Below are 115343 nucleotides of genomic sequence, written 5' to 3'. Positions count from 1 at the left end.
ATCCCTCCTAAAGTACTCAACTCTACTATAAATTTATATTAACATAGTTTACCAATGGAAGGGTTATAGTCTCTTTTGCTTTAGTATGAAAAATGCTAGAATTAAGTTAATCAATTCATACAAGTTTAGTAAAATCCGCGGAGGCGGTAGAGGTTCTAGCTACCCTCTTAAAAAAACTAATGAACAGTACGTTAATTAGTACTGTTTTTTTCTCTAAAAGGGTAAACAAAACATCGCTGTATCTAAAGAGGCAACTAAACCAGTATATTATTGCGAAATCAATTTTATAAAGGGAGTAGTTAAATTGAAAAAGGAGAAAGCAATTGTTGTGTTTAGTGGTGGCCAAGATAGTACAACATGTCTATTTTGGGCGTTGAAACGTTTTGAAGAAGTAATTGCAGTGACTTTCGATTATAATCAACGACATAAAGCGGAAATAGATTGTGCAATAAATATCACCCAGGAGTTAGGAATTGTACACCATATTTTAGATATGCAACTATTAAATCAACTAGCTCCGAATGCTTTAACAAGAGTTGACATTGATGTAACAGATGGGGAAGAGGGGGAGCTTCCATCTACATTTGTACCGGGTCGAAATTTATTATTTTTATCCTTCGCTGGTGTTGTAGCCAGTCAGGTAGGTGCAAAACACATTATAACAGGTGTCTGTGAAACAGATTTCAGTGGTTATCCTGATTGTAAGGATATATTTATCAAATCTTTAAATGTGACCTTAAATCTAGCCATGGATAAACAGTTTATTATCCATACACCTCTAATGTGGATAAACAAAGCAGAAACATGGAAGTTAGCGGATGAACTTGGTGCATTAGATTTTGTCCGTACAAAAACATTAACTTGCTATAATGGAATAATTGCAGAAGGGTGTGGAGAATGTCCCGCTTGTAAACTACGAAAAAGGGGATATGATGATTATATAAAAACAAAAGTAAGATAATTAAAGAAAGCACAAGAAACTTCTAACAAGATTGTTTCTTGTGCTCTTGAATACTTTTGAACATAAATTCTATTGTATTGCTTTCAAGAAGTGAATTAGTTGGTCCTCTTGTTCTGTATTAATAGCCACTTTGTTTTTACCAACCTTGCCACATTTTATACACTTATGGATAATTTGATATCCTTTTTTATTAGAATAATCTAGACCTACTGGAGCCATTAAACCTCGACAACTACTTTCCCGATCACCTGGCTGCTGATCTAGATGCAAAGAATATAAACAATATGGGCAATGATTACGATAACTTCCATTTGTTAATGGTTTAATTACCATCCTGCATTTCTTACATTGAAATCCTGTATTTTCAGTTTTTCTACTCAAGGACAATACCTCCTAGATGATTTTTTCATCTATGGAGGCAGGGTTCCGTTTTGTTTTTCCCCTATATGGAGCTTCAGGCTTTTGAGGAGAAGGGACCTGTTCACCGCTCGGCTTTACCATGCGATTAATTCTAGTTCCTACTTCATTTGAGCGTTTTTCATCTCAAAATCCGGACCTCGATTGATTTTATGAATTTGTATCAACCACTGTAAGACAGACATCTCCACCTTCCACTAGTAGGTGTTCTACCTCAATCACTGACAATGGCATGCGTCCCCCATACTGCCCAATTATGTGTAAAATAAATTAACAAGAAACCACTCCAAATCTTATTATGTTTAAAGTATTCGATTAAATTATATCAAATAATTTAAAATAGTTGATTTTTTTCATAATAATAGTAGAACTATCACTGTTTTATTATGATTTTCAAATTAAATAGAAGGGTGAATGTACAGACACCACAAAATATTAAACCTATTGTAATATATCTAAATATTCATTATAATACTATTAATTAGAAATGCATCTAATAGAACACGACTTGATGTTAGAATAATTTCACTATTCTAATGGTTTAACAACTAGGGGGAAACGTATATGAAAAGTATATGGAAAAAATGGAGTCAAATCAGTTTAGTCAAACAAATATTAATCGGTTTGATTATCGGGGTTATTCTAGCAGTTGCCATTCCAACTGTCGCCAAACCATTTGTTATATTAGGTTCATTATTTGTAGGCGCATTAAAAGCAATAGCACCTATTTTAGTATTATTCTTGGTTATGTCTGCCATCGCCCAACATAAAAGTGGTCATAAAACAAATATGAAATCTATTCTTGTACTCTATCTATTAGGAACATTTTTAGCTGGATTAGTGGCTGTAATTGTAAGTTTCATCTTCCCAGTAAGCCTAACTTTAGCTGATAGCGGAGAGGATTTAGCTGCTCCCGGTGGAGTCATAGAGGTCCTAAAAACATTATTACTTAATATAGTAGATAATCCGGTTAAAGCTATTTATAATGCAAACTACATCGGAATCTTAGCTTGGGCAATCCTTCTTGGTGTAGCACTTAAAAATGCACCTGATACGACTAAAACAATGATAGCAAACGTATCTGATGCAGTAGCAAAAATGGTTACATGGGTCATTAAATTTGCTCCATTAGGTATTATGGGACTAGTCATTGAATCAATTACGACAAATGGGCTTGAGTCATTATTAAGCTATGGAAAGCTACTTGCTGTATTACTTGGCTGTATGTTATTTGTTGCTGTAGTTATTAATCCGATTATCGTGTACATTGGTATTCGTCAAAATCCATATCCATTAGTTTTTAAGTGCTTAAAAGAAAGTGGTATTACTGCGTTTTTTACACGCAGTTCAGCAGCCAATATTCCTGTTAATATGAGATTATGTGAAAAGTTAGGTTTGGATAAGGATACGTATTCGGTTTCTATTCCATTAGGTGCAACAATTAATATGGCTGGTGCAGCTGTGACTATTTCTGTGTTAACACTTGCCGCTGTTCATACATTGGGTATTCACGTTGATATTCCTACAGCGATCATTCTTAGTGTTTTAGCTGCTGTATGTGCCTGTGGAGCTTCAGGAGTTGCTGGAGGTTCCTTATTATTGATTCCATTAGCATGTAGTTTATTTGGAATTCCAAATGATGTAGCTATGACAGTAGTTGGGGTAGGATTTATCGTAGGGGTTTTACAAGACTCTTGTGAAACTGCCTTAAATTCTTCCACCGACGTACTCTTTACAGCTACTGCTGAATATAGACAACGACGCAAGGAAGGAAAAAGTATTAATATGAAACAAGCGTCTTAAAGTAGTAAACCCTCTATACTTAGGTTGGAGGGTTTTTCTTATGCTACATGTACAGTAGCTTTCTTTAGATAACATGAATCTCGGAGACTGAGAGTATCTTATATGAGAGAAGGGGGGGAATAATATAGAGGGATTTTTTAAGCATAAATATGAGACTTTTCCATTTGAAATATTCTCATTTTCACATACTTTGATGATAATTGTAATGTTTATTGGTGTTTTATTCATAATTTTAGGACGCTCTTTTTTGAAGAAACATAATCAAATCGTTCGAATATCCTTTTTTACAATACTTTTCCTTTTAGAATTTCTTTATCATATATGGCTTTATAGTGGGGGAGTATGGGATATATCTTTTGCATTGCCACTTCAGCTTTGTTCTATAAGCCTAATTTTATGTTTAATAATGTTATTAACAAAATCTCAGGTTGTTTTTCAAATCGTTTATTTTATGGGGATCTCGGGAGCATTAATGGCAATCCTTACCCCTGAATTATTCTTAGGATATCCGCATTTTCGCTTCTTTCAATTTTTTATTACCCATATTCTGATCATTTGGACTTGTATTTATTATGTTATAGTACATCAGTATATTCCTACCACTAAAGGTTTGGTGAGCTCGTTTTTCTTTTTGAATGGATGTGCAGGAATTGCCTATTTTTTAAATAAAATCACTCGTGGAAATTATATGTTTCTATCATATAAACCAATAAATGGTTCCTTATTAGATTATTTTGGCCCCTATCCATATTATATTCTATCTTTAGAAGCGGCCGCCTTGATTTTGTTTATATTATTATTGCTTCCATTTAAGTTAAAAAAGAAGAGATAAATTTATAAATTAAAATATCGTTTTATAAACACTTTTTACCCCAATAGATCTGGGAAAAGTAGCTACGAAGAGTGTAGCTAATTCTAATTGATGAGTTTATTTATATATAAATTGATAGTCTGTTGTATATGCACGACAATCTTATAGAATATGAGGTTCAAGAAAAACAGCACCACTAAACCATACTGGTGCTGTTTGTATTTACGCTTGTCGTTCATCTTCAAGATAAAAACCTATATTTTGTTCAGCAAGTGCTTCAAAAAAACCTTCTTTATCCTTCAAGTTATTAATGGAAACATTTATGGCAGGGTAACCCATGCTTTTATTTGCTTCTAAAAGCTTTTTGTTCATACCCGTGAATTTATTCACGTATTTATCTTCATCAAATAATATAAAACCTAACATTGCCTGTTTATTGATTTGATATGGAATACATCCATCGATATCTTCCCATGGGATAAATCCAATTTTAGGAATGTATCCATTAATCATAATGCCTTCTGTACTAATGACAACGGAAGGTTCGTTTGTTGTCGCCTTTTTTAGTAGTACGATGGACACAGGTATAAGAACTATAGTTAATATGAGAGAGAGAATGAACATTGGAAATTCCAAAGTAATTGACCCGAAAAGCATAGCAAGGGTGATACTACCAAATACAAGTGTCAATGTTATAGTTAAAATTGAAAAGCCAATCATTCTTGCCCTAGAGTCAAAAAATTCTTTTTTCTGCATCGTTTCACCTTTCCATATTTTATCATGACATCCTTTTCATCCTAATTATTCCAACTGAATTGTATAATAAATGGAAAGTACATGTATATAGGCCAATAGAATTAGTAGATGAGTACGGATATTGATATATAGTGAAATAAACAAAGGAAGTGTAATAAAACGAAATTTTGAATTGGAATTGAAAATGGAAAATTTTAAGCATGAGTAATCCCTAATATGAAAACTACACCCTGTTTTTGTGTCGTTTGTTGTTTTTGTATTATCTCTGGCTTTTACACCAAATAAAGAGTTCAGTGTTCTTATGAGGTTTGCCAAACTTCAACTTACTTTTTCAGTTAAGATATGAGTTGAATAGTAAGAAGGTTTGAAAATATGGCCTAAATAAAAAAGCCCCTTTTAAAATTAAAGAGGCTATTAATTATTTATTTAAAATTAATCCATCGAATAGAGTCTATTCCACTATGTGGATGATTTTTAGATGTAATTTTATAATACTCATATTCCAAATCTAATAAAGATAATTCAAAAAGATGCTTTCCATCTTTTTTGTATTGTCCATTTTCAATTAACTTATTAATTAAATCGTTTCGACGACTTTCTATTGTTTCATTTAACAATCTTTCCATTTTCATTTCCTCTCTTATGTTAGTTTCTTTTAATTGGATAAGAAGAGGAATGATCAACTGTATAAACCTCAACTTATCTTTCAAGCAATTTGCTTGCAGGATTTAGCACAGAATTCAAAAAAGAATCTGCTGCTGAGGTTTCATAGGGCCAGTCCCTCCACCTCTCTTGATAAGTATTTATGTAATTACAGATTAAAGCATATTAATCCGATTTGTCAACAATGTTTATTCGAGGTTTTTTACTCAATTGTGATTAATTTAAGCTATAAGATGTATGGAAAGCCAAGTAAAAAATCAAACAAACCGGTTAAAAAAATCGGTTTGTTTGATTTTAATTTATTCTGTTTTCGTGCTCTGATCCTTATTTCTTTTATTTCCTTTGCTATTATCTCCACTAGTTGGAGTTTGTCCATGTAAATGGGGGGAATTTTGATTGTGACTACCTTGATTATATTTTTTAGTCATAGTAAATTGCTCCTTTCTTAGGAATAATAAAATAGTATCTCCTTTTTGTTTCAACTTATGATTTCTGATTAAAATCTAGCCTTTTAAATTCCATAAAATGAATAAAAAGGTGAAAACTAATATAACTTTCATGTATAATGAATCGAAAAACTATTTTTGGAAATTTGAGGTCTACAATGCTATTAACAATTGGAATTATTACCCTTTTATTGTTTGTTACATTTATAAGTTCTTATTTATCAGATCCAAGAAGAGTGATAAATGGTTTTTGGTTTAACCTGTTTTTTTGTTCATTACTTATTTTTTGTTGTATTTTAGGATACAGTACTGGTAATAAACTCCTTATGATCTTTGCATTATTCCCATTTGCTATTTTACTATTTATAGCAACATTTGGTTTTTTTGCTCTAAGTGTTGCATTATTTTTAAATGCAAGGGTATTAATGAAAAAAGAGGGGAGACGATTTTCAAATGCGTTAACATTATTTTTAGGTATCTTTCTATTAATATTATTTATAAACCAAATCATAAATCCTGAGCGTTTATTATCGACTAGTTTGCAACCTCTATATGCAGGAGCTTCATTAATTGTCATTTATTTCTTTTTACATTTAACTAATTTTTTGACCGCTTATATGTTAAACCAGTTTAATAGGCCAAAATACAATCAAGATTTTATTATTGTTTTAGGCAGTGGTTTAATTAATGATAGGGTTCCACCACTATTAGCAAGTAGAATAAATAAAGCGATTGAATTTTATTGGAAACAAAAGGCGGTAACTCTACCACCAAAATTAGTTTTTTCAGGTGGACAAGGACCTGATGAAAACCTCCCCGAAGCAGAAGCGATGCAAATTTATGCCGTAAACAATGGAATTCCTATAGAAGATACTCTGACAGAAGTTCATTCTGTGAATACTTTTCAGAATATGCTTTTTTCAAAACACCTCATGGATTCTTTAAAAGGAAATGAATATAATAGTATCTTTACGACGAACAATTTTCATCTGTTCCGAGCTAGCTTATATGCAAAAAAAGCTGGTCTAAATAGTCAAGGTATCGGTTCTAAAACGGCATTTTATTACTGGCCAAATGCAATGATTCGTGAGTATATTGCCATTATAGTAATGAGACGTAAATTTCATACATTTGTTGTAGGTACCATATTAGGATTCTCTATCTTAATAACATTGATTTCTTTTTTATTTGAATAAGTTTTAAATAAAAGTCATTCTTCTTAATTGGAAAATGACTCTTTTTATCTTCAATGAAATATATCCTAATCTAAATTTTAAAATCTTAGTTTGGACGTACAAAATTGAATTGAACGCTTAAAATATTTCGAGTAAATGAAAAAGAGGCAGGTATACTTAAAACGACAAGTAAATCAATTCCGTTCCATATACTCATTTTGATTTGTTCAAATCAAAGGTTCTTAAAATGGCACCTAGAATTGATAATATTGCACTTAAAAGTAAACCTGCATATAAGATAGAACAGATGTTATTAATGAATTCGTATAAATTTCATGTTTATTTCCTTCCTCTGTCGGTGGTCGTCTAATTAATGAAATGCGTTAAACTCACACTTCAAATAGAGGGTTGAATGCCCTCATTGTGTATCTGAATATATTGTAAGGTTTGGAAAATAGAATGGTCGCCAACGCTATCGTTGTAAGTGTTGTAGTAAGACCTTTACTGATACAACTAATACGGTTCTATACCGTACACGAAAAGGTGACGAATGGATTACGTTTGCTGATTGTATGTTCAAAGGCTATTCCCTCCGAAAATCTGCTGAAATCGTAGGGATTACTTAGGTTACACTTTTTTATTGGAGACACAAACTGTTAAGTGCATTAAAACAAATGGATTTTGAAAAATATGATGGTATCGTTGAAGTTGACGAGAACTATTTCCTATACTATCAAAAAGGTCAACGTGGCATTTCAGAACGAAAACCTCGTAAGCGTGCCTGTAAATCTAAGCGTAGAGGAATAAGTCACGAACAAGTTCTTGTTGCAAGAGACCGCATATCTAAAGTTGCTTGTATGGGGCGTGTTGTGAAACAACAGGTTGATAATATAATTGGTTCTAAACTTTCAAAAGAAAACGTACTTGTAACAGATACTTGGAGAGCCTATAAAACCTATGCAAAAGAAAAAGGAATGGAACATTACAGAATTAAATCAAACGATGGCAAACACGTTATTAAGGGTTTGTATCACATCCAGAATGTTAATGGTCCCCATTCTCGAATGAAACAATGGATAGATTGTATTAAAGGTGTGGTTACCAAATATCTCGTCACTACCTTGCGTGGTTCTTGTTTGTAGATAACCGTAGCAATGAAAGCACAAAACACAACATTAAAGAGTTCTTACTCACATCATTTGTATTTGAAATGACGGACACATATAACTGTTTCGTCTTTCAAAGTTCAATGTTTAATTCTGGATGGTTATGTAGAAGAGGATAGGTATAATGCATCCACAAGAAATAATAGAGTTATTGATTGTTGGGGCAGTAATTGTATCAATCTTAATTATTGCAATTTTTTTAAAAGGTAGATGGCGAAAAAATGGTTGGTTAGTAGCATTAGTTATATTTGTAGCTTATTGTATATTTTTTGTTGCTCGTCCTTTTTGGATAGATGCACAAATTGACAAAAAAGTGAAATTACTAAGACCATACTTAGAAGAGCATTATCCAGATGAAGAATGGACTATTTCCACAGTTCCTCACCGTAAGGATGGCATTAAACATTTAAACCCTTACTATATTGGTGTTGTTTTTGAAAATGAACCAGAAGCTACTTATTATTATTGGGTAGAAGGTAAGGATAATATCTATCAAAAGGGGCGAGCAAACAATGGGTTAGAGGAATTTAAGCATATAGAAAAAAGGAAGGAATAATTTTTAGGTATTTCTATTTGATAAAGATTGGGAAACCTCTATAAATCTAGGTTTCCCTTAAATTTACCTAAAAATCAACATTCAAATTTAACATAGCCTATGTTTTAAAGATGAATGGGAAAGAGAAGTTTCAACATTAGCCAATAAAAAAGGGATTTCAACTATATGAAATCCCTAAAAAATCTTGCTCATTAGTTTATTTACATTTGTTAATACTTCAACAATATCTGCAAGTTTTTCTTGTGAAAACTTCAAAAAGAGATCATGTACTTTTTTTTCTCCATTTTCCGTTAAGTTCATTTTTACTACTCTGCTATCTTCACTCTCTCTTACTCGTTGTATTAAATCGAGTTTCTCCAGTTTATCACACATAGAGGTAACTGCACCTGGTGTTACAGAGAAAAAACCAGCAATTTCCGTAGCTTTCATTCCACCATTAATTTTTAACTGAAGAAGTAAGATAAGTTGGTTTTGAGAAAGTGGCTCATCTTTAGAAAAGAGGTTTACAAAGTTTTGGACTTTTGTTGTATTTCAAGCATTTCTTTAATGATCATTTCTACTTTTTGCATTTTCCTATCATTTTACATTTAATTACAGCCTATTACTATGTTTACAAATTGAAATATATTGTAAGTATATAATTTATCTTAGGCTTTGCCAATAAGTGAAATTAGATGAGTTTTTCTCCATAAAATCGACCTTATCATTTATGTTTATAATGATTGAATTTTTCGATATAATACTGTAGTAGCTAGTAAGGCATTTAAATTTGGAAATACAAATTGTCTGGAGCTACTACTTCATTTTAGATGAAGATAACTTAAATTTAATATTCATAACTAAAAATAATATTATCCAAATACATTTTTCACATATATTGATCATTAATGAAAATGAGAGAGGAGCATTGATAAATGACTATTTCTAAAAAGACCCTACGTACCTGCAAAAATGGACATCAATATTATAAAAGTAGCGATTGTCCAACCTGTCCTATTTGTGAGAAAGAACGCGGAACGATCAATGGATTTCTTACAAGTTTATCTGCACCGGCAAGAAGGGCTTTGGAAACTAATGGGATAACTACTTTACAAAAGCTTTCAACATATAGTGAAAAAGATATTTTACAATTTCATGGTATGGGACCCGCATCTATACCTAAACTTAGAGCTGCCTTAAAAGAAAAAGGGCTTTCTTTTAGAAATTGATTAAAACGACCTAGGAATTAAGTAGATCTAACAAGAACGCTTCTGTGACGTTTAACAAATGATTCATTTTTATTGCACTGTTTTAAACAACAAAGTGCTTTTTTTATACAAAAGTGTAGTATCCTTCTGAGTGCATCTTTAGCACCTTTCATAGCTTTTCGATGATGTTCCATATATAGATGTCTTCGAATGATAATGGTAATTTTGGAAACACTATGATCTAACAGACAGATATAAGAATGTTAAATAGGAAAAAAATAGATGGAGGACATCAAATATGGACAGTAATAATTGTGATTTTTCCCCAATGAAACGCCAAATAGAAACAGACATGAAACACCTGATCCATCAACTCCAATCTAATTTAGATTTACTTGGAAACGAAAAATATTGTCTTTTGGGTAACCTGGAGAGCATAAAAGATCAACTTATCGCAATTGAATCAATGGCAGCTTCATTTTATTTAAATTGTTATTTATCTTCGTTTACTGACACTTATGAGGATTTAACCACAACTGTTCAGCATCTTTCCAAGGATAAGCATGGAGCATTGATTATAGTAGAACGTCTTGACCCACTTGACAATATTATTCAAAAAGGTATTCCAATACGGGCAATGGTATCACCAAAGCTATTAGAGTCAATCTTTTATCCAGGGAACCCCCTCCATGATGGTGCAGTATTGATCAGAGGAAATGTAGTTGATTCTGCTGCAAATGTACTTCCATTAACTTCAAAATTAATACATGAAGGAAAATATGGAACACGTCACCGAGCAGCAATAGGACTCTCTGAGCAAAGTGATGCACTTGTACTCGTTGTTTCCGAAGAAACCGGTAAAATTTCATTTTCCTTAGATGGAAAACTATATCCGATTAATACAACACAACCTATAATTTTATAATGTTTTTCGGTAAATTTCTAAGCTTTATCATTGGAATATTACATTTCTATGTCAGTTAAGCATCGATGCCGTGAAAAGTTTACGAATGTATTTATACATTTTTGTATGATACATTTATGAATTTTGTAAAGTTTGGACATATCCCTGAAGGTCATCGATTGGAATATTTTAGGTTATGTCCAACGGCTCCTAATTACTTGAAGAGTTATATTAAGTTACTATAAAATAATTATGTAAACTCAAATTCAGTTATTTATTCTTAAAGGAAGATAGAAGGGACTGGAAATAAAAGAGTTGTCGGTCCCTATTTTGAAGTGTTGAAAAGGAGAAGTCATTTCTATATGAGTTAGCATCTCTTAAATCAAATAAAAGTATATCGACTTTTATGCTAAAAACCTCCATATGTGATTAACTATGATACATATTATTAAAAACAATCAATTTTCATCAATTAATGCTTGATTCATCCTTGTTAGTAATTCTTTAAATGTCTCACATTCAAGAATGCTCCACGTATCAAGCATGTTTATATACTTGTCTAAACGCTTTTCAATGTCTTCTCGTAAAGCTTGTCTTCCTTCATCAGTAATCTGGAATAAACTGACACGTTTATCATTTGGGTCTGAAAACCTTTGAATAAACCCTAATGATTCCAAAGTAGTTGTTTGACGACTTACAGTTGAAATATCTAAATGAAACGTTTTAGCAATACTTTTACTATTAGCTGGACCATCCTCATCAAGTTTTCTCAATAGTAAGTAAAGAGCACGATCGATATTTCCTATTTTTTTATTTTGTTCCAAATAAACGGCTCTGCGAATGAGTGTAGTTAATTCATATTCGATCTGTTTAATTTCATTTATTTTTAAATGATTGGACATTTATGATTTTCTTCCTTTGTTATTTAGTCTGTTTTCGTATCGTTTGTTGCTTTTGTAAGGACCCAACTGTCGGCTTTTACACAAAATAAAAGATTAAACGATTCTTATGGATTGTGTAGCGGTCTTCAGACAGTAGTTATTCACTATAACATTCCTTAAATTGCAATAATATTTGCGAAAAGAGCCATTATTTATAATTTGTTTATATCAGTAAATTTAAAGTATTTCAATTCATATTGACAAAACATAGTATAGTTGTATAATACAACTATATTTTTGCTTAGAAAATAGATATTATTAACTTCAAAAGAAGGAGGCTGAAGTTGCTTAATAATATGTTTAGCAACAAAATGATGAAATTAATAAAAATTGTGATGCAAATTGTACTATTATTTGCATTTTCCTATATTGGAAGTGTAGTACAAGATCTTTTTCATTTAAGTATACCAGGAAGTATTATTGGTCTAATTTTATTATTAATTTGTTTATTCTTTAGAATTATTCCTGTTTCCTTTATAAGTCGTGGTGCAGGAACACTTTTAGCCATTTTACCTTTACTATTTATTCCAGCTATGATTGGAATTATGAACTATCCATCTTTATTGTCATTGGATGGATTATTTTTATTAGTCGTCATTGTCTTAAGTTCAATCATAACGCTAATTATGTCTGGAGTAATTGGTCAGTATTTTGAAAAACATAGCAGAAAAAGAAAGGAAAAGAATAAATGCAACACGCACTATACACAATCATTATAATTCTTTTTACCGTGTTGGTCTATTTTGTGATGAACAAGCTTTATCGACGGTTTTCATACCCAATTTTTATTCCGGTTCTAACATCAACAATTATAATTATAGTGATTCTAGAATTGGCTCATATTCCTTATACGAAATACATGACTGGTGGAAAATGGATAAATTCCCTGTTGGGTCCAGCAATAGTCGCCTTAGCATTTCCGTTATATAACCAAAGACATATATTAAAAAAATATTGGTTTCCTATTATTACAGGGGTCATCGTAGGATTATTATCAGGTATGTTCACAGGACCATTATTAGGAGAATTAATAGGTATTGACCAAACCTTGATACTTTCGATTATTCCTAAATCACTTACAACTCCTGTAGCGGTACAAGTTGCCTCTGGTATTGGTGGATCGTCAGCAATGGCAGTAGTGAGCGTAATGATTGCAGGTTTTACAGGTGTTCTATTGGGACCAGTCATATTTAAATGGACGAAAATTCATAGTTCAATTGGCAAAGGCATAGGTTTAGGATGTACTTCTCACGCTCTTGGAACTGCAAAGTCAAATGAATACGGTGAAGTATCATTCTCGATGAGTTCTGTTTCTATGACTTTATGTGCAGTATTAGGATCGATTATCGGTCCCATTGTTGCGTTAGTATTTAGTTAATACCAATGTACGTTAAAATTAAAAGTATAATAATGAAGTTCATTTCGAGGTCACAGATATATTCTTGTGGCCTTTTAACTATTAAATTAGTATTTTTATTTTATCCAGATTTTAAAATTTTTAATACATTAATATATTAATTAAAGGCTCAATTCGTTAAGTTTGTAGGATTTCATATAAAGCGTGAAGCCTGAATAAATAGGGATTCATGTTCTATTTCTATCTGATTGTATTATCAACAGAAAAATAGTGGAATTTGGGTTCAGAAATGAACCGATGAAGAGTCATATGAATGATTGAAATAAAAATAAAAAATAAATATCTTTAATTTATTTGGAAATTGGGGAGCGAAAATTTATGAATCAAGCTGGACAAAACTATTGGAATGATTTCTGGAAATTAAAAGGAGAAGAAATACCGAAACATGTAAGTGCATGGCAATTTGGAGATAATCCAAACTATTTAGCACAATTAGTAATTGAAGGAATTAAAACAGCTACTTGTTCTGGTTTGATTTTTTATGAATTAGAAAATGAGCGCATACCATGCGTGGATGATTATAGTATCATTTTAAATAGTCATGATGAACCTTTAGCTATTATTAAAACAGTTGATGTTCAAATTATGCCAATGAATGAAGTTCCAGAGAAGTTTGCTATAGCAGAAGGAGAAGGAGATCGAACCTATCAATATTGGAAGGATACACATGAAAAATTCTTTACTGAAGCATTAAAGGAAATTGGCCAGGAATTTTCTGAGGATTTAAAATTGGTATGTGAACGTTTTACATTAATTGATGTAAAAAAATGAGGGTAATTTTTGAAATCGAATTATAGTAATATATCTAATGATGGATACATTATTACATAACCCAATTAAAAAGTTTAACATTTGAAAAGTAAATACTTCTATTTCGTATTAGCTATAGGGTTGTAATGTAATAAAAAAATATTTCGTTAAAAACGTTAAAAAATTCATTGCAAACTCATTTTTCACATGGTAGGATTAGTACAAATATATTTCCTTTAATCTGGTCCAGAGAGGCTAAAAAGGGTGGAAATGTAAATATTATGATTGTATAGTATTTTAAATGCCCTTTTGTCCTATTGGACGGAAGGGCATTTATTTTGGATAAAAAATTACAACTCTTTTAACTAGAGTCCTGTGAGGCTTGAAAGGAGAAAAGAAAAATGAATTATCGTAATAAAACAGTAGTAGCGTCCGTCGCTGGATTAACACTTGAAGGTATGGATATTATGTTTATATCCTTTGCCATGTCTTTAATCGTTGCAGATTTTCATATCAGTTTAGCAACAGGTGGTTTTATCTCAACTATAACAAATATCGGCATGTTAGTTGGAGGTATGCTCTTCGGAATTTTAGCAGATAAGTTTGGAAGAGTGCGGATATTTACGTATACAATTTTTCTATTTGCTATTGGGACGGCATTAACCGGATTTGCGACAAATATTGAGCAAGTGTATGTATTTAGATTTATTGCCGGTATCGGCGCTGGTGGCGAGTACGGGATCGGTATGGCATTAGTTGCAGAAGCGTGGCCAAAGAATAAACAAGGACGAGCTTCTTCATATGTTAGTATCGGGGCACAATTTGGTGTTATTCTTGCAGCCATATTAAGTGCAGTTCTTCTTCCGATGTTTGGCTGGAGAGGTTTGTTTTTTGTTGGTGTAGTACCAGTTATTTTCGCATTTATGGTTAGAAGAAATTTAAAGGAATCACCGGAATGGTTAGCAGCACAAAAGAAAAATGAAATGAAAAAGGAAAAAGGGAAGTTAATGCAATTATTTCATAACCCACGTACTGCTTTTACAACCATTGCATTAGCAATAATGGCCACTGTACAAATTGCGGGCTATAATGGATTAATGATATGGTTGCCTTCTATGCTACAAAAGTCACAAGGCTTATCAGTTTCTAGTTCTGCCCTTTGGACAATTAGCACAGCTGTCGGAATGATAGCAGGAATGTTAACCTTCGGACAAATTATTGACCGTTTTGGCCTGAAACTTTCGTATGGTGTTTTTCTTCTTGTTTCAGCCGCTGCCGTTTTCTTTTATTCTTTTGCAACAGGAAGCGTCGCTATTTTGGTAGGTGGTGCAGTTGTAGGCTTTTTCTCAAATGGAATGTTTGCCGGCTACGGAGCATTGATCAGTCGTTATTACGATGTAACAATTAGAAGTACAGCAACAAACACGATCTTTAATTTTGGAAGAGCGGTAGGTGGGGTATCACCAATAGTCGTTGGCTACATCTTACAACATGCAAGTATGTCTGTTGCTATGACTTATCTTGCGGCACTATATTGTCTATCATTTATAGTTATGCTTTGCTTAAAAAGTAAGAAAACGACTAGCAATGAGAACGAATACGTAAAATTAGCTACTGAATCTGTTTGATACAAAAGGTTAATGGAATAAGAAATTGACAAAAAAAATAAATAAGTATGATAGAGAGGGTTGCTTTAAACGCGATCCTCTCTATCATTTTCTAATGGAAAAAGTTTTTCTTCATTATATGAAAATATGCTAATATAAAAAGAAAATAAAGTGGGTACATAAATTGGGAATATTATCAGAAAGATTAATTTTAATATCATTATTTATTTTTATCATCCATTCGATTGAAACTTTAGCATATGCCGTTCGACTTTCTGGAGCAAGGGTTCGATTATTAGCCTCTGCTTTATCATTATTTAATGTAATGGTTATTGTTTCGAGAATGGCAAATATGATGCAACAACCTTTTACAGGACGTCTTGTGGATAATGCACCTAAAGAAAATGCGTTCCAATTTGTTGAATCTCAATTTAGAGTGATTATTGGGGCGTCAACTTTAGGGACAATTATGGGCATACTATTACTTCCTACCTTTATTGCATTGTTTTCAAGGGCTATTGTTCACTTATCTGAAGAAAGAGGGTCTATTCCAGCATTATTAAAGAAAGGATTTTCAAAGGAGTATTTTATGCGTGGGATTAAACATATTCATTTGCCAAGACTCTCATACATAAAAGATATTAAGAAAAAAGATATTCCTATTAAATTATTCTTCATTAATATGCTTATTACTGCCATATACACGATAGGAGTATTGTCAGCATTATATGCATCGATTATAGCTCCTGAAAGATCCGCAACAGCTACGATGGCATCAGGACTAATAAATGGGATCGCAACGATTTTACTTACCATTTTTATAGACCCCAAAATATCTATACTTGCTGATGATGTGGTTAACCAGAGAGGTAGTTATAATAGTTTGAAGGGGGTTTCACTAATGATGATGACATCGCGTTTGTTAGGAACCATACTTGCACAATTATTATTCATTCCAGGTGCAGAATACATTGCGTGGTTAACCAAGTTTATGTGATGACACCTTATTAATTATCATGAAATAACTATTTGAATAAGCACTAAAACAAAGCCAAAAAAATAAATAAATGGGTTGATCCTTGACTTAGGACTCTAACTGAAGTAGAGAAAATTACTACAATTTTAGATGATATTTTGTTGAGATCAATCCCTTTTTTATGTGTAGCTAAATCTTTTCTATACGTAGTAATCGTCTAATTAATATTTGAAAATAAAGTGAGGTTATTATATTAAGTCAAAACATTTAAATAGTTTAAGTAATTGTATTATAATTAAGAGTAATTCTTTGTTGTTTTTTAAATTAGCAAGGAATTACCTAGTTACTTTTTACCCACTTTAAAACTACGTAGCAAACATGCTTGTATTTAATGAGATTGGATAGTGCATGTCAATCAATTATTATTTACTGTATTTTGCTCACTTTCTGGAGAGAAAAAGATCATGTTTTATCCAATCTCTTAAAATATTATTTAGGAGATGAAAGATTATGGGGTTATTAAATAACGGAATAACCATCATGAACTTTGACGAAACGTATATTTCTCAGAAGGAACTTCAACAATTTCCCCATGAAAATATTAATATTCAACATTTACTTCATGTGAATCTCTTTTGCCAAGAAGATTCTTTGAAATTATTAAAAAGCTATCTAGAAAAAAGAAAGCAAAAAGGAATAACACTTATTGGAAATGGGAATTATCATTATGTTACCTATTTATTGTTAAGTGAAATCTGTCAACCGTTTACACTTGTTTTATTTGATAATCATCCTGATCTGGAAATAAAACAAAAAGGTGAAACTATACTTTCATGTGGATCATGGGTTTCTTTTGCTTTAGCAAATAACCCCCTTTTAAAAAATGTAGTGATAATAGGACCGACAAATATAAAATTACACCACCTGAATGTCCCACGAACAATTATCTATCCTTTTAATAAAAACCAACAATATTCATTAAAATCAATAATTTCTTCAATTCATACCGAGATTGTATATGTAAGCATCGATAAAGATGTTCTAAATACAAATGAGGTTACAACAAATTGGGACCAAGGAATGATGAGTATTCATTCATTAACTCATTATTTATCATCCATTTTACAAGCTAAACAAGTCATTGGTGTGGATATATGTGGTGAAGTGAAAATGTCACCAGAGCAAGTTCTTCTACCAAACTATCAAACTATTATTAAAAAAAATGCTATGGTTAATCGACAATTATTAACAACCTGTCTTAAATATAGTAACTGTAAAACAATGGGGGCATAATTAGTTTTTTGAAACGCCATGCTAATCAATGGAGGTGAAAGAAATGGAAAACGAGAAGCCAATTGAATTTACAAAAAATGTTTTAAATCAAAGGAATGACCTAACTGGTCCTGACTTAGCAAAAGGTGACTTTCCTATACAACCTAAACATGTGAAAATTCAGAAGACAAAAACGGGAAAGACTCAATGAATGTTACCTAAAATTTCAAGAAGAAGGGATATTTTTTTGCAATCTCCCTTTTTCTAATCATTTAGTTTTGGAAGATTAATTTTACAATAAGGATCTTATGATAAATAAAAAATTATTAATAAATCTTCTATGATCAAAGTTCTGTCTCTTTTACCAACAGCTACTTTTTCCTCTTCAATATTTTAAAAATAGGAGTATACTTAAGAAAAAATACAGCTGGGAGACGGAGAAATTGGTGAAAAAGCAAAACAGTTACCGTTGGATTGTATTAAGTGTAGTTTTGTTTTCCTATTTTCTAATCGTAAGTCAAAGAACTGCGCCAGGTTTAATATCAGAGCAGTTAATGACGGAGTTTCATGTATCTGCAGTAGTCATTGGTTTACTAGCAAGCCTACAATTTTTGTCTTATGCTGGATTACAAATTCCAATTGGATTATTATCTGATCGATTTGGACCAAATTATTTTCTTATTATGGGTACGTTGCTTAATGGGATAGGTACCCTCATCTATAGTCTTGCTCCTAATGAGGCTTTTTTGTTTTTGGCGAGATTATTAGTAGGAATAGGGGATGCAGCGATTTGGGTCAATCTTGTCCTCATATTAAGTCAATGGTTTAAGGCGAATGAATTTGTACAATTACTTGGTTTTGCAGGAATGACTGGTAGTCTTGGCTTTCTCATGGCAACAGTTCCATTTTCAGCGTTGATCGATTTATTAGGTTGGAGAGTTCCTTTTCTTATAACAGGGTGCTTACTCTGTATTTGCGCGTTGATTCTTTATTATGTTTTGGTTAAAAAACCTAAACAAATGAAGAATCAGATAAATACTAGACGTTCTTCAGTAGATCAATCGATTCATAAAAATGAAAAAACACTAGTCATTTTACGTCGGTTGTTTTCAGATCGTCAAGCATGGGCAACGTTCTTCTGCCATTTCGGTGTAGTTGGCACATATGTTGGGTTTATTGGATCTTGGGCTGTACCTTATGGTATGAATGTATATGATATGACACGTTCGGAAGCGAGTCAATTAATTATGATTGGTTTGATCGGTGCGATTATTGGTGCCCCTTTAACTGGATGGATCTCTAATCGCCTTCATTCCATTAGACGTCCATATCTTGTCGTTCACGTGGTCACTCTTTGTAGTTGGATCTCCTTTTTTCTTTGTAATGGAAGACCGCCTTATTATTTATTAGTTCTCATATTTTTTATTATTGGATATGGCAATGGTGCGAGTGCATTAACTTTTGCAGTTGTTCGGAAATCATTTTCAATGAAAGAAGTGGGTGTAGTATCTGGTTTTGCGAATACCGGTGGTTTTCTAAGTGCAGTTTTATTGCCGAGTTTATTCGGTAAGGTTCTAGATTATTTTCACGCTCATTCCATGGATATGGGGTATCATTTTGGGTTTATTATTCCAATTGTTTTTTCTATTATTGGATTAATTGGAGGATTGCTCATAAAAGAAAGAAATTTTCATATGGAACAATCGCAGGAAATGTCAATATGAAAAATGCTTTTTATATTCTTGTATTTTAAACAGTGGATATACTATGGAAAAGAGTAAATATCATCATTCTCCATATACTAATCACATATGTTAATTTACCTGCTAAATGGAGGAGTATAGATGAATTCAGAAAATCAACGTGAAATGAGAAAAAATGAACATGTTCATTTAGTAAGCAAACAAAATTCTATAGAAGTTTTCTCTCATTTCGATGATCTTCATTTTGTTCATCATTCCTTACCTGAAGTAAATTATGAAGAAATTGATATTACGACGAGTTTTGCAAATATACAATTGGGTAGGCCAATTTATATTAATGCAATGACTGGAGGAAGTAAAAAAACTGGAGAAATCAATGCGTTGCTTGCAGAAATCGCAAAAACAACAGGTTTAGCGATGGCTGTAGGATCTCAGCATGCTGGATTGAGGAATGAGCAGTTGGCAGATACTTATAAAATTGTTCGACAAAAACATCCCAATGGTATAATTTTTGCTAATATTGGTGCAGATGTTCCTATTGATTTTGCTCGAAAAGCAATTGACATGGTTGAAGCAAATGCATTACAAGTCCATTTGAATGTTCCACAAGAACTTGTGATGTATGAAGGGGAACGCAATTTTTTAGATTGGAGCAAAAAAATTGAACAGCTTATAAAAATAATAGAGATTCCAATCATAATAAAAGAGGTTGGCTTTGGAATGAGCATGGAAACCATCTCGTTCTTACATAAACTAGGAATTCAATACATTGATATTAGTGGTCGTGGTGGAACGAATTTTATATGGGTGGAAAATCAACGAAACTCACAAATTAATTATGAATATTTAAATGGGTGGGGTCAATCCACTGTAATTTCCTTACTTGAAGCGCAGAACTGGTTAAATAAGCTGACTGTGTTTGCATCTGGCGGTGTGCGAAATCCTTTAGATATTGTAAAAAGTTGCTCATTAGGGGCAAGAGCAGTAGGCATAGCTGGTCCTATTCTCCGTAAATTATTAGCAGAGGGAGTCGAAGCAACAATAAAGCAAATAATGGATTGGTTGGAAGGGATACAAGTAATTATGACTATGCTTGGCGCGAGAAAAATCAGTGATTTACAAGAATGTCCGATTATTGTTAAAAATGAAGTGTTTGAATGGTGTCAATTAAGAGAAATAGATGTAAAAAAACTGGCTAATAGATCAAAAAAGTAAAAAGATATTATAAAGTGATGAAGGTGGATTCGTGAATTTCCTTCATCACTTAGCATGAAAGGATTGTTTGCATGAGAAAAATGATAGAAGATCATCTTAGTAGAATCGTTGAATATCAGTTTCCACCAAAAAGGATCATTTCAATATGTCCTGGAATAACTGATACCCTTTATTCTTTACAGCTTGAAAACGAGGTGGTGGGAAGAACAAAATACTGCATCTTTCCAAAAGATAAGGTTTCAAATGCCTCAGTCGTAGGTGGTACGAAACAAATTAATTTGCAAGTCATTCGCGAATTAAAACCCGATCTAATTATTGCGGAAAAGGAAGAAAATACGAAGGAAATTGTTGAAGAATTGGAACGTGAATTTCCTGTTTTTGTTGCAGAGATTCAATCGATAAAAGATGCTTATCGAATGATTAGAGATATAGGTGAAGTAACCAACCGGGAAGAATTGGCGAGAACATTAATTGAAAGGATAAAATATCAATTTCAAGAAATCCCAAGTGTGTGTGGAAAAAGGGTAGCTTATGTTATTTGGAGAAAACCATATATGGTCGTTGGTAATGATACATATATTCATTCGGTATTAGAAAAATTAGGGTTTATAAATCCATTTGCAACAAAAAGTGATAGATATCCAATTGTTACTATAAAGGATTTTCAAGACGCAGATTTAGATTTTGTCTTTTTGGCAACAGAACCCTTTCCCTACAGTGATAAATATAAACAAGAATTTATGAAGTTTATTCCTAATGTAGTTCCGATTATTGTTGAGGGAGAAATGTTTTGGTACGGACCAAGAATGCTTGAAGCATCAAAATATTTTAGTACTTTTCTTAATAAAATGGTGAACGGAGTATATAATTAAAGTTCTCATAGTGAACAACTATACGTAGCTTTAGTAAAGACGTTATCACCAATAAAGTCTTTGACGGTTCTCAAAAAGTTTAACTATACTTATTTATTAATACTTTAGCTAGCTTTTTGAAAAAATAGGAATTAAATTTTAAGAATGGTTAGAATAATTAATATTAAATAGTAAATGAAAGGTGATAAAGCTATGAGTTATAAAAATACCTTCATTGCAGTATCTGAAGATTCTAAAGTGACAACGGCTATCAAGCCACTTCCAAAGAAAGGTCGCCCTACAATAGCTTCTATAGAATATGATTTAATCAGTACGAACCCATATAAATTTACTGAACAGGACATACTATTTAAAACATATTTAATAAAAAATAATATTGAATCCAATTCTCTAGATACATTAAGAGAAGAATTTTTTAGTAAGCCCAAGGCATGTTTTAGAGCTTCTCCTTTAGTTAAAAAATATGGTTGGGGTATACATTATGATGAACAGGGGAAAGTTGCCGTTTACGCTGTTGATAGTAAATCATACAAAGACATGATGAAATCGAATAAAGTTACTATATTAAAAGGAATGCGTTCAAAAAAGCTATAAACCTATCCAATAAAATTTTAACTAACAAAAAATTAAAATTATCGATGAGCATATGAGTTTGTTTTCTAAAAGTGAATTGATAGTATATTAGTATTCAATTAATGAAAGGAAACAAGATGATATGACAAATATTCATATACCTGTATCAGTTTTAAACCTGGTACCAATACGTAAAGGGCAAACCACAAAAGACGCAATCAATTCTATGGTAGAACTTGCCCAAGCGGTAGAAAAACTGGATTATCAACGTTATTGGATTGCAGAACACCATAATTCTTCATCGCTCGTTAGCTCAGCAACTTCGATACTCATTAAGCATACATTGGAAAATACCGAAACTATTCGTGTAGGTTCAGGAGGAGTAATGCTGCCAAACCATTCACCATTAGTAGTAGCTGAACAATTCGGCACGATGGAAACAATCTATCCCAATCGTTTAGACCTTGGTCTTGGTCGAGCACCTGGTACTGATATGCTGACTGCGAGTGCCTTAAGAAGATCTAAAAGTGATTCAGTTTATACATTTCCTGACGATGTGAAAGCACTACTTACTTATTTTGGTCCTGAAGAGCAACAAAGCTATGTAAGGGCATTTCCAGGTGTAGATACAAATATTCCAATATATATATTAGGTTCTTCTACGGATTCAGCTCATTTAGCAGCGAGCATGGGGTTACCATATGTATTTGCATCCCATTTTGCTCCAAAACATATGAAAGAAGCGATTGAAATATATCGAAGGAAATTTCAGCCTTCCAAGTATTTAGAACGACCATATATGATGGTTTGTCTAAATGTGATTGCTGCTGAAACAGATGAGGAAGCAGCATCTTTATCCACCTCAATGCAGCAATTTTTCTTAAATGTCGTTAGGGGCACAAGAGATCATTTGCAGCCTCCTGTTCAAAATATGGATGAACTTTGGAATCCAATGGAGAAGGAAATGATTGAGTCCATGTCAAGTATGACATTCATGGGAGGTAAAGAAACGGTTAAAGAACAACTTACTTCTTTCCAAACTAATTACCATGTTGATGAAATAATGGCAGTATCATATATTTTTGATCCGGTAAAACAAATAAGATCATATGAAATTCTAAAAGAAATTGTTAGCGGGAATTAAAAAAAACCATCATCCTTAAATTGAACTGCACCCCAATTGTTAGACACAAACTAACAGTTGGAGGTGCAGTTTTTATATGTCTAAATTTAATATAGAGGAAAAAATAGAAGCAGTTATTCGTTATCTACAGGGAACGGAGGGGGTAAAATTTATTGCGAAATCCATAGGGGTACATCATACAGTCTTATTAAATTGGATAAAACAATATGAATATCATGGTGCCGATGCTTTAATAAAACCCTATACATCTTATACAACACAGTTTAAACTAGACGTACTGAATTATATGAGAGAGACAGGGACGTCTATAAGGGAAACTGCTGCAATATTTAACATTGCAACACATAGTACCATTCTAAAATGGCAAAAAGGTTTTGAATTACATGGAATTGACGCCCTGAAACCAACACAAAAGGGGCGCCCACCAATGAAAAAGGAAACGAATAAACCTCAACCAGTAGAAGGGTCTGAAGAAGCATTACGAGCTGAAAATGAACGTTTACGGATGGAGAATGCTTACTTAAAAAAGTTACATGCCTTAATTCAAGAAAAGGAAAAACTACAGAACAGGACAAAGCGCAAATAATTTATGAATTAAGGCAAGAATTTAAAGTGATTGATCTAGTAAAGGTCGCTGGTATTGCGCGTAGTACGTATTACTATTGGGTAAAACAAATGGATCGCCCAGATAAATATAAGGAAGTTAAAGAGTTAATTCAGGAGATTTTTGATGAACATCAGGGACGATATGGATATCGTCGGATCACATTAGAATTACATAACCGAGGCATCAAAATAAATCATAAAACAGTCCGCCGTCTTATGAATGAGATGGGATTAAAGTGTCTTGTGCGTATGAAAAAATATCGTTCCTACCGTGGGCAAGTAGGGAAAATAGCCCCAAATATTTTGGAACGTGATTTTAAAGCATCGAATCCAAACGAAAAGTGGGTAACGGATGTAACAGAATTCCATCTACACGGGGAGAAGCTATATTTGTCCCCCGTTCTAGATTTATTCAACGGAGAAATCATCGCTTATAACATAGAAAAGCGTCCTGTTTATCTACTTGTTTCGAAAATGCTGGACAAAGCTTTTGAGCATTTGAAAGAGGGTGACACCCCTATCCTCCATTCGGATCAAGGTTGGCATTATCAAATGAAGAAGTACCAACATGCTTTAAAGAAACATGAGATTACTCAAAGTATGTCACGTAAGGGGAATTGTTTAGATAACGCAGTCATGGAGAATTTCTTTGGCTTATTAAAGTCTGAATTACTCTATTTAAAAGAATTTGAGAGTATGGAGCATTTTAAAGAAGAATTAGAGAATTACATTCACTACTATAACCACAAACGGATTAAGACAAAATTAAAAGGCATGAGTCCGGTGCAATATCGAACTCATGCCCTAGTAGCTGCCTAAATCCCGTGTCTAACTTTTTGGGTTCAGATCAGAATAAAGTGGACCCCTTCGTCAAGACACTAATTTAAATTTTTTAAGGTGGGTCAGAATCCATTATGGATATCTGCTTTATAGGAGCTAGAGGTGCTCACTGGGGCTAGGGGGGTGGTAGGTGCACATTTTTTTGCGAGTGATTCATCCTACTCTATTTTTCCTTCTCAGGGGAGGTTCTGTCAAGGGCGAGCGGAGCGAGGGCTAGCCATACCCTTGACAGGTTCTTCCCTGAGAAGTATCATCCCTTATGGATGAATCACTCCGAGGCCATAAACGGAGGCGGGGGGTTTATAGCCAATCGATTGGTGAGGGCGTTCATAGTTATAGAAGTGGATAAAATTGTTAATCTCTTTCCTTGCTTCTCTTGGACTCTCGTAATCTTTTAAGTAAACCTCCTCATATTTAATCGTTCTCCATAACCTCTCTGTAACAATATTATCAAGGGCTCTTCCTTTGCCGTCCATGCTAATTCGGATGTCCTTATCCAGCAGTAATCCGGTATATTGGGGACTGGTAAAATGGCTACCCTGATCACTATTTAAGATCTCTGGCTGTCCTACCGACAGAGCCCGTTTCACTGCCTCCAAGACAAAGTCAATCTCTAGTGTTTGGTCTAGCTCCCAGCTAACGACAAAGCGAGAATACCAGTCTATCAGAGCTACAAGATACATCCAGCCTCGTTGGAGGCGAATGTAGGTAATATCGATTCCCCAGACGTGGTTAGGGTGGCTAATGGCCAAATTTCTAAGAAGATACGGATAGATCCGGTGCTCAAGATTGCGTTTACTAAGGTTAGGGCCGGGAGAAATCCCTGCAATGCCCATTTCCCGCATATGACGTTGTACAGCCTTGCGATTAATATTTATTCCATTGTTGTTTAGAACAACAGTAATTCGCCTAGACCCAAAATAGGGATGCTTGGTATAAATTTCATCAATCTTGTGCTTGATAAATATTTCCTCAGGAGAAGGCTCGACTGGCTTATAATACAAGCTAGTACGATTGAGCCCAAGCAGCTGAGCCTGGGTAGTGATTGGCAGCTCTTTATCATCCCAATCAATCATTTGAATACGCTCGGCCCTACTCCTTGATTCCAGATTTTTTTTTAAGCCACGACAATTGCGTGGTTAAACGGCCAACCTCAGCGTAGAGGTTTTCAATTTGATTTTCATATTCCGCCTTCATTTGATCCGCTTTTTTATTTTCTTTAGCGAAGATCGAAGGCATTTGATCAAGAAATGCATTCCTCCATTGTCTAATTTGATTGACGTGAATTCCATGAGATGAAGCGATTTCATTCATGGTCTTTTCTTCCTTTAGGACCTCTAGCACGATTTGAGCTTTAAACTCTGGTGTGTATCGATTTCTTTTCATAAACCTACTTTAACATCTCCTCATTTCGTGTCTAGTTTCTTGGGTCCATTATAGAAAGTGGGAATAGAATGACCAAAAATATTGTTTTGAAAATTATTGGACTAGAGGTTTTATTGATGGTATTTTACACAGGAAATGGTGCATATTCAACGATTACTGAGCCCGCCAATCCAGTGTTACAATTTATTGGTCTAGTACCTCTTGCTCTAGGTATATTTTTCTATCTTACTTGGAAGAGGAAATGGGATACTTACTTTTTTAGCAAAAAATTAACGAAGAAAAGTTTATTTTTCTTTTTTCCTTTATTGATTGTCTTAATCCTTATTGTAATTGGAAATAAAGGATTAAATCTTTCGTCATTATCGAATGTATTTCTAATGTTCATTATGCAAGTATTGATCGTTGCCTTCATTGAGGAAATTTTTTTTCGTGGATTTATGCTAAAAATGTTTTTATATAAAGGGATGAAGAATGCTGTCATCCTCTCTAGTTTTCTATTTGGGATTACGCATTTTTAGTAGGGTTGGTTCTTTCACTTTTAATAATAAATAATCAATCCATTCTACTAACCATATTTTTTCATGGCTTTAATAATTTTTTGAATTTTATGGGAAATGTAGAAGCATCACCTCTTTATCCAATTCTTATTATCGTTATCTTGTTCGTGTATACTATTTTCTTATGGAAAAGAATGAATAAAAGCAAAAATACTCATAAAGATTTAACGTTTTTAGTCTAATAATAATTATATGCTTGTGTATATTTCACCATCATTTAGACAATCTATAATAGAGGTGAAATGAATGAAAAGACAAAATTTAAATAATAATGAAGAGAATATAATCGAATCTCAAGTTAATAATAACAGTGGAGTAGAAGCGAATGTAGAGGAACAAGCTATGAACGGTTTATATGGAATGTTGGAAAGTGAAGAAGAAAATCTTCAAGATTTCACAGAATAAATACGAGAGGCTATTTTTAAGTTAAGTAAAAGTACTTAGCTTCAAAATAGCCTCGGATTTTTTTGAAAATAAACTTTAATTAAATATATTGATCAACAAATTTCCATAGAGTACTCCAATATAATTCAGGATTCACTTTTTCTGCCTCTCCATGTCCAGCACCACGAATGATTAGTTTATCTTTTTCAACCTTTGCCGCATGATAAACTTTATTTAACATTTTATAAGGGACAAAGCTATCATTGTCACCGTGAATGAATAAGATCGGGGTTTTGCTTTTAGCTACCTGCTTTACAGCATCTGCATCATTTAAATCATAACCTGCACGAATTTTTGTAATGGTATTAGCTGCATTAATGAATGGGAATTTAGGTAGATGAAATAAATCATCAAGTTGATAGGTAAACTCTTCAATGACTGAAGAATATCCACAATCTTCAACAATTACTTTGACGTTTTTTGGTAATTTTTCACCTGATGTCATCATAACTGTTGCTCCTCCCATTGAAACACCAAATAAAGCAATTTCTGCATTTGGGTCCTTTTCAATAATTTGATTGATCCAAAGGAGCATATCTTTCCGATCATCCCAACCCATTCCAATATATTTACCTTCACTTTCGCCATGACCCCGTAGATCAGGCGCTAAAACATTGTACCCATTTTCGTAAAAATGGCGAATATATCGAATCATCTGGGTATTATTGCCGCTGTAGCCATGGACCACAATTGCCCAATGATGAGAAGTTTGTTTATTCTCATACAATCGAGCAGATAATTTTAATTGATCAGCAGAGGATATTTTTATAGTATTAGCAGTATGGTTATGAGTGAAAGTTGCATCTTCAATTTTATTTTTTTCGATCAATTCGTTGTCTACTGTTTTTGATGCTGCCAAATGTGGATTACCATCTAAAAAATCTTTTTTCTGATTTGCATTTAAAGCAAAATTATAAAAATAATTTCCAATAAAGAAGTATACACCAACCAGAAAGATAATCACAATTGGGAGGATGATTTTAAGTTTTTTCATTTTATTATCCTTTCTATTAAACTTATCAATATAGTAATTATATCATGATGTAAAAAGAAAATTGTTTACAAAATCGGATAAGGGAGAATATTGGAAAAATCCAACGTCTTTCGATTATAATGAAAATATAATTTATAAAGTGAGTACATAATAAGGAGTCGACTAACTATGGAAATTTTAGATTTAATTAAAAATCGACGTTCGATAGGTGCAGTTGAGCAAACAGATGTACCCGATAGCGTCATTCTTGAATTATTAGAAGCAGCAACATGGGCACCAAACCACAAGAAAACAGAACCATGGAAATTTCGTGTCGTCAAAGGGGAAGGTCGCGTAAAGTTAGGAAATGAAATGGCACGAATTATGGAAGGAAAAACAAAGGGATTAGATGAAGAAGAGGCACGAAAAAAGATTGAAAAAGCTAAAAAAGGGCCTTTAAGAGCACCAGCGATTATAATCTTAGCAGCAAGTCCTTCTGGAAAAGTACCTGAAATAGAAGAAGTGGTAGCTGCGGGGTGTGCAATGCAAAATTTACTTCTTCTTGCAGAAGAGAAGGGAATATCCACAATCGTTCGAACTGGAGATATTGCATATGAGCCTGAATTAAATACTTATTTAAATTTAGAAGAAAGCGACAAAATCATCGGACTTATTTATATTGGTTATTCTAAAAAGGATTTTAATATTCAAGCAAAGAGAATTTCTGCTGAAGAAAAAACAGTTTGGTTCAAGTAATTCATAAGTCAAAGCCCCATATCCAAGAAATACTTGGTTATGGGGCTTTGACTTTATCTACAATCAATTATTCTTCATTTCTTACAAGTAATGCAACACATTCAACATGTACTGTATGGGGGAATAAATCCACTGGTTGTACTTGTTTAAGTGTGTATCCAAAAGGTTCCAGCTCTTTGATGTCTGTTGCAAAGGTATCTGGGTTACAGGATACGTAGACAATTCTTTCTGGCTTGGAACGACCAATTCTTCTCATAACCTTGCCACCAGCACCTGAACGAGGGGGATCTAACATAAGTAACTCAGGATGGCCAAAACTTTCTAAGACTTGGTCAATACCCTTTCTCGCATCTTTAGCCAAAAAGTATGTGTTGGATATCCCATTATCTTGTGCATTTCTTTTTGCTGATTCAATTGAGGTTTCAACGATTTCAATACCTGCAAGTTTATTTACTCTACTTGCAAAAGGCAGTGAAAATGTACCAACGCCACAGAAAAGATCAATCATTTTTTCGGATTCCTTCGGTTTCCCCATTTCTATAGCAAGCTCAACTAATTTCTGCGCTTGTGTTGGATTGGTTTGAAAAAATGTATCGAACCAAAGTCTGTACCGATATCCTGCCATTTCATCATAAATGAAATCACGGCCTGCAAGTACATGGGTTTGTTCTGATTGAGTTCGGTCTGCCCAATCTGTATTTTCAAGCCATAACAAGCTTTTGACCTGAGGGAATTTCTTTTCAATTCGTTCTACTAAATTTTTTGCTGCTTTGTCAAGATGCTCATTTGGACCCTCAGTTGCAAATAATGCAAGCATCATTTCGCCAGTGGCAAATGATTGACGAACCATTAAGTGGCGAAGTAGGCCTTCATGAGTATCTTTATTGTATCCAGTTAATTGATACTCTTTGGACCATTTTGCTACTTCCATTGCCGCTTCTACCATTTCTTCGCCAGCGATTAAACATGTTTCTAATGAGATAATTTTACGGAAATTTCCTTGCTCGTGAAGTCCAAGCGACCCGTCTGGAGCAAAGGTGAATTCCATCTTATTGCGATAATGCCAAGGATTCTTCATTCCAATTGTATCTTGAACAAGATCTGGATTAAAACCTTGAGCTTCGAGTACCTGTTTTACATGATTTGTTTTCTGCTGTAGCTGTCCTGAATATTGCCAATGCTGCCATACGCAGCCTCCACAACGCTCAAAATGGATACATGGTGGTGCCACTCTTTCCGGATGAGCCTCTAAAATTTCTTCAGGGATCGCCTTTCTTCTTCTTCTTTCTGGTTGATCAACTGTTACTCTTACTTTTTCTCCCGGTAGTGTTTGAGGGATTGTAAGCTTTAATTTTTTGGGATTCCCTAGTTCATTTTCACGCCAAACGACAGCTTGTCCAGATCCTTTGGCATCTAATTGACGGATTTCTGTAACCAGTGATTCTCCTGTAGTAATAGTCAATAAATGTTCCTCCTCACAAAAATAAAGTGATTAACTGTATTTGATATGCCGAAGCATTGATTAATCAATTATTATTTATTTCAATATGAACGACTTCTAACATACTTTTCTATTATAACGAAACAAACCCAGATTGTGAACGATACATCTATAGTAGATTTTAGGGGCTGAGTAACTTTATGTTTTTCAAAAATATAAATATTTAAAATAATTAAATTAATTAAAGGGAAATATTTCTTATGACGCGAATAAATTATAAAAGAATTTATAGAATGTTCAAGGTGATTTGATTTATTTGAAGCATTATTTAAATAAATGAGGGAGTAAAGGAGATGCTTGAATGACGATTACTATTTTTACTAATGGTCAGATTTATACGATGGATCAAATGTTTCCGTTGGTTCAATCTGTAGTAGTAACAAATGGAAGAATTATTGATATGGGTACAACATCTGATATGTTGCTGCAATGGGGAAGACACGATGTGAAGGTGATCGATTTACAAGAAAGAACTGTCATACCTGGATTGATTGAAAGTCATGTCCATATAGCAGGTGTAGCGATGAGCTTTTTGAATTTAGATGTTACTGGGGTTCAATCCAAAAAGGAGTTGCTAGAAAAAATAAAGGAACGAGCGAATTCACTTCAACCAGGGGAATGGCTATTGGGGAGGGGCTGGGATGAAAATTTATTTATCGATTCTTCTATTCCCTCAATTGAAGAATTAGATTTGGTAGCCCCACATTGTCCGATATACATACCTAGAATTTGTGGACATGCATTTTTAGTTAATAGTAAAGCATTAGAGATATGCCATGTTCATCCTAATACGACTGTTCCAGAAGGGGGAACCATAGTATTAGATGAGAGGACTGGAAAGCCAACGGGATTATTACTGGAATCTGCGTCTGAACTAATAAATAAATATATCCCTGAAAAATCTTATTCGGAATTAAAAAAAGCTGTTCATCAGGCAATCAAGTTTGCCATGGAAAAAGGACTTACTAGTGTCCATACAAATGATCCTGCTTTCCTTAATGGATTCTTTCAAACTTATCAAATTTATGATGAATTAATTAATGAAGAACAATTAGGATTGAGATGTAATTTATTGATTGATTATATGTATATGAAGGAGCTTCGTGAAACAGGAATGTACGCGGGCTTTGGAAATGATCATTTACAAATTGGAGCAATAAAAATATTCGCTGATGGCGCCTTAGGAAGAAGAACGGCATTATTATCGAGTCCATATCATGATGATCCTTCTACAGTTGGAGATGCAATGTTTGATCAAGAAACCTTGTATTCAATTATCCAGGAAGCAAGGATGCTTGCAATGCCTATTGCTGTTCATACGATAGGTGATCAAGCACTTGAAAATGTACTAGATATACTAGACCAATTCCCAGCAGTTGCCTATCGCGATCGTATCATTCATGCTCAAGTTCTACGTAAAGAATTAATTCCACGTTTGAAAAAACCTAGTAGAATTGTTGATATTCAACCGAGATTTGTTGTGGGAGATTTCCCATGGGTTCAGGATAGATTGGGTGAATCCAGAATGCAACTTTCTTATGCATGGAAAACATTATTATCATCAGGTGTCATCTGTGCAGGTGGATCAGACGCACCAGTAGAACCAATTGATCCTCTATTAGGTATTCATGCAGCTGTCACACGGAGGGCACCTGGTGAAACACATAGTGGTTGGAATCCAACAGAAAAACTATCTATTGATGAAGCTATTAAATTATTTACTATTGGTGGTTCATACGCAACGAATGAAGAAAATAGTAAAGGTACGATTACTCGTGGGAAGTTTGCAGATATGACAGTTTTATCAAAGAACATATTTGAATTTAAGAATCCAGATGAAATTTTATCAACAGAGGTTGTGCAAACGGTAATTGGTGGAAAGGTAACATATGAAAAGGCTGGGGCTACTTATTAGTAGCCTCTTTATATAAATTATTTAAACAGTAATTTCAACTTAAAAATGGAGGAGTGGAAATGGAAACAATACTAGAAAGCGTGTCGACCTTTTTATGGGGACTGCCACTTATTTTTACGATATTATTTGCAGGATTTTATTTTACTTTAAGGAGTAAATTATTTCAATTTCGTTATTTTCCTCATATTATGAAACAAACTTTTGGACTTATTCTTAGGAAAAAAGATAAAAACAATGCAAAAGGCATCCTCTCTCCTTTTGAAGCAGTCAGTACAGCAATTGGGGGATCAGTAGGTGTAGGAAATATTGGAGGTGTAGCGACCGCAATCGCGGTCGGTGGACCAGGTGCGGTGTTTTGGATGTGGTGCAGTGCATTAATTGGGATGCTAATTAAAACAGTTGAAGTAACCCTATCCGTTTATTATCGAAATACAGATGAAAATGGTGACCCATATGGAGGACCGACCTACTATATGGAAAAAGGGCTAGGAGAAGAAAGAAATTTTAAATATTGGATGATTCCCGCGTTTCTATTTGGATTAGGCATTTTTTCAACCTTCTTTATTACTCTACAAAACTATACAATCTCCGAAGCCGTTAGTTCCACTTTTAAAATCGGCATGATTCCGGTATCGATTATTTATCTCCTTCTTGTTTATTACATGGTATATGGCGGAATCAGACATATTGGTAAAATTGCAACGAAATTAGTTCCATTTATGTGTCTTTTTTATCTTTTAGCTGGTTTATATATTATTTTTAGTAGGTTTACAGAAATAGGTAGTGCTTTGGGATTAATCTTTTCAAGTGCTTTTAATGGTACAGCAGCAGTTGGTGGATTTGCTGGTGCAGCTGTTGTTCAAGTTATCCGATTAGGAATCGCTCGCTCTGTATATAGTAATGAAGCGGGGTGGGGTACATCCCCAATGGTGCATGCAACCGCTAAAACTGATCATCCAATTAAACAAGGACTTTGGGGATCATTTGAAGTTTTTGTTGATACGTTAATTGTTTGTACGATAACTGCTTTGGTTATTATAATTACCGGTAAATGGTCTTCTGGCTTATCTGGTGCCGAATTGACCTTATCAGCCTTCGAGGATGGGGTAGGTGGATTCGGTAGAATTATTGTTACTATTTCTATTTTTCTCTTTGGTCTAACCACTACTTCTGGGTGGTATGTATATTATGAAGTGTTGTTACGTCATCTATTTAAAAATCCGAAACATTTAAAATGGAAGAATCGTTTCTTAAAATTATATAATATCATCTATCCGATTCCAGGTACTGCTATGGTTATTTATGCAGTTAGCTATGGAATTCCTGGTCAATCAGTGTGGTATTTTGCAGATATTACTTCAGCGATACCAACTTTTATCAATGTGATTATTATTCTACTTTTAAGCAAAAAATTCTTTGAACTACTAAAAGACTATAAGGCAAGATATTTAGGGGTTGGCTCAGTTAACCCAAACTTTGCCCTTTTTTATGAAGACCAAGAGAAACAGCCACCCGTAATCGAGAAGAAAGTTGTTTCGAAATAAATATATCATTAATTTTTATTGTATCTCCATAAAATGAATTTTGGGTGATTCTTTAAGGATAGGCTTTATTTTTTGATTGAAAAATGATAGTGGGATGACACATGTCATTGATCAAACAGTTAATAAAGTTCCGAATATATTATTTGTGGACAATAAGCTAAGTGTTCTTGGGGGTTTTGGATATCCATGGGATATTGATGAATTTACAAAGCTTAATACAATTTCATATAAGAAGAAAATCGAAAAGGGTCGCTTTATTGGGGCAAGGTTCTTGTCCCTTTTTTAAGGTCAAAATTAAAGAAGGGTTTCAATGAACTGTAGCGAATAACTGTATTAGTATTATTCTGCTATGGAGGGATAGTTTATGTCGAAAAATTATATGATATTACCAGATGCAAGTCCTTTATTTTTTGAAGGAAATCGTATCGGAATTCTTGTTTCTCATGGATTTACAGGGACTACGCAAAGCATGAAACCGCTTGGTGAGGCATATGCAGAAAAAGGATATACTGTTTGCGTCCCTAGATTGTTAGGTCATGGTACTCATTATTTAGATATGGAAGCTTCTACCTATAGGGATTGGGTCAAATCTATTGAGGAGGGCTACCATTGGTTAAAGGAACGTTGTGATATTATTTTTGTAACAGGACTATCCATGGGTGGAACTTTAACCCTTTATATGGCTGAGACATACCCTGATATTAAAGGGATTATTCCTATTAATGCAGCTATTGATATACCAATGATGGCTGATGTTGCTGCACAATCTGAGGTCCGTTTTTTGGATGCGATTGGCTCAGATATTAAAAAGCCAAATGTGAAAGAATTAGCCTATGAAAAAACGCCGACTAAATCAATTCAACAAATTGTACAATTAATGAAAGTGGTCAAGGAAGATTTAAGTAAGGTTACTTGTCCCACTTTAATTTTTGTATCAAAGGAGGATCATGTTGTACCTCCTGATAACTCCCAATTGATATTTGAGCATATTTCTTCTAAGGAAAAGGAATTAATAGAGTTAAAGAATAGTTATCATGTTGCTACACTAGATAATGACCAGCAGATCATTATTGAAAACACACTACAATTTATAAATAGAATTATCGAGAAATAATATATAATGAACATTGATAATAAAATATATCAATGTTCTTTTAATGATAAGTTACAAGAAGGTGGTTTATTGAAAACAACAAGAGAAATATTTATTGCAACTCTAGTTGGTGGGGCGATCGGTGATGCATTGGGCTATGAAGTCGAATTTAAAAAACTTGAAGAAATCAAATCGATTTTCGGTGAAAGTGGAATAACAGAATTGGAAAAGAACAGTCAAAAAGGTAAAGCACTTATTTCCGATGATACACAAATGACACTTTTTACTGCAGATGGTCTCATTTGGGCATATAATCGAATGAGAATGAGAGGAATAGGTTCCTATGCTGGGAGTGGAACCTATCAATCCTATTTACGTTGGTATTACACACAAACAGGAACATTACCTACTGAGACAGATCAAGTTTGGCTAAAAAAGCAATTACATGAAGAGAATAGTAGTCTTCTTGATTATAGGGAGTTGTTTTCCAATCGGGCACCAGGAAATACTTGTCTATCTGCACTCGGTAGTGGAAGAATGGGATCCATCGAACAACCGATTAATCAAAGTAAAGGTTGTGGTGGTGTTATGAGAGTGGCTCCTGTAGGCTTATTTTTACATAAAGAACCTGAATATGCGTTTAAAATAGGTTCTGATATTGCTGCAATTACTCATGGGCATCCGACTGGCTACCTGTCAGCTGGTGCATTTGCAACAATAATCGCAGAACTTGTTAATGGTAAGACGATTTTAGATAGTACCATGACAGCTTTATCCATTTTAAAAAAGCATACTAATCATGAAGAATGTTTAGCTGCTCTGGATCTTGCACTGGAGCTGTCAGCAAAAGAACTTGAACCTGAAAAAGCAATATCTATTATTGGTGAAGGATGGATAGCAGAGGAAGCATTAGCCATTTCACTATACTGTAGTCTTATAGAAGCAGATTTCAAAAAATCATTAGCTTTCTCTGTTAACCATGATGGTGATAGTGATTCCACAGGTTCAATTTGTGGAAATATTTTGGGAGCTCATTATGGCTTTAATGTCATTCCTAAAGAATGGATGGACGTATTAGAATTGAAGGAGCTCATTGTAGAAGTAAGCAATAATTTATATCATATGACATTTAATTAAATAATATAAATTAGTTTAAATTTTTGGAAGGAGTAACCATAATGCAGTCGATTATATGTGAAATTAGAGAAAAACTGAAACACGTTTTTCCATCATTTTTGAATCCACCTGCGACTGAGTTAGAAATTCAAAGTGTGGAAAAGCAAATGAATCTTATTTTCCCAGAACAATTACGTGCACTTTATCTTTTACATAACGGGGAAAATGAAAACGGACCCGGTTTGTTTTTCGGTTTACCATTTCTTACTTTAGAAGATATGTTACAAGAGTGGAAAATCTGGGCAGATCTAGAGGAGGAATATGCATTAGAAGGAGATTCTTATTCAATTCCCACTAATTATATTAAAGAAAGATATATTAATAGAAATTGGATACCCATTAGTAAAGATTACGGGGGCAACCATATCGGAATAGATATTGATCCAGATGTAAAAGGAACCTGTGGACAAGTTATTAATTTTGGTCGTGATGAGGAAATAAAATATGTGATTGCTGAACAACTTAGTGATTTACTAGAATTTATAAACCACACTTTAAAGAATAGGAAATATACCATTCATCATGAAGAAGATTACACATATTGGAGTTATGGAGCCAATCAAAATATCCATTTTTTAGATGTTATCCGATCATTGGAACTTCCTGTATTAAAACCTATAAAATCAGGTAACTCAGATATAGTTATAAAAAATTGGCTTGAACAATTAGATAATCAATGGTTAGAAATAATTAAAGCAAGAGTGAATAATCCAATCGATTTCGTAAAGATAAAAAAACTTTATTTGATGAGCGAAAATCTTACAAATATTGATCCTTTAACAAAGTGTACGGAGGTGAGGGAGTTAATTTTAAGCGGAAATCATATAACTACTCTAGAACCTTTAAAAAATATGTTGTCGCTGAAAAAGCTATATCTTGCCCACACACCTATCTCTGATTTACACGTTCTATCAAATTTAGAACATCTGCAATTTTTGAATATTAATCGATCAAAAGTAAAAGATTGTACACAATTAGCTAAGCTTCCATCACTTAAGGAATTGGATATGCATGAAACAGAAATTGAAGACTATACTGCTTTATCCCAATGTAAATCACTAGAAACTCTTTCCATCTCTATCTATAATGTAAAACAACTTGAGGCAGTTTCAACAATACATACTCTAAAACACTTGAAAATCTTTGAAATGAACGATTTTTCCGAAGACGATTTGAATTTATTAAGTAAATTAACTCAATTACAATCTTTAGAACTTATCAATAGTCATTTAACCGGTTTAGATGGTTTGAAATCCTCTCAAACATTAAGAGAAATTAAGCTAAAAGATACTACAATAGAAGATGGAACATTCCTAGGAAAAATAACTAGTTTGAAAGCATTAGAATTAAATCATTCATCCATTCAAAATTTATCAGTGGTTGCAATGTCTGAATCACTAGAAAGAATTACAGGATCCTTTAGTCAATTTAATATATTAAAAGATCTTTTTCATAGAAAAATTGATTTTTCGACGATTATTGGTGAAATGACAGATGAGGAAAGTGACATATGGCATCAATTCTTAGGTTGATAAGGAAGGGATTATAATGAAGCAAATACCTGAACCAGCTGAATTAAAACATCTATTGAAAATACAGGCTGCCCTAGACATTATTTTTTGTGAAGAAGATTGGCTACGTTATCACATGTTTGATAATCAACGGGATAAGAATATTTCTCTTGCCACAATTGATAATGGTGCAGGGGATGTTTTATTTATTATTTTTACTGAAGCGGGAATAATAATGAAAGGATTCGATCATGAATCTTTTCTAAGCCCGCATGCTAGGGAAGAATTTGAAGTATACCCTGGAATATATGATCAAACACCACATTCTCTATTGAAATATCTTGAAGATGAGCCACTAGAAAAAGAAGAAGTTACATTTTGTATTTGGCGAGAAACAGGGGCATCATCTTGGGAAATGGGAGATGTACATATTCCTAACGGAGAGGATGACGGATCAGAATTTTTATTAGGTGCCATTTATACGACGGCAGATGAATATATTGAATGGGCTGAATGTTATTATGAACAAACGATTCAAAAAGAAATAGTAAAGCAAATTTATTCAGGATTGCCTATTAATGAAGAAATGATTAATTGTTTAAATCCTGAAAGAGATGCTCAAAATGCCTTGAAGGAAATTTCTCAATTATTCGATTAGGAAGCAATTCTAAAAGTATTATTTATCTTTATTAAAGGCTCTTTTCTCAAACATTGTTGCTATTTAAGTATAGTTATAACTAATAAATATCAACTGAGGACCGCTACACGTTTCATTTTACTGAGAAAACTTTCATGATCTTTCGCTCTCAACCCAGAATGAAAATGGGTTCTCTGTCCCATAATGTAGATACCACAAACAGTGAGTATATGACGTAGCTCTTATTGGTGGTCTTACCCTGTTGAGAAAACTGTTGGAATGAATTTGGTGCACAACCCATTGTTAGCTCTCTCAATTTCGAGAGATGACTACGAACAGAAAAATGTTTAATTTCAAATTCATTCCACTGTTTGTGGAATATTTTCAGAAGGTGGAGTGAAATGGAAACATTGCACAAACGATGTGCAGGCCTAGATGTTCATTCGGAAACAATAGTTGCCTGTGTCATTCTTGGAGAATCAGAAACTGACTTGATTAAGGAGACCGAAACATTTCCTACTTTGACGAAGGATCTGTTTCATCTTCTTAAATGGCTTGAGGAGAAGGAAGTAACCCACATCGCAATGGAAAGTACAGGCGTCTACTGGAAACCTGTATACAATATCTTGGAGGATTTCTTTGATATTACTTTGGCAAATGCTCAAAGGATTAAAAATGTCCCTGGAAGGAAAACAGATGTTTCGGATGCTGAATGGATTGCTAAATTATTAAGACATGGCTTAATAGAGAAAAGTTTTGTCCCTCCCGAAGACTTTCGAAATTTGAGAGATTTGACTCGCCTCAGAAAAAAATGGATTGGACACATGACATCCGAAAAAAACCGAATCCAAAAGGTACTAGAGTCCTCAAACATCAAATTAAGCACAGTTATTTCAGATATATTTGGAGTATCAGGACGAAAACTATTGGAACAACTGATGAATGAAGGTTATATCGATCAAGAAGATGTCGAACAAAAGATACATGGAAGAATGGCCCATAAAAAGCAATTGATTACCGACTCACTATTTGGAACATTAAATGATCACCAGCTATTTCTTATTAAGCAATCTTGGATGCACATTGTTAATTTAGAAGAATTAATATTAGATATCGAGAAAAGAATCGACGTCATTTTATCCAACTATCAGGAGGAAGTACAGCTTCTGGTTACAATGCCGGGAATTAAGAAAGACACGGCAGCTGTTATCATTGCGGAAATAGGAGTAGATATGGGACAATTTCCAACCTCCAAACATCTTGCATCATGGGCAGGATTGTCGCCCGGAAATCACGAAAGTGCTGGAAGGAAAAAAAACACTAAAACGGTTAAAGGAAATCCTCATATTAAATCTGCATTGTGTGAGGCTGCGTGGGCTGTTTCAAGAAGTCGGAATCAAAGATTAGGAATCAAATATTGGTCACTAGCTGCAAGAAGGGGAAAGAAAAAAGCACTCGTTGCCATCGGACATCGAATGCTAACTATTGTCTATCATATGCTTCAGAATAAGGAACCCTACCATGAGTCAACTTAAATTAGCATTATAGACAAACAACAGAAAAGTTAAACGAGAAACCGAAAAATTCGGTAGCTCTGCTTTCCTATTGCCCAAATTAAATTATTTATAGCTTGCACCATTTTAATCAAGTTTAAACTTAATAAATTATTCTTAAAGGCGGAGTTTTATTTTCACAGAAAAGAGCTGCATTTCCCATAATAACCGCTAGAATCCTTTATTGGGAGTAAAAGCCGGTAGTTGGGCTTTTACAAAAGCAACAAACTATACGAAAACAGCCTTATGAAAAGCGGGTACCATAATTAATTATGGTACCCTTTTTTTTGAAATCACAGGCTACTCACCTTGTTGATTTCTTAATGATTGTTCAGCGTAAGCAATTAAACGTTTTGTCATTTCGCCTCCAACTGAACCATTAGCACGTGCGGTCGTATCAGCACCAAGTTGAACTCCAAACTCATTGGCAATTTCTTCTTTCATTTGATCCAGAACTTTGTCCGCACCAGGAACCAAAAGTTTGTTTCTTGCCATGATACATCACTCCCGACGAGATATTGAGCAAGTATAATTGCTCGTATATAATTTATCCTATTCTATAATCCTAATTCTTATTTTGCATAAAAATTCTGTGTATAGTAAGGTTGTGATTCATTATTGAAAGCAACGCCGACGCCCATATATTCATAATCCTTCTGAAGAATGTTTTTACGATGGCCCATTGAATTCATTAATCCTTCATGTGCGAAAATACTACTCATTTGCCCATATGCAATATTTTCCCCAGCTAAAATGAAGGAAATATGATCTTGAGACATCCGGTCAAATGGTGATTGGCCTTTAAGATTTGTGTGATCAAAATAATTATTTTTAGCCATGTCTCTACTATGGTCAAGAGCAGTGCCTTTGACATGCTGATCCCAAGTCAGAATTGGTAATTGGTGGTTGACTCTCGCAGAGTTGGTTAAATCAAATAATTGATATTCAAAGCCTTTTTCTAATGATTGGTTCGCTATTGTATAATAGTCTTTCTTTTTATCTTCCAAGTCTTTACTAATCAATTGTAAAGCTGTAACTGTATTATTTTCATATTTATCGTAAAAAATAGTTATATACACATCATTAATTAAAAAAACGTCATAATCACTCTGCTTTTGAAATTTATAAATGATCCATCCTTTTTGAATGCTGGTTAGTGGTTTTCCAAGCCTGTTTCGAACGATTTCTTTTGATGTTCCTATTTTAATCCCATTGGTTGAGGAAATTAAATTTTGATTTGTATATAATCCATTAACCCTATTCTGTTGATCATACTTTACCATAAAAAATTGATGATAATCTTTATGATAAGCATACCAATCTTCACCATATTCATTTTGCGAAGCCCGCTTTGCTGAACCAAGCTTTCCTTCAATATCTTTTTTTGCATCACCTAATTCAATATTATTAATTGAAAACATTTGGTTAGATGGTGTTGTTAGTTTTACCTTATCCAACTCTTTTTGCTCTATTTTTTGCTTTTCCTTAATATCAAAACCGATATCACTGATTATTTGCTTGACCTTATCGGATACAGGTTTAATTCTTTCTTCTAAATTAATATTTTCTTTCATATTTTTTAAATTGGTTTCTATAGACTCCACCGTTTTATGAAAATCAGAGGTTGCCAACTCTTTTTTTAATGATGGCCAGGAAAATATCAACAAAAAGATGATTCCTAAATACAAAAGTATATAATGGACCCAAGAAACTAGACACGAAATGAGGAGATGTTAAAGTAGGTTTATGAAAAGAAATCGATACACACCAGAGTTTAAAGCTCAAATCGTGCTAGAGGTCCTAAAGGAAGAAAAGACCATGAATGAAATCGCTTCATCTCATGGAATTCACGTCAATCAAATTAGACAATGGAGGAATGCATTTCTTGATCAAATGCCTTCGATCTTCGCTAAAGAAAATAAAAAAGCGGATCAAATGAAGGCGGAATATGAAAATCAAATTGAAAACCTCTACGCTGAGGTTGGCCGTTTAACCACGCAATTGTCGTGGCTTAAAAAAAAATCTGGAATCAAGGAGTAGGGCCGAGCGTATTCAAATGATTGATTGGGATGATAAAGAGCTGCCAATCACTACCCAGGCTCAGCTGCTTGGGCTCAATCGTACTAGCTTGTATTATAAGCCAGTCGAGCCTTCTCCTGAGGAAATATTTATCAAGCACAAGATTGATGAAATTTATACCAAGCATCCCTATTTTGGGTCTAGGCGAATTACTGTTGTTCTAAACAACAATGGAATAAATATTAATCGCAAGGCTGTACAACGTCATATGCGGGAAATGGGCATTGCAGGGATTTCTCCCGGCCCTAACCTTAGTAAACGCAATCTTGAGCACCGGATCTATCCGTATCTTCTTAGAAATTTGGCCATTAGCCACCCTAACCACGTCTGGGGAATCGATATTACCTACATTCGCCTCCAACGAGGCTGGATGTATCTTGTAGCTCTGATAGACTGGTATTCTCGCTTTGTCGTTAGCTGGGAGCTAGACCAAACACTAGAGATTGACTTTGTCTTGGAGGCAGTGAAACGGGCTCTGTCGGTAGGACAGCCAGAGATCTTAAATAGTGATCAGGGTAGCCATTTTACCAGTCCCCAATATACCGGATTACTGCTGGATAAGGACATCCGAATTAGCATGGACGGCAAAGGAAGAGCCCTTGATAATATTGTTACAGAGAGGTTATGGAGAACGATTAAATATGAGGAGGTTTACTTAAAAGATTACGAGAGTCCAAGAGAAGCAAGGAAAGAGATTAACAATTTTATCCACTTCTATAACTATGAACGCCCTCACCAATCGATTGGCTATAAACCCCCCGCCTCCGTTTATGGCCTCGGAGTGATTCATCCATAAGGGATGATACTTCTCAGGGAAGAACCTGTCAAGGGTATGGCTAGCCCTCGCTCCGCTCGCCCTTGACAGAACCTCCCCTGAGAAGGAAAAATAGAGTAGGATGAATCACTCGCAAAAAAATGTGCACCTACCACCCCCCTAGCCCCAGTGAGCACCTCTAGCTCCTATAAAGCAGATATCCATAATGGATTCTGACCCACCTTAAAAAATTTAAATTAGTGTCTTGACGAAGGGGTCCACTTTAGTAATCGGAACAAATTTATTCACTCCATTTCTACTAGAATTATAACCAAATTAATTCAAATGTATAAGCAATAAGGTACGCATTACTGAGCGCTAAGTTTTTCCAGATTATTTATAATATAAATGATTTAATTTTTCGTCCATAAACATTAACTGAATATAAAACTATATAATAAAAAAAGTGGTAAATATTAATCAAACGTAACAAGTAAAGTGATTAACCCTATCAATTAAAAGTATTTTAAGAAGAACTCTTCTGAATGAATACTTTGTAGTTAAATAAAAGGGAAAAAATACTAAACTACTAATAAGGTGCCTTACATAGGCGCTTTTATTTTTTTGCTTGTAAAAGCCTGACTACTGCTTTTACACCCAACAAAGGATTGATGGTTTTTTTTTAGTTGAAATAAAGAAAATAGCATTCCTCAGCGGATATTTACTCATCAAAAATTTGTTTAAATAGCAGTAATGTTTGAGAAATTGTTTTATAAAGAATAGGTAGTCCAAGTAAAATGAACCTGGGCGACTAGACATAAAGTGTAACAGTAAATAAATTTATTTAGTCATTATGTAACATTTAATATACAACCCCTTTTCATATACTCATAGTGATAGTCAAAATGGAGGAAAAGGAGGAGAGGTGAAAAGTATCACGTTTTTTTATGAGTACCATAGTCATAAAACTCCTTGCTATCAATAAAAATTTACGAAAAAGGAGATGGACGATGAGTAAACGAAGATTTCATACGATTTTTGGGATCACTACATTGATTCCTTTTTTTCTTTTACTTTTTCCTCTATTTGAGATTGGGAATCGTGCAACACCAATAATTTTTGGTCTACCTTTTTCTTTCTTTTGGGTCATTTTATGGATAGTTATTACATTTCTTGCCTTAATTGTTCTATTTATTCTAGATCCAGAAAAGCATGAAGAGGGGGATGAATAATGCCCGGATGGCAGATCGCACTTATTATGATGGTTGGTTATTTAGTAATTGCACTTATTGTAGGAGTTATGGCTGGTAGAGGTAGAGACGGTAGCTCTCTCGATGAATTTGCTGTTGCAGGCGGTAAACTTAGTTTGTTTGTTATGTGGTTCTTAATGGGCGGTGCAGTATTTAGTGCATTTTCTTTTTTAGGAGCGCCGGGATGGGCATATTCAAAAGGAGCTCCATCTTTATATATTATTGCTTATACCGCATTTGCCATTTTGCCTTGGTATATTATTGGCCCAAAAGTCGGGAAAATCGGAAAAAAGAATCGATATTATACCATTTCAGCTTTTTTAAAAGGAAGGTACAACAGTCCATTACTTGCTATTCTTATAGGCGTGATTGCCTTATTTGCTTCTGTTCAATATTTAGCAACTCAAATGTCGGGGATGGCTTTGATATTTGATGTAATGACTGAGGGACGAATTCCATTCTGGCTAGGTGCGCTAATATCTTATGGAATTGTTGTCATTTATGTCGCAACAGGAGGATTAAGAGCAGCTGCATGGTCTGATGTATTTCAAGGTTTATTAATGATTATTGTTTCATGGGTTGTTGGTCTTTCAATTGTCCATCAATTACATGGCGGAACTACTGAAATGTTCGCTAAAATTGCTAAAGAATCGCCAGCTTTTTTACAAATAGGAAAAGACGGTTCAAATATGGGGACTGTCGCTTATTCAACGACCATCTTAGTTTCTGTCATCGGCTTTCTTATGTGGCCCCATTTATTTACGAAATCATATGCTTCCAATTCTCGAACTATTAAGAAGACGGTACTTGCCTATCCTATTTTTGCCCTCTTTCTCGTTCCATTATTATTAGTCGGATTTGCCGCTGTAGGTGTTGTTGATTCAGAGAAAATAGCGAACCCAGATCAAATTTTACCATATTTAATTACAACCATTATGAATTTACCTGGCTGGGTTTACGGACTCGTTGGTGCTGGTGCACTTGCTGCTGCAATGTCAACTGCTGATGCTATCACTCATAGTGCATCCTTAGAGGTTACTGATGGTGTGATAAAAAATATATGGAAACATATTTCCGATAAAAATACCTTGCTTATTATGAGATTAGGCGTTTTTGTCATCGGTGCTTTATCCTATTATATTACTGTATTTGGCGGGCAAGGTTTAGTTGCATTACTACTTGGTGCATATGGTTCGATTGTTCAATTTGCACCAGCTGTATATAGTGCTTTGTATTGGAGGAGAGCGACTGCTTCAGGAGTTATTTCAGGTCTAATTGTTGGAACAATAGTAAATTACTATTTTCAACTAGTAGCAACAACCACTCCATTTGAGATACATGCAGGAATATTAGGGTTGATTGCAAATATTGTGGTTATGGTGATTGTATGTTATGCAACAAAACCACAACTAGAAGCAGCTAAAAATTATGTGGATGCTGCATAAAAATAAACCAATAAATATTTATTACGAATTTATTCAATACAAATTGGAAATGGAGGGAGAAGTATATGAAGGCGGATATTATTTTTTTCAATGGAGAGGTTATTACAGTTGATGCCGAAAATAGAATTGTGGAATGTGTAGCAGTGAAAAAGAATCGAATCATCGCTGTTGGAACTAAAGCTGATATTCGCCCTTATGTCACAAAGGATACAAAATGTATTGATTTAAATGGAAAATCACTTCTTCCTGGATTTATAGATGCTCATTTGCATTTGACCATATATGGGACAAATCTTTTAGGTGTTAGCTGCATTGAACCTCATATTCACTCATTGAAAGATATATTTCAGGATTTGAGAATAAAAGCGGAAGAAACACCGAAAGGAAATTGGGTACGTGCATGGGGGTTTAGTGAATCTTTAGTAAAAGAAAATAGATGTCCAACAAAGGAAGAGCTTGATGAAATCTCAACTGATCATCCGATTGTTGTGATTCGAACGTGTAACCACACCTCCATTGTGAATAGTTTGGCTTTAGAAAAAGCTGGAATAACGCAAGGTACGAAAGATCCTGAAGGTGGTATCATTGAAAGAAACATGGATGGTTCCCTCACTGGAAAATTGATAGAAAATGCACATATGAATTTATTTGAATATGCGAGTTATTCTAAGGAAGAATTGAGAAAAGGGATGAAGCTTGCGTCTGACGAATTTATAAAAAAAGGAATTACTAGTATTCATGATGCTGGAGCATATGGAGAAGGTTCGGAAACGATTCGTATTATGCAGCAAGCAATCAATGCGAATGAAATAAAAGTTCGTGTATATGCGATCATCGGTTCCTTAACAAACCCACATCATTTTGTAAAAAAAATGGTTGAAGCGGGTCCAATAACGGGACTTGGTAATGAACGATTCAAAATTGGACCAGCAAAGGTTTTTACAGATGGGAGTAGTACTGGACCAACAATTGCTACTCGTGAACCATATAACCATAAGGCAGATGACTACGGGGTGATATATTACAGTCAAGAAGAGTTGAATCGAATTTTAGGTGAAGCACATCAGAATGGTTACCAAATTACTGCCCATGCTCAAGGGGATAGGGCAATAGAAATGCTTTTAAATTGTTTCGAGAAGGCTTTATCTGAACATCCACGTAAGAACCATCGTCATCGGATAGAACATGCGGGAATAGCACCACTTGATTTACAGGAAAGGATGCAGGAGTTGGACGTTGTTATTATTCCTAATCCTGTTTTTATGTATGTAAATGGGGAGAAGTATCTGGAATATTACGGAGATCGAGTAGAAGTGATGTACCCTGCTCGTGATTATATTGAAAAAGGAATCATTGCCGCTTTTGGATCTGACGCGCCCGTTACAATGGTCGATCCATTATTAGGTATTCATGCTGCGGTTAATAGAGAGTCTCATCTTGGAACAGCAGTAGGAAAAAAACAATCTATAAGTGTTTTACAAGCTATAAGAGCATACACATGGAATGGTGCCTATGCAAGCTTTGAAGAAAATATCAAGGGTAGCATAGAAGTAGGAAAACTCGCTGATTTTGTTGTTTTAAGTGAGTCCCTAATGAATGTTCAAGCTTCGAAAATAAAGGATATTAACGTAGAACTTACTATGATTGATGGCAAAGTTTTATATGATCCTTATCAAATGAGCAATAATATAAGGAACAACAAGTCAGTTAGCATAAATGAATAAATTCTCTCAATTGCTGAAAAAATAGCCGATCTATGATGAGTTTAATAACTTTCTTAGCTTTCAATGAAAAAAATTAATAAATTTAATGAATAATATATTGGTAGAATAATCAAGATATCCCTTTCAATTTTAGTTTTAATGAAAGGGATTTTTTCACATGATTCTTCAGTTATAAAATGAGTTTTCTGTTGTTGTTTTGTAAATTCCTTGAGAAAAGGGCCTTATAAAAAGATCCCTAATTTTCCAATACGTTTTACTGCTTCTACGAGACGATCTGTATCCTCCAACAAACCCACTCGAACAAATCCTTCTCCATTTTTTCCAAAGCCAATACCTGGGGCAACAGCGACATTTGCTTTATCTAAGAGATAGTCTGCGAACTCTTCACTCGTATATCCCTCTGGAACTGGAAGCCAAGCGAAAAAGGAGCCCGCTGGTGAATCAACCTTCCACCCAATTTCTAAACAAGCATGAATGAAAGAATTTCTCCTTTGTTCATATAGGTTGACAAGTTTTTCAACACATTTTTGATCATTCGTTAGTGCTGTAATGGCAGATTGTTGTATAGCTGGAAAAAGGCTTACATACATATGGTCATGAAGTAGGTTTAGCGCTTCAATTACTATTGGGTTACCGACAGCAAAACCAACTCTCCAACCAGCCATATTATATGTTTTCGAAAGTGTATACATTTCTATTCCAACCTTCTTAGCACCTTTTATTTCAAGAAAGCTAATGGGTCTTTTTCCATCAAAACCGATCGCACCATAGGCGAAGTCGTGTACAATAGTAATTTGATTTTTAAATGCAAAATCTACTGTTTCTTCAAAAAAATCATGATTTGCCGTAGCACCAGTTGGATTATTAGGGTAGTTTAAATACATCAACTTAGCAGCTTGTTTTTGCTCGACTGGAATAGCGTTGTAATCTGGTAAAAATTTATTCTCTTTTTTTAGAGGAAAGGTTTGGTAATTGACATTCGCTAATACAGCACCAGATAAGTAATCAGGATATCCTGGATCGGGTAAGAGCATAAGATCACCATCATTTAGTAAACAGAACGGTAATTCAACAAGACCTGCTTTTGCACCAAAAAGTATTGATACTTCTGTTTCAGGATCTATATCAACATTAAATTGTTTTTTGTAAAAGTTAGATGCTGCTTTTTTTAATTCGAATAGTCCTCGAAAGGGTGAATATTTATGTGTTTGTGGATCTTCAACTGCCCTTTGCAATGCTTTAACAATATGATTAGGTGTAGGTTGATCAGGATTCCCTTGTCCTAAATTAATGATGTCTCGACCTTCGGCTATTGCATGATTAACTTTACTGACAAGTGAAGCGAAAAACTGATTAGGTAATTTTTTTAATCGATTTGAATAATCCATAGACTCTCCACCTTTGTTTTGGAACATCTTAAATTTTATTGAAAAAGTACTATTTTTAATTGCAGTTTTAATTGAAATTTTATAATCTTTAAACAAATATGTCTAGGGGGATGAGGAAATGAAAATTGCATGTATACAAATGGATATTGCTTTTGGTGAACCAGAGAAAAATCGAGATAAAGTCATAAAGTTTACCGAAGAAGCAGCACATTCCAAAGCAGATGTGATTGTTTTTCCCGAAATGTGGAATATAGGATATGCACTTGACCAAATGGATCAATTAGCAGATAGAAATGGAGAAAAAACAAAACAACTATTAATTAAACTGGCCAAAAATTACCAAGTGAATATTATTGGAGGTTCAGTGGCGACAAAAAAAGGGAACCAATTCTATAATACAATGTATGGAGTGAATCGAAAGGGAGAGATTGTCTCTGATTATGATAAAGTACATTTATTTCAATTGATGGATGAGCATTTATATTTGGAAAAAGGGCAGTCTCTAAATATATTTGAGATGGATAATATTTGTTGTGGAGGGGTTATCTGTTATGATATACGTTTTCCTGAATGGATAAGAACACATTGTATTAAAGGAACAAAGATTATCTTCGTCGTAGCGCAATGGCCTAAGAAACGCATTGACCATTGGCAATTGCTTCTGAGAGCAAGAGCAATAGAAAATCAGTGTTTTGTTGTAGCTGTCAATCGTGTAGGTATTGATCCAAATAATGAATTCAATGGCCATTCAATGGTTATTTCACCTTGGGGTAAACTTCTGATGGGCAATGAAACGAAGGAAGGAGTCTTTTATACGAATTTAGAAATTGAGGAAGTAGATCTCATTCGTCAAAGTATCCCAGTTTTTCAGGATAGAAGGAAGGATTTATATTAATCTTAATATCTAAAGTTGAATTAGGAACTGGTTATAACTTCTGGGGATGTCTAAAATGGCTTTTGCCACATTTAAAATTAGACATCTCCTTTTTTATTTATATTTGACTAAAATCATTCAGTTAACAGGAACTACTAGCTAAAATGTCCTTTTTGTACTGAAGATTCATTTTTTGTATTTTTAATAGGAAAGTTCGCATGATTTTGTTCATTTGTTTCATAGTTTCTCTCCGTATAGAAATCAATTTGACTTTTGGTCCCACTAAAAATGTGTTTGATAAATAGTGAGTAACTTTTTTTATTAATAGATTCATTAGAAACTGTGAAATTATTATTTTCACTAATTTACTATTTCAAAACGCGAAACCAAATTATATCAAAAAATAAATCGGATAGTCTATAAAATAATTATGTAAACCAAATTATTTCAACATGCGAAATAGTTTAAATATTTGTTCCATTCACATATAATTATTCTTAGTATCGAAAATATTAAGGGGGATTATAAAGTGAATGATAGAAGCAATGACTTTCATGTTTCAGCAAATATAAAAGACCACTTTGAAGAATTAATGAGATATGGGTCCGTTAAATCAGCTTTAAACTTTATCAAATTGAATAATGAACAGACAACAATGGAGCAAATTGAATTAACACAAATTCCAGCACCTACTTTTAAGGAAGAAGAACGCGCTAATTATTTTAAAAATAGATTTATAGAATTAGGCTTATCGAATGTTCAAGTAGATCATGTGGGGAATGTAATTGGTGAACGTATTGGGAAGGAGGATGGACCAAATCTTGTCGTTTCCGCTCATCTCGACACAGTTTTCCCAGAAGGAACAGATGTAAAGGCAAAAATTATAGATGGTAAGGTTTATGCCCCTGGCATTGCAGATGATGGTAGAGGGTTAGCGGCATTACTTACACTCATCGCTGCTTTAAACGATGCTGAAATAGATACGGTAGCGAATTTAATATTTGTTGCTACCGTTGGTGAAGAAGGGCTGGGTGATTTGAGGGGAGTCAAATATCTTTTCACACATTATGATCGTATTGATGGATTTATTTCTATTGAACCTGGGAGCCCTGAGAAAATAACCTACCTTGCAACCGGTAGCCGTCGTTATCAAGTAACCTATCGTGGGCCAGGGGGCCATAGTTTCGGAGATTTTGGTTTACCGAGTGCAGTCCATGCTCTGGGTCGTGCGATAGCATTAATAGCAGACTTAAAAACCCCAATTATGCCTAAGACGACCTTTAATGTTGGCACGATAAAAGGTGGTACATCGGTTAATACTATTGCTCAAACAGCGGAAATGATGATTGATTTACGATCTACGTCAGAACATGAATTATTACAAGTAGTGGAAAATGTGTTATCAATCTTGTATCAAGCTGCAGAACTTGAAAATAAACATTGGGGAAATAAAGCGGTGCAGGTAGAAGTAAAATTAGTTGGAGAGAGGCCAGCAGGCTCCCAAAGTACTGATTCAGTCTTGGTTCAAGCAGCATGTGCAGCAACTTTTGCCCTAGGATTTACACCAGAATTAGATGCACCAAGTAGTACCGATTCTAATATTGCTATTAGTCTTGGAATTCCTGCTGTTACTTTAGGTGGTGGAGGAGACTTTGGTGGTGTTCATACATTGAATGAATATTTTGATTCAAAAGATTCCTACTTCGGAATCCAAAAAATACTCTTAACTGTTTTGGGACTTGTAGGATTACAAGGCTATATCCATCCTCTTCTTCATTCGGATATAAAAAAGGGGAATCATCTATGAAATCCATTGGGGTAAAACAATTTTTACACGTTCGAACAGCCGATCACCCTGTTTATCATCCAGAAGGGAACCAATTAACTTTTATTACTAATTATAGTGGTTTGCCTCAAGTGTGGGACCTAACTATGAGTAAAGGATGGCCGACACAGGCTTCATTTACTGATGAAAGAGTTATTTTTGTGAAATATATTCATGGGACCAACAGGAGAATAGTTGGAATGGATGTTGGAGTCAATGAGAAGCAGCAACTTTTTATTTTAGAGGAAAATGGTGAATTAATGCCTTTAACCAACTCACCTGAACATATTCATCACTTTGGTGGAGTTTCACCAGATGGAAAATATCTAGCTTGGTCAAGTAATCGTCGACATCCAGCTTTTTTTGACATATATGTTCAAAATCTTGAAACGTATGAAAGTGAAAGAGTGTTTAAAGGTGATGGATTATTTAAACCCGTAAAATGGCATCCCAAAGGTAACAGCTTATTAATTGAAAAAATAAACACTAATTTAGATAATGATTTAGGATTACTTAATATAGCGTCAGGTGCAGTGACTTGGCTTACCTATCATGAAGGCGAAGCCATATTTGATTCTCCACAATTTAACTTTGATGGAGATGAATTGTATGTATTAACGAATATGGAGAGGGAATTCACTGGCCTAGCTAGTATAAATATCACAACGAAAGTACTTTCATGGATTGACACAAGAAAGTGGGATTTAGAAGGATTAGCGATAAGCTCTGATAAAAAAAAGCTTGCCTATACGGTAAATGAAGGCGGTGTCTCTAAAGGAATTCTGTACGATGTTCAAGAAGAAAGAGTAAACACATGGGAGACACCTATCGGGGTAATTACAAGACTTACCTTTTCACCAGATGATAGAAAGCTAGCATATGTATTTAATGGGCCCACACTTCCCTCAGATATATGGGAGTTAGATATCCAATTGAATAGAATTAAACGATTGACCTATGTTTCTCGTTCACCAATCATTGAACCAGAACTCGTTGAACCAGAATTGATCCATTTTCACTCCTTTGATCGTCTTGAAATACCTGCATTTTACTATAAGCCTAAGCATTCCAAAGAAAAACAACCTGTTGTTATATTTGTCCATGGGGGCCCAGAAAGCCAAATTAGGGCAGTATATAATCCGTTTTTGCAATATTTCTTAAATAGGGGGTATGCTGTTTGTACACCAAATGTTCGTGGAAGTACAGGTTATGGAAAGACTTATTCGCATTTAGATGATGTCGAAAAAAGGATGGATTCAGTACAGGATCTAACCTACTTAGTAGAATGGTTAAAAACGGAGGGGAGTGCAGATCCCCTAAAAATAGCTATTATGGGTAGAAGCTACGGTGGCTTTATGGTATTAGCAGCGATAACGCATTATCCCGAAATTTGGGCTGCTGCCATTGATATTGTTGGGATATCTAGTTTCAGAACCTTTTTAGAAAATACAAGTGTGTGGAGAAGGAAATTAAGAGAAGCAGAATATGGTAATATTGAAGAACATGGGGAGTTTTTTGATCAAATTGATCCCATTCATCATACTGATAAAATCAATGCGCCTTTAATGGTATTGCATGGTGCTAATGATCCGCGAGTTCCAATCGAAGAAACAGAACAAATCGTTACCGAATTAAAAGAACGAAATCATCCAATTCAATATATTCGATTTGAGGATGAGGGTCATTTTTTTGTCAAATTAAAAAACAATATTATTGCCTATACAAGAGTTGCTGACTTTTTAGAAAAATATATTGGAAAATAAAACATGAGATATAAAAAGCTATTTGGAACACAAATAGGGACCGCCTTTTGAACAGTCCCATAAAATTATTTATTTCGTAACCCTTGATAGATATTCACTAATCCAATTAAAATATGCATAAACATTCCAACAACTGGAATGAAGGCGATTATATTCCCGATAATACCAAAAATAGATCCAGCCTTTGATTTATCTGTTGCAAATGCCAAAACAAGTCCGATTACATGAAAGAAAATCAACGTTCCTCAAGGAGCCCAAGCATGAGCTATGATGATTAGCCCTCCAATAAAAGGAATGCCGAAAAATAATTCTACTAATCCAATGATGATTTTATAAAAGCGTAATAGTGCATCCAATTAGAAAATCCCCCTTTTTAGGATCATTATACCATTTAACCAAATCAAATTTGATAGATAATATCCCTATAATTATTTATCCTGTTAAAATTGGATTATACAAGAGTATATTAGTCTAACGGAGAAGATGAACAAAGTCAAAGGTTACACCTTTTTTAATGTTTTAAGGAAATGCTGAGGAAGCCATGAATTTTTATACTTCTTTAATAGTAGATTAAAAAATTACTACAATTACACGTTACGGAAAAAATGAAACAGGTGAAGAAGGTAGTGTGATGCATGCTACTTTTTCATTGAAAGGACAAGAATTTATGTGTATTGATAGTAAAACATGATTTCACATTTACTCCGTCCTTTTCCATTTACATTATGTGCGATACTGAAATTGAAATCGTACAACTTTATGAAAAGTTATCGAAAGGTGGAGGTGTTCTAATGCCTTTAGATCATTATCCTTTTAGTAAAATGTTTGCTTGGATTGTTGATAATTTCGGAATATACTGGTAAATTCATTTACCATAATTAGTAAATTAAGGAGATGATTCAAAATTATGTACAAGCTAAAAACAAAAGAAAATGATCATAGTGTGATAGAATTTATTGAAAATATCGAAAATCCCAAAAAACGCGAAGACGCTTATCAATTATTAGATATTTTTACAGAAACTACAGGCTATCCTGCTAAAATGTGGGGCACAAGTATAATTGGATTTGGTTCATATCATTATAAATATAAATCCGGCCATGAAGGAGATGCTCCATTCGTAGGCTTTTCCCCAAGAAAAGCGAAAATTAGCTTGTACTTAGCAACTGGAGAACCGAAAAGGGAAGAATTACTAAATCAATTAGGAAAGCACACAACAGGAAAAGCCTGTGTTTACGTGAACAAGCTTTCTGATATTGATGTTACTATCTTAAAATTATTAATTGACCAATCTGTAAATTTTCTCAAGGTAACCTACCCAAATTAATCTTGTAAACTTCATAATAAGCTCGATGAATCTATAAATAGTTATATAAGCCACCAGTAGGGATTCAAGTAACTCACTATAAGAAAACAATTATTGGTTAAAAATCAGACAAAAACATATAAAAGGATAGAGAGTGTTTTCTATCCTTTATGCATTACTCGAATTAGACCTGCCATGGCCGTTGTATATTTGCACTTTTTTTAATTTGCTTTGTCCCTAATTCTTCTTTTTTAACTCTCTTAGGTTCCATCCCCTTTTCAATTCTAGATCTAAGTTCTTTACTATATGAAAATAAATTGGGTGGAAAATAGACTCGTTTGGCGTCCAACTGACAGATCGGACAAACAGCTTGTGTTTTATTTCCGCTCGTTGATTTAAAAGAAAGAGTAAACTGACCACAATTTTTACAGTGAAAAGTATAATTTGGCAAGTATATGTCCGCTCCTTATCAAAATTAACTTACTTCGGTGATATATCTTTATCAAAAATTTGTGTTGGAATAGCAACTGTACAGCATGCATTTGGAATATCCACAATCCCGTTAATTCGCCCTTCAACCGGTGCAGTTCCTAATATCATATAAGCTTGTTCACCTGTATAACCTAATGTTTTTAAAAATTCAATGGCATTTAAACAAGCTCGTCTATAGGCGATATGTGCGTTTAAATAATGCTGTTTACCGTCAGTTTCATCAACAGATATTCCTTCGAAAACGAGATAATCAGAGTAATGAGGCTCAACAGGACCAGGTTTAAATACTGGATTTTCCTTAATATTATATTTCTCCATACCACCTTTAATAACATCTACACGAAGATCAATCCAGCCTGCCATTTCAATTCCACCACAAAATGTAATCTCACCATCGCCTTGGGAAAAGTGAATATCACCAACTGATAGCTTCGCACCTTCAACAAATACTGGAAAATATATTCGTGAGCCCTTTGACAAATTTTTAATGTCACAATTTCCACCATTCTCACGTGGAGGAACAGTTCTTGCGCCCTCACGAGCCACTCGGTCAAATTCAGCCCCTTTAAGTGTTCCAAGAACAGCATTTTGTGGATCTGGACTAGCAGCTAATTCCGGGACTCGATTAGGATCGGTCATCTTTAATTCTTGTTCACGTTTATTCCATTTTTGGAGAAGTTCTAAAGATGGTGCAACACCAATAAGACCTGGATGGATAATCCCAGCAAATTTAACGCCAGGAATATGCCTGGATGTTGTGTATATACCATGGAAATCCCAAATTGATTTTGCTGCATTTGGGTAGTGTTCAGTTAAAAAACTTCCACCATTTTCTTTTGCAAATATACCGTTATATCCCCATTCAGAATCAGCTAACGCGCCAATATCCAAAATATCAACGACCAATAAATCTCCAGGTTCAACCCCATTAACATATACCGGTCCACTAAGTACATGTACACGTGATAAGATGACATCGCGTATATCATTTGGATTATCATCATTACTAATTTGACCATCGGTCCAATCCTTACATTCCATCCGAAAAGATGTACCAGGATCGACAGCAAATGCTGCTGGAATATCAGGATGCCAACGATTATGTCCCGGATGTGCTTGATCTTGCATAGGTTTACTTAAATCAATCTCGAATAATGTTTTTGGCATATCATTTCCCCCTTAGTAAAAGCAAGTTCCTATTCTATTAACTTAGAAGTCTTGTCTTGTTTATAAACTATATGTGAGGGTAAGATAAAAGATTCATAAATAAAATTGATTTAATAGTAGCAATAAGAAAAAGTAAAGGTAGTAGAATGGTAGGATTTTTTAAAAGTATTATAGAGATACGAACGTATGTGCTATAATTAATTATACACAGCGTGTAGGGTGGCTATCCCTTATTGAAAGGGGGTGGTTACTATTGGTCACCGTATACGAGGCAGTTTCATTAATGATAATGTTTGGAACATTAATTGTAGCCGTTATTGCGGTTGTCATTTCCCTCGTTAAACGGAAATAACCCATCCCGCTAATGACCTTGAGTTTAAAAGGGGATAGGTTATCTAAATTAAGGGCCACTGCACTTTAGTAGTGCTGTGATAAGGAACATTGGCTGCAACCAATGTTCCTTATAAAAGATTTTCTCTTATTAAGTATATACAAAATAAATCGGAGAATCCAACAAACAAAAACAAGCCCTATCTGTACAGACGTAGCAGAAGGGCCCGTTTTATCATAGAGGGAGAAACTAATTTATCTAAAAGATTTCGATTGCCATTGCATTAGTTGGTAATGGAATTGATTGGTCACAATTTAAATGGGAACGTATAATCGGTTGTCTCTTACAATTAAAATGTGTTTTTTCTCCACCCTATGCCTGGAAAAGAACTCTCATCTTTTCCAGGTTAGAAGTAGTTTTCATCATCAAAATCGAGAATGATGGAATAATTTTTTGCATTAATAATATTTGAGAGTTTATGAGCATCTCTTTCTATTTGAATTGCTTTTTTGCGATAATCCTCAGGTTCGAATAGGGCTATTTGATAAATGCTTGTATGCTCAGACATTCCATATTGAAATTCTTCTTTAACTGCAGTTCCCAATTCTTTATATAACCGAGCTTTGGCACGAAGTTGCGTTGCTAATTCTATCGCTTCAACAATGGTTAGCTCTTCATTTTTAAAGGTAATTGTATGATCAATATTTGCTCTATACATTAAACGATCCAGTAATCTTGCATCTTTCCTTACCACATCTAATTCATCATCAACCTGCTGAACATTTCTTATTGGTTTTTCAGGAACTTCTCCTTTTTCGATTGTTGTAAATGCTACTCTACGAATCTCATCCTCCAGGTCATGAATCATTTTTGTCATAATACTTTTTAATTTTACCGCTTCAGCAAGATTAATTTTCCCCAAAATTGTCAGCCTCCGATCCAAATAGTAAGGATATTTTACCATTACAAATCCAAAACTAGCAAATTAAAACAATAAAACATCGGATTTTCTACTATATTAAGAGTTTATCCGCTTAATAAAATCTCTGCCGAATTGTTTGCATCGTTCTTCCTCATCTCCCTCTGGCATTAAATCAATTTTCAATCCATCAAGTACAATATTAGCGCCAAGTTCAATCAATTTTTCCGTAATTAAATCAACTGCTACGCAGAAAGTATCTTCATAAAAAGAATCACCGGAACCGAAGACGGCTCCAAATTTCCCTGATAAGTCCAATTGCTCCATTTCTTCATAAAATATCATAAATTCATCGGCAATGACTCCACCTTCGTATGTATAGGAACCTAAAATAAATCCATCATATTTTAATAATTCCTTTGGATCTGCACGAAGAGATTCCTTTACGGTAATAGAATAGCCTTCTTCTCTAATGGCTTCCGCAATGAGATCTGAAATGATTTCCGTATTGCCTGTCATACTAGCATACACCAATAATATTTTCTTCATTTTAATCCTCTATTCTAATTGTTAAATCGTAAAATTCATCTATATCCTATCATAGCTTGGATATTTTATCTAAAAACTAGTATATTGATTTTGCGCAATAAATTTTTATTTTTTTATATTGACATTCTCTTTGCAAAATTGTAGAGTAATATTTAATTAAATATTGGTAATTTTCTTATCCAGAGAGGTGGAGGGACTGGCCCTTTGAAGCCTCAGCAACAGACAGATGTACTGTGCTAATTCCAGAAGCAATACGCTTGAAGATAAGAAGAGAATATGTGATGTCTACAATGCCTCTTCTTGTTTATAAGAAGGGGCTTTTTACATTTGAAAAAAGGAGTGAAGATTATGTCAAGTGAACTTTTTAAAGTAATCCAATTTTTAAAGGAAAAGCGATGGGTTGATTTGACCCATACTTTTGGTCCAGACTCTCCACATTTTTCAGCATTTGATTCCGCAGACTTTCAAACACTATTTACTCATGATGATGGATTTTTTGCACAGAATTTTAAATTTCCAGGTCAGTATGGCACCCATATAGACGCACCGATTCACTTTGTTCGCAATGCAAGATATTTAGATGAGTTAGATTTAAAGGAGCTAATTTTACCGTTAATCGTTATTGACAAGTCAAAGGAATCAGCATTAAACCATGATTTTACCTTGTCAGTAAAAGATATACTAGCTTTTGAAGAGGAATATGGAATTATAGAGGAAGGTACATTCGTTGCCTTGCGTACAGATTGGAGTAAGAGATGGCCAAATATAGCAGAATTTAATAACCAAGATTCTGAAGGTAATAACCACGCCCCTGGTTGGTCACTCGATGCATTGGAGTTTTTATTTAAGGAAAGAAATATAAAGGCAATAGGACATGAAACATTTGATACTGATTCAAGTATCGACTTCAAGAATAATGGTGCGCTTTTAGCAGAATACTTTGTACTTGACCAAGATACATACCAGATAGAACTACTAACGAATTTGGATCAAGTACCTGCAAAAGGTGCAGTTATTATTAATGTTGTACCTAAACCTGAAAAAGCCTCAGGTTTTCCTGTACGATCATTTGCCATTTTACCATAAGCGCTGATTGATATGAATGTATCAAATGATTAAAATATGAAAGAAGGAAAATATGATGACAAATTCGATTACACTCACTAAAGCTCCATTCCGTGCTGATCATGTAGGTAGCTTATTAAGACCAGACAATTTACACAGAGCTCGTAATGAATATAAGGAAGGAAAAATTTCTTATGAACAATTACGCCAAGTAGAAACAAACGAAATTAAAAGAATAGTAGATAAACAAATAGAAATTGGTTTAGAGTTAGTTACAGATGGGGAATTCCGACGTACGTGGTGGCACTTAGATTTCCTAGAACATTTTAATGGAATAGAAGGATATGTACCTGAAAGAGGATATCAATTTCAAGGTGTAGAGACGGAAAAATATCAAATTCGGAATACTGGAAAAATAACATTCCCTACTGATCATCCATTTATTAAAGATTTCCTCGAATTTAATGATATCGTAGCAGGAAGGGCAGTGGCCAAACAAACGATTCCGAGTCCAAATCAGCTTTTCCATGTTGGAATACGTGATGAAGCTATATACCCTGATATTGAGGAATTTGCGAAAGATGTCATTCAAGCCTATAGAAGAGCGATTCAATTATTTTATGATGCCGGGGTAAGGTATTTACAGTTAGATGATGTTTATATAGCAGGACTTTCAGCACCAAATAAAGTCTTTGAAGAAGGTGGATATTCAAGGGAGCAGTATATTGATTTAGCTTTACGTGTTATTAATGGTGTATTGGAAGGGAAACCAGAGGATTTGGTTGTAACTACCCATTTATGTAGAGGAAACTATCAATCTACTTGGTTATTTGAAGGAAGTTATGCGCTAATTGCTCCTACATTTTTTGCTAAGGAAAAAGTTAATGGATTTTTCTTAGAATATGATGATGAACGCTCAGGAGATTTTCAGCCATTGGAATACATTCCTAGAGAAGGTGCGAGAGTTGTACTTGGTGTAGTCACTTCTAAAAATGGAGAGATAGAGGACAAGGAAGCAATTATAGCTCGTATTAATGAAGCAGCAAAATATGTTCCACTCGAACAATTATGCTTAAGTCCACAATGCGGTTTCGCCTCCACTCATCATGGAAATAAACTAACCGAAGAACAGCAATGGAAAAAATTAAAGTTTATAGTTGATGTGGCAAAAGAAGTATGGGGCTAAGGGAATATAATTTATGAGATTTGAATCCGAGTAAATTCCTATGTAAAAAATAGGAATTTACTTTTTTTATGAAGAGATGCGGCTCTTAGTTCTTTCGTTCAAGAAAAAATATAAGAAAGACTATCCTCCATGCTTGTAGAATCTATTTGAGGAAATTATGTACTTGTTACTAATTGAACGTATAAATTTTTAAAATATATAACTTTAGATAGGTTTATTTCCCTATTGTTTTTGCTAAAGTTAAATTAATCGTAAATTGTCAGACAATTCATCTCTTCATCTGGAATCATAATATTATACATAATTGTCTATTTTCAGAATGATTAGAGAGTAGTCTGTATAGCCCCTTAATTTTTACAAATATGATGTTGTTGGAGGCATGAAGGACGATGGAACAAATGGATGATAAAGAAAAAAAGAAGCGGCAAAACGATCAGTTGGATAATGAATGGGTTGAAATGATGAAAAGAGCAAAATGTATGGGGCTAAGTGTTCAAGAAGTACATGCTTTTTTACAAGAAAAAAAGAAAATTTCCATTCATTGAGAGATAGAGAAGATTTTTAGAAAAAAAGATGAACAAGAAGGTAAGTAGTTCTGTTTTTGTGGTGAATCAATGTAAATAATATATGGATTAGTAACCTTTTTAGCATAGTCAATAATTGATTTATTTTCGCTAATATATCAACGTTTTAAAAGAAAACTGGCCAAAAATAGCATTCTAAATAGCAACCTTACTAGCATCTTGACAATAAAAATTGTCATTGAGTAAATGAGGGTGATATTTTACTTGTTATTAGATATGTCAATTTGGGTCTTTTCGAATAAATTTAGAGATTTATAACAATATTTAGTAAAATAGAGTTAGAGATTTTGAACATTCAGTTCTTCAACTTAAGAGCAGAATGAATGTCTAAAGCATTTTGGGCAAGAGTGAGAATTGGTAAATTCCAATTAAAAACAAATATCTGGGGAGGGGGGAGAAAAAAATATGGATTTATTCATAAGAAACGCTAAACAAAGCGACTACGAATCATTGTTACCTTTATTTAGGCAGGTTCATGAATTCCACGTTTTTATAAGACCAGATTTGTACAAAGAGAATTCCACTCCAATCGAACAAGGTTTTTTTGAAAGCCAACTACTTGATGGCAAACAGCATATTTTTGTCGCTACTACAGGCAATGATATAGTTGGCGTTGTAGTGGCAAAGGAAGAAGAAGTAACTGAAAATACTTTTGTTAAAGCGAGGAAAGTATTATATATAAAGAGTTTATGCGTTGTTGAAACACAGAGAAAGAAAGGTATTGGAAAAAAACTGATTAAATACGTTTTTGATTTTGGAAAAAGCCTCAAGGTTGATTGTATTGAATTGGGAGTATCCGAGGAAAATACATCTGCCATTGAATTTTATAAGTCAATTGGGATGAAAACGAAGAGTAGAAAAATGGAGATTATATTGAACTAACGAGGCAGCTTTAGTTGAACAGAACTATACATAAAAGAATAAAAGCTTGGGATTTTCCCCAAGCTTTTTATTAGCTGTTTAAATTGTAAATTTACTTAAGTATTTATGTTATGATATCGTAGGTTATTTTGTCTGCGATTTTAGATTTTCTCAACGTTATCTGAACTACTTACCATGAAGCACAATTTTTGTATTAATTAGCTTTTTCGGTAGAGGCAGTATCCTTATTCGCCTCTGCAAAATAATCATCATCCTTTAACCCGATTTCCGGTAGGAAGAACGTACCAATAAAGGTAAGGCATCCAAATACGACAGCGACGATGAACAGGTGATGTACACCAGTAGTAAGTGAAACTTTAACTGCATGTAAGAAGCTATTATAAAGCTCGATACCAGCATCACCTAATTTTTTGAAATTCGTAGCAAGTGCCTCTTGAGCTTCCTTTGTTAATAGTGCTTGAGGATTTACATCACCCATTTTCTCTTTCATCTGCATCAATTGCTTAGGTAATGAAGTTTCTAGTTTATCTGCAAAACCATTATTTAAAATTGATCCAAATATCGGGGAAGCAATTACTCCACCAAGGGATGAGACGAATTGCTGTGTTGCGTTAACAGTTCCCATCATCTTATACGGAAATGCATTTTGAACGGCAATGTTCAATAATGGCATTAAGGAGCCAATCCCTAATCCAAGCACAATCATATTGATAATAACGGTTGGATATGTTGTATTAACATCCATTTGTGTAAATAAAAATAAACCTACCGCCATTAATATTGCGCTAATATGGGACAGCTTTTTATATTTACCAGTCCGAGACATAATTTGACCAGAGACAACTGAACCTACAATAAAACTGATCATCATAGGTGACATAACAAGACCACTGCTTTGTGCATCAAGACCAACTACACCTTGAACGAATAGAGGTAAAAACATTGTTGCACCAAACATCCCCATCGCAACGAATATTCCAAGAATTAAAGATGTGCTAAATATTTGGTTTTTAAAGAGCTTCGTATCGATAACCGGGTTGGCCGCTTTTCGTTCATAAATGTAAAATAGAATGAGTATAATAATACCTGCACCAAATAGAGATATTTCAACTGGGCTACTCCAATCGTATTTACTACCCGCCCATGTAAATCCAAGGAGAATTGGAAGAAGACCAAGTACAAGTAAGAACGAACCAATCCAATCGATGCTTGCTTGCTCACTTGTTCGTACTTTTGGTAAAGCAAAAAGAACCCCAATTAAGGCAAGGACTGCAAAAGGTAAGTTGACATAAAATACCCAACGCCAACCCCATTCATCTGTAATCCATCCTCCTATTGTTGGTCCTAGAATACTAGAGAGTCCAAAGACTGCACCGATAACTCCCATCCAACGTCCACGTTCTTTTGGATTAAAGATATCGCCAATTGTTGCACGTGGCATACTCATCATCGCACCAGCACCAATTCCCTGAATGGCACGTGCAATAATTAACATAAGCATATTTTGTGCTAATCCTGACACTGCAGAACCAACAGCAAACATGATAAGACCGAAGATATAGAAAGGTTTTCTACCGTATACATCGGATAATTTACCATAGATAGGTACCGTTACTGCTGAAGTAATCATAAATGCACTAAATATCCATGCATACAATTCAAATCCATTTAAGTCTCCAATAATGGTAGGTATTGCAGTTGAAACAACAGTTTGATTCATGGATGAGAAAAACATTGTCATCATAACTGTTGCAAGTGCCCACCACTTTCTTTTACCTGTAATCTGGTTGGTTGTTTGTATACCAGAATTACGATTTTGTTTGACAACCATATTACACTTCTCTCCCTTAATTATAAAATTGACTGACTGGTCATGGCAAAATATAATATAACCGAATATGATCTTATTATCAAGAAGAAAATTTCTTGAAAATGGAATTAATAACTGGCTTCAATTTGCATTTTTTGTCGGATACCGCCACAAAGAATCAATTTCGACTAAGCAGTCAATAACCAATGGGTCAATTTTAGGTATTCATGAGATCCGTGGAAAATATGTAAATATGAGAAATGATCATTATCTGTTAGAATAAATTAAAGGGTGAAATGATATGAGAGATAAATATAAAGATAAAAAAACAAAAATTATCCAAACAGCAACCGTATTATTTTCTGAAAAGGGGTTTCATGCTGCATCAATGCAAGAAATTGCAGATGCAAGCAATGTATCAAAAGGGACGATTTATACTTATTTTTCCTCAAAGGATGATTTATTATATTCTATTATTCGTTATTATATTGAACATGTTGTAACTAAAATGGGGGAAGCGTTTGAGGAAGATTTAACCCCTAAGGAAAAGTTTTCAAATTTATTGAGAGTATTATTAAATGAACGTTATCAATATAATGAGTTCTTTTCCATGATCCATCAAGAACAAATATTCTCAAAAAAAGTTAAACAAATATTTATCCATTTACATGAACATTCATTTAATTGGTTGAAATTGTTATTACTAGAGGAGTTTGGAGAAAAGGTACGTCCATATATTCCTGAAGGATATATTTTATTTCTTTCCATATTAAGAGGCTATTTACGGGTTAAAGCTTATGATGAAAAAATTATTAATAATGATCAGTTAGCTATTCATATTACGGAAAGAGTTTATGATCTTCTACATGCAATGATCGATCAAGAAGTTTCACCAATTCTAACTGAACAATTTATGCATGAAATTCATAATAGTTTCGAAAATACACGGAATAATGATAGCTTAGAAAAGATTTTAAAAGAAATGACCCTAATTGTCCAATCATTATCCTTAAGTATAAGGGAAACGAAGGAATTATTAAGTTCGATTGATTTTTTATATGCAGAGTTTAAGAAGAAGGATCCACAAATCTTTTTAATAAAAGGAGTGTTAGCTAACTTTTCTCAAATAAAAGAAATAGCTCCTTACCGCATTCAAATTGAAAAGTTTTTAGGGTTATAAATAGTCAAAAAAGCAGGAAGGAGTACACAGACTCTTCCTGTTTTTTTATCTTAAAGATTCATTATTTTATTTATTAGTAAAGATATACTTTTTCTAACAATTTAATAAATTGTTCAGCTGAAACAGGTGGACTAAATAAATATCCTTGTAGCTGATCACAACCATACTGTCGAAGATATTGATGCTGTTCCTCCGTCTCTACTCCTTCTGCAACAACATTCATTTTTAAATCGTGTGCCAGATTAATTATGTATTTTGTAAGCGGAGCTTCGTCAGCTAAAAAGTTATTAATAAAATACTGGTCAATTTTGATCGTATCGATTTGAAACTTTTTCAAATAAATTAAAGATGAATATCCAATACCGAAATCGTCTAGTGAAATACGTACCCCTAAATTCTTTAGTATTTTTATAGAAGAGGCAAATGATTCTTCATTTCGAATTAGCACACTTTCAGTAATTTCCAATTCTATCAAAAAGGGGTCTACACCGGTATCCTCCATTATTTGAACGAATGTCTCCGCCCAATCATGCTTTAAGAATCGTTTAGGAGAAATGTTAATAGATATTGGAACTAGCGGAATATTTTTTTGCTTCCATTTGTTGATTTGTTCACATACAGTTCGAAAGGACCAATCCGTCAATTGAAAGATTATTCCGTTTTCTTCTGCTAGTGGTATGAACTCCTTTGGGGAAACAATTCCATTTTTGTGGTGTTTCCAACGAATTAAGGCTTCTCCACTATGGATTTGACCTGTTTTCGTATTTACTTTCGGCTGAAAATGTATGAAGAATTCGTTTTTCTTAAGTGCCTTTCTTAAATCTCTTTCGAGAGTATAGAGTTTGAAAAATTCCTTTTCCATTGTATAAGTATAGATTTGATAATTATTTTTTCCAGCTTCCTTAGCACGGTACAAGGCATTATCTGCTTTTTTAAATATGTGATTCATTTCATTGCATTTATTATTAGAAACTGCAATACCAATACTAGTTGTGATATATAATTCGTAGCCCTCAATGAAAAAGGGCTCCTCTAAACATGAAATTATTTTTTTCGCAATTGAAATAGGATAGTCAATGTTATTTATATTTCGAAGGATGACAGAAAACTCATCTCCGCCCATTCTGGCAACTAAGTCATGATGGGATACGCATTGCTTTAGCCTGGAAGAGATTTCAATTAATAGTTTATCTCCAGTTAAATGACCAAATGTATCATTTACACGTTTAAAACCATCCATATCCAAACACATGACAGCGAATTTTTCATGCGAACTAGAACGAGCAGAAGATTTAATTAAAAGATTGAGCTCCTTATCAAAAAATCTCCGATTAGGAAGAGTTGTCAAAAAATCATGATGAGCTAAATAAGCCATCTTGTCTTCTGATTTTTTTTGTTCAGATATATCAGTAACAATCCGATCTATACGTATTAGGTTTCCTTTCAAATCAAAACTAGGAATACTTTCCTCCATTACCCATTTTACTTCACCATTTTTGTGAACTATCCGATATGAGTGCTTAACTTTTTCCCCTATTTTTAGTTTTTTCATACTTGAAAAATAGTTAGTTATATCTTCCTGATAGACGATAGACTTCCATACAATTCGCTTTTCTTGAAAATCTATAGAAGCATAACCAGTGATGGATTCGATACCATTAGAACAAAATAAAATATTATTTGAGTTTGTATCCATTGACCATATACCGACTTTTAAGAAGAGATCTGAAATTTCTTTTGCCCGTTGTAAGACTTGTTGATTAAAGTAACTCTGATTAGTAATATCAATCGTTGTTCCTATCATTCGAACCACTTGATTATTTTGATCCAATAGGACATCAGTAGTAGTAGATACTATTCTTTCTTTCCCATCTTTTCGAAGAATACGATAGTTAATAGAGTATCCTTTTCCTTTATTTAGCGCTTCATAATGGGTGATTAAATAATTATCCCGGTTATTTGGATGAATGAAGTCAATTACTTGATTAAATGTAAGTTCTTGTTTTTTATTCAAACCAAAAATTTTGTATATTTTTTCTGACCAATAGAATTCATCTTTAGTAAAATTATAGTCCCATATTCCTATGTCCAGAAGTTTATGTTCATGATTAATTTTCAATTTCCATCGATTTAAGGCATCATTTTCTTTGTTCATTGTTTAATCTCCTATTTTGTAAATGATGTCGTTTCTTGATGAATAAACACAGTTGTTTTGCTAGAAGGACACCCTCGGTTGGCGTAGCGTTTTTGCTGCAAACAAATTTAACTTTTAGAATATAGCATATATGAATAAAAAGTAGGAATGGTTTCAGATGAAAATAGGAAATATGACTCATATAGAAGTATAAAAACAAGTGAATGAAAATAATTTAACATACCATCAGGTTATGCTATTTTAATATAATTTTTTAAATCTATTCATTTTGTTGAAAAATTCTAATCAAAAAAGAGGTTACAGGTAAATTTTAGCGAATAGAAATAGATGAATATTTAGTTTTATACGTAAGGAGTGAAATTAATTGGCATATAAAGATTCATCCGCCTATGATAATAATCTATTTTTCGAACAGTATATGAAGAGAAGGCATCGTGAAGAAAGCCCTAATATAATTATTGAAAAGCCAGCATTACTTGAGTTAATAGGAGATGTGAACGATCAGGTGATTTTGGATTTAGGCTGTGGGGATGCATCGCTTGGTATAGAATTTATAAAGAGCAATTGTCAATCATATACAGGAATTGATGGATCCAAAAATATGTATCATAAGGCAATACAAAATCTTTATGGAACAGTAGGGGAAGTATTTCTTACGAGTATGTTAGATTATAAATATCCATCGAATTCTTTTGATATCGTGACGTCACAATTAGCCATTCATTATATAGAAGATATTCGCCAGTTATTTGAAAAGGTTTATGAAACATTAAAAGTTGATGGTCGTTTTATTTTCAGTGTTCAACATCCAATACTTACATCATCTGTTGAAAGTATGACTACCAATGGAAAGAGGACAAATTGGCTTGTTGATCATTACTTTTATTCTGGTAAAAGGGTAGAACCTTGGATTGGTGAGCAGGTAATAAAATATCATCGTACGATTGAGGAATATTTTGCTACACTACAAAAATCTGGTTTTGTTATTGAAGGTTTAAAAGAAGCAACCCCGGTGAAGGAAAATTTCAAACGTATAGAAGAATATGAGAGAAGAATGAGAATCCCGTTATTTTTATTGTTTTCATGTAGAAAGCCTTCACATTAATTAAAGAGGAAGAAGAGTGGATAAACCCATTTTTCTTCCTTTTTTTCTTATAAAAATTCTAATCATTCATCCACTTTGCATCATTTTAAAAATATTCATACTCGCACAAAAATAATGAGAGAAAAAAATAGGATCAATCGTTATATAAAGTGTAAAAGACTTTTACAAAAATAGAAGGAGATCAAATGAATGAAATCAACAGAAAAGAATTTTATTAAGCGCTTAAAACGGCATGAAGAGGATGCATTGGAGTACATTGTTGAACAATATTTACCTTTAGTAAAAGGCATTACACAAAAAATTCTCTCTCCTTTAAAGAACAATGGTCTTATCGATGAATGTATAAATGATATTTTTCTATCCATATGGAATCATTCTAAAAAGTTTCATGGAAACTCCAAGGATTTTAAAAAATGGATTTGTGTGATTTCAAGATTTAAATCGATTGATTATTACAGGAAAGCAACAAAGAAAAAAGAGCTAATTTCAGGAGAAATAGAAGTAAATAATGAGAAATCAGTGGAAGATGAATTAATTTTTTTAGAAAATAGGAACGAACTCATAGCCTTGATTAATCTCTTAGAGCCAATCGATCGCGAAATTTTAATCATGAAATACTTTTTAGGTTTTAAGACTGATGAAATTTCAGCGAAGCTCGGTATAACAAGATCGGCTATTGAAAACCGAATCTACCGAAGCAAAAAGAAATTATCTAAAAAAGCGACAAGCCTTACACTAGGAGGAAGTCTTATATGAAGGATATTTACGAATTGCTAACTGAAGTGGAGATAGATGAAAAAGAATTTATAGAAGTAGAAGTCAATAAAGATGAATGTTTTAAAGTAAAAAAAGCATTACAAATAGCTATTCAACAAAAGGAAAAAAAGAAGAGATGGTGGAAAAAAGCTGCAATCGCTGCCATAGTATCTGGAATTTCAGTTACAATGGTTGGATTAACTGTTCCTTCATATGCAGGAAACATTCCAATTATTGGAGATATTTTCCGTTTTTTCGATAATAACAATGAAATTAGTAATCAACCACCAAATCAAAAAGGTGGTAAATATGAACACTATAAGGAATATTCTAATGCTTTAAATCTAGTCCAGGAAGACAATGGTATTAAATTTACAGTGAATGATGCGATATTTGATGGAAAAATTGTCACTTTAACCTATACGATTGAAAGCGCTAAAGATTTAGGGGACAATCCCCAAATTAGTTTTCCAACTATTAAAAAAGCTCAAGGAGTAGCTGGTACAGGCACGGTTTCTAGGATTGATAGGAATAAATATGTAGGAATATTGACTGCAAGTAATATTTCTGATGTAGCAGATCAAACTGTAACGATTGATTGGAGGATAGATAAAATACGAAATCTAGAAACGAATCAAGAAATAAAAGGACAATGGAAATTTAATTTTACCCTTGATTCACCAAAAAGCAACTTACTTATAGTTAATAAAAGTGTGAAAAAAGAAGGTGTTATAGCTACAATAACCAAGATAACCCTTTCACCAATGTCTTTTACTGTTTATTATGATCGAGAAGTGTTAAAAGCAATTAGAAATCAATTTGATGCGGTCGATATAGACATAGAAATAAAAGATAATCTCGGTAATAGGTATGGTGGCCAAGTTAATGGAGGCAAAGAGGAAGAAAATAAATTAACTATGAGTAAAACATTTGGGAAACTTAATGAAAATGCGAAACAACTAATTATTACCCCACATATTACATTCAGAAACTTCACGGCTGATACTTATGGTGGTGTAGAGATCTCAGAAAATGGTGACAAGAAAACGATTATCCCATCAAAAAGTAGTGGCAAAAGAAAAGAACTATTGATGGATGAAATTATAATAGATATAAATGATTAGAGGGGCTTGTCAATTAATGGGTCTAAATCCTTAATAGTCATACCCTGTCGTCATGAATTCTGTCAAATAAATGATTTTAATGGAAATTAATTGAAACTTTTTTGTTTTTAATTCGTCATATATAGTGAATAAAACTAAATTTGGAGGAAAGAGTATGTCAAAATTAATAAAATCTTCTATTCTATGTTCACTTATTCTATTGTTTATGGTTGGTTTTAGTATAAAAAGTGATGCTAAGCAATCGATCACTTTAAAAGTGAATGGGTGGAATGAACAACTGGGATCCGAACCATTTATTGAAAAAGGGTATGTATATATTCCTCTGAGAAATGTATCGGAACTTTTAGGATATAAAGTTGATTGGGATGTTTCCAAGCGAGCTGCTACTATTATTGGAATTAACAATAAATTAGTCTTAAACAGTTCTAGTAATTTAGCAATAAAAAACGGAAAATCGATGAAAATGAATCCGTCCATGAAAATGATCAATAATAAAATTTATGTCCCATTGCGATTCATTTCCGAAATGATGGGGGATCAAGTTCAATGGGAACAAAAATCAAAAACAATCTCAGTTACCAGTAAATATATTTTGGTCAAAGCAAAGTACCAAAATTCGGAGTATTGGGTGAATAAAATAAATGGAGACTTATACTTTGTAGTAGGAAGCAATCTTCCAAAAAAAATTGGCCAAACAGATTTAAAGGTTCCGATAAAAACTCAACGAGATTATCGTGTTTCTCTTGAAGCCAAACAAACACCAAAAGGAAATGTGCTTCTCAATCTCGATAATAATCACGGTGAGCCAGGATTAAGTACTGATCGATATTCTATTTATCTAAAAGATAATAAGATCATCAAGAAAACAAAAGTTTTCTATTACAATCGATGGATGGAGAATATTTCAACGGTTCAAAATAAAGTAGTTATGACAGATGGGAAGAAACTCTATGTATATGATGATCAAACGACGAAGTTAATTACTGAGTATGACTTGGTTGCTTTAGGTGGGGAAGATGAGAATTATTTTATCGAGGGAATGGGTCAAGATTATCTATTAATTCGACCAAATCTTAAAGGTGTACTAATGCTTGTTAAACCTAATACAAAAGAAAAAGTAGAATTATATAAAGAAATCTTTAAGAATGATCCTGAAAAATTAGAGTACTTTGAAGAAAATGATACACCATATAGGGGCGATGACTTGAAATTTATAGAAGAAAAGAATGGTGTATTGTATTTTAAAACTTCAGTATTCAATGAGAAAACAGTACAATATAAATTGTAAAAAAAAGATGCTACCTAGTCATGTGAACTGAACCCCGAATAGTAGACACTTAAAAAAAAGTGCCCTATTCGGGGTTTTTTCTATGGGAAAAGCCCGTTATACTTAACATAATTAATTTGAACGGGAGTTATCTTATGAGTAAAATCTATTTTAATGAACATCAACGTCAACTATTAGAAGCCAATCCCAATGTTGCTTCAGTATCTGATCGAGCGATTCAATATACACCTGAATTTAAAATTAAAGCAGTAAATGAGAACTTAGCTGGGAAAGGACCTACTCAAATCTTTATAGAAAATGGGTTTGATCTTGAAATGATTGGCCCTAAAAAAGCTAAATCAGCTTTGAAGCGTTGGAGAAATACTTTTAATCAATATGGAGAAAATGGTTTTTTGGAAGAACGTCGAGGAAAAGGAAGTACGGGAAGACCAACAACTAGTGAGTTATCCGCTGATAAGAAGCTAGAAAAAGCAGAGGCTCGTATTCGTTATCTCGAAGCTGAAATTGAATTACTAAAAAAGCTAGAGGAACTCGAAAGGAAGGCGAAGAAACACAAGTAGCTCCACATGAAAAATACGCAGTCATCAATGAAGTAATTCGTAAATATCAACTAATCAATAGTGTCTCTGAGCTATGTACTGTCGCACATGTTAGTCGCAGTGGTTATTATGCATGGCTGCAGAATACTGAAAAACATGCCATTCGTGAGAACAATGATTATGAGGATTATCTCTTTTTAAAGTGCATCTATGATGCATTCAAAGGGAAAGTTGGCTATCGTGGACTTTATATGAAAGTATGTGAATTACTTGAAAACCCAATGAACCCAAAGAAAATACGCCGTCTAATGCGCAAGTATAATTTCTTTGCGAAAGTGCGACGTGCAAACCCATATAAAAATATTGCAAAAGCTACTCAAGAACATAAGACATTACCAAATAGATTAAACCGTGAATTTACACAAGACGAGCCGGAAAAAGTATTTTTAACTGACATTACCTATTTAAAGTATCGAGGAAAAACAGCCTATCTATCCTGTGTTAAGGATGTCGCTACACGTGAAATAGTGGCATATGAATTATCACAAACATTGAAAATGTCGATTGTTTACAATACTCTAGCAAAATTAGAAGAGAAATTAGGGAATAATGTACATCCAGAAGCCATGATACACTCTGATCAAGGTTTCCATTACACGCATCCAGAATTTCAAAAAAGGGTGAAACAGATGAATTTGAAACAATCTATGTCACGTAGAGGGAACTGTATCGATAATGCACCAATGGAATCCTTCTTTGGACATATGAAAGATGAAATGGACTATAAAGAAGTTCATACATTTGAAGAACTAAAACAATTAGTTAATCAATATATGATTTTCTATAATGCATCAAGAAGACAATGGAATTTAAAAAAGATGACTCCGGCAGAATACCGAAGTCATCTAATCGCTGCTTAAATAGCAGGGTTACTTTTATTAAACTGTCCGAAATTTAGGGCGCAGTTCAATGTTGACAGGTAGCATCTTTTCTTTATTCAATTGTGTAATTTGCATTCTGAAAGAAGAATTCGATTTTACTAGAATATTCTAAATGGAATTTTTAGATATTCTTTTTTTTATTTTTAAATTTCACATAGGCATTTAGTAATGGGTTTACCTTACAAAAAATCATAAAAATGGCAACTCATTATTTAATAAATATTTTATAATAAAAATAAAAAATAAAAGGATGTTCTCTAACATGACTGATACAGTAGGTCAAACTATAAGTACTCTGGAAATGAATGAAAAGGCAGTTTTATCTGCTTTAGAATTAAATTTAGCGATGATTGAATTTAGCCCAAAAGGTGAAGTGATTTGGGTGAATAATAATTTTGCTCAAGCATTAGGCTACAAAGTGTCAGAAATGAAAAATATGTTACATAGTCAATTATGTACAGAAGAATTTAGAAATAGCGCGGAATATGCGAAACTATGGTCCGATTTAAGAATGGGTAAAAAGTTTCAGGAGAAGATACAAAGAGTTCACAAAAATGGCCAATTATTGTGGCTCGAAGCTACTTATATTCCTATTTTAGATCAAGATGGGAGAGTTAATGCTGTTTTAAAGATTGCTACAGACATTACAGATAGAGAAAATAAAACATTACATATCATCTCTCAATTAAATCGTTTATCAGTAGAATTAGGAAATATCGTAGTAGTTCATTCGAAAGAAAATATTGAAGCACTACAATCATTAAACGAACAAACAAATAGAATAAGTGATATTTCAAAAACGATTCAACACATCTCTTCACAAACCAATATGCTTGCATTAAATGCAGCAATTGAGGCTGCACGGGCTGGACAATATGGATTGGGTTTTAAAGTTGTAGCGGGTGAGGTACGAAATTTATCTAATAATGTGGACGAAGCAATAAAAAAAGTAAATGCGAATATAGAGACAATAACAAGAGAGGTTGTTAGAGTAAGCCATTTAACAGAAAAGTTACAAAATAAAGTGATTGATACGCAATCTAAAATCAGTCACACGATGGAAGAATTTGAAGGTATAACAATGGAATGAAAAAAGTATATTATTTTATTTTGAGGTTAAAGCGATTCTTTGTAGAGAATCGCTTATTTGTATTATTGAATCCTTTTTTCTTTTATGATTTTCCAAAAATTTTCTTTATGATCGAAATTGTCAAAGAGAAGATGAAGGATTTAGAAGGACTAATGTTGAAAAGAGTAAAGGAATGAGAGATTTATCTGTATTCTAATTAAGTGGATTCTTAATTTTCTTCTGTATAAAGAACCCTATTCATTACAAGGAGGTATATCAATGAAGACAGTATCCAAATATTGCTGCGTTCTATTTATGATATTACTACTACTTAATGGATGTAGTTCTTCACAAGAGAAAAAGAAGGATGCTAAAAATATGAATAAAGTAATTTCAAAATATATTATCGACCACAATAAAAATGCCTATGTAGAAACTGAAAAACAATTTGAAGTCCATAAGATATATGGAAAAACAGAAAAGAAGGGTATGGTCGATGTTTATATGTATTCACTTTATGAGGGATACAATCATGAAACGATGGCAAAACCTCAATCAGGTGGATCACGTCCAGTATTCATCCGCTTACAAAAAGATGGGGAAAAATATAAAGTAATAGATTATAAGGAGCCTAAAAGTGGAGAGAGTTTTGTCACTTCTATTAAGAAAATGTTTCCATCTGAATATGCGAAAACAACGATTAAAGATAGTGATAAGGCCAAAGATTTACAAAAAATGATGGAAAAGAAAGTGAACAAATGGCTAAGTGAGTTGAAGAAGGTTGATTAAAGCAGTGTTATTTGACTTTGATGGAACATTATTAGATCGTGATGCCTCTGTGGAAAAATTTATTCATTCTCAATACAATCGATTCATTCAATACTTCGATCACATACCACAAGATAAATATACTACAAGGTTTATTGAGTTAGATGCCCATGGGTATGTTTGGAAAGATTTAGTGTATCAGCAGTTAATAAAGGAATTTCAAATTACAAAGATTTCTTGGAAACATCTTTTTAATGATTATGTAGATAATTTTAAAGATAGTTGTATTCCATTTCCGCATCTATATACAATGCTCGAAGAGTTACAAAAAAAGGCATTTAGATTAGGCATAATAACGAATGGATTTGGTCAGTTTCAAATGAATAATATTGAGGCATTAGGAATTAAATCATATTTTGATACAATTTTGATTTCAGAATGGGAAGGTTGCAAAAAACCATATCCAACCATTTTCCAAAAAGCAATGATGCGGTTAAATGTAGTTCCGAGAGAGAGCATTTTTGTAGGAGATCATCCTGTCAATGATATAAAGGCAGCACAAACTGTGGGCATGGTAACCATCTGGAAAAAATCAGATCAGTTTAAGTATGGAGAAGCAGAATTTGTATTGGAAGATTTAAGTCAATTACCAAGGTTAATTGAAAAAATTAAAAAGGATGGTACGTGACAGAAATGGTTTTAACTTCTAATGGCTTCTTTACTGAGGGAATTAGAAAACAGTTTTTAGAGCAAATGGAAGATGACGTCGAATATTATAAAGTGGGAATTATAACAACAGCATCAATTCAAAAGGAGAATAATAGATTTGCCTTAAAGGCGAAAAAGGATTTTCTGCAGATGGGATTCACGCAGGTTGGTTTTATTGATATTGAATATGATAATCTGCAGCTACTGGAACAATGTCAAATCATTTATATTAACGGAGGGAATCCTTTTTATTTATTATACCAGATGAAGAAAAGTCGTACGGACATTATATTGAGGGATTTTGCATGCCGTGGAAACATGATTATTGGAGTGAGTGCCGGAGCAGTTGTACTGGGTCCTAATATTGAGATTGTTCATTATTTTACACCAGAAATGAATAGTATAAAATTGCGGGATTTTAAAGCATTAGGATTAACTAATAAAATAATTTTTCCTCATTATGATCGTGAAGATTTATTTTTAAATTCAGAGGGTAAGTCTATTGAAGATCGGTTACAGGAATACGAATCCCTACATAACTGTATGATTACAAGGTTAAAAAACAATCAATTTTTGATAAGTGAATATTTGATTGAATAGGAGGATTTATTCTATGGAAGGAGCCTGTAGGCATGAAAATCGATTTATATCAATTAATGGATGAAATTAATACGACTATTACAAATCGCTATTGGGAGGGCTTTAAACCAGTAGCCTTCGCTATTTATAATGAGGAAAAAGTATTTTTATTTAATCATCCGAACTACATGTCAAAGTTTCCTACATTTGTCGTGTTATCTTGGGATGATCGCTTTGTTGGCGATACTTTAATATTATTTGAGGATTATCCTACTGCGATTGTTAATTTTGATATAATCAGTGATTTTGCAGAATTATTTTCGCTTCTTATACATGAATTATTCCATGGCTATCAGCACTTACAAGGTGAAAAGCGGTTTCCTGATGAAATACTCGGGATTACATATCCGTTAACTAGGGAAAATATTGAATTAAGAAATCGAGAAAGGATTTCACTTTATCGAGCGGTTCTTTCAAATCAAGCGGAAGAGATCATTCAATTTTTCTCTATTAGAGAAAAAAGAAAAGAGCTAATAGGGGAATATTTTCACTACGAGACATTAGTTGAAACGATTGAAGGTCCAGCATGGTATGTTGAATGGAAGGCTTATTGTGATAAATCACGGCAATCGGATTCTGATTATTTACAAAAGTATGGAAAAATGCTGATTGATCAAACAGAATCCTGCTTAAATATTAGAAGAAGTTGTTATAGTTCAGGGATGTTCATCTGCTTACTACTAGACAAACTATCACCTGGATGGCATAAAAGCTATTTTCAATCTAACCTCTCTTTATATGAATTTTTTAGTAGGAAGATTCAATTAGAGAACAATCAATATATCAAGGTAGAGATTAGTAAAGAAACGGATGAGATGATTGAATTTGTGAACGATCAAAGAGAACAGGAATTTGGTCAATTCATTCATAAACCTGGTTACCATCTATTGATTGAAGGGTCCATGAAAGTAAATGCTTTTGATCCAATGAATATCGTATTAAGTGGTAAAAAAGTTTTGCATCGAAATTTTATAAAATTAATCATCAATAATGAGGAATATCTTTTTCAATATCCTGTTATAACCTACTTTCATCATAATTGGCGAAATATACATCAGCTTCACATAATTTTGAATCAAGAACCTATATCCATGAAAGATTGTTTATTAATTGATGGAGTAGGAAAAATCAAGGGTGAATATACGAAAAATAAAGATGGATATTTTTTAAGAGTAAAGGATTAGTTGGTTAGAATGTCACATGGAAAAGGGGAAAAAATGAACATTTGGAAAAAACCGATTCTGTTACTCTCTGGAATCGGTATATCTTATTTAGGAAATTGGATCTATTTAATTGCTTTAAACCTTTCTATTTTAGAACTTACTGGTTCTGCAGCTGCAGTAGCGGGTCTGTATATCATTCGACCAATTGCTGTACTACTAACAAATATTTGGGCTGGCAGTGTAATTGATCGCGTAAATAAAAGATATTTAATGATTGCAATTGATTTAATAAGAGGAGTTCTCGTCTTTTGTATTCCTTTTATCGGTTCCTTATGGATCATTTATACAATTCTATTAATGATTAATATTGTCGGTTCATTTTTTGGTCCAAGTTCATCTGTATATATAACAAAGCTAATACCTAGAGACAATCGAAAGAGATTTAATTCAATCATGAGTATGACGAATTCAGGTGCATTTCTGCTTGGTCCAGCAATTGCCGGAATTCTTATCATGCATGTTGGAACGGAACTTTGCATCATTATAAATGCAGTTACTTTTTTAGTTTGTGCCTTTTTTATCTATCTTCTCCCGAATGTGGATGAGAAATCGAATAACCCACAGTTACAAATCCATTGGAAAATGATCATGAAAGATTGGATAATTGTTAAAAATTTTGCACTGAAAGCGAGGAATTTTATTATTATTTATCTGTTATTCCAGCTTGCCTTACTCATAGGTTTTTCATTAGACTCACAAGAGGTAACTTTTATTAAACAAAATATAAAATTATCTGATCGAGATTATGGAATAATTGTCAGTATAACCGGAATTGGTTCATTAACAGGTGCAGCAGTTGCGGCTATATTAGCCAAAAAATTACAACTCAAACTCTATTTAGGTGTGGGGATGCTTCTTACCTCGGTAGGTTATGTCGGGTTTTATTCATCATATAATTTTCTGACTGCTACATTAGCCTTTATATTTTTGGGCTTTTTTATGGCGTTCGCTAATGCAGGGTATGCTACTTTTTTCCAAAATAATGTACCAATAGAAATTATGGGGAGATTTAGTAGTATAGCCGATATGTTTCAAGGTGTTGTACAAATTGGATTAACCCTACTATTAGGCTTATTTGCTGAATGGTATACACTTCAATTAGTTTGTTTAATTTTCTCCATTATTGGAACTGTATTAGCAGTGATACTATTACTTACTATTTTTATCCCTTCAAAAGCAGTCTTATTTGAGGAAAATAAAAAAATGACAGGTTAATCAAGAAAATTGGGTAAAATGCGTCTTAGGGATGGTGGTTGGAAACAGATAAATCGTGAATATTGAAGAAAATGTGTCTCAAGAATAGGGTTGGATACACATAAACCGGGAATTTCGTTGAAAATGTGTCTCCACAATAGGGTTGGAAACACATAAACCAGGAATTTCGTTGAAAATGTGTCTCAAGAATAGGGTTGGAAACACATAAACCGGGAATGCCGTTGAAAATGTGTTTCCACAATAGGTTTGGAAACAGATAAACCAGGAATTTCGTTGAAAATGTGTCTCAAGAATAGGGTTGGAAACACATAAACCAGGAATTTCGTTGAAAATGTGTCTCAAGAATAGGGTTGGAAACACATAAACCAGGAATTTCGTTGAAAATGTGTCTCAAGAATAGGGTTGGAAACACATAAACCAGGAATTTCGTTGAAAATGTGTCTCAAGAATAGGGTTGGAAACACATAAACCAGGAATTTCGTTGAAAATGTGTCTCAAGAATAGGGTTGGAAACACATAAACCAGGAATTTCGTTGAAAATGTGTCTCAAGAATAGGGTTGGAAACACATAAACCGGGAATGCCGTTGAAAATGTGTCTCCACAATAGGGTTGGAAACACATAAACCGGGAATGTTGAAGATAATGTGTCTCAAGAATAGGGTTGGAAACAGATAAACCGGGAATGCCGTTGAAAATGTGTCTCCACAATAGGGTTGGAAACAGATAAACCGTGAATGTTGAAGAAAATGTGTGTCAACATTCAAGTTTGAGCACAAAAATTCACTGAGGGTTTACTCATACAACAAAAATAAGGTAAAGAATTTAAACACTTGGGAGCAGTCTGATCTATTTTAGCAGACTGCTCTTTTTCTATAACACTTGGTAAAGAATATAGGAGGAAAAACTTAGAACATACATAATAAAAATCCCAACCATTAGTTTAACTGACTTCTTTGAAATATCTAATGCCTCCTTTAATCCACTATTTAACAGTAACTCAATAAAAATCATGATGGAAATTCCAAAGCAGAGAAATGCCAATGAAAAGTAAAAAGCTTCCATTGTAACCTCCATATAATTTTCAGATATCTTCATTTTACTGATAAACTTATAGTATTTAGTTTAAAATCATTAAAAAAAAGCCTCATGTCGATGATGATATCCATAAATTTGAAGGAATAACATAAAGTAATAGAGAAATTGTAAGGTGAACCATTCATTTACATATTTACGAGGTGAAAAATGAAAGAACAAATAAAAAGAACCTTTAATCAGCTTGCTCATGCTTATGAAAATAGTGTCGATAAAGTTAGTCTTCATAATCGTGAGTATGAAAGACCTTCTATGCTGAGGAACATCCCCAATAATATAAGAAGCATGAGAGTACTTGATGCTGGCTGTGCAGCAGGCTGGTATACCGAGCAATTAATCAATCGTGAAGCAAGTGTCGTTGCAACAGATTTAAGTCCAGACATGGTTGCTGCGACAAAAAGACGTGTGAAACAAAAAGCAGAGGTCATATGTGTAGATTTAGAAAAAGAGCTTCCATTCGATGATAATTCCTTTGATATGATTATTAGTTCACTAACTCTTCATTATATTAAAGATTGGGAAAAAACTTTTGGAGAGTTTCAGCGAATCTTAAAATCTAATGGAGTGCTTTTATATTCGGTACATCATCCATTCATGGATATACAAATCTCACAAAATGAAGATTACTTTGCAAAGGAATTATTGATTGATCGCTGGAATAAGGAAGGAAAAATAATAGAAGTACCGTTTTACCGACGTCCCTTGAACGAAATAATAAATGTGACCACTGCACATTTTATCATTGAAAAAGTGATTGAACCCCAACCAACACAAGCTTTCAAAACTGAGTCTCCTGAGAAATATGAAAAATTAATGAAAAAGCCACATTTTATAATAGTTAAGGCAATTAACAAAAAATGAGCAAACTTTAGAAAACTTCAAAGTATTTCCTGATTGCCTTAGCTATATTCCGATATTAATAATAAAGAAATGGATACATAAATAACTACCAGAATACTAGTGTAAAGGAGAAATAGATGAATCATTGGAAAAGAGAAATCATTAAAACTAAACGAGGAAATTTTGAAATTTTTATTGCGGGTCAGGGTAATCCAATTTGTGTTACCCATCATTATTCAGTATTTAATGAATCGGGGGATTATTTCGCCCAAACCTTTATAAATAATAACAAAGTAATTCTTGTTAATCTTAGAGAGTGTGGAAATTCTGACAGAGCAGAGGAACCCTATCAGTTAAGTATGATTGAAACGGTATTAGATCTTGAAGAAATAAGACAAGAACTCGGATATTCATCATGGACATATGCAGGACATTCTACTGGTGGAATGATAGGTGCTTTATATGGTATTCATTATTCTTCATCCTTAGATTCATTAATTATTGTAGGATCGGCAGCTAGAGATTATTATTCTTCTACACCAGAATGTATATATAATGAACGTCATCCTCATTTTAATAGAATGCAAGAATTGATGAAGGAATTGAAGAGGGATGGCCTTTCATTTTCAGATAGACAGAAATTAATAAAAGAGAGAACACAAATATCCTTATATAAGCCTGAAAGATATGAAGATTATTTCAACTGTTCAATCAATAAAGGAACATCTGCGAAAAGACTAAATTTCTTTAGCAGAGAGGCATTAATTTATGATATCACAAGAAAACTACCGGAAATCACATCAAAAACACTTATTTTATGTGGGAAACACGATGTTCAATGCCCTGTTAAATATTCTATCGAAATGCATCAACTTATTCCGGATTCTCAATTACATATTTTTGAACAAAGTAATCATTATCCATTTTTAGAAGAGAAGGATGAATTCGAACATATTATTCATTCCTTTTTGAAATAAAAAAAACAGGAGGAATATCTATGACGATAGATTTCTATTGTGATGAAGTGTTAAGTGGAAAAACGGAAGTAGAAAAAATAGTGGAAACCGATAATACTTTAGCCTACTATCATACAAAACCTTCGTATCAAGTTCATATTGTGGCAATTCCGAAAAAACATATTCCTTCATTAACAAGAATAGATGAGTGTGATCAGAAGATATTGTATGAGTTAATAGAGACTGTACGAAAAGTTGCTTGGAAAATAGAACAGGAGTATGGTGCGTGTAGGGTGATTACTAATTTAGGAAATTATCAAGAATCAAAGCATCTACATTGGCACATTGTATCTGGGAAACGGATATGAATACATACATTTCTGATAGAATTAAAGGAGTTACATAAATGATTATTATGATTAATGGTGCGTTTGGAGTTGGAAAGACTTCTGTTGCAAATGAGTTAGTGAAACAAATGGATAATAGCATGATTTTCGATCCAGAAGAAGTTGGCTTTATGCTTAGGAACATCATTCCAAACGAAATTAAACAAAAGGAAGCAAATACTGGTGACTTTCAGGATTTACAGCTTTGGAAAGAGTTAACAGTTGTTTTGGCCAATCGGTTGATTCAAACATACAAAATGAATCTAATTATCCCTATGACAATTCGTAAACAGGAATATCTTCATTATATAATAGATGGTTTTAAAAAGTTAAATCAGGATCCCTATCATTTTTGTCTGATTGCAGAGGAAGAAACGATTTATGAAAGATTAAGAAGACGTGGGGAAGAAGAAGGAAACTGGTGCTTCCAGCAAACAAGAAAATGTATAAATGCATTTAATACATATGACTTTGGGGAGTACATTCAGACAGATCATCTAAGTATTCCTCTCATTGTTGAAATTGTGAAAGAAAAGGTATCTCTTTGATAAATGCTTTATTTCATTCCTTATGAAGTTAGAGTTCTGTTCTTAGTGAATTGAAATGTTGCTTATTTCTTAGCTGAAACATTACGTTAATAATAATTTAATAAAAAGTGCCTTAATAAAAAAGTAAATAGATTAGATGCTCTCCTTATTCTTTTAAGGTAAAATAAAGTGGGTAGTTACTGATATAAATTAGAGGTGAGCTTACATATGATAATTGAAGTCATTGCAGATACCGTTGAGGATGCAATAATAGCGGAGCAAGCAGGTGCTAATCGTATTGAACTGATAACTGGAGTCGCAGAGGGTGGTCTAACTCCTAGCTATGGTATCATAGAAGCGGTTTGTAAAGCTGTGTCGATTCCAGTGTATGTGATGATACGTCCACATAGTCGCAGCTTTAGTTATTCTAATACTGAATTGAATAGTATGGTGAAGGATATACAGATTTGTAAGGAGCTTGGGGCTGCAGGGGTTGTTTGGGGTGTATTGAATAAGGATGGGGATATTGATAAGGAAGCTTTGAAAAAACTGTTGGATGCCTCAAATGGATTAGATATTACATTTCATCGGGCGTTTGATGAAGTAAATGATCAATTAGAAGCCTTAAATGTCATACAACAATATCCGGAGATTTCTCGTATACTAACATCAGGTGGCAAGGATAAAGCAATAGATGCAACTAGTGAGCTGCAACAATTGGTGAATAAGTGTGAGGGTACATCACTTAAGATTATGGCAGGGTCTGGCTTAACGCCGAACAATATTGGCAACCTTTTAGAACAAGTGAAGGTGACAGAAATTCATTTTGGCTCCGGAGTACATCATCAATCTAGTTTTAGTTATCCAATTGATCCACAAAAAATACAAGAGATAAAAAACTTACTATAAGATAGGAAAATCTAAGATTAAATCACTAAAGACGGTAATCTAAAAAAGTCGATTTCATGTTTTGAACCTCAGCCCAATAGTTAGACAAACTAACAATTGGGCTGAGGTTCATCTGAGGAAATCGACTTTTTTACTATACTTCATATATGGGGAGTTCTATGAAATGTTGGAAATTAGTAATGCTGAGTATAAGATTGTCGCAATTATTCAAAATAAACCCTTTAATTGGAATGTCATTGATTAACGATTTTATGATCTTTTGCATGAAAAGGTTAAAGAAGAAGAACTTATTTCTATTATTAACGATTTCAAGTGGAAGTTGAATAAATTATATAGATGAAACATTAAAATATACACCATCCATTTATATAAATGATAGTTCTCAAAGTATTTATTCTCTATAGGCAAAATTAACAGCATTTGAGAAGCTTGCTTATGAGGGGTGGCAAAAGGAAATACAAGGATTTTATAGAGGAGATACCAAGCGACAAAAGATATTGGGTGGTGAATGGAATTGATATTCTTTCAGACATCCGTATGAAATTTTACCAAAAAGCGATCATTTCCGTATGGAATTCTGAAAATAGTTAGATAACTAGACTAGGTGATTACAATAACTGAAACGGATTTTTTCAGTAGACATTGTTTATATTTGTCAAATGTTACATTATGAAAAACAAATCATGTACATCATTTAACATTGTGTATAATGCAATCCAAGCAAGAAAAAAGTAAACTAAGCTTAAACTTCTATTTTGGGTAAAAAACTCAAAATGACAACATCTTTTGAAAGCGTTTTCCGAATATAAAGTAATAGGGTAAATATTATATTCATATATGTATATTGGCCAATCTATTTATAAAGGAGGAATTGTCCATGACAGACAACGTGAAAATTGGACTTATTCAAGCTTCAAATGATGTAGATGGAAATGAACCCGTTGATGTTCATAAACAAAAGGCTATAGAAAAACATATTCAACTCGTTAAAGATGCAAAAGAAAAGGGTGCGCAAATCATTTGTTTGCAGGAGATATTTTATGGACCTTATTTCTGTTCTGAGCAAAATACAAAGTGGTATGATGCTGCAGAAGAGATTCCGAATGGACCTACAACGAAACTATTTCAAGATCTAGCAAAGGAATTAGGAGTTGTTATAGTATTACCAATTTATGAAAAAGAAGGGATTGCAACTTATTACAATACAGCCGCAGTGATAGATGCAGATGGCTCATATTTGGGAAAATATCGTAAACAACATATTCCTCATGTAGGAGTTGGAGATCAGGGGTATGGTTTCTGGGAAAAGTTTTATTTTAAGCCTGGCAATTTAGGATATCCTGTGTTTGATACTGCATTTGCAAAAGTTGGTGTCTACATATGTTATGATCGACATTTTCCTGAAGGTGCAAGATTGCTAGGTTTAAATGGCGCCGAAATTGTTTTAAACCCATCTGCAACAGTTGCGGGATTATCAGAATATTTATGGAAGCTTGAGCAACCAGCACACGCAGTTGCAAATGGCTATTATTTAGGTGCAATCAATAGAGTAGGTAAAGAGGGTCCATGGAATATGGGTGAATTTTATGGTCAATCCTATCTTGTTGACCCAAGAGGGGAATTTGTAGCAATGGGTAGTCGGGACCAAGATGAAATTGTCATCGGTGAAATGAATAAAAAAATGATTAGAGAAGTACGAGATACTTGGCAATTTTATCGGGATCGCAGACCGGAAACTTATCAAGAGATGACGGCTCTATTACCTTAATTTATTTTTCAACAAGGGCTTTACAACTTTTCCAAACGTAAAGCCCTTTATATATATCTTCATATAGTATTTATCTTTTCCAAAGGAGGCTAAAACATAGTGACTAGAATTTCTTATGAAGATTTACAGCAAAACTTTAATGAAGTATTTCCTGGGTTAACAAATCAGGAAGCAATAGAAGAGTCGAATAGATGTTTATATTGCTACGATGCTCCTTGTATACAAGCATGTCCAACGGGAATTGACATTCCGACATTTATAAAAAAAATTGCCTCAGGAAATTTAAAAGGGTCTGCTAAAACGATTATGACAGCTAACCCTGTTGGTGCAAGCTGTTCTCGTGTTTGTCCAACTGAGGAATTATGTGAGGGGGCATGTGTACTTAATCATTCAACGAAACCAATTATGATTGGCAATTTACAAAGGTATGCCACAGATTGGGCAATTAAAAATCAACAAGTATTATTTAAACCAGGAAAAAAGAATGGTAGGAAAGTAGCAATCGTTGGTGGAGGGCCAGCTGGTCTTGCTGCTGCTCGAGAGCTCGGATTATTAGGTTATAATGTGACGATTTTTGAAGCTGAAAAACATGCTGGTGGATTAAACACGTATGGAATAGTGTCTTTTAGGCTTCCACAAGATATTTCCTATTGGGAAGTAAAGCAAGTAGAAAGTCTTGATGTTGAAATAAAGACAAACACAAGAGTAGGAAAGGATATTTCAGTAAAAGAAATAATGGACAATTATGATACTGTTTTACTTGCAATAGGGATGGCGAGTGTTCCTAATTTAGGAATTGTCGGTGAAGATTTAGATGGTGTATATGATGCGGTTGACTTCGTAAAAGAAACGAAAACAAAACCTATTTCTAATACGTTTCTCGGTAAGAAGGTGGTTGTCATCGGAGCGGGAAATACAGCAATTGATGGTGCAACATGTTCCATTCGATTGGGAGCGGAAAATGTGAAGATTCTTTATAGAAGGACTAGTGAGGAAATGACCGCATATGATTTTGAATATGAATTTGCCAAACAAGATGGGGTTGAATTTAGATGGCTTACTGCCCCAAAACGGATTATCGGGAATGAAGATGGAAAGGTAATAGGGATTGAATGCATAAAAATTAAATTAGGTAAATCTGATGACGATGGTCGTGCTCGCCCGATACCAATTGAAGGATCCGAATTTATATTAGAAGTAGATGCTGTTATAAAAGCAATTGGACAATCAAGATACAATCAGTTAATTGAAGAATTTCAACTTGAACATAATAGTGGCGTAGTAAAGATTGATCAGCAAACTTATCAAACGTCTAATGCAAAAGTCTATGCATGTGGAGATGTCATCTTTGGAAAGGGTCAAGGTGAAGCGATGGTTGTATCAGCTGCACAGCAAGGAAAAGACGCAGCATATGCAATCCACAAGCAATTAAGCAAAACTTCCGCAGAGACTGCTTAGTTTGGACAATATAGCATATCTTTAAAAAGGGCAGGAGGTAAGGAAATGGCAGATTTACAGATTAATTTAGCAGGAATTCAATCACCAAACCCATTTTGGTTAGCTTCTGCTCCTCCAACTAACTCTGGTTATCAAGTTCAACGAGCATTTGATGCAGGTTGGGGAGGAGCAGTTTGGAAAACATTGGGTGATCCCATTCTAAATGTTTCATCACGTTTTGCAGCTGTTAGTTTTAATGGTCAAAAGGTGGCAGGTTTTAATAATATCGAACTCATAACTGACCGACCTTTAGAGGTTAATTTGAGAGAAATCTATGAAACTAAAAAAAGATTTCCTAATCATGCCATTATTGCTTCACTGATGGTGGAACCTAAGCAGGAAAAATGGCATGAAATTGTAAAAAGAGTTGAGGATGTTGGTGTGGACGGACTGGAACTAAATTTTGGTTGCCCACATGGCATGGCGGAAAGGGGGATGGGATCTGCTTCTGGTCAAGTTCCAGAGCTTGTTGAAAAACAAACCTATTGGGTGAAGGAAGCTGCTCAAACACCTGTTATTGTAAAACTAACTCCGAATATTACAGATATTACTGTTACTGCTCAATCCGCAGCAAATGGTGGTGCGGATGCAATCAGTATGATAAATACAATTAATAGTTTGGCAGGAGTGGATATTCATACATGGAATACGATTCCACATGTTGCTGGAAAAGGTGCCCATGGAGGATATTGTGGTCCTGCAGTTAAACCAATTGCTCTTAATATGGTTGGGGAATGCGCACGCAATCCTAGAATCAACATTCCGATATCTGGTATAGGTGGAATTTCAAGCTGGCAGGATGCAGTGGAGTTTATGCTAATGGGAGCAACTGGAGTTCAGGTTTGTACAGCAGCAATGCACCATGGATTTAGGATTGTAGAGGATATGATTGAGGGACTAGATCATTACTTAGATGACAAAGGAATATCTTCTGTAATGGACTTAATAGGGAAGTCAGTAGAAAAATATTCTGATTGGGGAAATCTCGACTTAAATTATAAAATCGTCGCGCGGATAAATAACGATATATGTATTAATTGCAATAAATGCCATATTGCCTGTGAAGATACATCCCATCAATGTATTGATATGTTAAAAGATGAAACAGGAAAAGGATATTTACAGGTACGTGAAGATGACTGTGTAGGTTGTAATCTTTGTTCTATCGTATGTCCAGTTGATGGGGCAATTGACATGGTTGAAATTCCAAGTACGCTACCACCAATGACATGGAATGAACGTCAATCTGCTCTTGGAGCTGCTTCATGCAATGTAGATGTTGTAAATAAATAGATAAAAGCAATAGAAAATGAGGTGTTTAAAACATGAAAAAAGTGATTAAAAATGGAACAATAGTGACGGCAACAGATCAATTTCAAGCAGATATTGAGATTGAAAATGGTGTAATAAGTTTAATAGGAGAAAATCTTTCTACACAAGGATCTGAAGTAATTGATGCTAAAGGATGCTATATTTTCCCGGGTGGCATTGACCCCCATACACATCTCGACATGCCCTTTGGCGGAACAGTTACTAAGGATGATTTTGAAACAGGGACCATTGCTGCCGCTTATGGAGGAACTACCACAATCATTGACTTTTGTTTAACAAATAAAGGGGAACCGTTAAAGAAAGCGATTGACACATGGCACGCAAAATCCAAAAATAAGGCGGTTATTGATTATGGATTCCACCTTATGATTAGTGAAGTGAATGAAGACGTATTAAATGAACTTCCTTCGATCATTGATAATGAAGGAATCACTTCATTTAAAGTATTTATGGCGTATAAAAATGTTTTTCAAGCGGATGATGAGACATTATTCCGTACACTTATTGCAGCAAAAGAACTCGGAGCACTCGTTATGGTCCATGCAGAAAACGGAGATGTCATTGATTATTTGACGAATAAAGCGCTAGAGAATGGCAATACTGAACCAATTTATCATGCGCTTACACGGCCACCTGAAATTGAAGGAGAAGCAACGGGTAGAGCGGCAACATTTACTGGACTCGCAAACTCTCAGCTATATGTAGTACATGTATCATGTGCTGATGCTGCAAGAAAGATTGCAGAGGCTAGAGCTAAGGGAATTGATGTTTGGGGTGAGACATGTCCACAATATTTGGTTTTAGACCAATCCTATTTAGAAAGACCAAATTTTGAAGGGGCTAAATATGTTTGGTCTCCACCATTACGTGAAAAATGGAACCAAGAAGTTCTATGGAACGCTTTAAAAACAGGGCAACTTCAAACAATTGGTTCGGATCAATGTTCATTTGATTTTAATGGGCAAAAAGATTTAGGGAGAGATGATTTTTCAAAAATTCCTAATGGGGGACCAATAATTGAGGATCGTTTAAGTATTCTCTTCTCTGAAGGGGTTAAAAAGGGAAGGATTTCCTTAAATCAATTTGTAGATATAACTTCCACGAGAATTGCGAAGCTATTCGGATTATATCCGAAGAAAGGTACGATTGCCGTTGGAGTGGATGCCGATGTTGTTATCTTTGATCCTACAATAGAAAGGGTCATTTCTGCTGAATCTCACCATATGGCGGTAGACTACAATGCTTTTGAAGGAATGAAAGTAATAGGAGAACCTGTTTCTGTACTATCACGAGGAGAATTTGTTATTCGAGATAAAAAGTTTGTTGGAAAGATTGGTTCTGGACAGTATTTGAAACGAGCAAAATATGGTGAAAGAAATCATACGAATGAGAGTGAATCATTAACGATGTAACAGCCTCTTATTTAAAATAAAATATATCGATCTGTAGGATCAATTTTAATAGTTATTTTGGGGAGGCAAATGTTTACATGTGCTCTCCCCAAAAAAAATAATCCATTGATAAGGATTTTTTACGCTTAAATTATTCAGAATATTATGAATACATTTCAAGGAATGAGGTGTAACAGATGAATAATAAGGATAGTTATTTGAAATCACCAGATTTATTGCCTATTAGCTCAGAGGAAAGAAATATAGGACCAAAGGGCTTCGCTGTTATTTGGGTAGGGATGGCTGTTGTATTAGCTGCTTTTGCAATTGGAGGTTCTGGTGTTCAAAGTTTACCACTTGGATGGGTAATTGTTGCAACTCTAATAGGATCCGTAGCTATCGGCATATTTATGACCATTATTGGTGATATCGGTGTAGAACATGGATTATCGTTTCCGGTTTATATGAGGGCCCCATTTGGCACGATCGGTACACATATTCCTTCATTAGTACGTGGTATTACTGCAGCCTGTTGGTTCGGCTTGAACACATATTTCGGTGCAACAGCAATGAATGGAATATTAAATATTTTGTTTGGTTTTAATAACTGGTTTATTTGTTTTATTGTATTTGCAGCACTTCAACTTATTAACACTGCACTTGGTATTAAAGCAATCGAAAGATTTGCCGACTTAGCTGCACCTACCATTATCTTAATTTCTGCGTGGATGTATGCCTCTTTGTCGGATCAAGCTGCAGAACAAGGAAGGGAAATTTGGTCATGGGTGGAAAGTCCAGTAACAGGTGGTGCAGCTTTTACAGCCTTTATGGTAGTTGTGATGAGTAATATGGGATTCTGGGCAACTTTAGCAGCTGATATGCCATCCTTATCACGTTTTTTCAAAGCACCAAAAAACGAAAGAAACTGGTTTAAACGTAATAAATCACAAATCGTTGGAAGTATTATTGTTATGCCAATTGTCAATACATTTATGATCATTATTGGTGCCGTATCTTATATTGCTGTTTCAAATTTTGATCCAGTTGTTGCCCTTCAGGAGGCAGCGAGCGGATTTATCTTGGGTATTTTGTTATTAATGATTGTATTTGCCCAATGGTCAACAAATACATCTGCAAATGTAATACCTGCAGCGACCATTTTTTCTAATGTAGGTGGTCCAAAAGTACCTTTTTGGGCAGCAGTTCTCATTGCGGGGATTATTGGTATTGCGGTTCAACCATGGAGTTTATTTGATGTTATTGTGCCTGCTTTACTCATTATCGGAGGAATATTGTCGTCAATAGTAGGTATATTGTTTACAGATTACTATTTAATTAGAAAAAGGAGAGTGAATGTCAACGATTTATATGTAGGAAATGGTCAGTATAAATACATGAATGGGTTTAATTTGGCAGGAATGATCGCATGGATTATTGGGGGAATCGCTTCATATTTTCTCTCAAGCTATTCATTTATCGTGGGCTTTCTTGTAGGTGCAGTAATTTATTATATATTAGGTAAATACTGGTGGTTTAAAAAGTACAAACAAGCAGAAATTGAAGACCCAAGTGATGAAAAATATTTAGGGATAACGGTTGGACGTGATTGGGAAATTTTAGAAGAAGAAGAAGTGGTTGCTGTACCTGAAGATTTGAATCCACAAATATAAATTTATACTTTTTTATGGAAAGAGAGGTTATTATTTTGTCTGAGTATCAAGAGTTTTTACAAGAAAGAGATCGTATTGATTTTTTAGTGGAAAGAGGTTTCAAAATAAAAAATATCACTGAGAATTTGAGTGGTGCTTTTGTAGAATTTGAAAAAACTTTAGATTCAGAAATAGAAAATGAAACATTACACATCTTAACTGCTGATGCAAGAAAATACTTTTCAGTAATATTAATCAACCAACAAAAAGAGAAAAAATAACACGTTGAAAAGACATATCACTTAAGTATTGGATACTTAAAGGATATGTCTATTTTTATTTGCAATCAAATACCTGTAAAGGATTTTATTCAATTATATCGAATAGTATATAAATACAGACCCTATATTCTTCTTAGATCCTTAATAAAAGATCAAATATTCTACTCAATTTTTAGAGGTGATATGAAATTGAAATCTTATATTACGGTAAAGGATATTTTACAAAGAAAACATTTTGAGATGATTGAGGTTATTGCAGGAAAAGAGGGTTTGAATCGCCTAGTTAAATGGGTACATGTTGTAGAAGTTACTAATATTCGTAACCTTCTAAATGGTAATGAATTAATTTTATCAACAGGAGTAGCTTGGAAGGAAAAAAAGGAATATTTTATCTCTGTATTAGAACAACTAATCGACTCATCGGCAGCTGGACTATGCATTGAAATTGGTACATACACTTCCTCGATTCCACCAGAAATCATTGATGTTGCGAATGAGCACAAATTTCCTATTATCCTCTTTCACAGAGAAGTACCATTTGTAGAAATCACTCAAGATATTCACTCACTTCTAATCAACCATCAATATCAAATGATCGCAGATCTTGAAAAATACTCCCAAACATTAAGTAAAAAACTACTAACGATTGATCATTACAATGAAATCCTCAAATATATTCAACATTATTTACAAGTTCAAGTGATTATTGTATTTAAGAATAAGGATATTCAATTCATCCCAAATGTATTAGATCAGGAGAGAAAAAAGTTATTGCAACTAGTTGAAAAAAATGAAAATAACCAACACTTAACTGCTAATTCATATTCAATTGCAAGTATTCCGATACATCTCTTAGGAAGTAACTATGCACAATTAATTATTACTTCCAACGAGCGTTCTTTAACAGAATTCGATCAGCTAATACTTGATCGTACTGCAACAGCTCTTGCTCAATTGATATTAAGAGATCTCTATGTGGAAGAAAAGAGTAGAGCAGAAGAAGTAGAATGGCTATCAAGGTGGTTAGAAGGTGATCAGACTGAAGATGATATTCATGAATATTTAGCCTACCAATCATCCACCATTAAACCAAAAGGAGCAAATGTCTGTATTTGCAAGCTTGAAAATTTTCAAAACCTCAGCAATATAGATTTAACTTATTTAAAACTATTTTATAAATCGATATTTGAACAACAGGGTTTTACTCTTTTTGCTATAGAAAGAAAGAATAGCATCATCTTTATTATTCTCAATGAAAGAAATGTCTCATCTTGGAAAAAAAGAATGAAGGAAGCGATTCAGAGATTGAAAAATTCTAATCCTTCAATGATAGATCAACATCCAATGCCTTTTATTGGAATAGGTAAATATGTTACAGATTTAGTGAATATAAATAGAAGCTATGAAACTGCATTAGAAACGATCCGAATACAGGAAAGATTATCGAATTCTTCTGATTTCTATTTTTATGATGATCTCCATATTTATCGTTTAATTTCTTTAATTAATCGTCACTTAGATTTGAATGAAATTGTACTTGAGTATTTGGAACCAATTATAGATTATGATAAGAAATATAATGGAAAGTTAATGCAAACATTAAAAACATATTTAGCATGCAACGGATCCAAACAAGAAACCGCGAAACGGCTTTTTATTGTTAGACAAACTTTATATCATCGCATACAAAAACTGGAGAAATTATTAGGGAAAGATTTTATGAACCCAGAAAAGAGAATAGCAATTGAAGTAATGATATTATCTTATGAATTCCTACAATCTTCAAAAAAACTTAAACATGCTGAACATGAAGCCTATTAGTAAACCCTAATAGGTTTTTTGGTTGGCATTTTTTCAAAAATTGCTATTTAGGTAATTTTTTAAGTAAGGCTGTTTTCTAGCCCAAATACTGGTTTTTACCGAATAGCTGGTCATATGAGGTTACTCAGTAAAATGAGACGTGTAGTGGCCTTCAGTCGATAGTTATAACTTTACTTCAATGGTTTTAGAAAATACCCTAAATGAAAAGTTAAAGAATAAGAATTTCATTATTTCACTGAAAAAAAATAACAAACTAACATGAAATATCAAATTAAATATCTTTTTGTCCCACTGAAGTTGAAAGTATGACTATATGTATGATGAAAATCTTCTTGTTAGAGGGCATTGAAGACATTGTTCATAATGTGGAAAAAAAAACTAAGATATTTTACAGTATGTCTAATGAAAACACTTACAAATTGAGTGATAATTCTAATAGGATAACTCTTTTTTTATCCCTACTGTTCTTTATGCTTATTGTTCCATTTTTAAATAGACGATAAGAAGTGATAAGAACACTAGCCATCTTATTTTTTCCTTAAGTTTATACAAGCAGAAGGAAAATATTTTTAAAAATAATTATGCTTTTTACAAAGAAGGAGGCTAAGAAATCATGACAGTGTTAAAAAAAGAAACTACAGTACTTAAAAATTTTATAAATGGTGAATGGATAGATGCAGATTGTAATGAAACTTTAGATGTTCCCAATCCTGCTACAGGTGAGGTGATAATTAAGGTTCCAATTTCTTCAAAGGAAGATGTTGATAAAGCAGTAAAGTCAGCAAAGGAAGCCTGGAAGACTTGGAAAAACACTCCTGTTCCAAAACGCGCTAGAATTTTATATAAATATCACTATTTATTATCAGAAAATCATGAAAAGCTTGCCAAACTGGTTGTTCAAGAAAATGGAAAAGCCTATAAAGAGGCATACGGAGAAGTTCAACGTGGAATTGAATGTGTGGAATTTGCTGCTGGTGCTCCTACCTTGATGATGGGAGAAAGTCTTTCGAATATTGCAGAAGAGATTGACTCAGAAATGTTTCGTTATCCTCTAGGAGTAGTTGCTGGCATAACACCTTTTAATTTTCCGATGATGGTACCACTTTGGATGTTCCCATTAGCTATTGCTTGTGGTAACACGTTTGTCCTTAAGCCTTCTGAACGCACGCCTATTTTAGCAAATGAATTAGTAAAATTGTTTACTGAAGCAGGAGCTCCAAAGGGTGTGTTAAATATTGTTCATGGAGCACATGATGTAGTAAATGGATTACTCGATCATGATGATGTCTGTGCTATTTCATTTGTTGGTTCCCAACCAGTAGCTAAATATGTGTATGAAAGGGCTGCTGCAGCGGGCAAAAGGGTTCAAGCATTATCTGGTGCGAAAAATCATCATATTGTAATGCCTGATGCAGATATGGAAAAGGCGGTATCCCATATTATTAGTTCTGCTTATGGTAGTGCTGGCCAACGCTGTATGGCTTGCAGTGCGGTTGTAGTTGTTGGTGATGGAGATGAATTTGTCCAGACCCTTAAAGAACGCGCAGATGAACTCATTATAGGGAATGGGTTAGATGATGAAGTATTACTAACTCCAATAATTAGAGATTCACATCGTCAAAAGGTTTTGGATTATATCAAAATCGGCTTAAAGGAAGGGGCAACATTAATTAGGGATGGTCGAAAAGAAATGGATGAAAAACATGAAGGAACTTTTTTAGGACCTACTATTTTTGATCAAGTTACCCCTGATATGACAATAGCAAAAGAGGAAATTTTCGCTCCGGTTCTATCATTATTAAGGGCGAAGGACTTAGAAGAGGGTTTAGAGTATATCCGTAAATCACGTTTTGGTAATGGAGCAACCATTTATACAAAAGATGCTAAGGCGGTTCGCCAATTTCGAGAAGAAGCAGATGCTGGTATGTTGGGAATTAATGTAGGTGTTCCTGCAACTATGGCCTTTTTCCCATTCTCTGGATGGAAAGATTCTTTTTATGGAGATCTTCATGTGAATGGAAAAGATGGCGTTAATTTCTATACGAGAAAGAAGATGATTACATCACGATTTGATTATTAATAAGAAGGGAGTAGATTGAATGGAAAAATTAAAAGAAACCGGTGACTTTCTAACAAAGGACAAAGACTTTCTTTGGCATTCGATGAAACCTTATAATCCTGATGCTACAATGATTGCTCAAACGGCTGAAGGATCGTGGGTTACTGATCATCATGGGAATCGCTATTTAGATGCAATGAGCGGATTATGGTGTGTAAATGTCGGTTATGGAAGAACAGAGCTAGCAGAAGCTGCTTATGAGCAGTTAAAAGAAATGGCTTATTTTCCACTAACCCAAAGCCATACTCCTGCTATTAAACTAGCAGAAAAGTTAAATGAATTACTAGAAGATGAATACGTAATTTTCTTTTCAAATAGTGGTTCTGAGGCGAATGAAACTGCCTTTAAACTTGTTCGGCAATATCATCAGCAAAAAGGTGATCATGGACGCTACAAGTTTATTTCCAGATATCGAGCATACCATGGTAATTCCATGGGTTCACTAGCTGCTACTGGGCAAGCTCAAAGAAAATTTAAATATGAACCATTAGCACCAGGATTTATTCATGTCAGTCCTCCTGATTTATATCGAGATGATGACAGAGCTGATGCTAAGCCAGCGGAGCTGAAGTCTGTAAAAGAAATGGATCAGGTCATGACTTGGGAGTTAAGTGAAACGATTGCCGGAGTTATCATGGAACCGATAATAACAGGTGGTGGTGTGATCGTTCCTCCAGATGGCTACATGGCTGGAATAAAAGAAGTCTGTGAAAAGCATGGAGCTTTACTTATTGTAGATGAAGTGATTTGTGGATTTGGAAGAACGGGAAAAGCATTTGGATATATGAATTATGGAGTAAAACCAGATATTATTACGATGGCAAAGGGGATTACTAGTGCATATCTACCTTTATCAGCTACAGCTGTGAAGAAGGATATCTATGAAGCGTTTAGCGGCTCAGATGAATATGATTATTTCCGTCATATTAATACCTTTGGTGGCAACCCTGCTGCATGTGCACTAGCAATAAAAAATCTTGAGATTATGGAACGAGAAAGTCTATTTAGTCGTTCCTATGAGTTAGGTGAACAATTAAAACAGAGCCTGACTTCAGCGTTAGCAAATCATCCGTTGGTTGGGGATATTCGGGGCAAAGGACTACTGGTTGGTGTAGAACTTGTAAAGGACAAATCATCCAAGGAACCATTAGAAGTTGAACTAGTTAATAAAGTAATTGCTGGTTGTAAACAAAGAGGAGTGATAATTGGAAAAAATGGTGCTACTGTTGCAGGATTTAATAATGTGCTAACACTTGCCCCACCTTTAAATATTAAACTGGAAGACTTAGAATTAATCATCGATACATTAACTGAGGAAATAAAATCTTTATAGTCCAATTAAAACACTCGTAATTTTCTCTATATTACGGGTGTTTTAAAGCATTTTACCTCGCAACTATGAAAATAGCTCTTTACTTAAATAATCTTGGCTTTGTAGATAATCTTTTAACCAATAAAAATAGGTTTGAGGAACGACAAGTCTTTCACTCCACTGAGAAAAGAGCTGAAAACTAAATAAGAACGATGAACCTTTATTAGGTGTAAAAGTTGGTAGCAGAGCTTTTACACAAAAGCAACATACTATCCAAAAACAGCTATAATAAATGAATGAGGGTGAATATGGATGACTACTCGAACATTAATAATTAATCAACATCGGTTGGAAAAAAGGATTAATGATTTAGCTGAAATTGGTAAAATTGGCGAAACAGGTGTATGTCGGCTAACTTTATCTAATGAAGATAGACAAGCGGTAGAAACAGTGAAGAAGTGGATGGAAGAAGCAGGCTTAACAACAAAGATTGATCACTTTGGAAATCTCATTGGTCGATATGAAGGTGAAAATCCTGACGCCCCTATATTAATGTTAGGTTCACATATAGACTCTCAACCTTATGGCGGTCGGTTTGATGGGGTTATTGGAGTTCTAGGAGCGCTGGAAGTTGTCCAAACTATGAAAGAAAACATGATTATTCCCTCAATACCTATCGAAGTGGTGGCATTTTCTGATGAAGAAGGTTGCCGTTTTAATAAAGGATTATTCGGTGTAAGAGGGATACTTGGAAAGCTTGAGGAAGATGAGCTTGAAAGAATAGATAAAAATGGGGTTTCAAGAAGAGAAGCATTAATTCAATTTGGATGTGATCCTGATAAATTAGCTGACTCAGTTTATCCAGCTAATAGTATTGCAGCTTTCCTAGAAATGCATATTGAGCAAGGTCCAATATTAGATGTATTGGAGAAACCAGTTGGGATTGTTACAGGAATATCCGGTCCCTTATGGTTAACAATTGAACTTGAGGGATTTGCGGGGCATGCCGGCTCTGTACCTATGAATATGAGAAAAGATGCACTAGTAGGGGCAGCCAAGATAATTGTCGCTCTTAATGAAATTGCCAGTCAAGATCCAGATTCACCTACAGTTGGAACAGTTGGTAGCATTAATGTATTTCCAGACTCTCGCAATATCATACCTGAAAAAGTTAGTTTCACAGTAGACTTAAGAGATATTGATATAAATCGAAGAAATCAGTTAGAAAAACAATTAAGAGAGAAAATAAATAGTATTGCAAATGAACATCAGCTATCTTATAAAATTACAGAGGATACAAATAGTGAACCTCGTTATTGTTCTGATCGGATCATGTCAATTATGAGAACAGAATGTAAACAAATGGGACTTGATCCAGTTGAATTAATGAGTGGGCCGTTTCATGATTCACTAGCTATGTCCTATATATGTGAGTATGGGATGATCTTTGTACGATGTAAAGATGGAATAAGTCATAATCCAAAAGAATTTGCGACATTTGGTGATATTTCATTAGGAACGGAATTATTGTACAAAACAACAATTAAGCTAATGGAAAAAATGAATAAATGATAAAGAAGGTCATTGTAAGTACCTTTTACAATGACCTTCTTTATCATTTGCTTTTTCTTTTACTATTAATAACTTTTTTAAGGACAAAGTATAAAGAAATGCTGTTTCCGTAAAGTAAGTTACTTTTTTTTAAGCTATTATAGAAACAAAGTTTGAGAAAAGAGTCAAAAGAAAAAATCGTTGATAAAAGGATTTAAAAGTTCTTGTATGTAAATAAATAATGTGCTATTCTGAATGTGGAAACGGTTACACAAAGAGGTGAGCCAAATGGTTACAATACGTGATGTCGCGAAAGCAGCTGGCGTGTCAGTTGCAACAGTTTCGAGAGTATTAAATGAAACCGGTTACGTACATGAAGATACAAGAAATACAGTGAACGAAATGATTAAACAATTAAATTATAGTCCAAATGAAGTAGCCCGTTCATTGTATACAAAAAAATCGAGGTTAATTGGACTTTTACTTCCTGATATAACAAATCCATTCTTCCCTTTATTAGCTCGAGGAGTGGAAGATGAAATGAGACTTCATGATTATCGCTTAATATTTGGAAATACAGATGAAGATGCAGAAAAAGAACAAGATTATATACAAACGTTCCAGCAAAATAATGTTATTGGACTAATTTCTATGACAAATACTTTAAGTAAAAAAGTGTATCAAGATTTATCAATTCCCGTTGTTTTTCTTGACCGTACTTCTAGTGGTTATCCTTCAGTTTTTGCAGATGGGAAAGAAGGAGGCAAACTCGCAGCTATGGAAATGGTTAAAAGAGGTAGCAAACGGATTACTTTAATAAAAGGTCCTGGCCATTTACAAACTGCAGTAGACCGATTTCAAGGAGCTTTAGAAGTATTAAGTACTTCTGATATAAATTTTTATGTGATGTCTACAACATCTTTCTCATTTAAAGATGCGGAAACATGGGCCAAGGATTTATTCGAAAAATATCCAGATACCGATGGGGTTATTGCCAGTAATGATATAGTTGCAACGGCAGTCATACATGAGGCATTACGAATTGGTAAAAAAATACCTGAAGAAGTTCAAGTAATTGGATTTGATGATGTTCCACATAGCAGCTTATTATTTCCTCCACTATCGACCATAAGACAACCGGCATATGAAATGGGAAAAGAAGCAGCACAGCTTCTAATTAAGCTAATGAAAAATGAAAAGTTGCAAAAGAAAAATATCCAATTACCGGTTACATTTATTAATAGAGATACTACAAGAAAGGTTGATGAACATGTCTAAAATTGTCGTCATTGGAAGTTCTTCAATGGACTTAGTTGTAACTGCACCAAAGAGACCTATTGCAGGGGAAACGATTATTGGTGAATCATTTAAAACAATTCCAGGCGGGAAGGGCGCAAATCAAGCAGTTGCCTCATCCCGATTGGGTGCTGAAGTAATAATGATAGGTTGTATTGGTGATGATAATTATGGAGAAGTTATATTAGAAAACTTACAAAAAAATAATGTTAATACAAAGTATGTGGAACCAGTTACAGGTGAAAAAAGTGGAACCGCTCATATTATTTTGGCTGAAGATGACAACAGTATTATTGTAGTAAAAGGTGCAAATGATTATGTAACTCCCGAATATGTTGAAAAGGCATTAGATGTTATTAAACATGCAGATATTGTTTTAATCCAACAGGAAATACCAGAGGAAACGGTCGAGTATGTTGCAAATATATGTAATGAATTAAATGTTTCACTTCTATTAAATCCTGCTCCTGCTAGAAGACTTAGTCAAAATATTATCGATAAAGCTAGCTATATTACACCAAATGAGCATGAGGCATCTTTGTTATTTGAAGGGTTAACAAAGGAAGAGGCATTAAGGAAATATCCAAATAAATTATTTATTACAGAAGGAAAGAATGGTGTTCGTTATTTTAACGGACAAAGTGAAGTTCTTATTCCCTCTTATCAAGTTGAGGTAGTGGACACAACTGGTGCTGGAGATACCTTTAATGCAGCTTTTGCTGTGGCACTCTCAGAAAGAAAAAATATAGATGACAGTATTCGTTTTGCCAATCGGGCAGCTTCTCTTTCTGTTACAAAATTTGGTGCTCAAGGCGGGATGCCACTTCGTACAGAAGTAGAAGGAAGTATGGAAGCATGAAACTGAAAGGCATATTAAATAGTCATATATCAAAAGTATTAGCTGATCTTGGTCATACCGATTATATCGTTATTGCTGATGCAGGCTTGCCTGTACCTCAAGGAGTGTTGAAAATTGATCTTGCATTACGACTGGGTGTTCCTAGTTTTGAAGAAGTAGTTTCAGTAATCAAAGACGATATGAGAATTGAAAAAGTAACTTTAGCAAGTGAAATCAAAACTCATAATCTCACAACATATCAGTATATGAAAGAGCAATTTAGTTGCGAAAATATAGAATTGGTTACCCACGAAAAATTCAAAGAGTTAACACAACATGCTAAAGCTATTATTCGCACTGGGGAAGCTACACCATATGCGAATTGTATTTTGCAATCAGGTGTTATTTTTTAGTAAAGGACTTGTCACACATTCATCTGATTATAATAATCAAACACATTCATTTAACAGAGGTGAAAAATGATGCAAATTTCCATGCAGAACATTCACAAAGCATTTGGTACGAACCAAGTGCTTTCGGGTGTTAACTTTGAACTACAACATGGAGAAGTACATGCCCTTATGGGAGAGAATGGTGCGGGTAAATCAACATTGATGAATATTCTTACTGGTCTCCACCGTATGGATCAAGGGAAAATAATAATTGATGGAAACGAAACGTATTATTCGAATCCAAAGGAAGCTGAAAAATATGGCATTACTTTTATCCATCAAGAACTAAATATTTGGCCAGATATGACCGTTTTAGAAAATTTATTTATTGGGAAAGAGCTTAAATCCTCATTAGGGTTTTTAAAAACGAAGGAAATGAAAGCGTTGGCAAAAGAACAGTTTAAAAAACTGTCTGTTACGATTCCACTTGATCAGGAAGCATCCCAATGTTCTGTTGGACAACAGCAAATGATTGAAATAGCAAAGGCGTTGCTAACTGATGCGAAGGTTATTATTATGGATGAACCAACAGCTGCCCTAACCGAACGAGAAATTCAAAAATTGTTCGAGGTCATTGCTTCTTTAAAAAAAGAAGGGGTGTCTATCGTTTATATTTCTCATCGAATGGAGGAAATATTTTCTATATGTGATCGAATCACAGTCATGAGAGATGGGAAAACAGTAGATACGAAGCCTATACCAGAGACTAACTTTGATGAAGTAGTCAAAAAAATGGTAGGTCGTGAATTGACAGAAAGATATCCCGAGCGAACTCCTAATTTAGGAAAAACAGTGTTACAAGTGAAAAACTTTTCTAGAAAAGGTGTATTTGAAAATATTAGTTTTTCTGTTCACTCCGGTGAGATTTTAGGTGTGTCTGGATTAATGGGAGCAGGTCGAACAGAGATTATGAGAGCGATTTTTGCATTAGATAAATTCGATTCTGGTGAGTTATGGATGAACGGAAAAAAAGTGAATGTAAAGACCCCATATCAAGCCATCGAACAAGGGATTGGTTTTATCACAGAAGACCGAAAGGATGAAGGATTAGTTTTAGATTTCTCTATCCGAGATAATGTCGTATTGCCTAGCTTAAAAAGTTTTGCACCGAAGGGCATAATTAAGGATAAAAATGAACAAACATTTGTGGAAATGCTCGTTAAACGATTAACAGTTAAAACTGAATCCATCAATTCTCAAGTAGGCAGTTTATCTGGAGGCAATCAACAAAAAGTAGTTATTGCAAAATGGGTAGGGATTGGTCCAAAAGTACTTATCATGGACGAGCCAACAAGGGGAGTTGATGTAGGAGCGAAAAGAGAAATTTATCAATTGATGAATGAACTAACTGATAGAGGCGTTTCGATTATCATGGTTTCATCAGAACTTCCAGAAATTCTCGGTATGAGTGATCGAATCTTGGTCGTACATGAAGGGAAAATCATTGGTGAATTAACAAAAGCAGAAGCTACACAAGAAAAAATAATGACATTAGCAACAGGAGGTCAGTAGGATGAAGACGGTTAGCGATGGGAAATCAATGAATAGAGCCAATCATTTAGATAATATTATGCAAAAACTTGGACCATTACTCGGATTTATTATTTTAGTAGTAATCGTATCTATTTTAAATCCAAGCTTTTTACAACCTTTAAATATTTTGAATCTATTAAGACAAGTTGCTATTAATGCTTTAATAGCATACGGTATGACATTTGTAATTTTAACCGGAGGGATTGATTTATCGGTTGGATCAATATTAGCATTATCAAGCGCATTAATGGCTGGGATGATGGTTTCTGGATTAGATCCAATTTTAGCTATAATAATTGGTTGTTTACTTGGTGGAGTAATGGGAATGGTTAACGGTTTATTAATTACAAAAGGAAAAATGGATCCATTTATTGCTACATTAGCAACAATGACAGTATTTCGTGGTTTAACGCTCGTGTATACTGAGGGAAATCCGATTACAGGCTTAAGTGATAGCCGACTATTTCAATTATTTGGTCGTGGCTACTTTTTAGGAATACCAGTTCCTGCAATTACTATGATTATTGCATTTATTATATTATATATCATTTTACAGAAAACCCCATTTGGTCGTAAAACTTACGCCATTGGTGGGAATGAAAAAGCAGCACTTATCTCTGGAATTAAGGTTCCTCGTGTAAAAATTATGATTTACTCACTAGCAGGGCTATTATCTGCGTTGGCAGGTGCGATCCTCATTTCTCGTCTAGACTCTGCACAACCAACAGCGGGAACTTCATATGAACTTGATGCTATCGCAGCAGTTGTATTAGGTGGGACAAGTCTTTCAGGAGGTCGTGGGAAGATCTTCGGTACCCTAATTGGGGCATTAATTATTGGTACATTGAATAACGGGTTAAATTTACTTGGTGTTTCATCATTTTATCAAATGGTCGTTAAAGGAATTGTTATTCTTATAGCCGTTTTACTTGACCGCAAAAAAGCAGCATAGGAGGGGTATGTAATGAAAAAAATCTTTGTATTAATGATGGCCTTATCAATGATTCTATTAGGGGCGTGCTCGATGCAACCACCCGAATGGGCTAAACCATCTAAAAAAAGCAATTTAAAAAATATTAAAATAGGATTATCGGTTTCTACTTTAAACAATCCCTTCTTTGTTTCATTAAAGGATGGTGTTTTAAAGGAAGCGAAGGCAAAAGGAATGCAAGTGATCGTTATAGATGCACAGAATGACTCTGCAAAACAAGTAAATGATGTTCAGGACTTGTTACAGCAAGGTGTGGATGCACTATTAATTAATCCAACAGATTCTGCAGCTATTTCAACGGCTGTGCAATCTGCCAATGATATCGGTATTCCTGTTATTACGCTTGATCGTTCTGCAGATAAGGGGAAAGTAGAGTCATTAGTAGCATCTGATAATATTAAAGGTGGCGAAATGGCAGCCAATTATATTATTGATCAGCTAGGTGAAAATGCAAAAGTAGTTGAATTAGAAGGTGTTCCTGGGGCATCGGCTACGCGTGAAAGAGGAAAAGGCTTTCATAATATAGCAGATAAGAAATTGAAAGTCGTAGAAAAGCAATCAGCACATTTTGACAGAACAGAAGGGTTAAACGTGATGGAAAACATCATCCAAGGTAATCCTGATATACAAGCTGTTTTTGCTCATAATGATGAGATGGCATTAGGTGCCTTAGAAGCCATAAATAGTTCAGGGAAAAATATAATTGTAGTAGGTTTTGATGGGAATGATGATGCACTAAAATCCATTAAAGATGGAAAATTAAATGCAACAGTTGCTCAACAACCAGAACTTATCGGTAAACTAGCAGTAAAAGCAGCTGGAGCTGTTTTACAAGGAAAAAAAGTAGAAAAAAATATTCCTGCACCATTGAAACTTGTAACCAAATAAAAAATAAACCAGACCATGTTGTTCTTTTTGCAGCATGGTCTTTTAATAAATATTTCACTCGAGAAAAGAGTTGAAAACTCCATAGAAACCACACTGAAACCTTTTTTAGGTGTAAAATCAAGGAGTTAGGCTTTTAGAAAAGTAATAAACTCTACTTAAAACAGCCATTTTATAAAAGAGAAGGAAATGGAGTTAAACTCTAGCATCAGTATATGCTATAATGGAGATTCAATTTAAAACAGGAAGTGACTTAAATGATAAAAATTGATATACCAACTTCTGATGTGGTGATTGTGAAGCAGAAACCACTTCAAGATGTAAAAGATCATAAAATTAGTAGTGAGTACGGTTTTACGGATTTCAGAAAGATTTCACGAGAAAAAGGAGGTTTAATACTCTTCTATAATAAAAATGATGAGCTCTTGTTTGTTGGTAAGGCAAGAAAATTACGTCAAAGAGTGACGAAACATTTTGAGGATAATGTATCTCCAATAAAAAAACATCGTGAAGAAGTTCAAAAAATCGCTGTAATATATGTTGAAGATCCAATGGAACGAGAGATTTATGAGACATATATGATTAATAAATATAAGGCAAAATATAATATTGAAAAGGTATTTTACAAGTAAACAATTGAGGGACATTGTATTTTCAATGTTCCTTTTATTTTTTGTTATAATGCAAACATATAGGTTAATCCAATAATAGTGGAGGTAGTGGTAATGGGGTATTCTTCATCAATTATCGATTTAATTGGAATTACACCAATTGTAAGGTTAAATCGTGTAGTTCATGCAAATGGGGCATCCGTTTTTATTAAATTAGAATCTTTTAACCCTGGGGGCAGTGTAAAGGATCGCGCGGCAGCCAATATGATTGAGCAAGCAGAAAAAGAAGGGAGGATCCACCCAGATCACACCGTCATTATTGAACCTACTTCTGGTAATACTGGTATTGGTTTAGCAATGGTATGTGCAGCGAAAGGGTATCGTTGCATAATTACAATGCCAGATAATGCAACGATGGAACGAGTTCGATTATTACAAGCATATGGAGCAAAGGTGTATTTGACTCCTGCTTCAAGGAGGATGACAGGTGCAATCGAAAAAGCAAATGAACTTGCAAGTAACATTGAAGGAAGTTTTATTCCTATGCAATTTGATAATCCGGCAAATGCTGATGCACATAGGGGAACAACAGCTGTTGAAATAGTTGAAGCATTTGAAGGAAAACTCGATGTGCTTGTACTGACTGCAGGAACAGGAGGTACCATTACCGGTGTTGGGGAGGAATTAAAAAAGAAGATTCCTCACTTGAAAATATTTGTAGTTGAGCCAGCAGGATCACCTGTTTTATCGGGTGGACAACCTGGACCACATAAAATACCTGGGACAGGTCCTGGTTTCATTCCGAGTATTTTAAATCGTCAAATTTATGATGATATCTTATTAATTAAAGATGAAGATGCAATCAAAATGGCTCGAAGACTCGGTAAGGAAGAAGGGATTTTACTAGGGGCATCGGGAGCTGCATCGGCATTTTTTGCCATTGAGATCGCGGGAAAATTATCAAAAGATGCAAGAGTATTAAGTATCGCACCTGATACAGGAGAAAGATATTTATCTTCAGAATTATATGCGGAATAAATATTTAAGGGGGGGCTTTTAAAAATGGCCCCTTTTAATATTTAATGTACTCGAGAACTTTATTGATGTAATTTTCTAGTGGTTGGCTCGAATCGATGATGAGATAATGATTGGTATCAGGTTTTTTACTTTGGTTAATCGCTTGATAAAAACCTTCCTCTGAATCCACCGTCTGAATTTGGCTCACCATCCTGGTACGGCTCTTTAATCTTCGCTTAATTTCTTCAACATCGTTTAAATAACATTCAATATATTTGTATTTTGCACCATTTTTATTTGCTAAAGCTACTCCTTTTTCCACCATTTCAGAATAGAAGCATGGACTATCGAAGATGACACTATGACCTTGAGAAAGATGAAAATCAATTAAAGCCCACTCAATATGATATGACACACTCCCAGCTCTCCTAGGGTCAATTGGAAGATCATCTAACGATTCTAATAAAGCGGTTTTGACAATGTCATGATCAATAATGACTGCTTGAATTGTTTGAGTTATTTTTGTCGACAGTGTTGATTTACCAGAACCAGGGAAGCCTGCCATTTGTAAAAAAAAATTCATTACTATCACACCTTTTGGATTAATCATTTTTAAAGATAATCAATCACTATTATAAAAAAAGCATATTAGATACATTTATTCGACATATTTATGTTCTTCCCTTTTTTTCGTGGCTATTTTCTTATAGTAAGTTGTTTTTGTAAAAGCCTTGCTTGCTGTTTTCCGATTTTTATACATTCTTTAAAGAAATTTTTAAATGGCAACGCTTTCATCTGAATATTTAGAAAATTAATGTTTAAAATCTAAATTTGACATGATATAATGTACAAATTATAGGAAAATTCTGTGGAAAGAAGGGTAAATAATGAGTCAAGAGATGGTGAAAGCAAAAACAGTACATGTGGAAGACATTCTTATTGCGTATCAACAACTAAAAGATATTGTAGCGCATACACCATTACAAAAAAATGAACGATTATCTGAAAAATATCAGTGTAATGTATATCTAAAGCGAGAAGATTTACAGCATGTTCGTTCATTTAAACTTAGAGGAGCATACTATAAAATTAAAACAATTGAAGCTGAGGCAAGGGAAAGAGGAGTTATTTGTGCGAGTGCAGGAAATCATGCTCAAGGTGTAGCTTATGCTTGCAGAGACCTAGGAATAAACGGAAAAATTTTTATGCCACAAACCACTCCAAAACAAAAAATAGATCAAGTAAAAATGTTTGGTCGTGAACATATAGAAGTAGTTTTAATAGGTGATACATTTGATGATTCATCTGCAAGTGCGTATGAATGTGCAGAAAAGGAAGGCAGAGTATTTATCCACCCTTTTGATGATGAAAAATTGATAGCAGGTCAAGGAACAGTAGCTGTTGAAATTTTGAACGATGTAGAAGAGCCTATAGATTTTGTTTTCGCAAGCATCGGTGGTGGTGGATTAATGTCTGGAATAAGTACTTACATAAAAAGTGTTTCTACCCATACCAAGCTAGTTGGAGTGGAGCCTAGTGGGGCAGCAAGTATGAAAGCATCTATTGAAAATGGGAGTGTTTATCCACTGTCAAATATTGATAAATTTGTTGATGGTGCTGCGGTAAAATGTGTCGGTCAAAAAACTTATGAGATTTGTAGTCAATTTGTAGATGACATTATTCCAGTTCCGGAAGGTAAAGTATGTACGACAATATTAGAATTATATAATGAACATGCTATAGTTGCTGAACCTGCCGGAGCATTGCCAATTGCTGCTCTAGATTATTATAAAGAACAGTTAAAAGGGAAATCAGTCGTTTGTGTCATTAGTGGGGGAAATAATGATATAGGGAGAATGCAGGAAATTAAAGAGAAATCATTGATCCATGAAGGATTACTTTATTACTTCATTGTTAACTTTCCACAAAGGGCAGGTGCGCTTAGGGAATTTTTAGATAATGTTCTTGGCCCTGATGATGATATTACTACCTTTGAATACACCAAAAAGAATAATAAAGAATGTGGTCCTGGACTAGTCGGGATTGAGCTAAAAAGAAAGGAAGATTATCATTTACTAATTGATCGAATGAAGAAAAAGGGATTTCCTTATACAGAAGTAAATAAGGATAGTAATCTATTTCACCTACTCATTTAGCGTTCTTCACGTAATATACTATTAAAGGCAATCAAATTTTAGGGGAATCCCATGAAAATTTGATTGCCTACTAGTCTATTAAATATTGTTACGAATAAATTTCTGAATTTCTCTATTTCCAATAAACTTTTTAGATTTCTCATCCCACAACTTAAAAGTAAGTGACTTTAGACTTGTCCATAATGTAAGAGTAGGTACATCTTGGAGTCGGGGATCACTTTTATGAGCTTCTTCTAAATGGTAGTTTGGAACCTTGGAATTAAGATGGTGAACATGGTGAAACCCAATATTCCCTGAGAACCATTGTAATAGTTTTGGAAGTTTATAATAAGAGCTACCTTTTAATGCTGCCTCGACATAACTCCAATTTTCTCCACTCTCAAAATAACCATCTTCAAATTGATGCTGGACATAAAACAGCCATACACCTGCGAATGAGGCAATGAAAAAAATCGGGAGTTCAACTAATATGAACGCTTTCCAACCTAATGTCATGCCGAGAATTAGTACAATAGTAAGTAATATCATATTTGTTATCCAGACATGTCTCTTCTCTTTTTTTGTTGCATTTTTTCGATTAAAACGATAGGAGATTAAAAAAAGATACAAAGGTCCAATAATGAACATGACAAACGGGTTTCTATAGATTCGGTACCACACACGCTTTAGAAAGGGAGCATTTGCATATTCTTGTAATGTTAGTGTCCAAACATCTCCATCACCACGTTTATCTAAATGTCCATTCGTTGCATGATGGATGGAGTGGCTATGCTTCCATTGTTCATACGAACAAAATGTAAGTAAGCCTGTTATGATCCCAACAATTTCATTAGCTTTTCGATTTTTGAAAAACGAATAATGCGTACAATCGTGAAATATAATAAATGTTCTAACTAAAAATCCAGCTGCAGGTATAGCGCATAACAATGTAAGCCAATACGAAATATTTAGGCTTAAATAAGACAATACCCAAAATATAACAAAAAGTCCAACTGAGTTGATTAATTGGCTAACACTTGCAGACATACGTGGTCGTTCAAAAGATGCTAACTTTTCCTTCCACTCACGAAGTTCGTTCTTTAGTTTGTTTGTCATTTTCACCATCACCTTTTTCATCAATTTAATATATTACGAGCAAAACTAATTTCTTCGATACTGAAAGTAATACATACTTAACGGCCACCAAAGAATGATAAAAATAGGGTAAACCGCCCAAATAGTATTAGGGGAAGATACTGTATTTACAGCAATGAAAAAAAGAATGATTAGTAAGCTAGCTGCGATCGAAAATTTGTAATATTCCTTCTTTTTTGCGTAAAATAGTGCTAATGGCCACCATAAAACAACAAAGCTAGGATAGATTGCCCACGGATACTGTGGTGATATGGTTGCGTTTAGAAAAGAATAATAGACAATTGTCATTAGGCTTCCTATTATTGCAAGAGAAACTGTTTTCCGACCTTTTTCCATAAACATTAGGGTTGGCCACCAAAGTATCGGATAACTGGCATATAAAAACCATGGGTGAAACGGGCTATGCACATAATTAATTGTTATGAAAAATAAAATTAGAATTACACTTGTAAAAAGTGAGTGTAATTTAAGGTTTTTATGTTTAATAGAGTACATACTAAATGGCCAGAGTAAAAGAAAAAAGGTTGGATAGATAAACCATAAATAATCTGGATTAGTTAAGTAGTTAACCACTAAGAAGAATAAGATACAAAGGATACTCCCTAACCAAGCGAAAATTATATCCTGTTTCTGCATGTTCATTTCTCCTTTATTTTCGACGTAACCATCTATAGAACATACTTAACGGCCACCATAATACAGCAAATGTAGGATAAACAAACCAAATAGTTTTTGGTGTATAATATAAATTAATAAATATAAACAAGGCAATGATAAGAACGCTACCCCATATAGAAAAGCCTAAGTCTAATTTGGTCATATTCTTCTTAGTAGGTTGAGCTATTCCTAATTCTTTTTCAATTTCATCTATATCCCCAAATTCTATGATTGTTTTATTAATGGCATCTTCTTCCTCTTTACCTTGGGCAATTAAGTCATATACTTTTTCCTCAAGATTTTCTATTATTTCTTGTTTAATTTGCTCTTTTTCTTGACTTTCTGGAATTCTTTTGAATAATTCATCAACATGCTCTTTTACTGATTTCACTGTAATCCCTCCAAAAATAAATCAACGATTTCCTTTGTTTCCTTCCATTCTTTAATCATTTCTTTAAGATAAGCTTTCCCAAGTGGAGTAATCCGGTAATATTTTCGTTTTCCGCCATGGGTAATGCTACCTGTATAAGATTCAATTAGATCCTTTTTTTCTAGACGTTGAAAAACAGCGTAAAGAGTTGCTTCTTTTATTTGAAATCGATTTTCTGTACGTAGACTTATTTGTTTAGATATTTCATATCCGTACTGATCTTTTTCTAGAATTAAACAAAGAATGATGGAGTCCAAATGTCCACGAATGATGTCACTTCTAATCATAATTCACCTTCCAGTTTAATGATTATTCTATCTGATAGAGTAATACTAACTCAAATTACTCTATCTGTCAAAGTAAAATTTCATCAGAACATCATTTTTTCATACAAAATAATTTGAACTTATTTTTGACGGGTATGTATATGGTGGCTTTTTGGGGGAGGTGAGGGAGGTATTGAAAAATCTATAATTTTATTTAAATAGATACATATCTATTCCCATTTGAATATCGTTCAATCAAAATAAAAAAAGACAGTCCCTAAATAATGATAATTAGAGACTGTCCTGTCATTTTTATGAAATTTTATTAAATTGGCTATGGTCATCGAACAGTCGAACCCTTACATTTTTCTTTGTTCCAGCTACCATCTTCCCACAGGTTGGACATTGAGCCTTTAACCCTTTGAAAGCGTTTACATTAAATCCGTCTAAATTTCCATGAGTAAAAGGTGATTTGAACCATCTTTTACAATTAGGATTGGTACATTGAATTTCTAAAACTTTACTATTCATTTTCATCATCCCCCTTTTATAAGATATGAAAATATTAACTTACAATATCTAGCGGTTCTACTCCGTCCATCCCCGCCTCTATCTAAAGGTATTCTTTTTTTAGCCTTATGATAAAAGATAATGGCTTATTCACTTGGGTGTAAGGAATAGAGCGTTTTCACATTTCTTATATTTATATATTCGCCAAAGATCGAATAGTTTCCTTTAATTAAAGGGAGAATCATTTATTAAATATTAAGATTATTTTTAAAGGTTAAAAGAAATAAATATACATAATATGGTATAATAGGGTTATAAAATACAAGGTGGGAGTATGGAGATGAAAAAAAGTATAAAAAAAGAAATTCTTTCTTGGATCAAAACCATTATATTTGCAGTCGTTGTTGCCTTTATTTGTAGGAAATTTATCTTTGCCCCAATTACTGTTCAAGGGGTATCAATGATGCCAACATTTCAAGAAAATAATAAACTTATCGTATCAAAATTAACTCGCATTGACCGTTCAGATATGGTTGTTTTTCATTCTCCAATTTCAAATGAAGATTTTATTAAAAGGGTTATAGGTTTACCTGGAGACCATGTGGAAATGAAAAATGATCAGTTGTTAATAAATGGTGAATTATACAAAGAACCATATTTACAAGAAAATAAAAAAAATATCTCTTTAACAGAAACATTGACTGAGGATTTTCAAGTAGATGTGCCGAAGAACTATTTGTTTGTTATGGGGGATAATCGTAGACATAGTAATGATAGTCGAAAATTTGGATTTATTCATAAAGATTCTATAATCGGTGAAGTAAAGCTTAGATTTTTCCCTATTCAAAAGATAGGGTTTCCGAAATAAATGAAAAAAGGTGATGAATCTTATTTTTTAGATTCATCACCTTTTTTTCAATTTTTATTAAAAAACCCCAACTAAACTAAGAAATACAAGGACGATAACGATCGGAATAACCCATTTCATTAAGATTCTCCATGAAAGATACCAAGAAGAGGACAAGGAGTTACTTAACATAAATTCAGACTTTACTAATGATTGGTCCATTCGATAACTGATGAATAATGCTATAAGAAAGCTACCAATTGGAAGCATTAGATTACTGACTAAGTAATCAGTCGCGTCAAATATATTGTTACCTAAAATATGGAATTTTTGCAAAGGGCCAAAAGAAAGTGCTGCTGGAATCCCCGCGAGGAAAACAATAGCTCCTGAAATCAATGAAGTTTTTTTTCTTGATCTGTTTCCCTTAGAAGTAAAGGCAGCAACAATTATTTCTAATAAACTAAATGATGAAGTTAAAGTTGCAAATAAAAATAAAATTAAAAACAAACAAAGGAATACTTCCCCAAATGGTATTTGTGAAAAGACAGTCGGAAGTACATTAAATAATAATCCTGGACCTCCAGCAGGTTCTAATCCAAACGCAAAAACTACTGGGAATATTGCTAGACCCGCAAGCAGTGAAACAAATATATTCATCCAAACTACTGAAAAAGCAGATGCTGGAATACTAACATCCTTTTTTAAATATGAACTGTAGGTTACCATACAAGAAAATCCAACTGCTAATGAAAAAAAAGACTGCCCTAATGCATATAGAATGGATTCAGCTGTAATCTTTGAAAAATCAGGATATAAGAAAAACTGAATGCCTTCCAATGCTCCATCTAAGGTAATGGAACGAATGACAAGAATGATAAAAAAGATAAAAAGGATCGGCATCATATATTTATTTGCCTTTTCGATTCCATTTTGAATCCCGAATGAAATGACAATAATATTAATAAGAATAAAGAGTGCTAAACCACCAATCGTAATTAAAGGGTCGCTTGTAATTTGTCCGAACAACTCCGGGTAATTAGTACCTTCTTTTATCACCATTCCTACGATGGATAATCCACTATAAATGATAATCCAACCACCAACTACACTATAAAAAGATAATAATAGAAAACAACCAAGAACACCTAGTTTACCTACCCAGGCCCAAAGGCTATTTGGTGCAAGGGCTTTATAGGCGCTAATTGCTTCTTTTCCGGAACCACGTCCTATAATAAATTCTGATATTAACAACGGAAGCCCAATTAATATGGTAAAAATAACAAAAATAAGAAAGAATGCACCTCCACCACTCATACCGGTGACATAGGGAAACTTCCAAATGGCTCCTAAACCGATCGCAGCTCCTGCAGAAGATAAAATAAAACCAATTTTCGATGACCATTGATCTTTTTTTTGATTCATAGAACTCTCCTTTATATTAATAAAATAGATATATTTATCATACCATTATTCTGAATTTTTTGACGTATTAAAGAGAAAAGTCGTAAATCTTTTTTTGATTTACGACCTTTCTACAACAAAGACTAGAAAAGGGGATTTTTAAACAAGTAACTAAAAACTTTCAATTGCACCTGCAACATCATAAAGGCTTAGGTCCAAATCTGACTCTAATCCAAGGGCAAGCTTTGCTAATTCAGCCCCAATAAAGGGACCCATCGTTAAACCTGATGCTCCAAGTCCATTCGCGAGCAAGATTCCTTGATGCTCTGGTAGAGGACCAAATACAGGAAGGAAGTCTGGTGTAAATGGTCGGAATCCAACACGCGTTTCGAGTATAGTACTATCTACTAATCCCGGGGCAATCTGTAGTGCCTTATTTAGAACCTCGTGAATACCTCCTGCAGTTACTCGATAATCGAAACCAACATTATTTTCATGGGTTGCTCCGATTACAATTCGATGATCATCAAAGCTTAGAATATACTGGTCTGTAGGTGGCATAACCACAGGCCAATCTTTTGTTTCCATGTTAGTTAATTGTAAATGAATAATTTGTGCTTTTTGAGAAGACACTTTAAAATGTAACCCAATTGGTTCAAGAAGCTGTTTTGCCCAAACACCTGTTGTTACAATCACAGAATGGCTATGTATCATTTGATCATTCACAATAACACCTTTAACCTTATTGCCATCCATTACTAAATCTGCATGTCCATTTATTATATTTGCTCCATGCTTTGCTGCCCCTCTTAGTAATGAGGAACGAAGTGCTCGACCATCTACTCGTGCAGCTCCACTGACATGAACAGCTCCAAAACCATCTGCTAGAGGAGGAAATAAGGCTTTTGTCTGTTCTTCCGATAAAACTGTGATTTCTCCCATTTCTGGTGCATCTTCTTTTCTTTTTAATGCTCGCTTTTTCATTTCGTAGAGCTTTTTTTGATCGGAATGGATACTGATTGCTCCAACACGTGCATAACCAGTATTTTGTTCACCATCTTTTTCTAAATCAGAAATTAAGTTTGGATAAAACTTTGCCCCGCCTTTAGCAAGTGCATACCAAGCTTTATTACGCCTCTGAGAAAGCCATGGACAAACAATCCCTGCAGCTGCATCGGTAGCTTGCCCTTTATCCATTCGATCAATGACGATTACTTCTGCTCCAGACTTTGCTAATTGATAGGCAGTTGAAGCACCTAGAATTCCAGCTCCAATAATAATTATTTGATTCATTGTCTTCATTCCTTGAACTACTTTATATGTATTAAAGATATTTAATTATATGGCTTTCTATGGAAGGAAAAAACTCTACAATAAATATTAGCATAAAAATTTACTACGGGAAAACTTTAATTATCTACTATATCAAAATATAAAAATGTGTAGTGACATGTGTAAAGACACGTGTTAATATTTATTAGGATTCTCTAAATTAAAAGGAATACTCAAAGGTATCTTTAAATTATTGCTTAAGAATTTTCAACATTGAAAGGGAGATTTATTTCATGGGCAAGATTTTAAAATTAGCTAATAATAAAAACCCTGTAAAGTGCAAAATTATTAGAGAGTAAAGGTATGGATAAGTATTTTTATCGTACATCAATGTGGAGGTTTGTTATGTCAAAAGGTAGAAGTATATCTAATAAAAAATTACTTAGTATTGCGGGTTTAGGTTGGATGTTTGATGCGATGGATGTAGGTATGCTTTCCTTCATTATTGCGGCGTTGCAAAAAGAGTGGAACTTATCCGTTCAAGAAATGGGGTGGATTGGAAGTATAAATTCTATTGGAATGGCTGTAGGCGCATTTGTTTTTGGACTATTATCTGATCGAATTGGTAGAAAACACGTCTTTATCATTACTCTTTTATTATTTTCTTTAGGTAGTGGTGCATCAGCTTTTACAAATACACTATCCATTTTCTTAATTCTTAGGTTCCTCATTGGAATGGGATTGGGAGGAGAACTTCCTGTTGCCTCAACGCTTGTGTCAGAAAGCGTACCTACTGAGAAGCGTGGTAGAATTGTTGTTTTACTTGAAAGCTTTTGGGCATTTGGTTGGTTACTCGCGGCTGTTATCTCATATTTTATTATTCCACAATTTGGTTGGAAGATAGCCCTTTTAATTAGTGTCATTCCAGCTTTTTATGCTCTTTATCTTCGGCTACATTTGCCAGACTCAAAACGTTTTACAAAGGTTAAACAAAAAAATTCAATGTTAAAAAATGTAGCTAGTGTCTGGTCAAGGAAATTTACACGAAAAACATTAATGCTATGGATTCTTTGGTTTTGTGTAGTGTTTTCCTATTATGGAATGTTTTTGTGGTTGCCAAGTGTTATGGTAATGAAAGGGTTTAGTATGATTAAGAGTTTCGAATATGTATTAATTATGACCCTTGCTCAATTACCAGGTTACTTTACTGCAGCATGGTTTATTGAAAAGATAGGGAGAAAGTTTGTATTAGTGGTATATCTCATCGGTACAGCAGTTAGTGCCTTTTTATTTGGGAATGCCGACACTTTATTTATGCTGATTCTCTCCGGAATCCTTCTATCATTTTTTAATTTAGGTGCATGGGGAGCATTATATGCGTATACACCAGAACAATATCCAACAAGTATAAGAGGGACAGGTACAGGGATGGCTACATCTTTTGGGCGCATTGGTGGTATTTTAGGACCACTCTTGGTACCCTATTTAATTGCTCAAAATATATCTATTACGATTATATTTACAATTTTTTGTATTTCCATTTTGATTGGTGCAGCCTCAGTATTATTTTTAGGAATAGAAACTAAAAATACGGAAATAGAATAATGTGCAAATAAGATAAGGAAAGCTATTTTTTAGCTTTCCTGTTGTTGTGATAAAAATAATACCATATGTTCTTCATCGAAGTATTGATTTTCCATTTTAA

At 34.0% G+C, this 115343-nt stretch carries 112 protein-coding genes, 2 pseudogenes and 2 riboswitches (1 of these 116 only partly in view); of the genes and pseudogenes, 85 read left to right on the top strand and 29 right to left on the bottom strand.

The genetic code is table 11. The features are described from left to right. Nucleotides 1–304 precede the first annotated feature (304 nt). Nucleotides 305–961: a 7-cyano-7-deazaguanine synthase QueC gene (gene queC, locus MHI39_RS13680; protein ID WP_071975835.1), complete on the top strand. Its 657-nt coding sequence runs from the start codon at nt 305–307 to the stop codon at nt 959–961. A 69-nt stretch (nt 962–1030) separates the two neighbouring features. Here the strand turns inward: queC and MHI39_RS13675 are convergent, their stop codons facing one another. Continuing rightward, nucleotides 1031–1342 (bottom strand): RNHCP domain-containing protein, encoded by a 312-nt coding sequence (locus MHI39_RS13675; RefSeq protein ID WP_071975836.1) that lies wholly within the window; start codon nt 1340–1342, stop codon nt 1031–1033. Between the two features lie 600 nt (nt 1343–1942). Here MHI39_RS13675 and sstT point away from each other — a divergent pair. Both sstT and MHI39_RS13665 read left to right on the top strand, forming a co-directional pair. After that, nucleotides 1943–3181, top strand: coding sequence for a serine/threonine transporter SstT (gene sstT / locus MHI39_RS13670; protein ID WP_342539379.1), 1239 nt, complete (start codon nt 1943–1945; stop codon nt 3179–3181). Between the two features lie 124 nt (nt 3182–3305). Then, complete coding sequence (locus MHI39_RS13665; RefSeq protein ID WP_259549539.1) at nt 3306–4013, top strand: TIGR02206 family membrane protein; 708 nt, start codon at nt 3306–3308, stop codon at nt 4011–4013. A 201-nt stretch (nt 4014–4214) separates the two neighbouring features. Here the strand turns inward: MHI39_RS13665 and MHI39_RS13660 are convergent, their stop codons facing one another. From MHI39_RS13660 to MHI39_RS13650, 3 genes are all read right to left on the bottom strand, one after another. Continuing rightward, nucleotides 4215–4748 carry an STM3941 family protein gene (locus tag MHI39_RS13660; RefSeq protein ID WP_259545464.1) on the bottom strand — a complete coding sequence of 178 codons (534 nt, stop codon included), beginning with the start codon at nt 4746–4748 and terminating at the stop codon, nt 4215–4217. Between the two features lie 422 nt (nt 4749–5170). Further along, nucleotides 5171–5374, bottom strand: a complete 204-nt coding sequence (locus MHI39_RS13655) for a Fur-regulated basic protein FbpA (RefSeq protein WP_058005421.1) — start codon at nt 5372–5374, stop codon at nt 5171–5173. A 70-nt stretch (nt 5375–5444) separates the two neighbouring features. After that, nucleotides 5445–5550: riboswitch (SAM riboswitch) on the bottom strand. 160 nt (nt 5551–5710) lie between these two features. After that, the gene (locus tag MHI39_RS13650) at nt 5711–5839 is read right to left on the bottom strand and encodes a hypothetical protein (protein WP_257233982.1); all 129 of its coding nucleotides are present in this window, start codon (nt 5837–5839) and stop codon (nt 5711–5713) included. Between the two features lie 176 nt (nt 5840–6015). On the opposite strand from MHI39_RS13650, the gene MHI39_RS13645 reads away from it, so the two are divergent. The 3 genes and pseudogenes from MHI39_RS13645 (at nt 6016) to MHI39_RS13635 (ending at nt 8754) form a co-directional block, all read left to right on the top strand. After that, nucleotides 6016–7053, top strand: coding sequence for a YdcF family protein (locus MHI39_RS13645; protein ID WP_259545463.1), 1038 nt, complete (start codon nt 6016–6018; stop codon nt 7051–7053). A 309-nt stretch (nt 7054–7362) separates the two neighbouring features. Next, nucleotides 7363–8289 (top strand): annotated as a pseudogene (locus MHI39_RS13640) (IS1595 family transposase). Between the two features lie 33 nt (nt 8290–8322). Next, a complete protein-coding gene (locus MHI39_RS13635; protein ID WP_058005345.1) occupies nt 8323–8754 on the top strand; it encodes a hypothetical protein in 432 nt (143 codons plus the stop codon). Nucleotides 8755–8928: 174 nt separating this feature from the next. Here MHI39_RS13635 and MHI39_RS13630 read toward each other — a convergent pair whose 3' ends face one another. After that, the gene (locus MHI39_RS13630; protein WP_259545462.1) at nt 8929–9183 is read right to left on the bottom strand and encodes a MarR family transcriptional regulator; all 255 of its coding nucleotides are present in this window, start codon (nt 9181–9183) and stop codon (nt 8929–8931) included. Between the two features lie 485 nt (nt 9184–9668). On the opposite strand from MHI39_RS13630, the gene MHI39_RS13625 reads away from it, so the two are divergent. Next, nucleotides 9669–9962 (top strand): RNA polymerase alpha subunit C-terminal domain-containing protein, encoded by a 294-nt coding sequence (locus MHI39_RS13625; protein WP_058005344.1) that lies wholly within the window; start codon nt 9669–9671, stop codon nt 9960–9962. A gap of 277 nt (nt 9963–10239) precedes the next feature. Beyond that, nucleotides 10240–10866, top strand: coding sequence for a sporulation-specific diadenylate cyclase CdaS (gene cdaS / locus MHI39_RS13620; protein ID WP_259545461.1), 627 nt, complete (start codon nt 10240–10242; stop codon nt 10864–10866). 437 nt (nt 10867–11303) lie between these two features. Here cdaS and MHI39_RS13615 read toward each other — a convergent pair whose 3' ends face one another. Then, a complete protein-coding gene (locus MHI39_RS13615; RefSeq protein ID WP_259545460.1) occupies nt 11304–11747 on the bottom strand; it encodes a MarR family transcriptional regulator in 444 nt (147 codons plus the stop codon). A gap of 353 nt (nt 11748–12100) precedes the next feature. On the opposite strand from MHI39_RS13615, the gene MHI39_RS13610 reads away from it, so the two are divergent. From MHI39_RS13610 to MHI39_RS13550, 13 genes are all read left to right on the top strand, one after another. Further along, nucleotides 12101–12505: a CidA/LrgA family holin-like protein gene (locus MHI39_RS13610; RefSeq protein WP_058005420.1), complete on the top strand. Its 405-nt coding sequence runs from the start codon at nt 12101–12103 to the stop codon at nt 12503–12505. Then, nucleotides 12475–13164: an LrgB family protein gene (locus tag MHI39_RS13605; protein WP_071975839.1), complete on the top strand. Its 690-nt coding sequence runs from the start codon at nt 12475–12477 to the stop codon at nt 13162–13164. The genes MHI39_RS13610 and MHI39_RS13605 overlap by 31 nt, the downstream gene beginning before the upstream one ends. Nucleotides 13165–13521: 357 nt before the next feature. Further along, nucleotides 13522–13974 (top strand): ASCH domain-containing protein, encoded by a 453-nt coding sequence (locus MHI39_RS13600; RefSeq protein WP_071975840.1) that lies wholly within the window; start codon nt 13522–13524, stop codon nt 13972–13974. 380 nt (nt 13975–14354) lie between these two features. Then, on the top strand, nt 14355–15581 hold the full coding sequence (locus tag MHI39_RS13595; protein ID WP_071975841.1) for an MFS transporter: 1227 nt from the start codon (nt 14355–14357) through the stop codon (nt 15579–15581). Between the two features lie 163 nt (nt 15582–15744). Continuing rightward, a complete protein-coding gene (locus tag MHI39_RS13590; protein WP_071975842.1) occupies nt 15745–16557 on the top strand; it encodes a lipid II flippase Amj family protein in 813 nt (270 codons plus the stop codon). A gap of 489 nt (nt 16558–17046) precedes the next feature. Beyond that, on the top strand, nt 17047–17829 hold the full coding sequence (locus MHI39_RS13585; protein WP_058005337.1) for an arginase family protein: 783 nt from the start codon (nt 17047–17049) through the stop codon (nt 17827–17829). Nucleotides 17830–17872: 43 nt separating this feature from the next. After that, nucleotides 17873–18019 (top strand): hypothetical protein, encoded by a 147-nt coding sequence (locus MHI39_RS13580; protein WP_158022196.1) that lies wholly within the window; start codon nt 17873–17875, stop codon nt 18017–18019. Nucleotides 18020–18251: 232 nt separating this feature from the next. Next, nucleotides 18252–19532 carry an MFS transporter gene (locus MHI39_RS13575; protein ID WP_058005336.1) on the top strand — a complete coding sequence of 427 codons (1281 nt, stop codon included), beginning with the start codon at nt 18252–18254 and terminating at the stop codon, nt 19530–19532. A gap of 120 nt (nt 19533–19652) precedes the next feature. Beyond that, a complete protein-coding gene (gene fni / locus MHI39_RS13570) occupies nt 19653–20726 on the top strand; it encodes a type 2 isopentenyl-diphosphate Delta-isomerase (RefSeq protein WP_058005335.1) in 1074 nt (357 codons plus the stop codon). A gap of 71 nt (nt 20727–20797) precedes the next feature. Continuing rightward, nucleotides 20798–21598 (top strand): helical backbone metal receptor, encoded by an 801-nt coding sequence (locus MHI39_RS13565; RefSeq protein WP_058005334.1) that lies wholly within the window; start codon nt 20798–20800, stop codon nt 21596–21598. 192 nt (nt 21599–21790) lie between these two features. Further along, nucleotides 21791–22192 (top strand): DUF6157 family protein, encoded by a 402-nt coding sequence (locus MHI39_RS13560; protein WP_180211859.1) that lies wholly within the window; start codon nt 21791–21793, stop codon nt 22190–22192. Between the two features lie 121 nt (nt 22193–22313). Further along, entirely contained in the window at nt 22314–23315 is a 1002-nt protein-coding gene (locus MHI39_RS13555) for an LLM class flavin-dependent oxidoreductase (RefSeq protein WP_058005332.1), read from the top strand. Nucleotides 23316–23391: 76 nt separating this feature from the next. Further along, nucleotides 23392–24740, top strand: a protein-coding gene (locus MHI39_RS13550; RefSeq protein WP_342539361.1) for an IS3 family transposase whose coding sequence is annotated in 2 segments (ribosomal slippage) — nt 23392–23848 and nt 23848–24740 — 1350 coding nt in all. Because the reading frame shifts where the segments join, the coding sequence is not laid out codon by codon here. Between the two features lie 278 nt (nt 24741–25018). On the opposite strand, the gene MHI39_RS13545 is transcribed toward MHI39_RS13550, so the two are convergent. After that, nucleotides 25019–26147 (bottom strand): IS3 family transposase gene (locus tag MHI39_RS13545; protein ID WP_152984831.1). Its coding sequence is split into 2 segments (ribosomal slippage): nt 25019–25882 and nt 25884–26147, totalling 1128 coding nucleotides; the frame shifts between segments, so codons are not numbered across the junction. Between the two features lie 68 nt (nt 26148–26215). Here MHI39_RS13545 and MHI39_RS13540 point away from each other — a divergent pair. Together MHI39_RS13540 and MHI39_RS13535 are read left to right on the top strand one after the other, a co-directional pair. Next, nucleotides 26216–26665 (top strand): CPBP family intramembrane glutamic endopeptidase, encoded by a 450-nt coding sequence (locus tag MHI39_RS13540; protein WP_342539359.1) that lies wholly within the window; start codon nt 26216–26218, stop codon nt 26663–26665. Nucleotides 26666–26950: 285 nt separating this feature from the next. Then, nucleotides 26951–27109, top strand: a complete 159-nt coding sequence (locus tag MHI39_RS13535; RefSeq protein WP_139254854.1) for a DUF4021 domain-containing protein — start codon at nt 26951–26953, stop codon at nt 27107–27109. 79 nt (nt 27110–27188) lie between these two features. Here MHI39_RS13535 and MHI39_RS13530 read toward each other — a convergent pair whose 3' ends face one another. Next, nucleotides 27189–28142: an alpha/beta hydrolase gene (locus tag MHI39_RS13530; RefSeq protein ID WP_071975846.1), complete on the bottom strand. Its 954-nt coding sequence runs from the start codon at nt 28140–28142 to the stop codon at nt 27189–27191. A gap of 168 nt (nt 28143–28310) precedes the next feature. On the opposite strand from MHI39_RS13530, the gene MHI39_RS13525 reads away from it, so the two are divergent. Next, the gene (locus tag MHI39_RS13525; protein WP_058003803.1) at nt 28311–28877 is read left to right on the top strand and encodes a nitroreductase; all 567 of its coding nucleotides are present in this window, start codon (nt 28311–28313) and stop codon (nt 28875–28877) included. A gap of 67 nt (nt 28878–28944) precedes the next feature. Here MHI39_RS13525 and rlmD read toward each other — a convergent pair whose 3' ends face one another. Beyond that, complete coding sequence (gene rlmD / locus MHI39_RS13520; RefSeq protein ID WP_058003802.1) at nt 28945–30339, bottom strand: 23S rRNA (uracil(1939)-C(5))-methyltransferase RlmD; 1395 nt, start codon at nt 30337–30339, stop codon at nt 28945–28947. Nucleotides 30340–30679: 340 nt separating this feature from the next. Here rlmD and MHI39_RS13515 point away from each other — a divergent pair, with 340 nt between their 5' ends. From MHI39_RS13515 to MHI39_RS13480, 8 genes are all read left to right on the top strand, one after another. Continuing rightward, complete coding sequence (locus MHI39_RS13515; RefSeq protein ID WP_078110735.1) at nt 30680–32293, top strand: amidohydrolase; 1614 nt, start codon at nt 30680–30682, stop codon at nt 32291–32293. 59 nt (nt 32294–32352) lie between these two features. Further along, the gene (locus MHI39_RS13510; RefSeq protein ID WP_071975849.1) at nt 32353–33837 is read left to right on the top strand and encodes a sodium:alanine symporter family protein; all 1485 of its coding nucleotides are present in this window, start codon (nt 32353–32355) and stop codon (nt 33835–33837) included. A 76-nt stretch (nt 33838–33913) separates the two neighbouring features. Further along, nucleotides 33914–34123, top strand: a complete 210-nt coding sequence (locus MHI39_RS13505) for a hypothetical protein (protein ID WP_078110736.1) — start codon at nt 33914–33916, stop codon at nt 34121–34123. Nucleotides 34124–34201: 78 nt separating this feature from the next. Then, the gene (locus MHI39_RS13500) at nt 34202–34951 is read left to right on the top strand and encodes an alpha/beta fold hydrolase (RefSeq protein ID WP_071975850.1); all 750 of its coding nucleotides are present in this window, start codon (nt 34202–34204) and stop codon (nt 34949–34951) included. Nucleotides 34952–35020: 69 nt separating this feature from the next. Next, nucleotides 35021–36067 (top strand): ADP-ribosylglycohydrolase family protein, encoded by a 1047-nt coding sequence (locus MHI39_RS13495; protein WP_139358176.1) that lies wholly within the window; start codon nt 35021–35023, stop codon nt 36065–36067. Nucleotides 36068–36108: 41 nt separating this feature from the next. Next, nucleotides 36109–37638 (top strand): SMI1/KNR4 family protein, encoded by a 1530-nt coding sequence (locus MHI39_RS13490; RefSeq protein ID WP_244975348.1) that lies wholly within the window; start codon nt 36109–36111, stop codon nt 37636–37638. Between the two features lie 16 nt (nt 37639–37654). After that, a complete protein-coding gene (locus MHI39_RS13485) occupies nt 37655–38275 on the top strand; it encodes a hypothetical protein (RefSeq protein WP_259545454.1) in 621 nt (206 codons plus the stop codon). Between the two features lie 380 nt (nt 38276–38655). Beyond that, a complete protein-coding gene (locus MHI39_RS13480; RefSeq protein ID WP_259544790.1) occupies nt 38656–39789 on the top strand; it encodes an IS110 family transposase in 1134 nt (377 codons plus the stop codon). 318 nt (nt 39790–40107) lie between these two features. Here the strand turns inward: MHI39_RS13480 and MHI39_RS13475 are convergent, their stop codons facing one another. Both MHI39_RS13475 and MHI39_RS13470 read right to left on the bottom strand, forming a co-directional pair. Beyond that, a complete protein-coding gene (locus MHI39_RS13475) occupies nt 40108–40302 on the bottom strand; it encodes an alpha/beta-type small acid-soluble spore protein (RefSeq protein WP_058003796.1) in 195 nt (64 codons plus the stop codon). A gap of 77 nt (nt 40303–40379) precedes the next feature. After that, nucleotides 40380–41474 carry a CAP domain-containing protein gene (locus MHI39_RS13470; protein WP_342539344.1) on the bottom strand — a complete coding sequence of 365 codons (1095 nt, stop codon included), beginning with the start codon at nt 41472–41474 and terminating at the stop codon, nt 40380–40382. A gap of 79 nt (nt 41475–41553) precedes the next feature. On the opposite strand from MHI39_RS13470, the gene MHI39_RS13465 reads away from it, so the two are divergent. The 4 genes from MHI39_RS13465 to MHI39_RS13450 all read left to right on the top strand — a co-directional run bounded on the left by MHI39_RS13465 (nt 41554) and on the right by MHI39_RS13450 (nt 47059). Further along, nucleotides 41554–42682 (top strand): IS3 family transposase gene (locus MHI39_RS13465; RefSeq protein WP_152984831.1). Its coding sequence is split into 2 segments (ribosomal slippage): nt 41554–41817 and nt 41819–42682, totalling 1128 coding nucleotides; the frame shifts between segments, so codons are not numbered across the junction. Between the two features lie 968 nt (nt 42683–43650). After that, on the top strand, nt 43651–43872 hold the full coding sequence (locus tag MHI39_RS13460) for a DUF3311 domain-containing protein (protein WP_058003794.1): 222 nt from the start codon (nt 43651–43653) through the stop codon (nt 43870–43872). After that, complete coding sequence (locus MHI39_RS13455) at nt 43872–45335, top strand: sodium:solute symporter family protein (RefSeq protein ID WP_071975854.1); 1464 nt, start codon at nt 43872–43874, stop codon at nt 45333–45335. Before MHI39_RS13460 ends, MHI39_RS13455 begins: the two co-directional genes overlap by 1 nt. Nucleotides 45336–45400: 65 nt before the next feature. Beyond that, the gene (locus tag MHI39_RS13450) at nt 45401–47059 is read left to right on the top strand and encodes an amidohydrolase (protein ID WP_342539340.1); all 1659 of its coding nucleotides are present in this window, start codon (nt 45401–45403) and stop codon (nt 47057–47059) included. A gap of 221 nt (nt 47060–47280) precedes the next feature. Here the strand turns inward: MHI39_RS13450 and MHI39_RS13445 are convergent, their stop codons facing one another. Next, complete coding sequence (locus MHI39_RS13445; RefSeq protein WP_058003791.1) at nt 47281–48447, bottom strand: pyridoxal phosphate-dependent aminotransferase; 1167 nt, start codon at nt 48445–48447, stop codon at nt 47281–47283. Nucleotides 48448–48565: 118 nt separating this feature from the next. Between MHI39_RS13445 and MHI39_RS13440 the strand changes: the two genes are divergently transcribed. The 3 genes from MHI39_RS13440 (at nt 48566) to MHI39_RS13430 (ending at nt 52909) form a co-directional block, all read left to right on the top strand. After that, the gene (locus MHI39_RS13440) at nt 48566–49342 is read left to right on the top strand and encodes a carbon-nitrogen family hydrolase (protein ID WP_071975855.1); all 777 of its coding nucleotides are present in this window, start codon (nt 48566–48568) and stop codon (nt 49340–49342) included. Nucleotides 49343–49850: 508 nt separating this feature from the next. Beyond that, nucleotides 49851–51128 carry a M20/M25/M40 family metallo-hydrolase gene (locus MHI39_RS13435; protein ID WP_342539336.1) on the top strand — a complete coding sequence of 426 codons (1278 nt, stop codon included), beginning with the start codon at nt 49851–49853 and terminating at the stop codon, nt 51126–51128. Further along, on the top strand, nt 51125–52909 hold the full coding sequence (locus MHI39_RS13430; RefSeq protein ID WP_259545449.1) for a S9 family peptidase: 1785 nt from the start codon (nt 51125–51127) through the stop codon (nt 52907–52909). Before MHI39_RS13435 ends, MHI39_RS13430 begins: the two co-directional genes overlap by 4 nt. Nucleotides 52910–52974: 65 nt before the next feature. On the opposite strand, the gene MHI39_RS13425 is transcribed toward MHI39_RS13430, so the two are convergent. Beyond that, nucleotides 52975–53148 (bottom strand): hypothetical protein, encoded by a 174-nt coding sequence (locus MHI39_RS13425; protein ID WP_236722850.1) that lies wholly within the window; start codon nt 53146–53148, stop codon nt 52975–52977. A 302-nt stretch (nt 53149–53450) separates the two neighbouring features. Here MHI39_RS13425 and MHI39_RS13420 point away from each other — a divergent pair. Together MHI39_RS13420 and MHI39_RS13415 are read left to right on the top strand one after the other, a co-directional pair. Next, nucleotides 53451–53772, top strand: a pseudogene (locus MHI39_RS13420) (VOC family protein). Nucleotides 53773–53816: 44 nt separating this feature from the next. After that, nucleotides 53817–54236 (top strand): DUF1801 domain-containing protein, encoded by a 420-nt coding sequence (locus MHI39_RS13415; RefSeq protein WP_259545448.1) that lies wholly within the window; start codon nt 53817–53819, stop codon nt 54234–54236. Between the two features lie 163 nt (nt 54237–54399). Here MHI39_RS13415 and MHI39_RS13410 read toward each other — a convergent pair whose 3' ends face one another. Together MHI39_RS13410 and fmdA are read right to left on the bottom strand one after the other, a co-directional pair. After that, nucleotides 54400–54666: a zinc ribbon domain-containing protein gene (locus tag MHI39_RS13410; RefSeq protein ID WP_071975859.1), complete on the bottom strand. Its 267-nt coding sequence runs from the start codon at nt 54664–54666 to the stop codon at nt 54400–54402. 29 nt (nt 54667–54695) lie between these two features. Further along, nucleotides 54696–55874, bottom strand: a complete 1179-nt coding sequence (gene fmdA / locus MHI39_RS13405; protein ID WP_058003785.1) for a formamidase — start codon at nt 55872–55874, stop codon at nt 54696–54698. Between the two features lie 253 nt (nt 55875–56127). On the opposite strand from fmdA, the gene MHI39_RS13400 reads away from it, so the two are divergent. Continuing rightward, nucleotides 56128–56226, top strand: a complete 99-nt coding sequence (locus MHI39_RS13400) for a putative holin-like toxin (RefSeq protein ID WP_139358081.1) — start codon at nt 56128–56130, stop codon at nt 56224–56226. 385 nt (nt 56227–56611) lie between these two features. On the opposite strand, the gene MHI39_RS13395 is transcribed toward MHI39_RS13400, so the two are convergent. Together MHI39_RS13395 and MHI39_RS13390 are read right to left on the bottom strand one after the other, a co-directional pair. Then, nucleotides 56612–57127 carry a hypothetical protein gene (locus tag MHI39_RS13395; protein ID WP_058003784.1) on the bottom strand — a complete coding sequence of 172 codons (516 nt, stop codon included), beginning with the start codon at nt 57125–57127 and terminating at the stop codon, nt 56612–56614. 96 nt (nt 57128–57223) lie between these two features. Beyond that, entirely contained in the window at nt 57224–57673 is a 450-nt protein-coding gene (locus MHI39_RS13390; protein ID WP_071975860.1) for a flavodoxin, read from the bottom strand. A gap of 172 nt (nt 57674–57845) precedes the next feature. Next, nucleotides 57846–57943: riboswitch (SAM riboswitch) on the top strand. A 78-nt stretch (nt 57944–58021) separates the two neighbouring features. Here MHI39_RS13390 and MHI39_RS13385 point away from each other — a divergent pair. The 4 genes from MHI39_RS13385 to MHI39_RS13370 all read left to right on the top strand — a co-directional run bounded on the left by MHI39_RS13385 (nt 58022) and on the right by MHI39_RS13370 (nt 61390). Next, nucleotides 58022–58759: a cyclase family protein gene (locus tag MHI39_RS13385; protein WP_071975861.1), complete on the top strand. Its 738-nt coding sequence runs from the start codon at nt 58022–58024 to the stop codon at nt 58757–58759. Between the two features lie 55 nt (nt 58760–58814). Beyond that, nucleotides 58815–59924, top strand: a complete 1110-nt coding sequence (locus MHI39_RS13380; protein ID WP_071975862.1) for a 5-methyltetrahydropteroyltriglutamate--homocysteine S-methyltransferase — start codon at nt 58815–58817, stop codon at nt 59922–59924. Between the two features lie 389 nt (nt 59925–60313). Continuing rightward, the gene (sinI, locus tag MHI39_RS13375; protein ID WP_236722851.1) at nt 60314–60469 is read left to right on the top strand and encodes a DNA-binding anti-repressor SinI; all 156 of its coding nucleotides are present in this window, start codon (nt 60314–60316) and stop codon (nt 60467–60469) included. Nucleotides 60470–60913: 444 nt separating this feature from the next. Then, nucleotides 60914–61390: a GNAT family N-acetyltransferase gene (locus MHI39_RS13370; RefSeq protein ID WP_058003780.1), complete on the top strand. Its 477-nt coding sequence runs from the start codon at nt 60914–60916 to the stop codon at nt 61388–61390. A gap of 193 nt (nt 61391–61583) precedes the next feature. On the opposite strand, the gene MHI39_RS13365 is transcribed toward MHI39_RS13370, so the two are convergent. Beyond that, nucleotides 61584–63221: an MDR family MFS transporter gene (locus MHI39_RS13365; protein WP_071975863.1), complete on the bottom strand. Its 1638-nt coding sequence runs from the start codon at nt 63219–63221 to the stop codon at nt 61584–61586. 280 nt (nt 63222–63501) lie between these two features. Here MHI39_RS13365 and MHI39_RS13360 point away from each other — a divergent pair, with 280 nt between their 5' ends. Next, nucleotides 63502–64380, top strand: a complete 879-nt coding sequence (locus MHI39_RS13360) for a TetR/AcrR family transcriptional regulator (RefSeq protein WP_342539328.1) — start codon at nt 63502–63504, stop codon at nt 64378–64380. Nucleotides 64381–64453: 73 nt separating this feature from the next. Here the strand turns inward: MHI39_RS13360 and MHI39_RS13355 are convergent, their stop codons facing one another. Continuing rightward, nucleotides 64454–66535, bottom strand: a complete 2082-nt coding sequence (locus tag MHI39_RS13355) for an EAL domain-containing protein (RefSeq protein WP_342539327.1) — start codon at nt 66533–66535, stop codon at nt 64454–64456. 364 nt (nt 66536–66899) lie between these two features. Here MHI39_RS13355 and MHI39_RS13350 point away from each other — a divergent pair, with 364 nt between their 5' ends. From MHI39_RS13350 to MHI39_RS13295, 12 genes are all read left to right on the top strand, one after another. Beyond that, complete coding sequence (locus tag MHI39_RS13350; RefSeq protein WP_259545442.1) at nt 66900–67640, top strand: class I SAM-dependent methyltransferase; 741 nt, start codon at nt 66900–66902, stop codon at nt 67638–67640. A gap of 189 nt (nt 67641–67829) precedes the next feature. Then, complete coding sequence (locus MHI39_RS13345; protein ID WP_058003775.1) at nt 67830–68396, top strand: sigma-70 family RNA polymerase sigma factor; 567 nt, start codon at nt 67830–67832, stop codon at nt 68394–68396. After that, complete coding sequence (locus MHI39_RS13340) at nt 68393–69520, top strand: DUF4179 domain-containing protein (protein WP_058003774.1); 1128 nt, start codon at nt 68393–68395, stop codon at nt 69518–69520. The genes MHI39_RS13345 and MHI39_RS13340 overlap by 4 nt, the downstream gene beginning before the upstream one ends. 154 nt (nt 69521–69674) lie before the next feature. Continuing rightward, nucleotides 69675–70808 (top strand): copper amine oxidase N-terminal domain-containing protein, encoded by a 1134-nt coding sequence (locus MHI39_RS13335; RefSeq protein ID WP_058003773.1) that lies wholly within the window; start codon nt 69675–69677, stop codon nt 70806–70808. A 134-nt stretch (nt 70809–70942) separates the two neighbouring features. Beyond that, nucleotides 70943–72267 (top strand): IS3 family transposase gene (locus tag MHI39_RS13330; RefSeq protein ID WP_259548449.1). Its coding sequence is split into 2 segments (ribosomal slippage): nt 70943–71321 and nt 71321–72267, totalling 1326 coding nucleotides; the frame shifts between segments, so codons are not numbered across the junction. Nucleotides 72268–72550: 283 nt separating this feature from the next. Next, nucleotides 72551–73378: a methyl-accepting chemotaxis protein gene (locus MHI39_RS13325; RefSeq protein ID WP_071975870.1), complete on the top strand. Its 828-nt coding sequence runs from the start codon at nt 72551–72553 to the stop codon at nt 73376–73378. Continuing rightward, the gene (locus MHI39_RS13320; RefSeq protein ID WP_180211869.1) at nt 73375–73554 is read left to right on the top strand and encodes a hypothetical protein; all 180 of its coding nucleotides are present in this window, start codon (nt 73375–73377) and stop codon (nt 73552–73554) included. The genes MHI39_RS13325 and MHI39_RS13320 overlap by 4 nt, the downstream gene beginning before the upstream one ends. Before the next feature lie 82 nt (nt 73555–73636). Then, nucleotides 73637–74146 (top strand): hypothetical protein, encoded by a 510-nt coding sequence (locus MHI39_RS13315; RefSeq protein ID WP_342539325.1) that lies wholly within the window; start codon nt 73637–73639, stop codon nt 74144–74146. Beyond that, nucleotides 74139–74813, top strand: a complete 675-nt coding sequence (locus MHI39_RS13310; protein WP_342541400.1) for an HAD-IA family hydrolase — start codon at nt 74139–74141, stop codon at nt 74811–74813. Before MHI39_RS13315 ends, MHI39_RS13310 begins: the two co-directional genes overlap by 8 nt. A 5-nt stretch (nt 74814–74818) precedes the next feature. After that, on the top strand, nt 74819–75433 hold the full coding sequence (locus MHI39_RS13305) for a Type 1 glutamine amidotransferase-like domain-containing protein (RefSeq protein ID WP_342541447.1): 615 nt from the start codon (nt 74819–74821) through the stop codon (nt 75431–75433). A 32-nt stretch (nt 75434–75465) separates the two neighbouring features. Further along, nucleotides 75466–76656, top strand: coding sequence for a peptide ABC transporter permease (locus MHI39_RS13300; RefSeq protein ID WP_342541399.1), 1191 nt, complete (start codon nt 75466–75468; stop codon nt 76654–76656). 33 nt (nt 76657–76689) lie between these two features. Further along, on the top strand, nt 76690–77910 hold the full coding sequence (locus tag MHI39_RS13295; RefSeq protein ID WP_342541397.1) for an MFS transporter: 1221 nt from the start codon (nt 76690–76692) through the stop codon (nt 77908–77910). 871 nt (nt 77911–78781) lie between these two features. Here MHI39_RS13295 and MHI39_RS13290 read toward each other — a convergent pair. Further along, a complete protein-coding gene (locus MHI39_RS13290; RefSeq protein WP_342541395.1) occupies nt 78782–78973 on the bottom strand; it encodes a Mas-related G-protein coupled receptor member D in 192 nt (63 codons plus the stop codon). Between the two features lie 180 nt (nt 78974–79153). Here MHI39_RS13290 and MHI39_RS13285 point away from each other — a divergent pair, with 180 nt between their 5' ends. The 23 genes from MHI39_RS13285 (at nt 79154) to cysK (ending at nt 104986) form a co-directional block, all read left to right on the top strand. Then, nucleotides 79154–79864 (top strand): class I SAM-dependent methyltransferase, encoded by a 711-nt coding sequence (locus MHI39_RS13285; RefSeq protein WP_259545433.1) that lies wholly within the window; start codon nt 79154–79156, stop codon nt 79862–79864. Nucleotides 79865–79980: 116 nt separating this feature from the next. Continuing rightward, a complete protein-coding gene (locus tag MHI39_RS13280) occupies nt 79981–80820 on the top strand; it encodes an alpha/beta hydrolase (protein ID WP_058003766.1) in 840 nt (279 codons plus the stop codon). Nucleotides 80821–80840: 20 nt separating this feature from the next. Then, nucleotides 80841–81167, top strand: coding sequence for an HIT domain-containing protein (locus tag MHI39_RS13275; RefSeq protein WP_071975875.1), 327 nt, complete (start codon nt 80841–80843; stop codon nt 81165–81167). A gap of 38 nt (nt 81168–81205) precedes the next feature. Further along, on the top strand, nt 81206–81733 hold the full coding sequence (locus tag MHI39_RS13270) for an AAA family ATPase (protein WP_058003764.1): 528 nt from the start codon (nt 81206–81208) through the stop codon (nt 81731–81733). A gap of 207 nt (nt 81734–81940) precedes the next feature. Then, a complete protein-coding gene (locus MHI39_RS13265; RefSeq protein WP_078111041.1) occupies nt 81941–82621 on the top strand; it encodes a copper homeostasis protein CutC in 681 nt (226 codons plus the stop codon). A gap of 877 nt (nt 82622–83498) precedes the next feature. Next, nucleotides 83499–84389, top strand: coding sequence for a nitrilase-related carbon-nitrogen hydrolase (locus MHI39_RS13260; protein ID WP_058003762.1), 891 nt, complete (start codon nt 83499–83501; stop codon nt 84387–84389). A 96-nt stretch (nt 84390–84485) separates the two neighbouring features. After that, the gene (locus MHI39_RS13255) at nt 84486–85847 is read left to right on the top strand and encodes an NAD(P)-dependent oxidoreductase (protein WP_342541446.1); all 1362 of its coding nucleotides are present in this window, start codon (nt 84486–84488) and stop codon (nt 85845–85847) included. Between the two features lie 45 nt (nt 85848–85892). Next, the gene (preA, locus tag MHI39_RS13250; protein WP_180211875.1) at nt 85893–87179 is read left to right on the top strand and encodes an NAD-dependent dihydropyrimidine dehydrogenase subunit PreA; all 1287 of its coding nucleotides are present in this window, start codon (nt 85893–85895) and stop codon (nt 87177–87179) included. A gap of 32 nt (nt 87180–87211) precedes the next feature. Then, entirely contained in the window at nt 87212–88630 is a 1419-nt protein-coding gene (gene hydA / locus MHI39_RS13245) for a dihydropyrimidinase (protein ID WP_058003759.1), read from the top strand. 176 nt (nt 88631–88806) lie between these two features. Further along, on the top strand, nt 88807–90279 hold the full coding sequence (locus tag MHI39_RS13240; protein WP_058003758.1) for an NCS1 family transporter: 1473 nt from the start codon (nt 88807–88809) through the stop codon (nt 90277–90279). Nucleotides 90280–90314: 35 nt separating this feature from the next. Then, nucleotides 90315–90539, top strand: coding sequence for a hypothetical protein (locus tag MHI39_RS13235; RefSeq protein ID WP_083498386.1), 225 nt, complete (start codon nt 90315–90317; stop codon nt 90537–90539). Between the two features lie 183 nt (nt 90540–90722). Then, nucleotides 90723–92360 (top strand): PucR family transcriptional regulator ligand-binding domain-containing protein, encoded by a 1638-nt coding sequence (locus tag MHI39_RS13230; protein ID WP_342541394.1) that lies wholly within the window; start codon nt 90723–90725, stop codon nt 92358–92360. A gap of 613 nt (nt 92361–92973) precedes the next feature. Next, complete coding sequence (locus MHI39_RS13225) at nt 92974–94440, top strand: CoA-acylating methylmalonate-semialdehyde dehydrogenase (RefSeq protein WP_342541393.1); 1467 nt, start codon at nt 92974–92976, stop codon at nt 94438–94440. A 19-nt stretch (nt 94441–94459) separates the two neighbouring features. Next, on the top strand, nt 94460–95812 hold the full coding sequence (locus MHI39_RS13220) for an aspartate aminotransferase family protein (RefSeq protein WP_180211878.1): 1353 nt from the start codon (nt 94460–94462) through the stop codon (nt 95810–95812). A 285-nt stretch (nt 95813–96097) separates the two neighbouring features. Continuing rightward, nucleotides 96098–97363, top strand: a complete 1266-nt coding sequence (locus MHI39_RS13215) for a M20 family metallo-hydrolase (RefSeq protein ID WP_342541445.1) — start codon at nt 96098–96100, stop codon at nt 97361–97363. A gap of 267 nt (nt 97364–97630) precedes the next feature. After that, nucleotides 97631–98620: a LacI family DNA-binding transcriptional regulator gene (locus tag MHI39_RS13210; protein WP_078111250.1), complete on the top strand. Its 990-nt coding sequence runs from the start codon at nt 97631–97633 to the stop codon at nt 98618–98620. Beyond that, the gene (rbsK, locus tag MHI39_RS13205) at nt 98613–99497 is read left to right on the top strand and encodes a ribokinase (RefSeq protein ID WP_058003751.1); all 885 of its coding nucleotides are present in this window, start codon (nt 98613–98615) and stop codon (nt 99495–99497) included. The genes MHI39_RS13210 and rbsK overlap by 8 nt, the downstream gene beginning before the upstream one ends. Further along, nucleotides 99494–99889 carry a D-ribose pyranase gene (rbsD, locus tag MHI39_RS13200; protein WP_180211881.1) on the top strand — a complete coding sequence of 132 codons (396 nt, stop codon included), beginning with the start codon at nt 99494–99496 and terminating at the stop codon, nt 99887–99889. The genes rbsK and rbsD overlap by 4 nt, the downstream gene beginning before the upstream one ends. 69 nt (nt 99890–99958) lie before the next feature. Continuing rightward, nucleotides 99959–101440, top strand: coding sequence for a sugar ABC transporter ATP-binding protein (locus tag MHI39_RS13195; RefSeq protein ID WP_342541392.1), 1482 nt, complete (start codon nt 99959–99961; stop codon nt 101438–101440). A gap of 28 nt (nt 101441–101468) precedes the next feature. Continuing rightward, nucleotides 101469–102413 (top strand): ribose ABC transporter permease RbsC, encoded by a 945-nt coding sequence (rbsC, locus tag MHI39_RS13190; protein ID WP_342541443.1) that lies wholly within the window; start codon nt 101469–101471, stop codon nt 102411–102413. 12 nt (nt 102414–102425) lie between these two features. Next, entirely contained in the window at nt 102426–103340 is a 915-nt protein-coding gene (gene rbsB / locus MHI39_RS13185; protein ID WP_058003747.1) for a ribose ABC transporter substrate-binding protein RbsB, read from the top strand. A 254-nt stretch (nt 103341–103594) separates the two neighbouring features. Continuing rightward, nucleotides 103595–103969, top strand: coding sequence for a nucleotide excision repair endonuclease (locus tag MHI39_RS13180; protein WP_058003746.1), 375 nt, complete (start codon nt 103595–103597; stop codon nt 103967–103969). A 93-nt stretch (nt 103970–104062) separates the two neighbouring features. After that, nucleotides 104063–104986 carry a cysteine synthase A gene (gene cysK / locus MHI39_RS13175; RefSeq protein WP_342541391.1) on the top strand — a complete coding sequence of 308 codons (924 nt, stop codon included), beginning with the start codon at nt 104063–104065 and terminating at the stop codon, nt 104984–104986. 34 nt (nt 104987–105020) lie between these two features. Here the strand turns inward: cysK and MHI39_RS13170 are convergent, their stop codons facing one another. Beyond that, a complete protein-coding gene (locus tag MHI39_RS13170; protein WP_342541390.1) occupies nt 105021–105548 on the bottom strand; it encodes an AAA family ATPase in 528 nt (175 codons plus the stop codon). A gap of 304 nt (nt 105549–105852) precedes the next feature. On the opposite strand from MHI39_RS13170, the gene ilvA reads away from it, so the two are divergent. Next, nucleotides 105853–107121, top strand: coding sequence for a threonine ammonia-lyase IlvA (ilvA, locus tag MHI39_RS13165; protein ID WP_058003743.1), 1269 nt, complete (start codon nt 105853–105855; stop codon nt 107119–107121). Nucleotides 107122–107199: 78 nt separating this feature from the next. On the opposite strand, the gene MHI39_RS13160 is transcribed toward ilvA, so the two are convergent. From MHI39_RS13160 to MHI39_RS13140, 5 genes are all read right to left on the bottom strand, one after another. Further along, on the bottom strand, nt 107200–108216 hold the full coding sequence (locus MHI39_RS13160) for a fatty acid desaturase (RefSeq protein ID WP_058003742.1): 1017 nt from the start codon (nt 108214–108216) through the stop codon (nt 107200–107202). A gap of 45 nt (nt 108217–108261) precedes the next feature. Beyond that, nucleotides 108262–108891, bottom strand: coding sequence for a hypothetical protein (locus MHI39_RS13155; RefSeq protein WP_058003741.1), 630 nt, complete (start codon nt 108889–108891; stop codon nt 108262–108264). A 13-nt stretch (nt 108892–108904) separates the two neighbouring features. Continuing rightward, nucleotides 108905–109303, bottom strand: coding sequence for a permease prefix domain 1-containing protein (locus MHI39_RS13150; protein ID WP_058003740.1), 399 nt, complete (start codon nt 109301–109303; stop codon nt 108905–108907). After that, complete coding sequence (locus tag MHI39_RS13145; RefSeq protein WP_058003739.1) at nt 109300–109629, bottom strand: PadR family transcriptional regulator; 330 nt, start codon at nt 109627–109629, stop codon at nt 109300–109302. Before MHI39_RS13145 ends, MHI39_RS13150 begins: the two co-directional genes overlap by 4 nt. A 291-nt stretch (nt 109630–109920) precedes the next feature. Next, nucleotides 109921–110139, bottom strand: a complete 219-nt coding sequence (locus tag MHI39_RS13140) for a hypothetical protein (protein WP_058003738.1) — start codon at nt 110137–110139, stop codon at nt 109921–109923. Nucleotides 110140–110458: 319 nt separating this feature from the next. Here MHI39_RS13140 and lepB point away from each other — a divergent pair, with 319 nt between their 5' ends. Then, nucleotides 110459–110986 (top strand): signal peptidase I, encoded by a 528-nt coding sequence (gene lepB / locus MHI39_RS13135; protein WP_342541388.1) that lies wholly within the window; start codon nt 110459–110461, stop codon nt 110984–110986. Between the two features lie 57 nt (nt 110987–111043). On the opposite strand, the gene MHI39_RS13130 is transcribed toward lepB, so the two are convergent. Next, entirely contained in the window at nt 111044–112387 is a 1344-nt protein-coding gene (locus MHI39_RS13130) for a sodium-dependent transporter (RefSeq protein WP_071975892.1), read from the bottom strand. 150 nt (nt 112388–112537) lie between these two features. Next, nucleotides 112538–113659, bottom strand: coding sequence for an FAD-dependent oxidoreductase (locus MHI39_RS13125; RefSeq protein ID WP_071975893.1), 1122 nt, complete (start codon nt 113657–113659; stop codon nt 112538–112540). Between the two features lie 384 nt (nt 113660–114043). Here MHI39_RS13125 and MHI39_RS13120 point away from each other — a divergent pair, with 384 nt between their 5' ends. Further along, on the top strand, nt 114044–115243 hold the full coding sequence (locus MHI39_RS13120) for an MFS transporter (protein WP_278890729.1): 1200 nt from the start codon (nt 114044–114046) through the stop codon (nt 115241–115243). A gap of 29 nt (nt 115244–115272) precedes the next feature. Here the strand turns inward: MHI39_RS13120 and MHI39_RS13115 are convergent, their stop codons facing one another. Continuing rightward, nucleotides 115273–115343, bottom strand: partial view of a GNAT family N-acetyltransferase gene (locus MHI39_RS13115; RefSeq protein ID WP_259545392.1) — the end only. It continues 445 nt past the right edge of the window; 71 of the gene's 516 nt are visible here — the last part of the coding sequence; its start codon lies beyond the right edge, outside the window — the gene reads right to left on this strand; it ends in the stop codon at nt 115273–115275.

This window comes from Heyndrickxia sp. FSL K6-6286 (genome assembly GCF_038630395.1).
Lineage (GTDB): Bacteria > Bacillota > Bacilli > Bacillales > Bacillaceae_C > Heyndrickxia > Heyndrickxia oleronia.
The sequence above is the reverse complement of the archived record's forward strand: the minus strand, read 5'-3'. Positions and strand labels throughout refer to the sequence as shown.

What these genes read in the sequence shown, in the direction of transcription:
- MHI39_RS13340 (WP_058003774.1), top strand. Translation starts at nt 68,393, where the DNA reads ATGAAGGATATTTACGAATTGCTAACTGAAGTGGAGATAGATGAAAAA.
- MHI39_RS13345 (WP_058003775.1), top strand. Translation starts at nt 67,830, where the DNA reads ATGAAATCAACAGAAAAGAATTTTATTAAGCGCTTAAAACGGCATGAA.
- MHI39_RS13500 (WP_071975850.1), top strand. Translation starts at nt 34,202, where the DNA reads ATGTCGAAAAATTATATGATATTACCAGATGCAAGTCCTTTATTTTTT.
- MHI39_RS13630 (WP_259545462.1), bottom strand. Translation starts at nt 9,183, where the DNA reads ATGAAAGCTACGGAAATTGCTGGTTTTTTCTCTGTAACACCAGGTGCA.
- MHI39_RS13275 (WP_071975875.1), top strand. Translation starts at nt 80,841, where the DNA reads ATGACGATAGATTTCTATTGTGATGAAGTGTTAAGTGGAAAAACGGAA.
- MHI39_RS13605 (WP_071975839.1), top strand. Translation starts at nt 12,475, where the DNA reads ATGCAACACGCACTATACACAATCATTATAATTCTTTTTACCGTGTTG.
- MHI39_RS13305 (WP_342541447.1), top strand. Translation starts at nt 74,819, where the DNA reads ATGGTTTTAACTTCTAATGGCTTCTTTACTGAGGGAATTAGAAAACAG.
- MHI39_RS13560 (WP_180211859.1), top strand. Translation starts at nt 21,791, where the DNA reads ATGAGTTATAAAAATACCTTCATTGCAGTATCTGAAGATTCTAAAGTG.
- MHI39_RS13440 (WP_071975855.1), top strand. Translation starts at nt 48,566, where the DNA reads ATGAAAATTGCATGTATACAAATGGATATTGCTTTTGGTGAACCAGAG.
- hydA (WP_058003759.1), top strand. Translation starts at nt 87,212, where the DNA reads ATGAAAAAAGTGATTAAAAATGGAACAATAGTGACGGCAACAGATCAA.
- MHI39_RS13320 (WP_180211869.1), top strand. Translation starts at nt 73,375, where the DNA reads ATGAAAAAAGTATATTATTTTATTTTGAGGTTAAAGCGATTCTTTGTA.
- MHI39_RS13600 (WP_071975840.1), top strand. Translation starts at nt 13,522, where the DNA reads ATGAATCAAGCTGGACAAAACTATTGGAATGATTTCTGGAAATTAAAA.
- MHI39_RS13130 (WP_071975892.1), bottom strand. Translation starts at nt 112,387, where the DNA reads ATGAATCAAAAAAAAGATCAATGGTCATCGAAAATTGGTTTTATTTTA.
- MHI39_RS13360 (WP_342539328.1), top strand. Translation starts at nt 63,502, where the DNA reads ATGAGAGATAAATATAAAGATAAAAAAACAAAAATTATCCAAACAGCA.
- MHI39_RS13335 (WP_058003773.1), top strand. Translation starts at nt 69,675, where the DNA reads ATGTCAAAATTAATAAAATCTTCTATTCTATGTTCACTTATTCTATTG.
- MHI39_RS13125 (WP_071975893.1), bottom strand. Translation starts at nt 113,659, where the DNA reads ATGAATCAAATAATTATTATTGGAGCTGGAATTCTAGGTGCTTCAACT.
- MHI39_RS13645 (WP_259545463.1), top strand. Translation starts at nt 6,016, where the DNA reads ATGCTATTAACAATTGGAATTATTACCCTTTTATTGTTTGTTACATTT.
- rbsD (WP_180211881.1), top strand. Translation starts at nt 99,494, where the DNA reads ATGAAACTGAAAGGCATATTAAATAGTCATATATCAAAAGTATTAGCT.
- MHI39_RS13180 (WP_058003746.1), top strand. Translation starts at nt 103,595, where the DNA reads ATGATAAAAATTGATATACCAACTTCTGATGTGGTGATTGTGAAGCAG.
- MHI39_RS13595 (WP_071975841.1), top strand. Translation starts at nt 14,355, where the DNA reads ATGAATTATCGTAATAAAACAGTAGTAGCGTCCGTCGCTGGATTAACA.
- sstT (WP_342539379.1), top strand. Translation starts at nt 1,943, where the DNA reads ATGAAAAGTATATGGAAAAAATGGAGTCAAATCAGTTTAGTCAAACAA.
- MHI39_RS13390 (WP_071975860.1), bottom strand. Translation starts at nt 57,673, where the DNA reads ATGAAGAAAATATTATTGGTGTATGCTAGTATGACAGGCAATACGGAA.
- MHI39_RS13490 (WP_244975348.1), top strand. Translation starts at nt 36,109, where the DNA reads ATGCAGTCGATTATATGTGAAATTAGAGAAAAACTGAAACACGTTTTT.
- MHI39_RS13415 (WP_259545448.1), top strand. Translation starts at nt 53,817, where the DNA reads ATGTACAAGCTAAAAACAAAAGAAAATGATCATAGTGTGATAGAATTT.
- MHI39_RS13300 (WP_342541399.1), top strand. Translation starts at nt 75,466, where the DNA reads ATGAAAATCGATTTATATCAATTAATGGATGAAATTAATACGACTATT.
- MHI39_RS13535 (WP_139254854.1), top strand. Translation starts at nt 26,951, where the DNA reads ATGAAAAGACAAAATTTAAATAATAATGAAGAGAATATAATCGAATCT.
- cysK (WP_342541391.1), top strand. Translation starts at nt 104,063, where the DNA reads ATGGGGTATTCTTCATCAATTATCGATTTAATTGGAATTACACCAATT.
- MHI39_RS13195 (WP_342541392.1), top strand. Translation starts at nt 99,959, where the DNA reads ATGCAAATTTCCATGCAGAACATTCACAAAGCATTTGGTACGAACCAA.
- MHI39_RS13385 (WP_071975861.1), top strand. Translation starts at nt 58,022, where the DNA reads ATGTCAAGTGAACTTTTTAAAGTAATCCAATTTTTAAAGGAAAAGCGA.
- MHI39_RS13480 (WP_259544790.1), top strand. Translation starts at nt 38,656, where the DNA reads ATGGAAACATTGCACAAACGATGTGCAGGCCTAGATGTTCATTCGGAA.
- MHI39_RS13140 (WP_058003738.1), bottom strand. Translation starts at nt 110,139, where the DNA reads ATGAATAGTAAAGTTTTAGAAATTCAATGTACCAATCCTAATTGTAAA.
- MHI39_RS13260 (WP_058003762.1), top strand. Translation starts at nt 83,499, where the DNA reads ATGACAGACAACGTGAAAATTGGACTTATTCAAGCTTCAAATGATGTA.
- MHI39_RS13295 (WP_342541397.1), top strand. Translation starts at nt 76,690, where the DNA reads ATGAACATTTGGAAAAAACCGATTCTGTTACTCTCTGGAATCGGTATA.
- MHI39_RS13355 (WP_342539327.1), bottom strand. Translation starts at nt 66,535, where the DNA reads ATGAACAAAGAAAATGATGCCTTAAATCGATGGAAATTGAAAATTAAT.
- MHI39_RS13325 (WP_071975870.1), top strand. Translation starts at nt 72,551, where the DNA reads ATGACTGATACAGTAGGTCAAACTATAAGTACTCTGGAAATGAATGAA.
- MHI39_RS13455 (WP_071975854.1), top strand. Translation starts at nt 43,872, where the DNA reads ATGCCCGGATGGCAGATCGCACTTATTATGATGGTTGGTTATTTAGTA.
- MHI39_RS13145 (WP_058003739.1), bottom strand. Translation starts at nt 109,629, where the DNA reads ATGATTAGAAGTGACATCATTCGTGGACATTTGGACTCCATCATTCTT.
- MHI39_RS13315 (WP_342539325.1), top strand. Translation starts at nt 73,637, where the DNA reads ATGAAGACAGTATCCAAATATTGCTGCGTTCTATTTATGATATTACTA.
- MHI39_RS13210 (WP_078111250.1), top strand. Translation starts at nt 97,631, where the DNA reads ATGGTTACAATACGTGATGTCGCGAAAGCAGCTGGCGTGTCAGTTGCA.
- MHI39_RS13515 (WP_078110735.1), top strand. Translation starts at nt 30,680, where the DNA reads ATGACGATTACTATTTTTACTAATGGTCAGATTTATACGATGGATCAA.
- MHI39_RS13265 (WP_078111041.1), top strand. Translation starts at nt 81,941, where the DNA reads ATGATAATTGAAGTCATTGCAGATACCGTTGAGGATGCAATAATAGCG.
- MHI39_RS13485 (WP_259545454.1), top strand. Translation starts at nt 37,655, where the DNA reads ATGAAGCAAATACCTGAACCAGCTGAATTAAAACATCTATTGAAAATA.
- MHI39_RS13660 (WP_259545464.1), bottom strand. Translation starts at nt 4,748, where the DNA reads ATGCAGAAAAAAGAATTTTTTGACTCTAGGGCAAGAATGATTGGCTTT.
- MHI39_RS13610 (WP_058005420.1), top strand. Translation starts at nt 12,101, where the DNA reads ATGAAATTAATAAAAATTGTGATGCAAATTGTACTATTATTTGCATTT.
- MHI39_RS13445 (WP_058003791.1), bottom strand. Translation starts at nt 48,447, where the DNA reads ATGGATTATTCAAATCGATTAAAAAAATTACCTAATCAGTTTTTCGCT.
- preA (WP_180211875.1), top strand. Translation starts at nt 85,893, where the DNA reads ATGGCAGATTTACAGATTAATTTAGCAGGAATTCAATCACCAAACCCA.
- MHI39_RS13290 (WP_342541395.1), bottom strand. Translation starts at nt 78,973, where the DNA reads ATGGAAGCTTTTTACTTTTCATTGGCATTTCTCTGCTTTGGAATTTCC.
- sinI (WP_236722851.1), top strand. Translation starts at nt 60,314, where the DNA reads ATGGAACAAATGGATGATAAAGAAAAAAAGAAGCGGCAAAACGATCAG.
- MHI39_RS13170 (WP_342541390.1), bottom strand. Translation starts at nt 105,548, where the DNA reads ATGAATTTTTTTTTACAAATGGCAGGCTTCCCTGGTTCTGGTAAATCA.
- MHI39_RS13615 (WP_259545460.1), bottom strand. Translation starts at nt 11,747, where the DNA reads ATGTCCAATCATTTAAAAATAAATGAAATTAAACAGATCGAATATGAA.
- MHI39_RS13155 (WP_058003741.1), bottom strand. Translation starts at nt 108,891, where the DNA reads ATGCAGAAACAGGATATAATTTTCGCTTGGTTAGGGAGTATCCTTTGT.
- MHI39_RS13380 (WP_071975862.1), top strand. Translation starts at nt 58,815, where the DNA reads ATGACAAATTCGATTACACTCACTAAAGCTCCATTCCGTGCTGATCAT.
- MHI39_RS13555 (WP_058005332.1), top strand. Translation starts at nt 22,314, where the DNA reads ATGACAAATATTCATATACCTGTATCAGTTTTAAACCTGGTACCAATA.
- MHI39_RS13475 (WP_058003796.1), bottom strand. Translation starts at nt 40,302, where the DNA reads ATGGCAAGAAACAAACTTTTGGTTCCTGGTGCGGACAAAGTTCTGGAT.
- MHI39_RS13450 (WP_342539340.1), top strand. Translation starts at nt 45,401, where the DNA reads ATGAAGGCGGATATTATTTTTTTCAATGGAGAGGTTATTACAGTTGAT.
- MHI39_RS13525 (WP_058003803.1), top strand. Translation starts at nt 28,311, where the DNA reads ATGGAAATTTTAGATTTAATTAAAAATCGACGTTCGATAGGTGCAGTT.
- fni (WP_058005335.1), top strand. Translation starts at nt 19,653, where the DNA reads ATGAATTCAGAAAATCAACGTGAAATGAGAAAAAATGAACATGTTCAT.
- cdaS (WP_259545461.1), top strand. Translation starts at nt 10,240, where the DNA reads ATGGACAGTAATAATTGTGATTTTTCCCCAATGAAACGCCAAATAGAA.
- MHI39_RS13540 (WP_342539359.1), top strand. Translation starts at nt 26,216, where the DNA reads ATGACCAAAAATATTGTTTTGAAAATTATTGGACTAGAGGTTTTATTG.
- MHI39_RS13565 (WP_058005334.1), top strand. Translation starts at nt 20,798, where the DNA reads ATGAGAAAAATGATAGAAGATCATCTTAGTAGAATCGTTGAATATCAG.
- fmdA (WP_058003785.1), bottom strand. Translation starts at nt 55,874, where the DNA reads ATGCCAAAAACATTATTCGAGATTGATTTAAGTAAACCTATGCAAGAT.
- rbsK (WP_058003751.1), top strand. Translation starts at nt 98,613, where the DNA reads ATGTCTAAAATTGTCGTCATTGGAAGTTCTTCAATGGACTTAGTTGTA.
- rbsC (WP_342541443.1), top strand. Translation starts at nt 101,469, where the DNA reads ATGAATAGAGCCAATCATTTAGATAATATTATGCAAAAACTTGGACCA.
- MHI39_RS13280 (WP_058003766.1), top strand. Translation starts at nt 79,981, where the DNA reads ATGAATCATTGGAAAAGAGAAATCATTAAAACTAAACGAGGAAATTTT.
- ilvA (WP_058003743.1), top strand. Translation starts at nt 105,853, where the DNA reads ATGAGTCAAGAGATGGTGAAAGCAAAAACAGTACATGTGGAAGACATT.
- MHI39_RS13655 (WP_058005421.1), bottom strand. Translation starts at nt 5,374, where the DNA reads ATGGAAAGATTGTTAAATGAAACAATAGAAAGTCGTCGAAACGATTTA.
- lepB (WP_342541388.1), top strand. Translation starts at nt 110,459, where the DNA reads ATGAAAAAAAGTATAAAAAAAGAAATTCTTTCTTGGATCAAAACCATT.
- MHI39_RS13220 (WP_180211878.1), top strand. Translation starts at nt 94,460, where the DNA reads ATGGAAAAATTAAAAGAAACCGGTGACTTTCTAACAAAGGACAAAGAC.
- MHI39_RS13160 (WP_058003742.1), bottom strand. Translation starts at nt 108,216, where the DNA reads ATGACAAACAAACTAAAGAACGAACTTCGTGAGTGGAAGGAAAAGTTA.
- MHI39_RS13460 (WP_058003794.1), top strand. Translation starts at nt 43,651, where the DNA reads ATGAGTAAACGAAGATTTCATACGATTTTTGGGATCACTACATTGATT.
- MHI39_RS13530 (WP_071975846.1), bottom strand. Translation starts at nt 28,142, where the DNA reads ATGAAAAAACTTAAAATCATCCTCCCAATTGTGATTATCTTTCTGGTT.
- MHI39_RS13370 (WP_058003780.1), top strand. Translation starts at nt 60,914, where the DNA reads ATGGATTTATTCATAAGAAACGCTAAACAAAGCGACTACGAATCATTG.
- MHI39_RS13285 (WP_259545433.1), top strand. Translation starts at nt 79,154, where the DNA reads ATGAAAGAACAAATAAAAAGAACCTTTAATCAGCTTGCTCATGCTTAT.
- MHI39_RS13430 (WP_259545449.1), top strand. Translation starts at nt 51,125, where the DNA reads ATGAAATCCATTGGGGTAAAACAATTTTTACACGTTCGAACAGCCGAT.
- MHI39_RS13365 (WP_071975863.1), bottom strand. Translation starts at nt 63,221, where the DNA reads ATGGTTGTCAAACAAAATCGTAATTCTGGTATACAAACAACCAACCAG.
- MHI39_RS13225 (WP_342541393.1), top strand. Translation starts at nt 92,974, where the DNA reads ATGACAGTGTTAAAAAAAGAAACTACAGTACTTAAAAATTTTATAAAT.
- rbsB (WP_058003747.1), top strand. Translation starts at nt 102,426, where the DNA reads ATGAAAAAAATCTTTGTATTAATGATGGCCTTATCAATGATTCTATTA.
- MHI39_RS13635 (WP_058005345.1), top strand. Translation starts at nt 8,323, where the DNA reads ATGCATCCACAAGAAATAATAGAGTTATTGATTGTTGGGGCAGTAATT.
- MHI39_RS13625 (WP_058005344.1), top strand. Translation starts at nt 9,669, where the DNA reads ATGACTATTTCTAAAAAGACCCTACGTACCTGCAAAAATGGACATCAA.
- MHI39_RS13270 (WP_058003764.1), top strand. Translation starts at nt 81,206, where the DNA reads ATGATTATTATGATTAATGGTGCGTTTGGAGTTGGAAAGACTTCTGTT.
- MHI39_RS13585 (WP_058005337.1), top strand. Translation starts at nt 17,047, where the DNA reads ATGGGGTTATTAAATAACGGAATAACCATCATGAACTTTGACGAAACG.
- MHI39_RS13230 (WP_342541394.1), top strand. Translation starts at nt 90,723, where the DNA reads ATGAAATTGAAATCTTATATTACGGTAAAGGATATTTTACAAAGAAAA.
- MHI39_RS13120 (WP_278890729.1), top strand. Translation starts at nt 114,044, where the DNA reads ATGTCAAAAGGTAGAAGTATATCTAATAAAAAATTACTTAGTATTGCG.
- MHI39_RS13510 (WP_071975849.1), top strand. Translation starts at nt 32,353, where the DNA reads ATGGAAACAATACTAGAAAGCGTGTCGACCTTTTTATGGGGACTGCCA.
- MHI39_RS13240 (WP_058003758.1), top strand. Translation starts at nt 88,807, where the DNA reads ATGAATAATAAGGATAGTTATTTGAAATCACCAGATTTATTGCCTATT.
- MHI39_RS13650 (WP_257233982.1), bottom strand. Translation starts at nt 5,839, where the DNA reads ATGACTAAAAAATATAATCAAGGTAGTCACAATCAAAATTCCCCCCAT.
- MHI39_RS13580 (WP_158022196.1), top strand. Translation starts at nt 17,873, where the DNA reads ATGGAAAACGAGAAGCCAATTGAATTTACAAAAAATGTTTTAAATCAA.